98 protein-coding genes and 1 pseudogene (1 of these 99 only partly in view) are annotated in these 112,425 nt (G+C 73.4%); 41 read left to right on the top strand and 58 right to left on the bottom strand.

The window, feature by feature from the left end; all coding sequences use genetic code 11:
- From BM385_RS21785 to BM385_RS21810, 6 genes are all read right to left on the bottom strand, one after another.
- A partial coding sequence (locus BM385_RS21785) for a helix-turn-helix domain-containing protein (RefSeq protein ID WP_139275223.1) occupies window positions 1-257 on the bottom strand: 257 nt, incomplete at its 3' end.
- Window positions 167-2,653: a heavy metal translocating P-type ATPase gene (locus BM385_RS21790; RefSeq protein ID WP_254791706.1), complete on the bottom strand. Its 2,487-nt coding sequence runs from the start codon at window positions 2,651-2,653 to the stop codon at window positions 167-169. The genes BM385_RS21790 and BM385_RS21785, both read right to left, overlap by 91 nt.
- A gap of 192 nt (window positions 2,654-2,845) precedes the next feature.
- Complete coding sequence (locus BM385_RS21795; protein WP_093844116.1) at window positions 2,846-3,370, bottom strand: nucleoside/nucleotide kinase family protein; 525 nt, start codon at window positions 3,368-3,370, stop codon at window positions 2,846-2,848.
- Window positions 3,371-3,403: 33 nt separating this feature from the next.
- Window positions 3,404-4,498 carry a Gfo/Idh/MocA family protein gene (locus BM385_RS21800; RefSeq protein ID WP_093844117.1) on the bottom strand — a complete coding sequence of 365 codons (1,095 nt, stop codon included), beginning with the start codon at window positions 4,496-4,498 and terminating at the stop codon, window positions 3,404-3,406.
- Between the two features lie 59 nt (window positions 4,499-4,557).
- Window positions 4,558-5,049, bottom strand: coding sequence for a hypothetical protein (locus tag BM385_RS21805; protein WP_093844118.1), 492 nt, complete (start codon window positions 5,047-5,049; stop codon window positions 4,558-4,560).
- Window positions 5,046-7,529: a molybdopterin oxidoreductase family protein gene (locus tag BM385_RS21810; protein WP_093844119.1), complete on the bottom strand. Its 2,484-nt coding sequence runs from the start codon at window positions 7,527-7,529 to the stop codon at window positions 5,046-5,048. The genes BM385_RS21805 and BM385_RS21810 overlap by 4 nt, the downstream gene beginning before the upstream one ends.
- Window positions 7,530-7,707: 178 nt before the next feature.
- Here BM385_RS21810 and BM385_RS21815 point away from each other — a divergent pair, with 178 nt between their 5' ends.
- Window positions 7,708-8,391, top strand: coding sequence for a GPR1/FUN34/YaaH family transporter (locus tag BM385_RS21815; protein ID WP_093844120.1), 684 nt, complete (start codon window positions 7,708-7,710; stop codon window positions 8,389-8,391).
- Between the two features lie 105 nt (window positions 8,392-8,496).
- On the opposite strand, the gene BM385_RS21820 is transcribed toward BM385_RS21815, so the two are convergent.
- The 3 genes from BM385_RS21820 to BM385_RS21830 form a co-directional block, all read right to left on the bottom strand.
- On the bottom strand, window positions 8,497-10,656 hold the full coding sequence (locus BM385_RS21820) for an MMPL family transporter (protein ID WP_019432558.1): 2,160 nt from the start codon (window positions 10,654-10,656) through the stop codon (window positions 8,497-8,499).
- Between the two features lie 28 nt (window positions 10,657-10,684).
- Window positions 10,685-11,218 carry a TetR/AcrR family transcriptional regulator gene (locus BM385_RS21825; protein ID WP_093844215.1) on the bottom strand — a complete coding sequence of 178 codons (534 nt, stop codon included), beginning with the start codon at window positions 11,216-11,218 and terminating at the stop codon, window positions 10,685-10,687.
- A 178-nt stretch (window positions 11,219-11,396) separates the two neighbouring features.
- Window positions 11,397-12,002, bottom strand: a complete 606-nt coding sequence (locus BM385_RS21830) for a TetR/AcrR family transcriptional regulator (protein WP_093844121.1) — start codon at window positions 12,000-12,002, stop codon at window positions 11,397-11,399.
- On the opposite strand from BM385_RS21830, the pseudogene BM385_RS21835 reads away from it, so the two are divergent.
- Window positions 11,976-12,488: pseudogene (locus tag BM385_RS21835) on the top strand (SDR family NAD(P)-dependent oxidoreductase); the annotation flags it as partial. The gene BM385_RS21830 and the pseudogene BM385_RS21835 overlap by 27 nt on opposite strands.
- Window positions 12,489-12,535: 47 nt before the next feature.
- On the opposite strand, the gene BM385_RS21840 reads toward BM385_RS21835, so the two are convergent.
- Both BM385_RS21840 and BM385_RS21845 read right to left on the bottom strand, forming a co-directional pair.
- A complete protein-coding gene (locus BM385_RS21840) occupies window positions 12,536-12,817 on the bottom strand; it encodes a hypothetical protein (RefSeq protein WP_019432562.1) in 282 nt (93 codons plus the stop codon).
- Window positions 12,814-13,047 carry a hypothetical protein gene (locus BM385_RS21845; RefSeq protein ID WP_019432563.1) on the bottom strand — a complete coding sequence of 78 codons (234 nt, stop codon included), beginning with the start codon at window positions 13,045-13,047 and terminating at the stop codon, window positions 12,814-12,816. The genes BM385_RS21840 and BM385_RS21845 overlap by 4 nt, the downstream gene beginning before the upstream one ends.
- Window positions 13,048-13,218: 171 nt before the next feature.
- On the opposite strand from BM385_RS21845, the gene BM385_RS21850 reads away from it, so the two are divergent.
- Complete coding sequence (locus BM385_RS21850; RefSeq protein ID WP_093844122.1) at window positions 13,219-13,698, top strand: HIT family protein; 480 nt, start codon at window positions 13,219-13,221, stop codon at window positions 13,696-13,698.
- A gap of 292 nt (window positions 13,699-13,990) precedes the next feature.
- Here BM385_RS21850 and BM385_RS21855 read toward each other — a convergent pair whose 3' ends face one another.
- Window positions 13,991-15,214, bottom strand: a complete 1,224-nt coding sequence (locus BM385_RS21855) for an MFS transporter (RefSeq protein WP_093844123.1) — start codon at window positions 15,212-15,214, stop codon at window positions 13,991-13,993.
- A 342-nt stretch (window positions 15,215-15,556) separates the two neighbouring features.
- Between BM385_RS21855 and BM385_RS21860 the strand changes: the two genes are divergently transcribed.
- Entirely contained in the window at window positions 15,557-16,006 is a 450-nt protein-coding gene (locus tag BM385_RS21860) for an SUKH-4 family immunity protein (protein WP_093844124.1), read from the top strand.
- Window positions 16,007-16,056: 50 nt separating this feature from the next.
- Here BM385_RS21860 and BM385_RS21865 read toward each other — a convergent pair whose 3' ends face one another.
- The 3 genes from BM385_RS21865 to BM385_RS21875 all read right to left on the bottom strand — a co-directional run bounded on the left by BM385_RS21865 (window position 16,057) and on the right by BM385_RS21875 (window position 18,479).
- Entirely contained in the window at window positions 16,057-17,061 is a 1,005-nt protein-coding gene (locus BM385_RS21865) for a MerR family transcriptional regulator (RefSeq protein WP_093844125.1), read from the bottom strand.
- Between the two features lie 3 nt (window positions 17,062-17,064).
- On the bottom strand, window positions 17,065-17,736 hold the full coding sequence (locus BM385_RS21870) for a HEAT repeat domain-containing protein (protein WP_093844126.1): 672 nt from the start codon (window positions 17,734-17,736) through the stop codon (window positions 17,065-17,067).
- Between the two features lie 116 nt (window positions 17,737-17,852).
- On the bottom strand, window positions 17,853-18,479 hold the full coding sequence (locus BM385_RS21875; protein WP_019432569.1) for a TetR/AcrR family transcriptional regulator C-terminal domain-containing protein: 627 nt from the start codon (window positions 18,477-18,479) through the stop codon (window positions 17,853-17,855).
- Window positions 18,480-18,542: 63 nt separating this feature from the next.
- Between BM385_RS21875 and BM385_RS21880 the strand changes: the two genes are divergently transcribed.
- Complete coding sequence (locus BM385_RS21880) at window positions 18,543-20,015, top strand: FAD-dependent monooxygenase (protein WP_093844127.1); 1,473 nt, start codon at window positions 18,543-18,545, stop codon at window positions 20,013-20,015.
- A 173-nt stretch (window positions 20,016-20,188) separates the two neighbouring features.
- On the opposite strand, the gene BM385_RS21885 is transcribed toward BM385_RS21880, so the two are convergent.
- The 4 genes from BM385_RS21885 to BM385_RS21900 form a co-directional block, all read right to left on the bottom strand.
- Complete coding sequence (locus tag BM385_RS21885) at window positions 20,189-20,722, bottom strand: TetR/AcrR family transcriptional regulator (protein WP_093844128.1); 534 nt, start codon at window positions 20,720-20,722, stop codon at window positions 20,189-20,191.
- 22 nt (window positions 20,723-20,744) lie between these two features.
- The gene (locus BM385_RS21890) at window positions 20,745-21,584 is read right to left on the bottom strand and encodes an alpha/beta fold hydrolase (protein WP_093844129.1); all 840 of its coding nucleotides are present in this window, start codon (window positions 21,582-21,584) and stop codon (window positions 20,745-20,747) included.
- A gap of 211 nt (window positions 21,585-21,795) precedes the next feature.
- Complete coding sequence (locus BM385_RS21895; protein ID WP_019432573.1) at window positions 21,796-22,392, bottom strand: hypothetical protein; 597 nt, start codon at window positions 22,390-22,392, stop codon at window positions 21,796-21,798.
- Window positions 22,392-23,954 carry a helix-turn-helix domain-containing protein gene (locus BM385_RS21900; RefSeq protein ID WP_175543078.1) on the bottom strand — a complete coding sequence of 521 codons (1,563 nt, stop codon included), beginning with the start codon at window positions 23,952-23,954 and terminating at the stop codon, window positions 22,392-22,394. Before BM385_RS21900 ends, BM385_RS21895 begins: the two co-directional genes overlap by 1 nt.
- Window positions 23,955-24,655: 701 nt before the next feature.
- Here BM385_RS21900 and BM385_RS21905 point away from each other — a divergent pair.
- A complete protein-coding gene (locus tag BM385_RS21905) occupies window positions 24,656-25,006 on the top strand; it encodes a DUF8129 domain-containing protein (protein WP_019432575.1) in 351 nt (116 codons plus the stop codon).
- A gap of 208 nt (window positions 25,007-25,214) precedes the next feature.
- Window positions 25,215-25,631, top strand: a complete 417-nt coding sequence (locus BM385_RS21910) for a CBS domain-containing protein (protein WP_093844130.1) — start codon at window positions 25,215-25,217, stop codon at window positions 25,629-25,631.
- 494 nt (window positions 25,632-26,125) lie between these two features.
- Here the strand turns inward: BM385_RS21910 and BM385_RS21915 are convergent, their stop codons facing one another.
- Window positions 26,126-26,638 (bottom strand): DUF5709 domain-containing protein, encoded by a 513-nt coding sequence (locus BM385_RS21915; protein ID WP_019432577.1) that lies wholly within the window; start codon window positions 26,636-26,638, stop codon window positions 26,126-26,128.
- Window positions 26,639-26,702: 64 nt separating this feature from the next.
- A complete protein-coding gene (locus tag BM385_RS21920) occupies window positions 26,703-27,029 on the bottom strand; it encodes a hypothetical protein (protein WP_019432578.1) in 327 nt (108 codons plus the stop codon).
- Window positions 27,030-27,395: 366 nt separating this feature from the next.
- On the opposite strand from BM385_RS21920, the gene BM385_RS21925 reads away from it, so the two are divergent.
- The 4 genes from BM385_RS21925 (at window position 27,396) to BM385_RS21940 (ending at window position 30,595) form a co-directional block, all read left to right on the top strand.
- Window positions 27,396-27,941 (top strand): hypothetical protein, encoded by a 546-nt coding sequence (locus BM385_RS21925; RefSeq protein ID WP_019432579.1) that lies wholly within the window; start codon window positions 27,396-27,398, stop codon window positions 27,939-27,941.
- A gap of 20 nt (window positions 27,942-27,961) precedes the next feature.
- On the top strand, window positions 27,962-28,531 hold the full coding sequence (locus BM385_RS21930; RefSeq protein ID WP_093844131.1) for a SigE family RNA polymerase sigma factor: 570 nt from the start codon (window positions 27,962-27,964) through the stop codon (window positions 28,529-28,531).
- Complete coding sequence (locus BM385_RS21935) at window positions 28,497-29,243, top strand: hypothetical protein (protein ID WP_093844132.1); 747 nt, start codon at window positions 28,497-28,499, stop codon at window positions 29,241-29,243. The genes BM385_RS21930 and BM385_RS21935 overlap by 35 nt, the downstream gene beginning before the upstream one ends.
- Window positions 29,244-29,653: 410 nt before the next feature.
- Complete coding sequence (locus tag BM385_RS21940) at window positions 29,654-30,595, top strand: MBL fold metallo-hydrolase (RefSeq protein WP_093844133.1); 942 nt, start codon at window positions 29,654-29,656, stop codon at window positions 30,593-30,595.
- Window positions 30,596-30,697: 102 nt separating this feature from the next.
- Here BM385_RS21940 and BM385_RS21945 read toward each other — a convergent pair whose 3' ends face one another.
- Window positions 30,698-31,471: a transglycosylase SLT domain-containing protein gene (locus BM385_RS21945; RefSeq protein WP_019432583.1), complete on the bottom strand. Its 774-nt coding sequence runs from the start codon at window positions 31,469-31,471 to the stop codon at window positions 30,698-30,700.
- A gap of 340 nt (window positions 31,472-31,811) precedes the next feature.
- Between BM385_RS21945 and BM385_RS21950 the strand changes: the two genes are divergently transcribed.
- Complete coding sequence (locus BM385_RS21950) at window positions 31,812-32,708, top strand: transposase domain-containing protein (RefSeq protein ID WP_019432584.1); 897 nt, start codon at window positions 31,812-31,814, stop codon at window positions 32,706-32,708.
- Window positions 32,709-32,725: 17 nt separating this feature from the next.
- Window positions 32,726-33,565, top strand: coding sequence for a siderophore-interacting protein (locus BM385_RS21955; protein ID WP_093844134.1), 840 nt, complete (start codon window positions 32,726-32,728; stop codon window positions 33,563-33,565).
- Between the two features lie 128 nt (window positions 33,566-33,693).
- Here the strand turns inward: BM385_RS21955 and BM385_RS28410 are convergent, their stop codons facing one another.
- From BM385_RS28410 to hppD, 7 genes are all read right to left on the bottom strand, one after another.
- Entirely contained in the window at window positions 33,694-33,996 is a 303-nt protein-coding gene (locus BM385_RS28410) for a CPCC family cysteine-rich protein (protein WP_078575869.1), read from the bottom strand.
- A 163-nt stretch (window positions 33,997-34,159) separates the two neighbouring features.
- Window positions 34,160-35,413 carry an FAD-dependent oxidoreductase gene (locus BM385_RS21965; protein WP_093844135.1) on the bottom strand — a complete coding sequence of 418 codons (1,254 nt, stop codon included), beginning with the start codon at window positions 35,411-35,413 and terminating at the stop codon, window positions 34,160-34,162.
- Entirely contained in the window at window positions 35,410-37,098 is a 1,689-nt protein-coding gene (locus BM385_RS28300; RefSeq protein WP_093844136.1) for a prenyltransferase/squalene oxidase repeat-containing protein, read from the bottom strand. Before BM385_RS28300 ends, BM385_RS21965 begins: the two co-directional genes overlap by 4 nt.
- A 17-nt stretch (window positions 37,099-37,115) precedes the next feature.
- A complete protein-coding gene (locus BM385_RS28305) occupies window positions 37,116-38,162 on the bottom strand; it encodes a polyprenyl synthetase family protein (RefSeq protein ID WP_175543079.1) in 1,047 nt (348 codons plus the stop codon).
- On the bottom strand, window positions 38,159-39,181 hold the full coding sequence (locus tag BM385_RS21980; RefSeq protein WP_254791709.1) for a prenyltransferase: 1,023 nt from the start codon (window positions 39,179-39,181) through the stop codon (window positions 38,159-38,161). Before BM385_RS21980 ends, BM385_RS28305 begins: the two co-directional genes overlap by 4 nt.
- Window positions 39,093-40,361, bottom strand: a complete 1,269-nt coding sequence (locus BM385_RS28010; RefSeq protein WP_093844139.1) for an acyltransferase family protein — start codon at window positions 40,359-40,361, stop codon at window positions 39,093-39,095. The genes BM385_RS21980 and BM385_RS28010 overlap by 89 nt, the downstream gene beginning before the upstream one ends.
- The gene (gene hppD / locus BM385_RS21990) at window positions 40,358-41,446 is read right to left on the bottom strand and encodes a 4-hydroxyphenylpyruvate dioxygenase (protein WP_374314496.1); all 1,089 of its coding nucleotides are present in this window, start codon (window positions 41,444-41,446) and stop codon (window positions 40,358-40,360) included. The genes BM385_RS28010 and hppD overlap by 4 nt, the downstream gene beginning before the upstream one ends.
- A 310-nt stretch (window positions 41,447-41,756) precedes the next feature.
- Between hppD and BM385_RS21995 the strand changes: the two genes are divergently transcribed.
- From BM385_RS21995 to BM385_RS22015, 5 genes are all read left to right on the top strand, one after another.
- Window positions 41,757-42,812 (top strand): iron-siderophore ABC transporter substrate-binding protein, encoded by a 1,056-nt coding sequence (locus BM385_RS21995; RefSeq protein WP_093844141.1) that lies wholly within the window; start codon window positions 41,757-41,759, stop codon window positions 42,810-42,812.
- 20 nt (window positions 42,813-42,832) lie between these two features.
- A complete protein-coding gene (locus BM385_RS22000; protein WP_093844142.1) occupies window positions 42,833-43,873 on the top strand; it encodes a FecCD family ABC transporter permease in 1,041 nt (346 codons plus the stop codon).
- Window positions 43,870-44,961, top strand: coding sequence for a FecCD family ABC transporter permease (locus BM385_RS22005; RefSeq protein WP_019432593.1), 1,092 nt, complete (start codon window positions 43,870-43,872; stop codon window positions 44,959-44,961). Before BM385_RS22000 ends, BM385_RS22005 begins: the two co-directional genes overlap by 4 nt.
- Window positions 44,958-45,785: an ABC transporter ATP-binding protein gene (locus BM385_RS22010; protein WP_093844143.1), complete on the top strand. Its 828-nt coding sequence runs from the start codon at window positions 44,958-44,960 to the stop codon at window positions 45,783-45,785. The genes BM385_RS22005 and BM385_RS22010 overlap by 4 nt, the downstream gene beginning before the upstream one ends.
- A gap of 135 nt (window positions 45,786-45,920) precedes the next feature.
- Entirely contained in the window at window positions 45,921-48,176 is a 2,256-nt protein-coding gene (locus tag BM385_RS22015) for a family 2 encapsulin nanocompartment cargo protein terpene cyclase (protein ID WP_093844144.1), read from the top strand.
- A gap of 57 nt (window positions 48,177-48,233) precedes the next feature.
- Here the strand turns inward: BM385_RS22015 and aceA are convergent, their stop codons facing one another.
- Complete coding sequence (aceA, locus tag BM385_RS22020; protein WP_093844145.1) at window positions 48,234-49,532, bottom strand: isocitrate lyase; 1,299 nt, start codon at window positions 49,530-49,532, stop codon at window positions 48,234-48,236.
- 323 nt (window positions 49,533-49,855) lie between these two features.
- Here aceA and BM385_RS22025 point away from each other — a divergent pair, with 323 nt between their 5' ends.
- Window positions 49,856-51,283: a short-chain fatty acyl-CoA regulator family protein gene (locus tag BM385_RS22025; protein WP_093844146.1), complete on the top strand. Its 1,428-nt coding sequence runs from the start codon at window positions 49,856-49,858 to the stop codon at window positions 51,281-51,283.
- 36 nt (window positions 51,284-51,319) lie between these two features.
- Here BM385_RS22025 and BM385_RS22030 read toward each other — a convergent pair whose 3' ends face one another.
- A complete protein-coding gene (locus tag BM385_RS22030) occupies window positions 51,320-52,183 on the bottom strand; it encodes an NAD(P)-dependent oxidoreductase (RefSeq protein ID WP_254791707.1) in 864 nt (287 codons plus the stop codon).
- Window positions 52,184-52,755: 572 nt separating this feature from the next.
- Here BM385_RS22030 and BM385_RS22035 point away from each other — a divergent pair.
- Window positions 52,756-53,037, top strand: coding sequence for a winged helix-turn-helix transcriptional regulator (locus tag BM385_RS22035; protein WP_051131065.1), 282 nt, complete (start codon window positions 52,756-52,758; stop codon window positions 53,035-53,037).
- 612 nt (window positions 53,038-53,649) lie between these two features.
- The gene (locus tag BM385_RS22040) at window positions 53,650-57,480 is read left to right on the top strand and encodes a Pls/PosA family non-ribosomal peptide synthetase (protein WP_093844148.1); all 3,831 of its coding nucleotides are present in this window, start codon (window positions 53,650-53,652) and stop codon (window positions 57,478-57,480) included.
- 66 nt (window positions 57,481-57,546) lie between these two features.
- Here the strand turns inward: BM385_RS22040 and BM385_RS22045 are convergent, their stop codons facing one another.
- Window positions 57,547-58,791, bottom strand: coding sequence for a DUF4032 domain-containing protein (locus BM385_RS22045; RefSeq protein WP_093844149.1), 1,245 nt, complete (start codon window positions 58,789-58,791; stop codon window positions 57,547-57,549).
- A 130-nt stretch (window positions 58,792-58,921) separates the two neighbouring features.
- On the opposite strand from BM385_RS22045, the gene gnd reads away from it, so the two are divergent.
- Entirely contained in the window at window positions 58,922-60,358 is a 1,437-nt protein-coding gene (gene gnd / locus BM385_RS22050; RefSeq protein WP_093844150.1) for an NADP-dependent phosphogluconate dehydrogenase, read from the top strand.
- Between the two features lie 69 nt (window positions 60,359-60,427).
- On the opposite strand, the gene BM385_RS22055 is transcribed toward gnd, so the two are convergent.
- Window positions 60,428-60,703: a DUF2087 domain-containing protein gene (locus BM385_RS22055; protein ID WP_019432603.1), complete on the bottom strand. Its 276-nt coding sequence runs from the start codon at window positions 60,701-60,703 to the stop codon at window positions 60,428-60,430.
- 76 nt (window positions 60,704-60,779) lie between these two features.
- Between BM385_RS22055 and ligD (BM385_RS22060) the strand changes: the two genes are divergently transcribed.
- Complete coding sequence (ligD, locus tag BM385_RS22060; protein WP_093844151.1) at window positions 60,780-61,742, top strand: non-homologous end-joining DNA ligase; 963 nt, start codon at window positions 60,780-60,782, stop codon at window positions 61,740-61,742.
- Here ligD (BM385_RS22060) and BM385_RS22065 read toward each other — a convergent pair.
- The 4 genes from BM385_RS22065 to BM385_RS22080 form a co-directional block, all read right to left on the bottom strand.
- Complete coding sequence (locus BM385_RS22065; RefSeq protein ID WP_175543080.1) at window positions 61,732-62,685, bottom strand: carbohydrate ABC transporter permease; 954 nt, start codon at window positions 62,683-62,685, stop codon at window positions 61,732-61,734. The two genes, ligD (BM385_RS22060) and BM385_RS22065, sit on opposite strands and share 11 nt — an antisense overlap.
- Window positions 62,682-63,731: a carbohydrate ABC transporter permease gene (locus tag BM385_RS22070; protein ID WP_019432606.1), complete on the bottom strand. Its 1,050-nt coding sequence runs from the start codon at window positions 63,729-63,731 to the stop codon at window positions 62,682-62,684. The genes BM385_RS22065 and BM385_RS22070 overlap by 4 nt, the downstream gene beginning before the upstream one ends.
- Window positions 63,731-64,978 carry a sugar ABC transporter substrate-binding protein gene (locus BM385_RS22075; RefSeq protein WP_093844152.1) on the bottom strand — a complete coding sequence of 416 codons (1,248 nt, stop codon included), beginning with the start codon at window positions 64,976-64,978 and terminating at the stop codon, window positions 63,731-63,733. Before BM385_RS22075 ends, BM385_RS22070 begins: the two co-directional genes overlap by 1 nt.
- Before the next feature lie 67 nt (window positions 64,979-65,045).
- Window positions 65,046-66,107, bottom strand: coding sequence for a LacI family DNA-binding transcriptional regulator (locus BM385_RS22080; RefSeq protein ID WP_019432608.1), 1,062 nt, complete (start codon window positions 66,105-66,107; stop codon window positions 65,046-65,048).
- A gap of 122 nt (window positions 66,108-66,229) precedes the next feature.
- On the opposite strand from BM385_RS22080, the gene BM385_RS22085 reads away from it, so the two are divergent.
- Window positions 66,230-68,329, top strand: coding sequence for an amylo-alpha-1,6-glucosidase (locus BM385_RS22085; RefSeq protein ID WP_093844153.1), 2,100 nt, complete (start codon window positions 66,230-66,232; stop codon window positions 68,327-68,329).
- A 60-nt stretch (window positions 68,330-68,389) separates the two neighbouring features.
- On the opposite strand, the gene BM385_RS22090 is transcribed toward BM385_RS22085, so the two are convergent.
- From BM385_RS22090 to BM385_RS22115, 6 genes are all read right to left on the bottom strand, one after another.
- Window positions 68,390-70,294, bottom strand: coding sequence for a Dyp-type peroxidase (locus BM385_RS22090; protein ID WP_093844154.1), 1,905 nt, complete (start codon window positions 70,292-70,294; stop codon window positions 68,390-68,392).
- A gap of 130 nt (window positions 70,295-70,424) precedes the next feature.
- Window positions 70,425-71,195: an SGNH/GDSL hydrolase family protein gene (locus BM385_RS22095; RefSeq protein WP_093844155.1), complete on the bottom strand. Its 771-nt coding sequence runs from the start codon at window positions 71,193-71,195 to the stop codon at window positions 70,425-70,427.
- A gap of 126 nt (window positions 71,196-71,321) precedes the next feature.
- Window positions 71,322-73,355, bottom strand: a complete 2,034-nt coding sequence (locus tag BM385_RS22100) for a DUF2264 domain-containing protein (protein WP_093844156.1) — start codon at window positions 73,353-73,355, stop codon at window positions 71,322-71,324.
- Window positions 73,352-74,212 (bottom strand): carbohydrate ABC transporter permease, encoded by an 861-nt coding sequence (locus BM385_RS22105; protein WP_093844157.1) that lies wholly within the window; start codon window positions 74,210-74,212, stop codon window positions 73,352-73,354. The genes BM385_RS22100 and BM385_RS22105 overlap by 4 nt, the downstream gene beginning before the upstream one ends.
- Window positions 74,209-75,171, bottom strand: coding sequence for a carbohydrate ABC transporter permease (locus BM385_RS22110; RefSeq protein ID WP_037755563.1), 963 nt, complete (start codon window positions 75,169-75,171; stop codon window positions 74,209-74,211). Before BM385_RS22110 ends, BM385_RS22105 begins: the two co-directional genes overlap by 4 nt.
- Window positions 75,168-76,424 (bottom strand): ABC transporter substrate-binding protein, encoded by a 1,257-nt coding sequence (locus tag BM385_RS22115; RefSeq protein WP_175543081.1) that lies wholly within the window; start codon window positions 76,422-76,424, stop codon window positions 75,168-75,170. The genes BM385_RS22110 and BM385_RS22115 overlap by 4 nt, the downstream gene beginning before the upstream one ends.
- Before the next feature lie 187 nt (window positions 76,425-76,611).
- Between BM385_RS22115 and BM385_RS22120 the strand changes: the two genes are divergently transcribed.
- The gene (locus BM385_RS22120) at window positions 76,612-77,709 is read left to right on the top strand and encodes a substrate-binding domain-containing protein (RefSeq protein ID WP_093844159.1); all 1,098 of its coding nucleotides are present in this window, start codon (window positions 76,612-76,614) and stop codon (window positions 77,707-77,709) included.
- 210 nt (window positions 77,710-77,919) lie between these two features.
- Here the strand turns inward: BM385_RS22120 and BM385_RS22125 are convergent, their stop codons facing one another.
- Window positions 77,920-78,327 (bottom strand): site-specific integrase, encoded by a 408-nt coding sequence (locus BM385_RS22125; protein WP_019432617.1) that lies wholly within the window; start codon window positions 78,325-78,327, stop codon window positions 77,920-77,922.
- Between the two features lie 189 nt (window positions 78,328-78,516).
- On the opposite strand from BM385_RS22125, the gene tatA reads away from it, so the two are divergent.
- From tatA to BM385_RS22135, 3 genes are all read left to right on the top strand, one after another.
- Window positions 78,517-78,753 carry a Sec-independent protein translocase subunit TatA gene (gene tatA, locus BM385_RS22130; RefSeq protein WP_019432618.1) on the top strand — a complete coding sequence of 79 codons (237 nt, stop codon included), beginning with the start codon at window positions 78,517-78,519 and terminating at the stop codon, window positions 78,751-78,753.
- A 194-nt stretch (window positions 78,754-78,947) separates the two neighbouring features.
- A complete protein-coding gene (locus BM385_RS28415; RefSeq protein ID WP_354340346.1) occupies window positions 78,948-79,022 on the top strand; it encodes a putative leader peptide in 75 nt (24 codons plus the stop codon).
- Between the two features lie 168 nt (window positions 79,023-79,190).
- Window positions 79,191-80,348 (top strand): LLM class flavin-dependent oxidoreductase, encoded by a 1,158-nt coding sequence (locus BM385_RS22135; RefSeq protein ID WP_093844160.1) that lies wholly within the window; start codon window positions 79,191-79,193, stop codon window positions 80,346-80,348.
- 55 nt (window positions 80,349-80,403) lie between these two features.
- Here BM385_RS22135 and ssuE read toward each other — a convergent pair whose 3' ends face one another.
- Entirely contained in the window at window positions 80,404-80,955 is a 552-nt protein-coding gene (ssuE, locus tag BM385_RS22140; protein WP_093844161.1) for an NADPH-dependent FMN reductase, read from the bottom strand.
- A 447-nt stretch (window positions 80,956-81,402) separates the two neighbouring features.
- A complete protein-coding gene (locus tag BM385_RS22145) occupies window positions 81,403-82,170 on the bottom strand; it encodes a class I SAM-dependent methyltransferase (RefSeq protein WP_093844162.1) in 768 nt (255 codons plus the stop codon).
- Between the two features lie 157 nt (window positions 82,171-82,327).
- On the opposite strand from BM385_RS22145, the gene BM385_RS22150 reads away from it, so the two are divergent.
- From BM385_RS22150 to BM385_RS22160, 3 genes are all read left to right on the top strand, one after another.
- Window positions 82,328-83,761: an MFS transporter gene (locus BM385_RS22150; RefSeq protein ID WP_093844163.1), complete on the top strand. Its 1,434-nt coding sequence runs from the start codon at window positions 82,328-82,330 to the stop codon at window positions 83,759-83,761.
- Between the two features lie 51 nt (window positions 83,762-83,812).
- Entirely contained in the window at window positions 83,813-84,931 is a 1,119-nt protein-coding gene (locus tag BM385_RS22155; protein WP_354340302.1) for an ATP-grasp domain-containing protein, read from the top strand.
- 116 nt (window positions 84,932-85,047) lie between these two features.
- A complete protein-coding gene (locus tag BM385_RS22160; protein ID WP_093844165.1) occupies window positions 85,048-85,614 on the top strand; it encodes a snapalysin family zinc-dependent metalloprotease in 567 nt (188 codons plus the stop codon).
- A 15-nt stretch (window positions 85,615-85,629) separates the two neighbouring features.
- Here the strand turns inward: BM385_RS22160 and BM385_RS22165 are convergent, their stop codons facing one another.
- The 6 genes from BM385_RS22165 to BM385_RS22190 form a co-directional block, all read right to left on the bottom strand.
- Window positions 85,630-86,478, bottom strand: a complete 849-nt coding sequence (locus BM385_RS22165; RefSeq protein WP_093844166.1) for a LacI family DNA-binding transcriptional regulator — start codon at window positions 86,476-86,478, stop codon at window positions 85,630-85,632.
- The gene (locus tag BM385_RS22170; RefSeq protein ID WP_093844167.1) at window positions 86,479-88,986 is read right to left on the bottom strand and encodes a glycoside hydrolase family 2 protein; all 2,508 of its coding nucleotides are present in this window, start codon (window positions 88,984-88,986) and stop codon (window positions 86,479-86,481) included.
- A gap of 130 nt (window positions 88,987-89,116) precedes the next feature.
- Complete coding sequence (locus BM385_RS22175; protein WP_093844168.1) at window positions 89,117-89,992, bottom strand: ABC transporter ATP-binding protein; 876 nt, start codon at window positions 89,990-89,992, stop codon at window positions 89,117-89,119.
- Window positions 89,989-91,827: a dipeptide/oligopeptide/nickel ABC transporter permease/ATP-binding protein gene (locus tag BM385_RS28420; protein WP_093844169.1), complete on the bottom strand. Its 1,839-nt coding sequence runs from the start codon at window positions 91,825-91,827 to the stop codon at window positions 89,989-89,991. The genes BM385_RS22175 and BM385_RS28420 overlap by 4 nt, the downstream gene beginning before the upstream one ends.
- A 16-nt stretch (window positions 91,828-91,843) precedes the next feature.
- Entirely contained in the window at window positions 91,844-92,833 is a 990-nt protein-coding gene (locus BM385_RS22185) for an ABC transporter permease (RefSeq protein WP_019432629.1), read from the bottom strand.
- A 31-nt stretch (window positions 92,834-92,864) separates the two neighbouring features.
- The gene (locus BM385_RS22190; protein WP_093844170.1) at window positions 92,865-94,523 is read right to left on the bottom strand and encodes an ABC transporter substrate-binding protein; all 1,659 of its coding nucleotides are present in this window, start codon (window positions 94,521-94,523) and stop codon (window positions 92,865-92,867) included.
- Window positions 94,524-94,733: 210 nt separating this feature from the next.
- Between BM385_RS22190 and BM385_RS22195 the strand changes: the two genes are divergently transcribed.
- From BM385_RS22195 to BM385_RS22205, 3 genes are all read left to right on the top strand, one after another.
- Window positions 94,734-96,011, top strand: coding sequence for an ROK family transcriptional regulator (locus tag BM385_RS22195; RefSeq protein WP_026047220.1), 1,278 nt, complete (start codon window positions 94,734-94,736; stop codon window positions 96,009-96,011).
- A 239-nt stretch (window positions 96,012-96,250) separates the two neighbouring features.
- On the top strand, window positions 96,251-97,456 hold the full coding sequence (locus BM385_RS22200; protein ID WP_019432632.1) for a cytochrome P450: 1,206 nt from the start codon (window positions 96,251-96,253) through the stop codon (window positions 97,454-97,456).
- Window positions 97,457-97,536: 80 nt separating this feature from the next.
- Window positions 97,537-98,658 (top strand): type III polyketide synthase, encoded by a 1,122-nt coding sequence (locus tag BM385_RS22205; protein ID WP_019432633.1) that lies wholly within the window; start codon window positions 97,537-97,539, stop codon window positions 98,656-98,658.
- Between the two features lie 79 nt (window positions 98,659-98,737).
- Here BM385_RS22205 and BM385_RS22210 read toward each other — a convergent pair whose 3' ends face one another.
- The 4 genes from BM385_RS22210 to BM385_RS22225 form a co-directional block, all read right to left on the bottom strand.
- Window positions 98,738-99,304, bottom strand: coding sequence for an NUDIX domain-containing protein (locus BM385_RS22210; RefSeq protein WP_093844171.1), 567 nt, complete (start codon window positions 99,302-99,304; stop codon window positions 98,738-98,740).
- A 137-nt stretch (window positions 99,305-99,441) separates the two neighbouring features.
- Entirely contained in the window at window positions 99,442-100,662 is a 1,221-nt protein-coding gene (locus tag BM385_RS22215; protein WP_093844172.1) for a DUF418 domain-containing protein, read from the bottom strand.
- A 150-nt stretch (window positions 100,663-100,812) separates the two neighbouring features.
- Complete coding sequence (locus BM385_RS22220) at window positions 100,813-101,967, bottom strand: S1 family peptidase (protein ID WP_019432636.1); 1,155 nt, start codon at window positions 101,965-101,967, stop codon at window positions 100,813-100,815.
- A 126-nt stretch (window positions 101,968-102,093) separates the two neighbouring features.
- The gene (locus tag BM385_RS22225; protein WP_093844173.1) at window positions 102,094-103,164 is read right to left on the bottom strand and encodes an NAD(P)-binding domain-containing protein; all 1,071 of its coding nucleotides are present in this window, start codon (window positions 103,162-103,164) and stop codon (window positions 102,094-102,096) included.
- Window positions 103,165-103,220: 56 nt separating this feature from the next.
- Between BM385_RS22225 and BM385_RS22230 the strand changes: the two genes are divergently transcribed.
- On the top strand, window positions 103,221-103,646 hold the full coding sequence (locus tag BM385_RS22230) for an HIT family protein (protein ID WP_019432638.1): 426 nt from the start codon (window positions 103,221-103,223) through the stop codon (window positions 103,644-103,646).
- On the opposite strand, the gene BM385_RS22235 is transcribed toward BM385_RS22230, so the two are convergent.
- Window positions 103,624-104,697, bottom strand: coding sequence for an ATP-dependent DNA ligase (locus tag BM385_RS22235; RefSeq protein WP_093844174.1), 1,074 nt, complete (start codon window positions 104,695-104,697; stop codon window positions 103,624-103,626). The genes BM385_RS22230 and BM385_RS22235 overlap by 23 nt on opposite strands.
- 76 nt (window positions 104,698-104,773) lie before the next feature.
- Here BM385_RS22235 and ligD (BM385_RS22240) point away from each other — a divergent pair, with 76 nt between their 5' ends.
- Window positions 104,774-105,907: a non-homologous end-joining DNA ligase gene (gene ligD, locus BM385_RS22240; RefSeq protein ID WP_019432640.1), complete on the top strand. Its 1,134-nt coding sequence runs from the start codon at window positions 104,774-104,776 to the stop codon at window positions 105,905-105,907.
- A gap of 17 nt (window positions 105,908-105,924) precedes the next feature.
- Here the strand turns inward: ligD (BM385_RS22240) and BM385_RS22245 are convergent, their stop codons facing one another.
- Window positions 105,925-107,142 carry an aminotransferase class I/II-fold pyridoxal phosphate-dependent enzyme gene (locus BM385_RS22245; protein WP_093844175.1) on the bottom strand — a complete coding sequence of 406 codons (1,218 nt, stop codon included), beginning with the start codon at window positions 107,140-107,142 and terminating at the stop codon, window positions 105,925-105,927.
- 151 nt (window positions 107,143-107,293) lie between these two features.
- Here BM385_RS22245 and bioB point away from each other — a divergent pair, with 151 nt between their 5' ends.
- The 5 genes from bioB to BM385_RS22270 all read left to right on the top strand — a co-directional run.
- Window positions 107,294-108,400, top strand: coding sequence for a biotin synthase BioB (gene bioB, locus BM385_RS22250; RefSeq protein ID WP_026047221.1), 1,107 nt, complete (start codon window positions 107,294-107,296; stop codon window positions 108,398-108,400).
- On the top strand, window positions 108,393-109,703 hold the full coding sequence (locus BM385_RS22255) for an adenosylmethionine--8-amino-7-oxononanoate transaminase (RefSeq protein ID WP_093844176.1): 1,311 nt from the start codon (window positions 108,393-108,395) through the stop codon (window positions 109,701-109,703). Before bioB ends, BM385_RS22255 begins: the two co-directional genes overlap by 8 nt.
- A gap of 52 nt (window positions 109,704-109,755) precedes the next feature.
- Entirely contained in the window at window positions 109,756-110,451 is a 696-nt protein-coding gene (bioD, locus tag BM385_RS22260) for a dethiobiotin synthase (protein ID WP_093844177.1), read from the top strand.
- Between the two features lie 196 nt (window positions 110,452-110,647).
- Window positions 110,648-111,685, top strand: coding sequence for a LacI family DNA-binding transcriptional regulator (locus BM385_RS22265; RefSeq protein WP_093844178.1), 1,038 nt, complete (start codon window positions 110,648-110,650; stop codon window positions 111,683-111,685).
- 67 nt (window positions 111,686-111,752) lie between these two features.
- Window positions 111,753-112,425 carry the 5' portion of a sugar ABC transporter substrate-binding protein gene (locus BM385_RS22270; protein WP_093844179.1) on the top strand. 560 nt of this gene lie beyond the right edge of the window, so only the first 673 of its 1,233 coding nucleotides appear in the window; the start codon lies at window positions 111,753-111,755; its stop codon lies off the right edge, out of view.

Here is a 112,425-nt window from a genome sequence, read left to right on the forward strand (position 1 = left end):
TCTGCCCGCAGCATCACGTCAATCAGCGGAGCGAACTCGTCCACTATGCGTTGACGCCGGCGACCATTCGCGGCACGCTTCGGCGGCGCCACGGGCGCCTGAGAGTTCAGATACTTGGTCACCGTTCGCCTGTTCAGCCCGGTCTCCCTAGCGACCTGCCGCAAACTCATGGCACCCGACTCATACAGGCCGCGAAAGCGCCGCACCTCCAGCCAGCGATTCGGATCCAAGACCACTTCCTGCCGCCCTTCGTCCATCCAGAACAGACGACAGAAGACTCACCCCTCCTACCCCTCCACCGCATCAACAATGGTGCAGCTTCATCCGTACGTGGTGGTGCACGATCACTTGTACGCGGACAGACGATGATGCTGGAGCCGGACATGGTGAGCGCGGCGATCTCGGGGCGCAGGACCAGTCCGGTCAGTGGTTCGAAGACGCCGGCGGCGATGGGGAGTGCGAGGGCGTTGTAGCCGATGGCCCAGCCGAGGTTCTGCCGCATCTTGTGCACCGTTGCGCGGCCGATGCGCAGGGCGGTGGGCACGTCGAGGGGGTCGGAGCGCATCAGCACCAGCTCGGCGGTTTCGATGGCGATGTCGGTGCCGGTCCCGATGGCGATGCCGAGATCGGCCCGGGCGAGCGCGGGGGCGTCGTTGATGCCGTCGCCGACCATGGCGACCCGGTGGCCCCGGTGCTGGAGTTCGGCGATCTTCGCCGCCTTGTCCTCGGGGAGGACGTCCGCGATCACGGTGTCGATCCCCAGCCGGCCGGCGATGCGCTCGGCGGTGACGCGGTGGTCGCCGGTGAGCATGACCACCTCGATGCCGAGGTCGTGGAGCGCGGTCACGGCCTCGGCGGAGGTTTCGCGTACGGCGTCGGCGAGGGCGATCAGCCCGGCCGGGCGCCCGTCGACGCCGATGACGACCACGGTGTGGCCGGTGGCGGCCAGTGCGTCGCGGCGTGCGGCGAGGTCTGCCAGGTCGATGCCCTCGCGGTCGGCCAGCCGGGGGTTGCCCACCACGACCCGGTGCCCGTCCACCTCGGCGACGGCGCCGTGGCCCGGCAGGTTCTCGAAGCGCCGTGCGTCGGGCGCCGTGATGTGGCGCTGTTCGGCGTGGCGGACGACGGCTTCGGCCAGCGGGTGGCCGGACTCGCGTTCCACGGCGGCGGTCAGGCTCAGCACGGTGTTCTCGTCGTAGCCGGTCGCCGGGACGACGGCGGTGACCTCGGGCCGGCCCCGGGTGAGTGTGCCGGTCTTGTCCATGACGACGGTGCGGATCCGGGCGGCGGTCTCCAGGGCGCCGGCGTTCTTGAACAGCACGCCGCGTGCGGCGCCCAGGCCGGTGCCGACCGTGATCGCGGTCGGGGTGGCGAGTCCCAGCGCGTCGGGGCAGGTGATGACCACGACGGTGATGGCGAACAGCACGGCGGTGCCCAGCGGCCGGTCGGTGAACAGCAGCCAGGCCGCGAGCGTGAGCAGCCCGCCCACGAGGGCGACGAGCACCAGCCAGAACGCCGCCCGGTCCGCGAGGCGCTGTCCGGGGGCCTTGGAGTTCTGCGCCTCCTGGACGAGCCGAACGATCCGGGCGAGGGCGGTGTCGGCGCCCACCTCGGTGGCGCGGATGCGCAGCGTGCCGTTGGTGTTGATGCCGGCGCCGATCACGGTACTGCCCGGTGCCTTGGGGACGGGGAGGCTCTCGCCGGTGACCATGGATTCGTCGACGTCGCTCTCTCCCTCCTCCACCGTTCCGTCGGCGGCGATCTTGGCGCCCGGCCGGACCAGCAGGAGGTCGCCGGCGGCCACCTCGGAGGTGGCGATCTCGACCGGCCGGCCGTCGCGGATCACCAGGGCTTTGGGTGGTGCCAGGTCGAGCAGGGCGTGGACGGCGTCGTTGGCGCCGCCGCGGGAACGCATTTCGAGCCAGTGGCCGAGGAGCACGAAGGCGGCCAGTACGGTGGCCGCCTCGTAGAAGACGTCCCCGCCGCCGGTGAGGGTCACGACGAGGGAGTAGAGCCAGCCCGCGGCGACGGCCACCGAGACCAGGACCATTATGTCCAGGGTGCGGGCGCGCAGCGCGCGCAGGGCTCCGGTGAAGAAGACGGTGGAGGAGTAGAAGATCACCGGGAGGCTCAGCAGGAGGGCCCAGACGTCCTGGCGCAGGCCGAACGGCACGGGCAGGTGGAGGCCGAGGACGTTCTCCGCGATGGGTGACCAGAGCAGGACGGGGATCGAGAACAGCAGCGCCACCAGGAAGCGGTTGCGCATGTCGGCCGCCATCGCCGCCATGGACATGCCGTGCTCTGCCGCCGGTCCGGGTTCGTTCGCGGGCTCGGGCGCCGGTGCCTGCGACTGTCCGGGTTCCATCAGCGGATCGCAGAGGTGGGAGGGCACCGACTGGCCGGCGCAGTGGTAGCCGCACTCCTCGACCCAGTGGCGCAGTTGGGCCAGGGAGGTGCGCCGCGGGTCGTAGGTGACGGTCGCCGTCTGCGTGACCGGGTTCACCTCGGCGCGCCGGACGCCGGGCCGGCGGCGGAGGACGGCGGTCACGGTGCTCTGCTGGGAGGCCCGCAGCATGCCGGTGACGTCGAGGACGACGGTGTCGTGTTCCTGGCCGGGTCCGGCCGGCCGCTCCGCCCGGTCGCTGTCCGCCATACGTTCACCCCGGTTCGTCCGGCCGGTCCCGGGCGGCGGGCCGCCGCCGGTGACCGGACCGCGGATCGGAGGCACCGGTCTCCAGCGCACCATGGGTGGCGGGTGGGGGCGAGCCGGGTGGGGCCGTTCGTCTGACCGGTGGGCGTGGGCCGGGGTGAGCGGCAGGTGGCGGTGAGGGCCGCGTCCTGCTCGTTACCAGCCGGCTGCCCGGAGCACGTCGTGGGCGATCTCGCGGACCGGACGGTCGTCCGTGGGAACGCGGACGGTGCCGGTGGGCGCGTCGCGGTCCAGGAGGCGCGCGTTGCGCAGGCTCGACGCGATGTGCGGGGCGAGCTGGGAGCCGATCTCGCGGCGGGCGAGGCGGGCGCGCACGGTGGATTCCTCGGCGGTCAGCAGGACGTGGGTGGTGTGGATCTCCCCGCCGCCCATCGCGCGTCGGATCATCGGCCCATCGAGGATGCTCATGGTGTTGGTGTAGATGAGGCGGCGCTGTCCGAGAGCCGCGTAGTTGGCCCAGACCGCGGCGGTGTTCCGCTCCGTGATGGCCGCCCGCTGCGGGTCGTCGGCGGGGGCGGGGTGGATCTGGTCCATGAAGTCGCCCTCGATCAGGCAGTGCGCCGTCGACCGTTCCTTCAGCAGCACGGAGACTTCCCAGGCGACGGTCGTCTTCCCGACACCCGAACCACCACCGATGAGCATCAACGCACAGGCCGTCATGGGCGACCAGCCTGGCAGGGAGCGGTCGGCCCGTCACCCGGTTTTCCGGCCGGTGCGGCCGATGCCGTGGGGGCGGGGCGGCGCGCAGTCGGGGACGCGGACCGGCTGTGAGCCGTTCTCCAGCGACCGGGCGCCGGCCACGCCCGCCAGGGAGGCGGCGACCGCGGGGCGTACCGGGATCAGGGGCGGCGCGCCCCCTTCCACGGTGGCGCGGAAGCCCTGGAGGATGCGGACGGTTCCCTCGTCCCGCCGGGCGACCGGCCGGCCGGCCAGGGTGAGGGGCGGGGCCTCGCGTTCCTCCTCGTGTGCGGCGCCGTCGGCGCGGGTCCAGGCTTCCGAGCGGAGGCGGACGGACCAGGACCGCTCCCCCGGGGCGCGTACCGATTCGGCGAGCCCCCGGGTGCCGCGGGCGGAGAGCCAGCTCCAGTGGCTGTCGGGTTCGCCCTGGAGGAATCCGTGGCGGGTGACGGCGAGTGCTCCGGTGGACAGCCGGACGGTGAGGACGACCGCGTCGCGCGGCCGGTGCTCGTCCACCGGGAAGGCCGTCACCTCCACGGGCCAGGCGTCCGTGACGGCCAGGACGGGCGACACGGTGTGGGTGCAGTACGCCGTGGGGGCGATGCGTCCGCGCCAGTTGCCGGGGTCGCCGATGAGGGCGTCGACGGCCTGGGGCGCCATGCCGTGCAGGTAGTCGGCCTCGATCAGGGTGATGCGGCCCAGTTCGCCGTCGGCGGCGGCCTGCCGGATGAGGCGGATGTGCGGGTGGTGGACGAAGTTCTCGGCGAAGGAGTAGGTGGCGCTCGATCGTTCGGCCGCGTCGATGAGTTGCCGGCCCTCGTTCTCGTCGGTGCAGGCCGCGCACTCGGACAGCACGTGCACGCCCTGTTCGAGGAAGGCGAGGGCGAGCGGCGCGTGTGCGTCGAAGTCGTTGGCCAGGACGACGCCGTCCAGCGGGTGGTCCAGCAGGTCCTGCCACCGGTCCACGAGGACGGTGCCGGGCAGCGCTTCCCGTGCCGCATGCCGGCGGGCGGCGTCCCGGTCGCAGGCCAGTGCCACGGTCACGCCCATCCGCCGCAGCCAGCCGGCCAGATGGAGTCCTCTGCTCAGTCCGATCACCCCGACGCGCATGCGGACATGATCGCCGTATTCCTGCCGCCGCCGGCAACGGGTTTCCGGGCGGCGCGGGGTCAGAGGCTGGTGAGGATCTGCGGCGACAGGTTCTTAATCATGGTGTTGGTCCAGCGCATCTGCCGCAGGGTCTGCGGGTGGCAGGCGGAGGCGAGGGCAAGGAGGCGGGGGTCCTTGGCGGCTTGTGCGGCCTGGGCGAGCATCTCCCAGTGCAGCGAGTTGTGGGCGGCGGCCAGGTGGACGTCGCGGAGGTCGTGCAGGAGCAGCAGGCCGGGTTCGGGGCGGCGGCCCACGGCCTCCGACGCCTTTTTTCTGAGGGTGGCGAGGATGCCGTCCGGGGAGTCCTCGGGCGGGCCGCTGAGGTCGAGGTCGTAGTGGGGGGCGGTGTCGGCGAGGCGTCGCAGGTGTTCCTCGGACCAGGCGGCGACGTCGGTGGCGACGTGGTGGACCTCGTGTTCGGTGCGGTGGCGTTCGGCGAGGGTGGTGAGGTCGCCGATGAGGTGCCGTTCGCCGTGGTGGAGGGTGCGCAGGGCGATCTTGATGCCGTTCACCGGTGGTCTTTCCTGCTGTCGGGGGTGGGGCCGGGGTCCTGGGTGGCGTGGGCCGCCGGGCCGCCGGTGGTGGCGGCCACCGTGGCGGTGGTGGGGGCGGAGGCGGTGGTGGTGGGTGCGGGGGCGGGTGTTCCGTCACCGCGGGCGAGGCGGGTGAGGGCGGCGGCGGCGGTTTTGAACAGGGGTTGTTTGGAGGCCGGGTCCCAGTCGGTGATCGTCGTCTCGTTGGCGGCCCGCCCGGGTGTGGTGGCGTCCGGGGCGGAGCCGGCCGGGGTGTCCCAGTAGCCGTAGTGGAAGGGGACGAAGAGCACTCCGGGGCGCAGCCCGGTGGGGCGCAGCCGTCCCTGGAGGGCGCCGCGGGGGGTGCGGACCTCGACGAGGTCGCCTTCGGCGAGGTCGAGCCGTTCGGCGTCCTGGGTGGAGATCTCCACCCACACGTCGGGGGCGGCGCGGTTCAGCTGGGGGACGCGGCCGGTTTTGGTGCGGGTGTGGAAGTGGTAGAGGGTGCGGCCGGTGGTCAGCTGGAAGGGGTACTCCTGGCTGGGTGTCTCGTGGGGGGTCAGGTAGGCGGCGGCTTTGAGGACGGCTTTGCCGTCCGGGTTGAGGGAGCGGTATTCGACGGGGCTGACGGTCGCTCCGGTCTCCAGGTCCTTGCCGTAGCTCTCGCACACCTCGGGGTGGGCCCAGCTGATGCCGTCGGTGTAGAGGCGCGGGGTGCCCTCGGGGGCGCGGTCGTTGACGGGCCACTGGATGCCGCTGCCGCCGCGCAGCTTGGCGTAGCTGAGTCCGGTGTAGTCGCAGGGGCGGCCGGCGCTGCACCGCTTCCATGCCTCGAACGCGGATTCGGGGTCGTGCCAGGTGATGAGGGGGCCGTCGTCCTTGTCGCGGAAGTCCATGCGGGCGGCGTAGTCGAGGAAGATGTCGAGGTCGGATCTGGCATCGCCGGGGGGTGGTACGGCCCGGTCGCTGAGGTGGACGGTGCGGTCGGCGTTGGTGAAGGTGCCGGTCTTCTCGCCCCAGGTGGCGGCCGGCAGGACGACGTCGGCGAGTTGGGCGGTCTCGGTGAGGAACAGGTCCTGGACGACGACGAACAGGCGCCGCTGGGTGAGGATCGAGCGGACGCGGGCGAGTTCGGGCAGGGAGACGGCCGGGTTGGTTCCGCTGATCCAGAGCATGCGGATGGAGCCCTGTTCGGCGTAGCGGAACATCTGCATGGCGTGGGTGGGCGGCGCGTAGTGCGGGATGGTGGTGGGTTCGACGTTCCAGACGGCGGCGAGGTCGGCGACGTGGCGGTCGTTCTGCCAGTTGCGGAATCCGGGGAGGTCGCCGTTGGCGCCGCATTCGCGGGTGTTCTGGGCGGTGGGCTGGCCGTTCATCTGGAGGATGCCGGCGCCGGGTTTGCCGAGCATGCCGCGGATGAGGTGGAGGTTGTTGATCTGAACGGCGGCGGCGGTGGCCTGGTGGGACTGGTAGACGCCCTGGAGGACGGTGGACAGCAGCCGGTCGGCGGTGCCCAGGAGTTCGGCTGCCTCGCTGATGCGGGCGGCGGGGATGTCGCAGATGTCGGCGGCCCACCGGGGGGTGCAGTCCTGGACGCGGGTGGCGAGTTCGTCGTAGCCGACCGTGTGGGCCCGGATGTAGTCGGGGTCGGTGCGGTCGTGGCGGATGGTCTCGTGCAGGAGGGCGTTGAGGAGGGCGAGGTTGGTGCCGGGGCGGGGGGCGAGGTGGACGGCGGCGGCGCGGGCGACGGGGGTGGGGCGGGGGTCGACGCACAGCAGGCGGGGCGGGTCGGTGCCGTCCAGCCGGTCGAGGATGCGCATCCACTGGACGGGCTGGGTCTCAGCGATGTTGTGGCCGAACAGGGCGATGACGTCGGCGTGGTCGATGTCGTCGAAGCTGCCCGGCTGTCCGTCGCAGCCGAAGGTTTCCTTGAGTGCTTCGGCGGCGGTGGCGGTGCACAGCCGGGTGTTGCCGTCGAGGTGGTTGGTGCCGATGCCCGCCCGGGCGAGGACGGTGAGGGTGTAGTACTCCTCGAGGAACAGCTGTCCGGTGGTGTAGAAGCCGATGGAGCCGGGGCCGCGTTCGACGAGCAGGTCGCGGGAGCGGGAGGTGACGCGGTTCATGGCGGTGTCCCAGTCGCTCTCCACCAGGCGGTCGCCGTCGCGGACGAGGGGGCGGTTGAGCCGGTCGGGTGAGGCGTTGGCCTGCCAGCCGAAGAGGTCCTTGGGGCCGAGGCGGCCACGGTTGACGCGGTCGCCAGCCCGGCCGCGTACCCCGGCGATGCGGCCGTCGGCCACGGCGATGTCCATGGCGTCGCCGTCGGAGTGCAGGAGGGAGGCGGTCTGCACCCAGTGCTCGACGGTGTCGGGGCCGATGCCCTCGGCGAGGTGGGTGTCCACGCGGGTGGGCCACCGCTGGTGGCGCCCGTAGGGGGTGCGGGCGCCCCAGGGTTCAGCGATTCGGTCCGCCGAAGACTGCATGCATAACCTCCGCCGATCGGCCCGGTGGCCGGCGGGCCGGACCGGGGTGGCTCACGGTAGTGCCGGGCGCGCGGGGGGCGATGGGGTGCTGTTGCGGACACGCCAGCGCGTTACCCGAGCGGCCCCGGATGGGGCTCGTCATGCTGGCCCGGGGGCGAGCGAGGTGAAGGAGAGCGCGATGGGTGCTGGCGCGGAGCCGGTGGCGGCGTCCCGGACGGTGGTGCAGCTGCGGCCGGTGGCGAGTGCGTTGCCGATGGGCTTTCTGGGGCTGGCGGGCGGGACGTTCGTGCTGGCGGGGCTGCAGGTGCACTGGATCTCCGCCGAGCAGTCGCATCCGGTCGCGTTCGTGCTGCTGGCGTTCGTGTTCCCGTTGCAGTCGCTGGCGTCGGTGTTCGGTTTTCTGTGCCGGGACGTGGCGGTGGCGACGGGGATGGCGGTGCTGTCCGGTACGTGGCTGGCGCTGGGGCTGATCACGCTGACCGGCCCGCCCGGTGCGAGAAGCGGGGCGGCCGGTCTGCTGTTGCTGCTGGCGGCGGTGGCGTTGTGGGTGCCGGTGACGGCGGGCGGTTCGGGGCGGCTGCTGGTGGCCGCGGTCATCGCGGTGGCTTCGGTGCGGTTCGCGGCGACGGGGGTGTACGAGCTGACGGGGGCCGAGGGGTGGAAGCACACGGCGGGGGTGATCGGTCTGGTGCTGGCCGCGGTGGCGGTGTACGCGGCGTTCGCGCTGGCCGTGGAGGACCAGCACCGGCGTACGGTGCTGCCCACCGGTCGGCGGGCGGCGGGTGCGGGGGTGCTGGACGGTGACTGGGGCCACCAGACGGATCGGATCGTGCGGGAGGCGGGGGTGCGCCGGCAGTTGTGAGGACGGTGGGGTGGCGGGGTGGCGGGGTGCCGGTGAACGGGGAAGGGCCCCCGGGGGTGGGGGCCCTTTCCGTTCGGGGCCGGCCGGTGGGGCGGCCGGGTGCGGTCAGGCGGGGACGGTCTCCTCGCTGCGCTGCTCCGCGGCGAGCCGCCGGTTCAGCTTCTCGCCCTCGATGTCGAGGTCGGGCAGGGCCTTGTCCACGGGGCCGGGCAGCCACCAGGCGGCGCGGCCGAGGAGGGACATCACCGCGGGGACCAGGGCCATGCGGACGACGAAGGCGTCGATGACGACGCCGATGGCGAGGGCGAACCCGATGGACTTGATGATCGGGTCGTCCATGAAGACGAAGCCGCCGAAGACGGAGGTCATGATGAGGGCGGCGGCGGTGACGACGCGGGCGTTGTGTCCCATGCCGCTGACCGTGGCGGCCTGCGGGTCGGCGCCGTGGACGAAGTCCTCGCGCATGCGGGAGACGAGGAAGACCTCGTAGTCCATGGCCAGGCCGAAGAGGATGCCGATGAGCAGGATCGGCAGGAAGCTCACCAGCGGCCCGGGGACGTCGACGCCGACGAGTCCGGCGAGGTGGCCCTCCTGGAAGATGGCCACGGTGATGCCGAAGGTCGCGCCGACGGTGAGGAGGAAGCCCAGGGCCGCCTTCAGGGGGACGAGCACGGACCGGAAGACCAGCATCAGCAGCAGGATGGACAGCCCCACCACCAGGATCAGGTAGACCGGCATGGCGTCGGCGAGCTTCTCCGAGACGTCGATGCCCAGCGCCGTGACGCCGGTGAGTGCGATGTCCGCGCCCTGGATGCCGTCGACCTGGTCGCGGATCGCGTGGACGGCGTCCTCGGTGGCGGTGTCGGTGGGTCCTGCTTCGGGGATGACGGTCAGCAGGGCGGTGGTGCCCTCGGCGTTGAACTGCGGCGGGGTGACGGCGAGGATGCCGTCGGTCGCCATGATGACCCCGGCGGCTTCCTCGGCGGCGGCGCCGGTGGACTGGGGGTCCGCGCCGTTGACGACGGCGATCAGCCGGCCGTTGAAGCCCTCGCCGAACCCTTCGGCGGTCAGGTCGTACGCCTCGCGGGCGGGCGAGCCCGCGGCGGCGGTGCCGGCGTCGGGCAGCGCCAGGCGCATGTTCTGGGCGGGGAGAGTGAGGGCGAGGAGCCCGGCGGCGGCGAGGATCAGGATGGGCAGCCGCAGCTTGCCGGTGACCAGCCGCCCCCACGTGAAGCCGAACCCTTCGGTGGCCGGGGCCGTGCCGCCGGTGGCGCGCTGCTTGCGGGGCAGGATCTTCGGCCCGGCGAAGGAGAGGAAGGCCGGCAGCAGGGTGAGGGCGACCAGGACGGCGATGGCGACGGTGCCGGCGGCGGCCAGGCCCATGAGGGTGAGGAAGGGGATGCCGACGACCGAGAGCCCGGCGAGGGCGATGACGACGGTGGCGCCGGCGAAGACGACGGCGGATCCGGCGGTGCCGGTGGCGCGGCCGGCGGCTTCCTCGGGGTCGATGCCGTCCGCGAGGTACTGGCGGTAGCGGGAGGTGATGAACAGCGAGTAGTCGATGCCGACGGCCAGGCCCAGCATGAGGGCCAGGATCGGCGCGGTGGAGGTCAGGTCGATGACGCTGGTGAGGGAGTAGAGGCCGGCCATGCCGATGGCGACACCGATCAGCGCGTTCAGCAGGGTCATGCCGGCGGCGACGAGCGAGCCGAAGGTGATGACGAGGACGACCGCGGCGACCAGGACGCCGAGGGCCTCGGTGGAGCCGACCTCCACCTCGCCGCCCATGATCTCGCCGCCGTGCTCGACCCGCAGGTCGTCGACGTCGGCGCCCACGGCCTCGTAGGCGGAGCGCTGGGCGTCGGTGATCTCGTCGGCGCCGCGGTCGAACTGGAGCTGGATCAGGGCGTAGCGGCCGTCCGGGGAGACGGCGCCGGCCTCGAAGGGGTCCATGACCGCGATGACGCCGTCGACGTCGGCGGCTTCCCGTACGACGGGGGCCAGGCCGGCCGGTTCGAGGGCGCTGCCCTCGGGGGCGGCGACGACGATGGTGCCGGTGGCGCCGCTGGCCTCGGGGAACTGACGGCCGAGGTCGTCAAGCGCCTGCTGCGACTCGGTGCCCGGCATGGAGAACTCGTCGCTCGTCGGACTCATCAGCGTGACGGCTCCGAGGCCCAGCAGGGCCAGGAGGACCAGCCAGGCCGCGGCTATGCGGCCGCGGGCGCGGAAGGAGAACCGGCCGAGCCGGTACAGCAGGGTCGCCATCGAGTGGCACCTTTCCGTGAGGGTTTCATCAGGTGGGGGTGTGCTGGAGGAGGCGCCGCATGCCGAGGATCAGTTCGGTGCGCAGGACCTCGTCGGGTACGTCGTCGTTCCCGGCAGTGGTGATGAAGAGGGCGCCGATCGCCATCCAGGCGGCCACCCGGGCGCGGGGGTCCGGGGAGCGGCCGGTGAGGGACTGGAGCAGGTCGGGGACGCCGAGGACCTCCTTATTGCTGGCCCGTTCGATCTCCGCGAAGAGCAGCCGCATCTGCCGGCGGAAGCGCAGGGCGGTGTCGACGTAGCCGGTCACCGCCGCTTCGACCAGTTCCGGGCCCTCCAGTGCGTCGAGGCGGGCCAGCAGGGCGGTGATCTCCTCGGCTGTCGGGGTGAGCAGTTCGACGAGGAGGGCGTCCTTGTTGGCGAAGTGGTAGAGGAGGGATGCCTTGGAGCAGCCGGCGTCGGAGGCGATGTCCTGCAGGGAGGTGCCGCGGAAGCCGTTCGCCGCGAAGAGGCGCAGCGCCGATTCCAGGATGTGACCGCGCAGCGCGGTAGCGGGTCGGGCCATGTGCTCCACCATAACTGTCCGATCGGTCAGCTCTGACCGATCGGACAGGAAAGGAGTGTGACGTCCGCCACGGAGGGGGCGGGAGGGGGCGGGAGGCGGCGGGTAGACGGGCAGGCGGAGGCGGCCGGCACGCGGGGCGCGTACCGGCGCGGACGAGCGGGGGTGGTGCGCCGCCCGGTCAGGTGCGGCGCGAGCCGCGCAGGAACTGGTCGACGGCGGTTTCCACGATGCCGTCCAGCAACTCCGGGGCCACCAAGGCGCCGTTCACCAGCGCGGCGATGCCCTGCATCGTGGCGAAGAGGACGACACCGGTCCGCTGCACGTCGCCGGGCTCCAGGACGCCCTCCTCCTGGCCCTGCCGGATCAGATCGTGCAGCAGCCCGAACGGGACGGCGGCGGCCTCGACGATCCGCTCGGCTCCCGCGCGGTGCTTGCCGGCGAACATCACCTTCAGCAGCGCGGCGTCCTCGGTCGCGAACCGCAGATACGCGACGGCCACGGCGTGCAGCCGGGGGCCGAAAGCCTCTCCGGCGGCGTCGCGGGCGGTGCGGAGTTCGGCGCCGAGCCGGGCGAAGCCGGATTCGGCGAGGGCGTCCAGCAGCGCCTGGCGGTCCGCGAAGTGCCGCCGGGGCGCGGCGTGGCTGACTCCGGCCTCGCGGGCCAGTTCGCGCAGGGACAGCTGCTCCGCGCCGTTCTCGCGCAGGCTGCGCTCGGCGGCCTCCAGCAGCGTCGCGCGCAGGTTTCTGTGGTGATAGGCGTCGTCACCGTCTCCTCCAGCGGTCACCGCCGGGGCAGGATCGACTTCGCCGACCTCAACTGGGAGCGCAAGCCCTACCGGGCCTTTCCGGCCTACGCCCAGTCGAAGCTGGCGAACCTCCTGTTCACCACCGAACTGCAGCGCCGCCTCACCGAGGCCGGCTCCGCGGTGCGTGCCACGGCCGCGCACCCAGGAATGGCCGCCACCGGCTTGCTGGACCACCTCGGCGCACCGGAGTCGATGCTCGGCAGGCTCCGCGCCGCCGCCACCCGCCGCCTCGCGCAGAGCGACGACGACGGCGCCCTTCCCACCCTGTACGCGGCGGTGGCCGACATCCCCGGCGACAGCTACGCGGGGCCGGACGGTCTGCTGGAGGGGCGCGGCGCGCCGAAGCGGGTCGGCCGCTCGAAGGCCGCCCGCGATGGTGCGGTCGCCCGCCGGCTGTGGACGGTTTCGGAGGAACTGACCGGCACCGCTTTCCCGTTAGCCACCATCACCGTCGCGGCCCGGTAGGCACGGGCACCGGTGGGCCGCCGCTCATGGCCGGGCCGGGGAACGGTTCAGGGGAGGAGGGGGAGCCAGCGGACGTCGAGGATCCGGGCGATGCGGCGGCTGCGGGATTCCAGGACGTACTCGATGGCGCCGTACACCGTCTCGTCGTCCTCGACGGGCGCGCGCCGGATCTCCTGGGGCCACGGATAGCCGAGGGGCCGCCCGACGTGTTCGGCGCGCCACTCCAGTTCGGTGATCAGGGCGCGCAACGCCGTCCAGGCGGGGCCGCTTTCCTTGGCGAGCTGTCGTTCGAGTTCCGGGTCGGTGTAGATGTCCCAGCGTGCGGTCACGCGGCGCTGATCTCGCGCCAGTCGCCGCCGCCCCGGTGGGCCTGGACGTACCGCTCGACCCGGCCGTCGCGCTGGGCGAGCAGCCCGTACGCCCACCACCGGCGGTAGATCCTCGGGAAGGTGGCCGGTGTGGCCGCGTCGAGATCGGCCCGGCAGGCGTCGCGATCGCCGGGGTCCTGCATGGCGATCACTTCGGCCACGGTCGGCTCCGGTCCGCCGGCTGCGTCCATCTCCGTGCTCCCTCCGCCCGGTAGGTGTCCCAGCCTAGCGACTACCCGCTGCGGGGGACCCCGAACGGGCGCGCTCTTCCGTGCGGTGGTGCCGTGCCCGGGTACCGGTGGGCGGGCGGCCGGTGTCCGGGGGTGGGGTCCGGGGTCGGGACAGCGGGGTAGGTTCCTGCCGTGGTCGACGACTGGCGCCGGGATCGGATCGGCAGCGCGCTGCGCGGTGAGAACCCCACGGTGCTGCGGCGCTTGAGCGCAGGGTTCGCCGTGATCGGCGATGTGCAGTTCCTGCCGGGGTACTCGGTACTTCTGGCGGACGATCCGCGGGCGGAGAGACTGTCGGACCTGCCCAGGAGGAGACGGCTGGCCTTCCTCTCCGACATGGAACAGCTCGGGGAGGCGGTCGAAAGGGTGTCCCGCAGGAGGGATACGGCGTTCCGGCGGGTCAATCTGGAGATTCTGGGCAACACCGACGGGTTTCTGCACGCGCATGTGTGGCCACGGTTCGAGTGGGAGCCGGCCGAATTGGTCGGCGTGCCGGTCTGGCTCTATCCGCGGGACAGCTGGGCCGACGAGAGGTACGCGCTCGGCCCGCGGCACGAGGAGCTGCGCCGGGCGATCGGGGGCGAGTTGGACCGTCTGCGCGGCGAGGGCTGAGCGGCCCGGGCCGGCCTCGTTGCTGTCGGCGCGGCCCGCGGCGAGGCGGTGGGCGTCGGCGCGATCCGCCGTCGCCTGCGCGTCGTATCAAGGGCGCAGGTGACGGCCGTCCAGCGGTGGTAGCCGGCGGGGTCGGCGGCGATGTCGTCGGCGTGCGCGGCCAGGTGCTGGGCCGCGCGGAGGCCGCGACCCGCGCCACTGCCCCGTCCTCCCTGTGGTGTTGGGGCTGAGCCTACCGCCGGGGGCGGGGCGTGCGCGGGGCTCGCGGTGTCGCGGTCCGGCTGGGGCCCGGTCAGTGGCGGACGGTGAGGCGGGAACGCAGGGCCGCCAGGGTGAGGGCGGCGAGCAGTGTGCCGGTCATCGGCACCAGGAAACCGGCGCCGGCCCAGTAGCGGTCCTCCAGTTGGCCGGCGGCGGTGACCGCGGTCGCCTGGCCGAGGGCGACCGCTCCGGTGAGCCAGGTGAAGGCCTCGGTGCGCGACCCGGCGGGGACCATGTCGCCGACCAGGGTGTAGCCGGTGATGAGCGCGGGGGCGATGCACACGCCGACCAGGAGTCCGAGACCGGCGAGGGCGAGGACGGAGTCGGACATCCACAGCAGGGAGGCCGCCAGCGCCAGCGCCGTGTAGCCGCCGAGCAGCCGGCGGTGCGGGGCCCCCTGCCAGGCGATCGCGCCGCACACGATGCCGGAGAGCATGTTGCCCCCGGCGAAGACGCCGTACAGGACGCCGTTGAGGCCGGGCCGGCCGATGGATTCGGTGAAGGCCGCGAGGGAGACCTGCATGCCGCCGAACACGGTCCCGATGCCGAAGAACGCGACGATCAGCACCTGGACGCCGGGCACCCGGATCGCGCTCTCGCGCCGCGCGCGGGTCCGTTCGGTGCGGATCACCGGTGGCTGGGAGCGGCGTTGTGCCGCGAACAGCAGTCCGCCGACCAGGGTCAGCGAGGCTTCCGCGACGAGGCCGGCGGCCGGGGTCACGGCGGTGCACAGGGCGGTGGCGAGCAGCGGGCCGACGACGAAGGTGAACTCGTCGGTGACGGACTCGAACGCCGCCGCCGTGGACATCAGCGGTGATTTCCTGAGCGTCGCGCTCCAGCGGGCGCGCACCATGGGGCCGATCTGCGGGACCGTGGCGCCGGTGGGCACGGCCACCGCGAACAGGGTCCACAGGGGCGCGTGGGCCAGGGCGAGCGCGGTGAGGGTCAGGCTGGACAGCGTGTGCAGCAGGGTGACGGGCACCAGCACCGCGCGCTGGCCGTGGCGGTCGGTGAGCCGGCCGGCGAGGGGCGCGCTCACCGCCATGGAGATGCCGGTGGTGGCGGCGACCGCCCCGGCGGCGCCGTAGGAGCCGGTGGTGTGCTGGACGAGCAGCACGATGGAGAGGGTGAGCATGCCGAACGGCTGGCGTGCGGCGAAGCCCGGGAGCAGGAAGGTCCAGGCGCGGGGGGTGCGCAGGAGTTGTCCGTAACCGGGGCGGGGGGATGTCGACTTCTGTGCGACCGTGGCTACCACGGCCCTTGCCTTTCTACGGCCTGGTAGCGCGCTCGTGGCGGCGCCGAGAGCTGTCCTCTTGCGCTGGACTGCGGTAGATACCGGGGCTCGTCGAGGGGAGCACCCGGCCGCCATACGGTCGCGCCAGCTCTGCGTCAGGCAGAGTGGGTACTGATGGGTGATCGTCAGCTTACCCGACCGTCCCGGACCGGTACGGGGCCGTCCGCCGGGCGGCTCACCCGGGGCCGGGGGCGAGGCGGCGGGGCCCGAAGCGGGCGTCGTCGGCGCTGCCGTCGTCGGGCGGCCGGTGGGGGCCGCGCCCGGGACGGATGGTGTGTCAGTGGCGGGAGCTAGGTTTCCCGCATGGACGATGCTGAGACGGCCGCGGCTCTGGCCCGGTGTACGCCCTGCCCGTACCCGGGCAGGTGGCAGGAGGCTCCCTTCGCGGAGCGCACGGTCGACGGGGTGCGGTACGCCGTGGTCGCGCTCGATCCGGGGTTGAGCGCGCTCGGTGTCCGCCGCACCGACGGCGCGGTGTGGGGGTTGCCGGAGGACGGGGCGCCGCATCTGGTGAACTCCTCGGTCGCGGCGTTCGTCGCCTGTTCCCGTGCCCATACGGAGGCTGCCGCCGAGGCCGCCGGGTACGACGGGGCCGGCGACGACGGGGACGAGGACGCGGCCGAGCGGGCCGCCGACGCGCTCACCGAGGGGTTGCTGGAGCGGTTCGCGGCGCTGGACGCGCCGGCCGTCGCCGACGAGAACGCCTTCTGGTGTGTGGCGGCCGAGGAGTTGGGCTACGGCATGAGCGTGTGAGCGCGCCGTGCCGCCGGACGGACGGGAGGCTCGCGGGGAGGGGGAGAGAGCTAGCGGTCCGCGCGGAGACCGAGGAGGTAGGTGGCGGTCAGCGCCACCGCGCGGTCCTCGTCCTGGGTCAGGCGGGCCAGGGCGCGGGTCGCCGGGGCGCCCGGGAGGTCCGCGAGTGCCTGGGTGAGGCGGCGGCGTCCCGGTGTTCCTCCGGCGTCGCGGGCGAGGCGGTCGGTGAGGCCGGTGGTGATCCGGTCCGCCACCGCCGGGTCGGCGGCCAGGGCGCTCAGCGCGTCGGCGGCGTCGGTGTCGTGATGTCCCTCCACGACCATGTCGAGCAGGGTCGGGATCGCGTCGGTCACCCCGCGCGCGCCGAGTTCCCTGGCCGCGTGCCGGCGGACCGCGGGGTCGGTCCCGGCGTGGGCCTCCCGCAGCAGGGCGGTCGCCGCGTCGCCGGGGATCTCGGCGACGGCCAGGACGGCCCGGGTGCGGACGGCGGCGTCGGGCGAGCGGAGGCCGGCCGCGAGGAGGCTCGCGCCGTCCTCGCCCGCGCGGGCCAGCGCCCAGCGCAGGGCTCCGGCGACGTGCGGGTCGGACTCGGTCAGGACGGCTTCGGCCAGGGCGTCCGGCGGTGCGGGCCGGTCCTCGGCGGCGGACAGGGCGGCCCGCTGGCGCGCGCCCGCGTGCGGTGATCCCAGCGCGCGCAGCAGGGCGACGGTCCGCAGGACGTCCTGCCAGGCGGCGGGCTCGGCGGCGTCGATGCGGCGCAGCCGGGTGAGCAGTTCCGTCTCCGCTGCGATGCGCTCGCGCGACCGGCGGATGAGGTCGTCGACGAGTCCGGCGGGCGCGAAGCCGGGGTCGTCCAGCGCCCGGCGTACGTCGCGCAGCGACAGTCCCAGCGAGCGCAGGCTCTCGATGTGGAAGATGCGCCGGATGTCCTGGGGGGAGTACTCGCGGTAGCCGGAGCCGGAGCGTTCCGCCGGACGCACCAGGCCGAGCGCCTCGTAGTGCCGCAGCATGCGGGCGCTGACCCCGGACCGCCGCGCGACCTCACCGATGAGCACCGTCTACCGTCCTTCCGGGTCCTCCCCGCCGAGGGCCACCACGCGTTTCGCCTCCTCGACGGCGAACTCGAATCCGGCGTCCGGGTCGCGCCACAGCCGTTCGGTGGCGAGCGCGTGGGCGCGTACGACGGGGTCGGGATCGGTTGCCGCGCCGCCCAGTACGGGGAGCGTCGCCTCCCCGAGCGCGATCAGTGCCCGGCTGAGGCTCAGCCGGACCTCGCGGGTTCCGCGGCCGAGCTGTGTCGCCAACAGTACGGCCAGCTCGCGCTCCGCACCCGGCGGGACGAGGACGGCGGCGGCCCGCCAGGCGCTGCGGGCCACGTCGTCGTCGGGGTCGGCCAGCAGCGCCGGGGTGATCACCGGCCAGGCGCTCCGGTCCCCGATCTTGGACAGGGTGTGCAGGGCCTGGCTGCGGGCCTGCGGGCGCCGCGAGCGGACTTCCCCGACTAGCGGCGGGAGCGTCAGCGACGCCGGGTGGCGGGTGAGGGCCCAGGTCAGCATCTCGCGGACGGAGAACTCGGGTTCGACCGCGCAGCGCTCGACGAGCGGGCCGATGAACCGGCCGTCGGGGGCGGTCCCGGCCTCCAGGGCCGCCCGGAGCCGGACGGACGGGCTGTGGTGTTGCAGTGCGTGCAGGACCCGGTGCGGCCGGGGCTCCTCGTGCGGGGTGATCATGTGGGCCTCCTCCTGGGCTTCAGTGAAGGCCTTGTCACGGTGTCAAGGTCAAGCGGGCGCGTGCCGGGCCGGGCCGGGGGCTCGGGGCCGTGGGGCGGGGGCCCGGGGGCTATGGCTCAGGCGGCCGGCCGGGCGAGGAGGGCGTCCAGGCCGAAGGCGAAGCGGTCTTCGAACGAGCCCTGCCGCAGATGGGTCAGCACGGGGTGGAGTGCGGGGTGTTCCGCGGGGTCCAGGGCCCGGGCGAGACGGTCGTCGTGCCGGTCGGGCGCGGCCTGTTCCTCCTGGGTCAAGCCGAGGACGAAGTAGCTGACGGTCCAGGCCGTCCAGGCGGCCCGCCGCTCGTCCGCACCGGCCTGCCGCAGGGCGTCGACCAGGCGGTCGGCGAAGCGCAGGGTGTGGGGTTCGGCGGCGTAGGTGCCGGTCACCAGGGCGGCGCCGTCCCGGTGGGCGAGCAGTGCCTGCCGGTAGCGGCCGGCCAGTTCGCGCGCCCGCCGGCGCGGGTCGGCGGGGAGATCGTCGTAGCCGATGGTGCCGAGGACCGCGTCGGCCATCAGTTCCAGCAGCCGGGCCTTGGTCTTCACGTGCCACAGCACGGTATTCATGCGGACGCCGAGGCGGTCGGCGACCGCCCGGGTCGACAGTCCTTCCAGTCCGCGGTCCTCCAGCACCTGGAGGGCGGCGCCGATCACGGCGTCCCGGGTGAGGCGGCCCGCGGCGTCTTCTCCGGCTTGCTTCTTGGTCACCGACCTAGTTTACTCCGGACATCCAGGAATTGGTCACTGACCAAGAGCGAGGGAGAGGGCACGATGCTGAACCACCAGGTGGTCGTCGCCGGCGGCGGGCCCGTGGGACTGTGGCTGGCCGCGGAACTGCGCCGCGCCGGCATCACCGTCCTCGTGGTCGAGAAGCGCACCGCGCGCGACCCGCGCTCCCGCGCCCTGACCGTGCACCCGCGCACCATCGAGACCTTCGCCTCGCGCGGTGTGCACGAGCCGTTCGTGAGCGAGGGCATGCCCCTGCCCGGCGGGCACTTCGGCGCCCTGGAGACGCGGCTCGACTTCCGCCGTCTGCCCAGCCCGTTCCCGTACACCCTCTCCCTCCCGCAGGAGCGCACCGAGGCGCTCCTGGAGCAGCAGGCGCTCGGCCTCGGGGCGGACATCCTGCGCGGGCACCAGGTCACCGGCTTCACCGCTCACGTCGACCACGTCGCCGTGCACCTCACCGGCCCGGACGGCCCGCGCACCCTGCGGGCGGCCCATCTGGTCGGCTGCGACGGGACCCGCAGCACCGTGCGTACCTCGGCCGGCATCCCCTGCGCCGGTACCCCCTCCACCGTGCTGGGCTGGCTCGGCGACGTCGTCCTGGACGAGCCTCCCGCCCCGGGGAGCAGCTGGTTCGGCGCCTCGGGCCTGCTCATGGCCGTCCCCGTGCCGGGCGGCATCCACCGGCTGGTGGGCATCACCCCGCGCGATCTGACCACCACCTGGCCCGGCGATCTCACCCTGGACGAGCTGCGCGAGAACGCCGTCGCCGTGGCCGGCAGCGACTTCGGTATGCGCGATCCCGTCTGGCTCTCCCGATTCGGCAACGCCACCCGCCTGGCCGACCGCTACCGCGAGGGACGCGTCTTCCTCGCCGGGGATGCCGCCCACCAGCACTTTCCCGCCGGGGGCGTGGGGATGAACGTCGGGATCCAGGACGCCGCCAATCTCGCCTGGAAGCTCGCCGCCACCCTGAACGGCTGGGCCCCCGACACCCTGCTGGACACCTACCACGACGAACGCCACCCGGTGGGCGTCGACCTCACCGGGACCAGCCGGGCCCAGGTCGCCCTGATGACGGCGTTCGGACCCGAAGGGCGCGCTCTGCGCCGGCTGTTCGCCCGGCTGATCACCGCGCTGCCCGATCTCAACGACCGGCTGGCGGCCCAGCTCGGCTCACTCGCCGTCAGCTACCCGCCGGCCGATGCCGCCGCCCATCCGCTCACCGGGACCCGCGCCCCCGACCTCACGATCGGCGACACCGGCCTGTTCGCGCTGCTGCGCGCCGACAGCTATCTGCTGCTCGACCTCACCGGCGGCGACGCCCCCGGCCTCGGCCGGTTCGCCCGGCCCGGACTGCGCGTGCACCGCGGCGCCCCGCACCTGCCGCCCGCCGGCTGGGCCGATCTCCGGGCCGCACTCGTCCGCCCCGACGGCCATGTCGCCTGGGCCGCCGACCGCCACGGGACGGACCCCGTGGCCGGTCTGCGTACGGCCCTCGCCACCACCCATCGCTGAGCCGTCGGGCCGGGTGCCGCGCCGGTGACCGGCCGGGTCGTACGCGGACGGCTCGTACGCGACCGGCTCCGACCGCGCCCGCGCGCCCGCGCTGAGCGAGGCGGCGGCCAGCGGCGGGGCGCCGTTCGGGGGCCGGGCCCGCCGCTGGCCCACGGAGCGGAGCGCCGGACCGTTCACCCGGCGCGCAGGCCCCGGTCGGCGAAGTCGATGAGCCAGGCGAAGCTCTCGTCGATGTCCGCGCTCCACTGGAAGCCGTCGGCCGCCTGGAGCGTGGCGAAGCCGTGGAAGAGGGTGCGCAGCATGCGCAGCGCGTGGTCCACGTCGGCTTCCGCGATCCGGTAGCCGCGCAGGACGGCCAGGAACGCCTCCAGCAGGCGCCGGCTCGCGGCGGCCATCGGGTCGTCCGGTCCGGTCGGCTCCACGCCGATGGTGGCGGCGTACCGGCCGGGATGGGCGAGGACGAAGGCGCGGAAGGCACGGGCCGCCGCCGCCAGGGCGTCGCGGCCGGCCCGGCCCTGCACCGCGCTCCCGACGGCGTCCGCCGCCTCGCTCAGCGCCAGGGCGGCGATGCGCCGGTTGAGGTCGTCCTGGCCGGCGACGTGCTTGTAGAGGGAGGGGGTGCGTACCCCCAGCCGTCCGGCGAGCAGGCCCATCGTCAGGCGGTCGAGTCCCACCTCGTCGGCGAGGGCGGCGCCCGCCGCGACCACGGTCGCCGGGTCCAGTCCGGCCCTAGGCACGGGCGGCGTCCGCGCGGAGGAAGGCGAGCACGAGCGCGACGACCCGGTCGGGGAACTGGTCGTGGGGGTAGTGTCCGGCGCCCTCGATCATCTCCAGGTGTCCGAGGCCGGGCGGCAGGGCGTCGACGATCGCGGCGCCCTCGGCGTGCGGATCGGCCCAGTCCGGGTCCTGGGTGCCCATGACGACCAGGACCGGGCAGCGGACGCCGGCGAGGTGCGCGCCCGCGTCGGCCGGGGTGGTGCGGCCCATGCCCCGCAGGGCCTTCATCCGGCCCGGTTCGCGCAGCAGGGCGTCGATGCGGGCGATGCGCTCGTCCCAGTCGGCGGGCCGGACGCCGGGGTAGGCGAGGTCGAGGTACGAGCGCCACAGTGACCGGCTGCCGAACGCGCCGGCGCCGAGCAGTCTCGCCATGCCGCGCCGGAAGCGCCGTACCCGCAGGTCGGCGAGGCGGACGGACTGCTTGCGGGTGAACGGCGCCAGCTCCACCACCGCGCTGATCAGGCCGGGTTCGCGGGCCGCGGCGATGGTGGCGGCGCCGCCGGAGATCGAGTGGCCGACGAGCACCGCCGGGCCGCCCCCGAGGTGGCGGATCAGGGCGGTCAGGTCACCGGCGATGGCGGTGCGGCTCCACTGCGGCCAGTCGGCGTCGGACTCGCCGCAGCCGCGCAGATCGACCGCGGCGACCCGGTAGCCGGCCGCCGCCAGTTGCGGGGCGACCGCCCGGTAGGCGGCGCGGCTGTCACCCATGCCGTGGGCGAGGACGATCAGCGGGCCCGAGCCCGTCACCTCGTAGGCGAGGGTGCCGCCGTCGATGGCGAGGTGTTCGGTCATGGTCTCCCCCATGGTGGTTAATGGCGTTAGCCAAAAGCTAATATGATTAGCCAATCGATGTCAATGAGGAGCCGCGGCGGGACGGTCGCGTCCGGTTTTTCGCGGTGGCCGGTTGGCCGGTGGCCGGTGAGCGGCGGCCCGGCGGGTCTGCGCAGACGGCCCGGCACCGCAGCCCGTGGGAGGGCGGCGGTGCCGGGCCGTGGACGCGGGGTCAGAGGCCGAAGCCGACGGAGCTGACGTAGCTGTAGGAGTCGTAGTCGGAGCCGAGGTCGGTGATGATCTCGTCCCAGACGATGTCGAGCATCTCGTGGTCGCCGGCGATCCAGGCCGCGATGATGTCGTCCCAGATCCGGTGCCCCCGCACCGTCACCCGCCGTACCACCAGATCACGGTCGCGGCCGGTACGGACATCGGTCTGGTCGACGGGATGGATCTCGATCCGGGTCCCCCGCACGGCGAGGCGGCGGGCCCACTCCACGCCCAGATTCCGGCGGCGCAGATCCCAGTAGGCGGCGTCGATCCGCTCCAGGTTCGCCCGCCGCGGGCGCTGCGTTCCCGCCACCCAGGCGTCGATCGTGCGCTGCCGGACGGTGATCCCCGCGCGCCGCATCGCCTCCCGCCCGGCGGCCGAACGCGTCAGGTAGCGCAGCCGCGCGGCGAGGCCGCGCCGGGTGCCGACCGGGGATTTGATGCCGGTGACCTGACGGTCCATCTCCCGGCCCAGCGCCCGCCAGCCCTCGACACCGCGCGCGCCGAAGACGCCGAAACCGCTGTCCGGGGTGGCCCCGGTGCCCCACCGGCCCGCCATCAGCGGCCCCCGATGCGGTATTCGTCCTTCAGCTTCATGTCGGTGAGTCTGCGGCCCTCGGTGAACACGCCGCGCCAGTCACCGATGAGGTGCAGTTCGTCGGTGCCCGTCACCCGCACGACGGTGAGACCGGCCCCGTACGCCTTCCACGCCTTCAGCCACAGATTCGCGAACGCCTGGGAGCGGATGATGTGCATCCAGTCGGGGCGGCGCATCTCCCGGTTGGCGGAGGATTCGCCGATGGTGGAGACGAACTTGGCGTACATGGCCTTCACGTATTCGAGGGTGACGGTGTCGCCGGCCTCGATCGCGGCGTCCCGGGCCGTGGCCATCTCCCGCCGGAACCGCTCCAGCAGCCCCTCGGAGCTGCCGGAGGTCCACGACTCGTGGATCACCGGCGGGTCGCACAGCCCGTACCGGGGCCCGGACAGACGGATCAGCAGCCGCAGCGTCGGGTCGGTCACCCACAGCGGGCCGGGCTCCTCCCGGTTCCCCAGCGGGCTGGGCAGGTCGTCGTGCTCCCAGGCGGGCGGGGTGATCAGATACAGGCCGGAGCGCTTGCGGTCGTACTCCCCCGTCGCCGCGTGCCGCAGTGTTCCGATCGGCAGATGCGTCTTGAGCGCCGACAGATACGCGCCGTTGGCGTCCAGCGCGGTGACGGTGCGGGCCGGGCCCCGCTCCGCCCCGGTGTTGCGCCACTTGGGACGGCCTTCCCAGATCAGGTCCGGGTCGTTGCGGCCCGGCTTCTTCAGGATGGGGACGTCGTCGGTGGAGAGGTAGTTGGTGAAGTCGTATGTGCTGCCCACCCGGGTGGAGTTGAGCAGCGCCATGGCGTCGGGGATGGCGCGTTTCACCAGGGCGGTGAGGGCCGCGTCGACGTCCCCGCCGTTGTCCTCCAGCGCCGCCGCGACGTTCCGGGCGATGGCGCCCGCGGTCTCCTCCCGCGCCGCCGCGGGACGGGCGGGCCGCGCGTCCGAGGGCGACGGTGCCGGGGACCGGGGCGCGGCCGGTGCGGGGTGGAGGGGGAGGCCGGGAGCGCAGGTGGCGTTGCAGTGCTGAGGACGTCCGGCGGCGCGGTGGCCGGCCGGCTGCCCGCACAGGACGCACGGCTCGGGCGGGCCGGTGACCAGGCGCCCGGACCGGTCCCGGTCGGGTTCGTAGGCCATGGTCCGGGCGGGGTCGCGCCGGTCGTCCGGGGCCGGTCCGGCCGGTGAGTGCTGCTGCTGCTCGGGGACGCCCGCGGTGGGGGCGGCGGGGGTGGCGGGGGTGTGCTCGGGGTCCGGTGCCGGAGTGGAGGACGGGGGCGGGGGCGGGGGGTAACGCTCCGCCAGGCCGGCCAGCAGCCGGGCGTAGCCGGCGCGGCGTTCGCCCTGCGGGTCGCGGGCGCCCGACTCCCACGCGGCCACCGTCTGCGCGGAGACGCCCAGTGCGGCGGCCACCGCCGTACGGGCCAGACCGCCCGCCTCCCGCAGCCGCAGCCGCTCCTCGGGGGCCGGCAGCGGATCGGCCTGCCGCAGCAGCGCGTCCACCGACGAGAACAGGGCGTCCTGGTCCTCCGTCACCCTTCTCCTCCCATCGCGACTCCGTGCACCGCCGGGGCCGGTGGCGCCGCGGTGCTCTCCGAGGTGGTGAGGGCTACGGGATCCCCGGCCGCGTGTCCGGCGCGGTGTCCGGTCCGACCGGCTTCCCGGCCCGGGCCGGACGGGGGGTTCGCCGGTGGCGTGCCACCGTGCCGCGATCGCCGCCGCGGTGCACCGCCGCTGCGATGTCCGGTCCTTTTCCGGTGCCCGGGCAGCATACCGAGTGCGGTCACGGAGTGATCGCGGGGCACGGCGGTCGACCGTACGTCCGTCCGCCGGAGCCGCCGGCGCCGCCGGGCCCGCACCGGGGGACCGCCGGGGCCGTGGCGGGTGACACCCCCGGTCCGGGCGGCAGCAGGGCGCGGCCGGCAGGGGAACCCGTCGCGCGGGACGTCCTGGTGTCCTCGGCGGGCCGGGGTCACCGCCGCCACCACCATCCGGGCCGGGCCGGTTGCCCCGGTGGCGGTGTGCGGCACCGGCCACTGCGCCACGGACGGTGCACCCGGGTGGGGCGGGTCCGGGCGGAGACCTCGCCGTACGGCGGCGCCCGGCTGCCACGTTTGGGAACCGGGACGGGTGGCAAGCCGACGGGTTGTCGCGGTGTACGGCCCGGCCGCCGGGGAACCGGTGCGGCGCGGGGCCGCGGCACCGCACGGTTCGCAGCCGAGGAAAGGAGCGAGCAGATGAGCGCCGGTGAAGACCTGCCGATCCCGGACTGGGACCAGCAGCCCGCTGGGTCCCTCCCCCACCGGATCCGCAGCCTGGACAGCGACGGGGTGCGCACGCTCCTGCGCCACGAGGAGAGTCACGCCGACCGGCCGGCCGTCCGGCAGGTGCTCACGGCGCGACTGGAGGAACTCGCGTCGGGCGCCGAGCCCGCTTCCGGGGGCGAGAACGAGCCGTCGGACGCGGCATCCGGCTCGCGCCACGGATCGCCCGTGGACCCGGCCACCGCCGCGCCGCCGCGGCACGACCCGCCGCACGGGAACCCGCGGCAGCCGGGCGAGGGGTACCGGCAGGGTCCGGGTACCTGACCGGCCGGGCCGGGGCCCGTGGCATCCGGCCCGTGAACACCAGCGGCGCCCCGTACCGCCGCCCGGCGGGGTGGTTCGCCCTGCCCGGGGCGGGTACCCGGTACGGCCGCATCGACAGCGCGCGGGACAGCGTGGCCGGGCCCGGTCGTACCGGGCCGGGGCGACCGCCCGCCGCGGTACGCGCCACAAGGAACGACAGGGAGATGTGATGACCACCGCACGCGACATCATGACGCCCGATCCGGTATGCGCCGACAGTGACGATTCCGTCCTGATCACGGCCGCCACCATGCGCGAACAGGGCGTGGGAGCGCTGCCGGTCTTCCGGGGCAACCAGCTCCGGGGGATGATCACCGACCGGGACATCGTCATCGGGGTGATCGGCCAGGGCGACGATCCCTCCGCCGTCACGGCGGGCGACCTCGCGCAGGGCGAGGCGGTGACGATCCAGGCCGACGACGACGTGGACGAGGCGCTGACGACGATGACCGAGCACGGCGTGCGCCGGCTGCCCGTGATGGACGACGGGCGGCTCGTCGGCGTCCTGGCTCAGGCCGACGTCGCCCGCGCGCTGCCCGATCCGAAGGTCGGCAAGCTCGTCGCGGCGTTGTCCTCGACGCCCTGAGCCACCGGCCGGGCGCGGGTCTGCGGGAAGACGGCGCGCGGAGACGGAGGCGGACGGCCCCGTGGGTGCGGAAGCGGACAGCTTGCCGCAGCCGCGGGGCCGTCCCGTTGCGCCATGAGGCGGGGGACGTTGCGGTCCGGTGCGGCGTCGCCGTGCCGGCCGCGGCCGGGCGCGGCGGGGGTACACGGCACGGCTGGGCGGGGGCAGCACTGCCCGGCAGGTGCGGGCCCGGGGCACCCGGGCAGCGCGGCGGGTGAACCGGGAGCGGCGGCCGGTCGTGGGAGGCGTGGCGCCGCGCGGGACCCGTGGATGGCGCGTATCGGCGGGCCGGGCGGCCGGGAACGGGAACGGGTGCGGCGGCGGACCGCGTACGCGCAGTGGTGTGGGCCGCGTGGAACAGCGGACACGCCCGGCCCCCGACAGGGCGCAGATCCTGCCGGGGGCCGGGCTCGGCCCGCCGGGCCGGCCTGATGATCCTGATGGTCTCTGGTGGTTCAGCCCTCCCGGGCCGCGTCGTCCTCCACCTCGTCGCCCGGCTCCTCCTCGGCGCCGGCCTCGGGTTCCTCCGTGATGTGCACGGACGCCTCCTCCGCCGAAGCGGCGCCCCCGTCGATGCCGACGTCCTCGCCGAGCACGTCCGTACGGCGCTCGCCCACTTCGTTCACCTCCGTGAGCCGGCCGGCGCGCTGTTCGCCGCGGATCTCGGCCCGGGGTTCGCCTTCGCCGTGCGGAACGTCGCCGATGCCGTTGTCGTCGGCCGGCGCGACATCGGGGTTCTCGCGGGCGAGCCGCTGGTCCAGGGATTCCCCTTCGTGTTCCTCCTCGTCCGTCGTGCCGAAGGCGTCCACCGCGAGCGGCCGTTCCGGCGGTGAGTACCCCTCCGCCATCTGGTCGTCGAGGTCGCGTTCGTCGAGAGAGTTCTCCATGTCGGGCTGCTCGCTCGCCGGCAGGCGGCCGTCGTCCTCCGGCGGCTGGTACACGTCGTCGCCGCGTCCTTTGTCGGCCATGGGATGCTCCTTCCCATCGGCGTTCGGCTGTCCGGCCCGGCGGGACCTTCCGCCGGCCCCGGGGTCAGCGACCGAGGGCCTTGCGCAGTTGTTCCTTGTTCATGGAGGACCGGCCGTCGACGTTCTTCTTCCGCGCCTCGGCGTAGAGCTGGTCCTTGGTCGGGCCCTGCGCGCCCTGGTGCGAGCGCTCACCGCCGCGCCGGTAGGCCGACTTGGGGTCGCGGGTGGAGGTCTTGCTGGCGGTCTTGGTCTCACCGGCCCGCGCGCGCTGCTTGTTGACGGTGCGGGCCGCGATCTCCTTCGCCCGGCCCTCGGACGCGCCGCGCTTCTTCTGGCCCTTCTTGATGTGCTCGTACTGGCGTTCTTCCTTCGCGTTCGATCCGGCCGGCACGGCTCGCTCCTCTCCCTCTGCTGCTGCTCCGGGCGGCTGAGGGCCGCCAACCTGCCCCTTCGGGTAGCCCGTGCGCCGGTGCCCGAAACGTTCCGGCAGCGGCGCCGGGTGCACACACCGTTGACCTGCGGTTTCGCCCGACCGGACCGTCCGGCGCGGCACCGCGTCCGGCGCGCCGTGGGCGTGGAGGGGCGCGTTTTCCGTACGGCGTCCCGTCGTCCCGGCGTCCCGCTCCCGGTGGATCGGCTTCTCCGGAGACCGCCGGAGGTCGGGCCGCCGGAAATCGGGGTGCCAAGGCGCGGATAGATCCACCGGACCGGTCGCGTCTGAGTCATGACAGCACAACGACATGCCCTTGGAGGGTTCATGACCGTACAGTCCACGCTCAGGCGCACCCTGCTCACCGGTGCCGCCACGGCCGCGGCCCTGGTGGTGCTCCTCCCGCAGACGGCGCAGGCCGGCGGGATGGATGTGATCGAGGTCCAGCCCTATGAGCGGGTCGAGATCAACGATCAGTGGGTGATGGGTCTGCTGCCCGAGGGCAACCAGAACTACGTCGTCTCCTCCCCCGCGTCCTTCGACGCGCACATCGAGGCCGCCAAGAACTACCCGGGCAGCGACATCCTTCCGGACAGCATCAGCGCCGGCGTGTACGGGGAGGACGGCGAGATCCTCCTGCTGGAGGGCTCCTGGCGGCTGGCCGACGGGGTGCCGTTCATCCAGGTCACGCCCGAGGGGCAGGACTGGGGCTACGGGGCGCAGCCGGTGGTGCTGGAGGACGAGGAGGGCTGGGGCACGTACTACTTCGACCCGGCCGTGTGGCAGATCGAGGGCGTCGACACGTACACGATCACCGCTTCGGACGCCGACGGTGAAGTGTTCGACGAGATCGAGGTCTCCCTCGGCTTCTGACCGGTAGCAGGCACCCCCACATGACTCGTGCACCCGAAGCCCACGACGCCGACTTCCGGGCCTTCGCCACCGGACGGTGGCCGCGGCTGCTGCGGACGGCGTATCTGCTGACCGGCCATCACCACGACGCGGAGGATCTGGTTCAGGTGGCATTGGTGAAGGCGTACGCGCGGTGGCACCGCGTGGCGCAGGCCAGTGATCCGGACGCCTATGTGTGGCGGATTCTGATCAACGCGCACCGGGACCGGATCCGCGGGCTGCGGGTGTTCGAGTGGCTGACGGTCCGGTTCCCGGAGCGGTCGGAGCGGGACCGGACCGAGCAGGTGCTGGACCGCGAGGTGCTGGCGCGCGCGTTGCAGCGGCTGCCGCCGCGGCAGCGCGCCGCCGTGGTGCTGCGCTATATAGAGGACCGCACCGAGACGGAGGTCGCGGCGCTGCTCGCGGTCCGGATCGGCACGGTGCGCAGCCGGGCGGCGCGCGGCCTGGAGAAGCTGCGCGCCGACCCGGCGGTCCGGGAGCTGCGTGCCCCGGCCGGAGAACAGGAGGTGACGGACCGTGCCGGAGCGGCACAGCGAAGCGGAGTTCGCTGAGAAACTGCGCCGGGCCGCGGAGGTGGAGGCCGGGGCGGGGGCGGCGGAGCCTGGGCCGGTACCGGTGGACGACCTGATCCGCCGGGGCCGTGCGCTGCGGTTCCGGCGGCGGGCGGCGGTGGTGGGCAGCGCGGGCGCCGTGGGTGTGCTGGCGGTGGTCCTGGCCGCCGGTCCCCTGTGGTGGCCGGGCGGCGGGGCGCCGGGGGACGAGCGGGTGCCGCCCGCGGCCACGGGCGGGGCGTCGCCGGCGCCGTCCGCGCGGGACGGTGCCGGTGGCCCGCCGGTGGAGGTGGAGCCGTACGAGCGGGTCGTCATCAGCGACACGCTCGTGCTGGCCCTGCTGCCCGAGGGGAGGCAGAACTTCCTGCTCTCGTCTCCCGAACACTTCGAGGAGAACCTGGAGATCGCCGCTGGCCTGGAGGGCGACAACATTCGCCCGGACAGCGTCAGTGCCGGCTACGACTTCGACACCGATCCGCTGGTGTACGGCGCCTGGCGGCTGGAGGGGACGCCGTCACGGATCGTGGTGGTACCGGAGGACGGTGACGAGGAGTACCCGGCGACGCTGGTGATGCTCACCGGGGAGCCGGGCTGGGGGGTCTACTACCTGGACGCCGCCTCGATCCCCTCGCTCGCGGGCGGCTTCCGGGTCGTCGCCTACGACGCGGACGGTGAGGTCTTCGCCGACTTGCCGGTGGCCATGCCCTGGTGAGGTGCGCCGCCCGGCTGTCAGTGGTGGCTGGTTGACTCCCTGCCGGGATACCGAGGACAGGGAGCGTGACGATGGTCGCCTCGACCGACTACTTCCGGGAGTGGGACGGTACGAGTGCCGAGTCCCTGTAGCCGCTGGCCGGGGATCTGGTGCGGCTGGCGCGGCGGGCCAGCCGGGACGGGGACGATCTCTACTGCTGGATGGCGCTGTGAGGCGGGGCGCCGCCCTGGCTCACTCTTTCGGGTGAGAGCGGGTGGGGTGCGCCGCCCGGGCGGGCGTGCGGTGGGCAGGATGCGCAGGGCGGCGCGGGCGTCCGTGTCCGCCGGCGGGGGCAGCGGCCGGGGTGGACTCCGGGGAAGGGACGGGTGACCGAGGGTGCTGATCAGGTGGTGCGCGGACGGGGTGGTGCGGTGAGCTCGGGCCGTCCGCTCCCGGCGACCGCGATCGGTGCGGCGCGGCTGAGCGAGGTGAGCGAGAACATCTACGCGTACGTCCAGCCGGACGGTTCATGGTGGATCAACAACACGGGTTTCCTCGTCGGTCGCCGGGGGGTGATCAGCGTGGACGCCTGTGCCACCGAGGCCCGCACCCGGGCCTATCTGCGGGCGATCGCCGGTGTCAGCGACCAGCCCGTGCGCACGCTCATCAACACGCACCATCACGGTGACCACACCTTCGGCAACCATCTGTTCGGCGGCGCCACGATCGTCGCCCACGAAGGAGTCCGGCAGGCGCTGCTGGAGTGGGGCGAGCCCCGGTCGGCTCCGTACTGGACGGATGTGGACTGGGGGGAGGTCGAGCTCGCCCCGCCGTTCCTGACCTATCGGGAGGGCGTCACCGTCCATGTGGACGATCTCGTGTGCGAGGTCGGTCACATCGGGACGCCGGCTCACACCACCAACGACTCGGTGGTGTGGGTCCCCGAGCGAAAGCTGCTGTTCAGCGGTGATCTGCTGTTCAACGGCGGCACGCCGTTCCTGCTCCAGGGGTCGGTCAGCGGGGCACTGCGGGCGATGGGGACCCTGCGGGCGCTGGGCGCGGAGACCATCGTTCCGGGGCACGGGCCGGTCTGCGGGCCGGAGGTCATCGACCGGGTGGAGGGCTATCTGCGCTTTGTGCGGGAGGTCGCGCGCGGAGGCCGGGAGGCCGGGCTGACCCCGCTGGAGGCGGCCAGGGAGACCGACCTGGGCCCGTACCGCGATCTGCTCGATCCCGAGCGCATCGTGGGCAATCTGCACCGTGCCTACGCGGAGCTGGACGGGGTGGCTCCCGGTGGCCCGATCGACGCGGCGGCGGCGCTGGCGGACATGGTGAGGTTCAACGGGGGGAAGCCGCTGAGCTGTCATGCCTGAGCGGTCGTGTCGTCCGGGGGCGGTGCGGCGCGCCCGGTCGGCGCACGGCGCCGCCCCTCCCCCGGCGGGCGGGGAAGGGGCGGGCGTGGTGGGGTGCGGCCGTCAGTAGGCGCTGTTGACGTTGTCCATCGAGCCGTACCGGTCGGCGGCGTAGTTGCAGGCCGCCGCGATGTTCGCGACCGGGTCGTAGATGTCGGTGCTGGTGCCGTCCACGTGGTACTGCTCGAAGGTCGGGTCGATGACCTGGAGCAGGCCCTTGGACGGGATGTTCTTGTGGGCGTTGGAGTCCCACATGTTGATGGTGTGCGGGTCGCCGCTCGACTCGCGCATCAGGTTCTTGTAGATGCCTTCGTACGAGCCGGGGATGCCGTTCTCGCGCAGCACGTCCAGGGCCTCGTTGATCCACTGGTCGATCTGCTCGGCCGAGGCCGGCTCCGGCTTCGGCTGGTCCTTCTTGTCGATCACGACGAGCGTGCCGTCCGCGTTGTACTCCGCGCCGCGGCCCTTGTCGGCCGGCGTGGCGGCTTCGACGTCCGCGGCCGTGTCGGCGGCGTCGGTGGCCTCGGCGGTCGCGGCACCGGTGCCGGTGTCCGCGTCGTCGGCGGCGGCGGTGTCGTCGGCACCGTCATCGGCGGAGTCGGCGGAGTCGGTGGCGTCGGAGGCGCCGGGCAGCAGCCCGCTCTCCGCCTGGAGGGAGAAGGCGGCCGGCGCGCTGGTGCTCGTGGCGGTGGGGGCCACGGCGGAGTGGTGCGGCTCGGCCACGGCACCGGGAGCGTGGACGAGGGACAGGGCCGCGGCCCCGGCGGTCACGATGCCGGCCACAGCAGCCGTGCGGGTCCGGATGCGGGAAACGCCGTGGGTGGCGGTCATGCACATACACCTCGTTCCTCAGGAGAGCGGGAGAAATGCCGCGAAGTGCAGCGATCGCCAGAGTGCGGGCACCCCGCCCCCGGTGGCAAGGAGCTGATCTGCGACCCGGCTTCGTAGGCTCCGTGACCGCTCTTCCCCCCGCCGGTACGCGCGGCGGCGCGGCCGGCTCCTATCGCGCTTCGGATGTGACGGCCGTCTCGTGCCCCGCCTCACAGCCGGGGGGCTCCAGAGCGCCCGCGCCGCCACGCTCCGCCTCCGCACCACTACGCGACAGCACCCAATTTCCGCGCCGGTCGTTGAACCGCACGTGCTACAGCCGTCACCGACCAGACATCTGCACGACCGCATGGAGATCCGGGCGCTGATCCGGACCTTTCCGCCCCGGCTCGTCGATGAAGTGCTCGCGGAGCACCAGCGCAGGATGCCACGCAGCGTGCTCTACACCGTGCTCGCCCAGCATCTGCTGACCACCCGCACCAGTACGGACATCCTGCGCCTGCTCGCGCACGCCCTGGACACCCAGCGCCGGCCCGGGTGGCAGCTGCCGAACGGGCCCACGGCGCTCGCCCAGGCGCACCAGCGGCTGGGCCCGGGTCCGCTGAAGAGCCTGTTCGGGCGGCTGTGCCATGCCGACAGCGCGCAGACCCGCTACCGGCGGTGGCGGCTCATCACCCTGCACGAGGTGCTGTTCGCGCTGCCGCCCACGCACGCCAATGTCCAGCACTACGGCGGTCCGCACGCCCGGCTGACCACGCTCACCGCGTACGGGACGCCCACCACGCTCGCCGCGCGGATCACGCCGCACCACGCGACGGACTTCTCCGGGGTGCTCCAGCCGGGGACGCTGCTGTTCGCCACTCCCCTGCCCAGCGCGCCGGAGCGGCTGTGGGAGCGGTGGCGGCACTTCCGGTCCACCGGGGCCGACCTGGTGTGGGAGGTCGGGCAGGGCACGGAGCTGCCGGTGCACACCCCGCTCGACGACGGGACGTATCTGACGCGTCCGACGTCCGTGCGGGTGCTGCACCGCTCGGAGCGGCTGATCACCACGCTGACCGACCCGCTGGCCGCTCCCGGCAATGAACTGGTCACGCTCCATCACCATCAGCACCGGGCGACGGCGCCCGCACGCTCGGACACCACCCGGCTGGACACGCCGACGCCGCGCATCACCGAACAGCACATCTGGGCCGAACTGCTGATCCACCACCACCGACACGCCCCGCCGCAGGTTAGGCTTACCTAACCAACAGGAAGGGCGTCATGGGCAACATCGTCACTCATCGTGGTCGGGTCCTGCGTACGGAACGGCTCAGCGCACATCTCATCCGGGTGGTTCTCGGGGGCGAGGGTCTGCGGGAGTTCGCCGTCGGACCGTACAGCGACAGTTACGTCAAGCTCGTCTTCCGGCAGCCGGGGGTGGAGTATCCCGAGCCGTTCGACGTGGCGGAGATCCGGCAGACCCTGCCGCGCGACCAGTGGCCCGCCACCCGCACCTACACGGTGCGCGCCTTCGACCCGGCCGGGCCCGAGATGACCATCGACTTCGTGTACCACGGCGACAGCGGGCTCGCCGGGCCCTGGGCGGCGGCGGCACAGCCAGGCGACGAGCTGGCCATCCTCGGCCCCGGGGGCGCGTACGCGCCGGACCCGGGCGCCGACTGGCATCTGCTCGTCGGGGACGAGAGCGCCCTGCCGGCCATCGCCGCCTCCGTCGAGCAGCTGCCGGAGGGCGCGGTGGCCCGGGTGTTCGTCGAGATAGCCGGGCCGGGCGAGGAGCTCAAGCTGACGCCGCCCGCCGGGGACGTCGAGGTGGTCTGGGTGGACCGCCGCGAGGAACGGTACGGCCGGGCGCTGGTGGAGGCCGTGACCTCGCTGGAGCTGCCGCCCGGGCGCGGGCAGGCGTTCGTGCACGGCGAGGCCAACTGGGTCAAGGAGCTGCGGCGGCACCTGCGGCAGGAGCGCGGCATGACGCCCGCGCAGCTGTCCATCTCCGGGTACTGGCGGTACGGCAGCAACGAGGACGGCTGGCAGGCGGCCAAGGCCGAGTTCAACCGCCGGGTGATGCAGGAGCAGGAGGGTGAGCAGCCGGGGTCCGCCTGAGCAGTTGCCCCGGTACGACGGCGGGGCCGGCGGCGCAGGCGCCCCGGTCCCGGTGACCGTCCGGGGCCGTGCACACCCCGACCGAGCGGAACACCGGTCCGTCGCGGGGTGGAACAGGGCGATGGCCGTCAGCACTCCTCGGGTGTCGGGTCCCGGACCTTCGTAACCCACCGTGGATCGCACGCACCCACCCTCTCGACGTTGCGTCGTGCCTGGGTCAGGCTGAGCGATCCGTTCGGGCCCTCTCGGACCACGTCGGCATCGTGCTCGTCCTGGCCGTCGTCCTGCCAGAAGCACACCTGGCATATCTGGTGGGCGCCCCGCGCCTCCAGAGTGCGCCGGCCACAGCAGGGACAAGCGCAAGGACCGTGTTCCGGACCGCGAACGACGTTGAATCTCCGGCCGGTTGGGACGCTGTCTTCAGAGTTCACCGGATGAGGGATATCAGCGGTGCCGGCCTCGTGTCACCGGGCCGCGCCGTCACGGTGGCGGAATCCGGACGTACCCCGCCTGCCTTCATCCCCACCGTTCCCCCGGGCTTTCGCGCGCTCGAACGCGATGCGTGCATGACCAGCGGGACCGGTACGGACCGGCTCACCCCGGGTGCCAGTGCGGGAGGCGGCCCGATCGGGGGTCGGGGAGGCCCAGTTGGTGCAGGCGGTCGAGGGGGGCGAAGGGGTGGATGCCGAGGCCGGCGAGGTTGTAGGTGGCGGTGTAGCGCAGCCTCGGGCTGCGGTGGGTGCGGCGCAGGGCGCGGCGGCCGAGGGCGCGGGCGGTGCGGCCGGTGGCGGTGACCAGGCGGGCCGCGTCGTGGCTCATGACGGCGATGTGCCGGATCCACGGCAGGCGTTCGGCCTCGTAGGCGGCGAGGGCCGCGTCGGGTCCCGGGGCGGTGGCCAGGTGGTGGGCGAGGGCGTGGGCGTCGCAGATGGCGGTGTTCATGCCCTGGGCGGCCAGGGAGTGGACGGCGTGTGCGGCCTCGCCGACCAGGGCGAGTCCGGGGACGGTGAGGGTGGGGGCGGTGTAGTGGCGCAGCGCGAAGATCTGGCGGGAGGCCAGAGAGCCGGTGACGCGTTCGGTGAGGGTGCGCAGGGCGGGTGTGTCGTGGTCGAGGGCGGTGGCCCAGTGGGTCATGGCGGTGCGGTCGGCGCCGCGGATCTCGTCGGGGTGGATCTGGCAGTAGAGGCGGGTGCGGCCGTGCGGGAGGGGATAGACGAGGCGCAGTCCGCGGGGGGTGCGGTAGGCGGTGATGTCCTCGGGTTCCGGGGGCGTGCCGGGCAGGTCGAAGGCGATGAGCCGGTGGGGGTAGGTGCGGGGGTGGACGGTGATGCCGGCGGCGCGGCGCAGCCGGGAGGACATGCCGTCGGCGGCGACGACGAGGGGGGCGCGCAGGTCGTGGGTGTCGCGGCCCTGCCGGACGCGGACGCCGGTGACGCGGCCGGTGGTGTCGTGCAGGAGGGTGTCGGCCAGGGCGCCGCGGCGGAGTTCGACGTGCGGGGGCAGGGCGTGGGCGAGGGTGGTGAGGATGGTGGTGTGGTCGTGGCTGTAGAGCGTGCGGTAGCCGGCGGGGAGGGTGGTGTAGTCGAAGAGCATGAGGGGGTCGGCGTCCGGGCCGCGGATGGTGAGGCGGGCGAGGGGGACGGCGCCGGCGGTGGTGAGGCGGTCGGTGATGCCCCAGTGGCCGAGGACGCGCAGGGCGCCGGGCTGGAGGACTTCGCCCTTGGCGATGGCGGGCCGGTGGTGCTGCCGGTCCAGGACGAGGGTGCGCAGGCCGAGGCCGCCGAGGGCGCGGGCGGTGGCGAGTCCGGCGGCGCCGGCGCCGCAGACGATGGCGTCCCAGGTGGTCATCCGCGGTCTCCCGGCGGTGCGCTGCGGTGGTGGGCGGCCAGGGCGCCGAGGGCGAGGCCCTGGGCGATGAGGTGGTCGGGGTAGGCGAGGTGGTCCTTGATGTACCAGCAGGCGGGGCCGGGTTCCCAGGTGCCGTCGGGGCGTTGGGCGGCGAGGAGCCAGTCGGTGCCGCGGGCGGCGGCGGTGCGGGCGACGGGGTCGTCGGTGAGGTGGGCGAGGGCCTGGACGGCGCGGGCGGTCTCGTCCGTGGTGCCGGGGCCGGTGGCGGGTGCGGCGCCCCAGGAGCCGTCGGCGAGCTGGGCGGTGAGCAGCCAGGCGCGGGCGTGGCCGGCGAGGGGGGTGTCGGTGAGCCGGAGCCGGGTGCAGGTGTGCAGGACGGCGGCGGTGGCGGGGACGCCGCCGCGGTGCCACAGGGCCTGGTGGGAGCCGTCGGGGTGGGCGTGGACGGTGAGCCAGCGCAGTGCGCGGCGGACGGCGCGGTCGGTGGCGGGGGTGCCGGCGGCGGTGATGAGGTCGATGGCCAGGGCGGTGGCGTGCGGGCAGGAACGGTCGGCCGGGCAGCGGGTGTTGGGGGTGAAGACGCTCCAGGAGCCGCGGCGGTCCTGGCGGGAGCGGAGCCAGCCCGCGCCGTCGGCGAGGACCTGGCCGTGGGAGCGGGTGGCGGCCAGGGCGCCGAGGGCGGCGGTGGTGTCCAGGACGTTGGGCCAGCCCTGGGCGCCGGACCAGGCCCAGCCGCCGGGTGGGCAGTCGAACAGCGGGAACGGGCCGGTCTGCCGGCAGTCGAGCAGCCAGGCGGCGGCGCGCCGGACGCGGGGGTCGGTGCGGTGGCCGGCGTGGCAGAGGGCTTCGGTGGCCAGGGAGTGGCCGACGAGGTCGACGTCGCGGTCGGTCATGCCGTGCATGAGGACCCAGGAGCCGTCCGGGCGGGCGTGGGCGCGCAGATAGGCGACGGTGGCGCGGACGAGGGCGGGGGCGGTGCCGGCGTGGTGCAGGGCGGTGGCGGCGAGTCCGGTGAGCCAGGGGTCGCCGCTGCCGAGGGAGCCGACGCCGCCTTCCTGTTGTTCGCACTCCCGCAGGATGGTGGTGGCGGTGGCGGTGGTGCGGCCGGCGAGGGGGCCGGGGCGCAGCCGGTGCTGGAGGAGGGTGAGGGCGGCGAAGGGGGTGATGAGGAGGGAGAGGAGGTGGCGGGTCAGGGGGGTGGGGAGGAGGAGCAGCGCGGTGGGCACCGAGGGGACGGTGGTGGGTTCGCGCAGCCGGGCGAGGGCGAGGAGGAGTCCGGTGAGCCGGCGGACGGTGGGGTCGGCCACGCCGTCGACGCCGCCGTGGTGGTCGAGGTGGGCGAGGCCGGCGCGTACCGCCTCGGTGGTGCGGCCGGGGGCGGCGAGGTGGAGGGCGGCGACGGCGCCCGCGGTGGCGATGACGTTGCTGGGGCCGCTGTCGGTGACGGGCCAGCCGCCGTCGGGGTTGCGGGTGCGCAGCAGCCAGTCGGTGCCGCGGTGCACGAGGTCCGCGGAGTGTTCGGGGTCGGCGGTGTGGAGGGCGATGACGGCGGCGGCGGTGCCGGGGACGAGGGCGGGGCGGGTGTCGTACCAGGTGCCGTCGGGGTGGAGGGTGGTGAGCAGGTGGTGGGTGGCGGCGTCGATGGCGGTGCGCAGCCGGCCGGCCCGGGTGGGGTGGGTGGTCATGGGGGCTCCCGCGCGGGTCAGCTGGTGCGGCGGCCGAGGTAGTCGATGAGGTCGATGAGGGGGCCGCGTGCGGTGCCCTGGGTGTCGGCCTCGGCGAGGCAGGCGAGGCCGCGTTCGAGGTGGTGGCGGGATTCGCGTTCGGCGAAGCGTCGGCCGCCGGCCTCCTCGACGAGTTCGGCGGCGCGGCGCAGGGCGGCCTCGTCGGGGCGGGGGGTGGTGAGGAGGTCGGCGAGTTCGGCGGCGGCGGGGACGGGGGCGGCGAGGGCGGCGAGAACGGGGAGGGTTTTCTTGCCTTCGCGGATGTCGGCGAGGACGGGTTTGCCGGTTTCCCGGGGGTCGCCCCAGATGCCGATGATGTCGTCGACGCACTGGAAGGCGAGGCCGAAGTGGCGTCCGGCGCGGCCGAACGCCGCGGTGGTGCGGTGCGGGGCGCCGGCGAGGACGGCGCCGAGTTCGGCGGCGCAGCCGAGCAGGGAGCCGCTTTTGCCGGCGGCCATGGAGCGGTATTCGGGGATGGTGACGGCGGCGGGGCCCTGCCAGGGGCGGCGGACGAAGGCGAGGTCCTGGGTCTGGCCGCTGACGAGTTCGGTCATGGCGCGGGAGAGGGTGCGGGTGGCGCGGGGGGTGTGGGGTCCTTCGTGGCGGGCGAGGGCGGTGAAGGCGAGGGTGTGCAGGGCGTCGCCGGCGAGGATGGCGGTGGCGGCGCCGAAGGTCTTCCAGACGGTGGGGCGGCGGCGGCGCAGTTCGTCGCCGTCCATCATGTCGTCGTGGATGAGGGTGAAGTTGTGGACGAGTTCGACGGCGGCGGCGCCGGGGAGCGCGGTGTGGGGGGTGGCGCCGACGGAGGTGGCGGCCAGGAGGGTGAGGGCGGGGCGGATGGCTTTGCCGCCGCCGGTGCCGGGTGCGGGGGTGGGGGTGCCGTCGGGGTGGCACCAGCCGAGGTGGTAGCCGACGGCGCGGCCGAGGTGGGGGTCGAGTCCGGCGACGGCGGCGCGGAGTTCGGGTTCGATGAGGGTGCGGGCCTGTTCGGTGACGGCGGTGGGCGGCGAGCTGCTGGCGGTCACGGCGTCTGGGTCTCCTGCTCGGGGAGCGCGGGTGGGGGTGTGCGGAGGGCGCGGGTGAACCAGGCGGCGAAGGCGATCAGGGTGGCGGTGCAGATGATCAGCCACGGGGTGTCGGGGTGGGTGTCGCCGGTGAGCCGGTCGGTGAGCAGGGCGAGGGTGAGGGCGGCGGCGGTGATGGGCATGTGCATGGAGGCCCAGAAGGTGACGGCGTTGTTGGTGCCGGGGCCGGCGAGGGCCTGCTGGGTGAGGCGGCGGCCGACCCACACCGGGATGGGGAGGGTGGCGAGGAAGGCGAGGGCGGGCAGTGCCGGCAGGGTGCCGGTGAGGAGCAGCACGGCGGTGGCGGTGTAGGTGAGGGTCTGTCCGGCGAGGTAGAGGCGGATGAGGCCGCGGGGGCCGAGGGCGACGGCGAGGGTGTGTTTGCCGGTGCTGCGGTCGCCTTCGATGTCGGCGAGGTTCATGACGGACATCCGCAGGAACTGGAGGACGAAGACGAGGGCGACGTAGGTGAGGGTGGCGGCGGTGGGGTCGCCGCCCTGGAGGCGGTGGGCGAGCAGCGGGCCGAGTCCGTACAGGACGGCGGCGCAGGCGATTTCGCCGAGTGCGTGGTAGTTGAGGCGGGCGGGTGGTGCGGTGTAGAACCACGCGGCGGCCAGGATGGTGATCGCCATCAGCCGGGAGGCGGTGTCGGGCATGGTGGCGGCGGTGGTGGCGGCGAGGAACAGCAGGACGAAGGCGGCGCCGAGGCTGACGCCCGGTGGCAGGAGGCCGTCGACGAGGATGCGGCTGCCGCCGGTCCAGGAGGTGGGGGTCCGGTTGGCGCGGTCGGCGTCGAGGTCGAAGTACTCGTTGCAGTAGTGGGTCATCAGGTGGGCGGACCAGCCGAAGAGCAGGGTGCCCAGGTACCAGCCGAGGCTGAAGGGGTGGCCCTCATGCTGGGCCGCGGTGACGCCGAGACCGACCACCATCATGCTCTGGAAGAGGAATTTCGGGCGTCCGAGGCGGATGAACGCGGCCAGCCGGCCGGGGGTGGTGAGGGACGCCGGTGGGGTGGCCGTCATGGGGCGCTCCTTGGCGGGGCCGGGGGACGGGGCGGCGGTGCGGGGCCGTGGCGAGGTGCCGGTAGCAGGGGACTTCGACGGTGCGGTGCAGCAGCCAGGCGGCGGCGAGGGTGCAGGCGGCGTGGAGCGCGGTGACGGCGAGGGCGGCGGGGACCGGGCGTCCTTCGGCGGGGAGCAGCTGGTTGGCGGTGAGGATGACGGGCCAGTGGACGAGGTAGATGGCGAAGGAGCGTTCGCCGAGGTGGACGAGGGCGGGGTGGCGCAGCCGGGTGGGCCGGCCGTCCAGGTCGGCGGCGGCGGCGGCGAGGACGAGCAGGGTGAGGGGGGCGGCGGTGATCGCGGCGGGGAGGAAGGGGAAGGGCAGCAGGGCGATGCCGGCGGTGAGGCAGCCGAGGGTGGTGGCGGCGGCGGCCGGGACGCCCAGGGGCGGGCGGTGGCCGGCGCGCAGCCACAGGGCGGCGAGGGCGCCGAGGAGGAATTCGGGCAGCCGGGCGGCGGGCAGCATGTAGGAGATCCAGAACTGCCATTGGGGGACGTGGCCGGCCTCGGCGATGGGTGGGCCGTGGAACTGGAGGGAGATGAGAGGGATCGTCCAGACGGCGGCGAGGGTGAGCGCGGCGGCGGTGGTCAGCCGGTGGACGGGCAGCCGGCGCAGCGCGGGGAGGATGAAGGGCAGCAGGGCGTAGCAGAAGATCTCGGCGGCGAGTGACCAGGTGACGATGTTGACGCCGGCGTTGTATTCGCGGGTGGGGACCCAGGTGTTGACGAGGAAGAGGTTGGTGAGGGCGGGGAGGGCGGGGACGGGTCCTTCGCGGCTTTCGCCGGTGGCGGCGGCTCCGGTGAGGGTGAGGAGGACGAGGGTGGCGGACCAGACGACGGCGTGGTTGGGGTAGATGCGGGCGGCGCGGCGGCGCCAGAACCGGGCCGGGGTGTCGTCGGGGCGGGCGGTCCAGGCGAGGACGAAGCCGGAGATGATGAAGAAGCAGGAGACGCCGGTCATGCCGAGCGGTCCGAGCGCCAGTGCGGCGTCGGCGATCCGCTGGTCGGCGAAGGCTCCGGTGAACAGCCAGGCGTGGACGAGGAAGACGGCGGCGGCACAGGGGAGGCGCAGTCCGGTGAGGGACGGCAGCCGGTTCACAGATTGCCCCGGCGCGCCTGTTCGCGTTCGATGGCTTCGAAGAGGGCTTTGAAGTTGCCCTTGCCGAAGCCCTGGGAGCCGTGGCGTTCGATCATCTCGAAGAAGACGGTCGGCCGGTCCTGGACCGGCTTGGTGAAGATCTGCAGCAGGTAGCCGTCCTCGTCGCGGTCGGCGAGGATGCGGTGCCGGCGCAGGGTGTCGACGGGGAGGTGGGTGTCGCCGGCCCACTGGCCGAGGGTGTCGTAGTAGCTGTCGGGGGTGTCGAGGAACTCGATGCCGGCGGCGCGCATGGTGGCGACGGAGGTGACGATGTCGTCTGTGGCGAGGGCGATGTGCTGGACGCCGGCGCCGCCGTAGAAATCGAGGTATTCGTCGATCTGGGACTTCTTTTTTCCGAGCGCCGGTTCGTTGATGGGGAATTTGACGGTGAGGGTGCCGTCGGCGACGACTTTCGACATGAGGGCGGAGTACTCGGTGGCGATGTCGTCGCCGATGAACTCCTTCATGTTGGTGAATCCGAGCGCGGTGTTGTAGAAAGCGACCCAGTCGTCCATCCTGCCGAGTTCCACATTGCCGACGCAATGGTCGATGGAGTGGAAGACGGTGGGCCCGGCGGGGGCGGCGGGTGCCTGGGTGGGGTGGTATCCGGGGAGATAGGCGCCGCGGTAGCCGGAGCGTTCGACGAGGGTGTGCCGGGTCTCGCCGTAGGTGGCGATGGCGGCGCGGGTGACGTGGCCGTGCTCGTCCGCCGTCCTGCGGGGCGAGCGCAGTCCGATGGCGCCGTGTCCGGTGGCGTAGCGGTAGGCGGCGTGCACGTCGGGGACCTGGAGGGCGAGGTCGATGACGCCGTCGCCGTGCCGGGCGACGTGCCGGGCGAGGAATTCGCCGTACTCGGTCTCGGGGCGGACGACGGAGGTGAGGACGAACCGGGCGGTGCCGGACGCCAGGACGTAGGAGACGACTTCACGGCTGCCGGTCTCGGGGCCCCGGTAGGCGATGGGGCGCATGCCGAAGGCGGTGGAGTAGTAGTGGGCGGCCTGCTTCGCGTTGCCTACCGCGAACACGACCGCGTCGATTCCCAGCACAGGAAAAACATCGGTATCCCGTTGCACACGGACCCCCGCTGTCCAGGATCGTACTGCTGAACTCAGCACGACGATAAGGAGATCGCGGCGGGAGCGTCAATGCATGGTCGATACTGCCGCGGAAATGGCCGACCGGCCGGGATTTCCTGATGCATAGTGAGCGGGCGCGGAGAGGGAATTGCCGTTTTACGGGGGCGGGTGGGCGGTTGCCGTGCGCCCCGGCGGTGGTCTTCGCCCGGGGGGCGTGGCGGGGCTGGGGTATGGTGAACTTAGGCTTACCTAAGCTCACCCGAGGACCTAAGGAACTTCGATGCCGTCCAGCTTCTCCCGTGCGCGCCGCACCTCCCTGGCGCTGACCGCCGCCACCGCTGCCGCCGCTCTCGTGCTCAGTGGCTGTGCCTCGTCGGACGACGAGGGCGCTCAGGACTCGGACCAGGCGTCCGGCGGAGCGGGCGGCGCGTTCCCGGTCACCATCGACAGCGCGCTCGGCACGGCGGAGATCACCGAACAGCCCGAGCGGGTCGTCACGCTGGGCCAGGGTTCGGCGGAGACGGCCATCGCGCTGGGCCACACCCCGGTGGGCATCGAGAGTTACGCGTGGGGCAGCGACGACAGCGGTTACCTGCCGTGGATATACGAGGCCGTCACCGAGGCGGGCGAGGAGCTGCCGACGCAGTTCGCCGGGGCCGACGACATCGACTTCGAGACGATCATCGAGCTGGAGCCGGATGTGATCCTGGCGCCGTGGTCGGGCATCACCCAGGAGCAGTTCGACATCCTGACTGACATCGCGCCGACCGTCGCGTACCCGGACCTGGCCTGGAGCACCAACTGGGACGAGCAGATCGAGATCATCGCGACCGCGCTCGGGCAGCCGGAGGAGGCGCGGACGCTGATCGACGACATCGGGCAGCAGCTGGCCGACGCGGCGGCGACCCGGCCGGAGTACGCGGCCGTGTCGTTCTCGTACATCTACACCACGGGCCCGGGGACGCTGGGGGTGTTCCTGCCCGAGGAGCAGCGGGTCTCCATGGTGTCCTCGCTGGGGCTGACCGTCGACCCGGTGGTGAACACCTTCGAGGAGACCGAGGGCACCGACTCGGCGCTGATCGGTCTGGAGAACGCCGACCAGCTGGCCGGCAGTGATCTGATCTTCACCTTCTACTCGGACGCGGAGACCCGGGAGACCATCGAGGCGCAGCCGCTGTACGCGGCGATCCCGGCGATCGAGCGCGGCTCGGTGGTGGCGAGCGACGACAACCCGTTCGTGACCGCCTCCTCCATCATCAACCCGCTGACGGTGCCGTGGGTGATCGACCGTTACCTGCCGCTGATCGACGAGGCCGTCGCGACCCTCGACGACTGATCAGAGAGCGGCTCGTCCAGGTGACGTCGACAGAGATACGCACCCGCCCGGGCGGTGCCGGCACCGAGCGTGCCGGCACCGCCCGGCGGGTGTCGGTCGTGGTGGCGGCGGTGGCCGTGCTGGCGCTCGCGGTGGTCGCGAGTGTGACGCTCGGCTCCCGGCCGACCTCCCTGGGGGATGTGCTCGACGTGCTGTCGGGCGATGCGGACCCGTTCGTCACCACCGTGGTGGAGAGCCGGTATCCGCGTACGGTGCTGGGCGTGCTCGCCGGTCTGTGTCTGGCGGTGGGCGGCACGCTGATGCAGGGGCTGACCCGCAATCCGCTGGCGGATCCGGGGCTGCTGGGCATCAACGCGGGCGCCGCCGCGGCCCTGGTGGCGGCGACGGCGCTGCTGGGCGCGCAGAGCGGCATGGGCGTGGTGTGGTGGGCGCTGGCGGGCGCGCTGCTGGCCGGGGTGCTGGTGCAGGGCATCGGCGCGGCGGGCGGCGGCTCCGGGGTGGTGCGGCTGGTGCTGGCCGGGGCGGTGGTCTCGGCGGTGCTGTTCGCGTTCATCCAGGCGGTGACGCTGAGCATGCCGGAGGTGTTCGACAGCTACCGCTACTGGGTGGTGGGCTCGCTCGGCGGGCGGGATTTCGCGGTGTTCCGGGCGGTGCTGCCGTTCGCGGTGGCGGGTCTGGTGGCGGCACTGCTGCTGAGCGGCGGGCTCAACTCGCTGGCGCTGGGGGACGAGGCGGCGATCTCGCTGGGGGCGCATCCGCTGCTGATCCGTACCGGTGCGCTGATCGCGGCGACCGTGCTGAGCGCGTCGGCGACCGCGGCGGTGGGGCCGGTGGCGTTCGTGGGTCTGGCGGTGCCGCACATCGTGCGCGCGCTGGTCGGGGTGGACTTCCGGTGGCAGATCCCGGTGGCGGCGCTGGCCGGTCCCTCGCTGCTGCTGCTGGCGGACGTGGTGGGGCGAGTGGTCATGCGTCCGCAGGAGCTGATGGTGGGTGTGGTGACGGCGTTCGTGGGGGCGCCGGTGCTGCTGTACGCGGTGCGCAGGATGAAGGGGAACGCATGACGGGGGTGCGGGCCCCGGCCCGTCCGGAGCGCGCGGCCGGCCCGGCCGCCGCGGCGGTGCCGCGCGGGATGCTGCGGATCGGGCGGCTGGTGGCGGTGCCGGTGCGCCGCCGTTCGCTGGTGATCGCGGTGGTGCTGGTGGCGCTGATCGTGGTCGCGGCGGTGGCGACGCTGTCGATGGGCCGGCTCGGTATCGGTCCGGGCCGGCTGCCGCAGGCGCTGCTGGGCGGCGCGGACGGCAAGGAGGCGTTCGTCCTGGAGCGGCTGCGCGGGCCGAGGCTGGTGGTCGCGGTGGGGACGGGCGCCGCGCTCGGCCTGTCCGGGGCGCTGTTCCAGTCGGTGACGCGCAATCCGCTGGGCAGTCCGGACGTGATCGGGCTGGGCGCCGGCGCGGGGGCGGGCGCGGCGGTGGCCGCGCTGTTCCTCCCCGGGGTGCTGCCGGTGCCGCTGGGGGCGCTGCTGGGGGCGGCGGTCGCGATGGCGGCGGTGTACTTCTCCACCGGGACCGGTTTCCGCAATCCGGGCCGGCTGATCGTGGCGGGCATCGGGGTGGCGGCGATCGCGCAGGCCTTCACGCAGTACGTGGTGTACGTGATGGAGCGGGAGGCGGCCACGGTGCTGGCCGCGTACGTGAACGGGTCGCTGGCGGCCCGCTCCTGGCACCACGCGGCCACCATCTGGCTGGTGCTGGCGCTGGTGGTGCCGGCGGCGGCCCTGATCGCGCGCCGGCTCGATATCTCCGAGATGGGTGACGAGCTGGCGCAGGGTCTGGGGGCGGAGCCGAAGAACACCCGGGTGGCGGCCGTGGTGCTGTCGGTGGTGCTGGCGGCGGGGGCGGTGAGTGTGGCGGGGCCGATCGCGTTCATCGCGCTGACGGCTCCGCAGATCGCCCGGCGGCTGACCGGGGGCACGGGGGCGCATCTGACGTTGTCGGCGTTGATGGGGGCGCTGTTGCTGACGGTGGCGGATCTGGCGGCGCAGCAACTGCCGACGGCCACCAGTCTGCCGGTGGGCATCTACACGATGGCCCTGGGCGGCGTGTATCTGGGGTATCTGCTGGTGCGCGAGTGGCGGAGGAAAAGACTGTGAGCGAGCGGGCCGAGTCCGGCGGGGAAGATGTGCGGGGGCTGAGCGCGCGGGAGGTGACGATCTCCTACGGCGGCCGGGAGCCGGTGGTGCGGGATCTGAGCCTGGATCTGCCGCACGGCGGGCTGACGATGATCATCGGCCCGAACGGCTGCGGCAAGTCGACCCTGCTGAAGGCGCTGGCGCGGGCGGTGAAGCCGGACCGGGGTCAGGTGCTGCTGCACGGCGTGGACGTGCACACGCTGCGCGGCAAGGAGGTGGCCCGGCAGCTGGCGCTGCTGCCGCAGTCGCCGCTGGCGCCGGAGGGGATCACGGTGCGGGATCTGGTGGCGCGGGGCCGGTATCCGCACCACTCGCTGCTGCGCCAGTGGTCGCCGGAGGACGAGCCGGCGATCGCGTTCGCGCTGGAGCGCACCGGGCTCGGCCACCTCGGGCAGGCGCAGGCGGGTGAGCTGTCGGGGGGTCAGCGGCAGCGGGCGTGGATCGCGATGGTGCTGGCGCAGCGCACCGAGCTTTTGCTGCTGGACGAGCCGACGACGTATCTGGACATCGCGCACCAGTACGACCTGCTGGAGCTGTGCGCGGAGCTGCATCGCGAGGGGCGGACGATCGTGGCGGTGCTGCACGATCTGAACCAGGCGGCGCGGTTCGCCACGCATCTGGTGGTGATGGACGCGGGCCGGGTGGTGGCGCAGGGGCCGCCGCAGGAGGTGATGACGGCCGAGCTGGTGGGTGAGGTGTTCGGGCTGCGGTGCGACATCGTGCCGGATCCGCGGACCGGGACGCCGATGGTGGTGCCGCACGAGCGGGCGGTGCCGGCCGGCTGACCACCACCTCTCCCCCGTGGTCATATGTTCTGATTCTCCGGGCGGATAGGGAGGTTTCGGCGCGGGGTAGGGCCTGCGGGACGACGGACGCGCTCCGTCGCGCGACCGACGCGTTTCACGGAAGGCCAGAACCCGGTGACCCAGCCGTTCCAGCTCCCCGACTTCTACACGCCCTACCCCGCCCGGCTCAATCCCCTTCTCGAACAGGCCAGGGAGCATTCGCGCCGCTGGGCCCGTGAGATGGGGATGCTCGAGGGGTCGGGCGTATGGGACCAGCGGGACCTCGACGCCCACGACTACGCGCTGCTGTGCGCGTACACCCACCCGGACGCCTCGGCCGAGACGCTGAACCTGGTGACGGACTGGTACGTGTGGGTGTTCTTCTTCGACGACCACTTCCTGGAGCTGTACAAGCGCCCGCACGACCGGGAGGGCGGCAAGGCCCATCTGGACCGGCTGCCGGCGTTCATGCCGCTGGAGGACGGGGCGCCGGTGCCCGCGCCGGCCAACCCGGTGGAAGCGGGGCTGGCGGATCTGTGGGCGCGCACGGTGCCGGCGCACTCGGCGGCCTGGCGGGCCCGGTTCGCGGAGAGCACCGAGCATCTGCTCAACGAGTCGCTGTGGGAACTGTCGAACATCAACGCGCACCGGATCGCCAACCCGGTGGAGTACATCGAGATGCGCCGCAAGGTCGGCGGGGCACCCTGGTCGGCCGGGCTGATCGAGCACGCGGTGGGCGCCGAGGTACCGGCGGCGGTGGCGGGTTCACGCCCGCTGCTGGTGCTGCGCGACGCGTTCTCGGACGGGGTGCATCTGCGCAACGACCTCTTCTCCTACCAGCGCGAGGTGGAGGACGAGGGCGAGCTGAGCAACGGGGTGCTGGTGCTGGAGACGTTTCTCGGCTGCACCACCCAGGAGGCCGCCGAGGCCGTCAACGATCTGCTGACCTCCCGGTTGCAGCAGTTCGAGCACACCGCGCTGACCGAACTGGCGCCGCTGTTCGCCGAACACGCGCTCTCCCCGGAGGAGTGCGCGGCGGTGCTCGCCTATGTGAAGGGCCTGCAGGACTGGCAGTCCGGCGGGCACGAGTGGCATCTGCGCTCCAGCCGGTACATGAACGAGGGCGCGGTGGGCGCCGCCGGCACCGCCGCCGGCGCCGGGCTGTTCGCGCCCTCCGGCCTGGGCACCTCGGCGCGGCTGCCGGGCGGGGTGCGCACCACGGTGCGTGCCGAGAAGGGCCGGGCCAGGCGGCACGCGCACCGGCCGTACACAGTGACCGGCACGCTCCCGCTGCCGGAGTTCGAGATGCCCTTCCGCACCACGCTCAGCCCGCATCTGGACGCGGCGCGCCGGCATGTCATGGAGTGGTCGCGGGCGATGGGGCTGCTGGAGCCGCAGCCGGGGGTGCCCGGCTCGTACGTCTGGGACGAGGGGAAGCTGGCCACCTTCGACTTCCCGCTGTGCGCGGCCGGGATCCATCCGGACGCCTCGCCCGAGCAGCTGAACCTCACCTCGGGCTGGCTGACCTGGGGCACCTACGCCGACGACTACTTCCCCGCGGTCTTCGGGCGCGGCCGGGATCTGGCGGGGGCCCGGGTGTGCGTGGAGCGGCTGAACGCGCTCATGCCGGTGGACGGCGGATCGCCGCCGGCGCCGGCGAACGCGCTGGAGCGGTCCCTGGCCGATCTGTGGCAGCGCACCGCCGGGCCGCTGGAGCCGGCGGCCCGGGCGACGTTCCGCGCCACCGTCTCGGACATGGTGGGCAGTTGGCTGTGGGAGCTGGACAACCAGGCGTTCCACCGGGTGCCGGATCCGGTGGACTACATCGAGATGCGGCGCATGACGTTCGGTTCGGATCTCACCATGTCGCTGTCGCGGCTCTCGCACGGCAACCGGGTGCCGCCGGAGGTCTACCGGAGCGGGCCGATGCGTTCGCTGGAGAACGCGGCGGCCGACTACGCCTGCCTGATGAACGACGTGTTCTCGTACCAGAAGGAGATCCAGTTCGAGGGTGAGGTGCACAACGGGGTCCTGGTGGTGGAGAACTTCTTCGACTGCGACCGGCAGACCGCGCTGCGCATCGTGGACGATCTGATGAAGGGCAGGATGCGGCAGTTCCAGCATGTGGCCGCGCACGAACTCCCGGTGCTCTACGACGACTTCGAGCTGTCGGCGGAGGCCAGGGAGATCCTGGCGGGCTATGTGCGGGAGCTGGAGCACTGGCTGGCGGGCATCCTGATCTGGCACCGGGGGTGCGGCCGGTACGACGAGGAGGAGCTGCGCAGGCCGCCCGGGACGGGCGGGGCGCTGCTGCCGGCCGGGCCGGTGGGCCTGGGGACCTCGGCGGCGCGGCTGTTCGCCCGGCCGGGGACGGTGCTGTCCGTGGGCTGACCCGGCGGCCCCGGGCCCGGCCGGTATCGGTCCGGCCGGGCCGGGCGCCGGTGGCGGCTACTGGAACTGCTGTTCCTCGGTGGAGCCGCGCAGCGCGGTGGTCTCGGAGTCGGGGTTGAGCGCGGTGGCCACCCGGTCGAAGTAGCCGGTGCCCACCTCGCGCTGGTGCCGCACGGCGGTGAAGCCGCGCCGCTGGGCGGCGAATTCGCGTTCCTGGAGATCGACGTAGGCGGTCATGCCGTGTTCGGCGTAGCGGTGCGCCAGATCGAACATGGCGTGGTTGAGGGAGTGGAAGCCGGCCAGGGTGATGAACTGGAACCGGTAGCCCATGGCGCCCAGTTCGCGCTGGAACTTGGCGATCTGGTCCTCGTCCAGGGCCGCCCGCCAGTTGAAGGACGGCGAGCAGTTGTAGGCGAGCATGCGGTCGGGGTGCCGGGCGTGGACGGCCTCGGCGAACGCGCGGGCCTGGCCGAGGTCGGGGGTGCCGGTCTCCATCCACAGCAGGTCGGCGTAGGGGGCGTAGGCGAGGCCGCGGGCGATGGCGGCGTCCAGGCCGGGACGTATCCGGTGGAAGCCCTCGGCGGTGCGCTCGCCGGTGCAGAAGGGGGCGTCGCGCGGGTCGGTGTCGCTGGTGATGAGGCTCGCCGCCAGGGCGTCGGTGCGGGCCACCACGAGGGTGGGCACCCCGGCGATGTCGGCGGCGAGCCGGGCGGCGTTGAGGGTACGGATGTGGGCGGCGGTGGTGACCAGCACCTTGCCGCCGAGGTGGCCGCACTTCTTCTCGCTGGCCAGCTGGTCCTCGAAGTGGACGGCGGCGGCACCGGCCTCGATGAGGGCCTTGGTGAGTTCGAAGGCGTTGAGCGGGCCGCCGAACCCGGCTTCGGCGTCGGCGACGACCGGGACCAGCCAGTCGGTGGTGTCGCCGGCGGACTCGGCGGTGGCGATCTGGTCGGCGCGCAGCAGCGCGTTGTTGATCCGGCGGACCACGGCGGGCACGGAGTTGGCCGGGTACAGGCTCTGGTCGGGGTAGGTGTGGCCGGCCTGGTTGGCGTCCGCGGCGACCTGCCAGCCGGAGAGGTACACGGCCCGGAGTCCGGCCTTGACCATCTGGACGGCCTGGCCGCCGGTGAGGGCGCCGAGCGCGTGCACGTAGTCGGTCTCGTGCAGGTCGCGCCACAGCCGTTCGGCGCCGCGCCGGGCGAGGGTGTGTTCCTCGTGGACGGTGCCGGAGAGCCGGATCACGTCCTCGGCGCCGTAGGTGCGTTCGATGCCCCGCCAGCGCGGGTCGGTGGCCCAGTGGTGGGCGAGGCGGGTGGCGGTGCGCGGTTGCCGTGCCTGGTGCCGGTCGTCCGTCATGAGGGTTCTCTCCCGGTGTCGCGAAGGGTGTGGACGCGACGGCCGTGAGGGCGCGCCGCGTCCCGCGCGTGGAAGGTGGTGTGCGGCCCGCCGTGCCGGTGCCGGGTCGGCGTGGGAGTGACCGGCGGTCGGCCGGACGGGCTGTCCCGGCGGGCCACGGCACGACTATGGCAGTGGCACTGAGTGCCAACAAGCTGTGCGGCATGCCAAGTTCTGCGAATCTTCCGGTGCCGTTCGGCCAATGCCGCCAAGGCCGCCACCGGGGGGTGGCCCGGCGTGCCATCCGCCCCGATACTGGCGGGTAGCTTCGAAGGGGGTCATCGATGACCAAGGTCTTCGCCGGGGCGCGGCTGCGGCTGCTGCGGCAGGAGCGCGGGCTGTCGCAGGCCGCTCTGGCCAGGGCGCTGTCGATCTCGCCGAGCTATCTGAACCAGATGGAGCACGACGCCCGGCCGCTGACCGTACCCGTCCTGCTGCGGCTGGCGGAGGTGTTCGGGGTGGACGCCGGCTACTTCTCGGAGCGGGAGAGCGCGCGGCTGCTGGCGGATCTGACCGAGGCGCTGGCCGAGGAGGTGAGCGCGGGGCGGGTGGGCGCGGCCGATCTGGAGCGGCTGGCGCGGGAGCAGCCGGCGGTGGCCCGGGTGCTGGTGGACCACGGACGGCGCACCGCGGCGCTCACCGAGCGGCTGGCCGAACTGTCCGGCGGCCGGGCGGAGATCGCGGCGGGCGGACCGCGTGCGCCGCACGAGGAGATCCGGGAGTTCTTCTACCGGCGGCAGAACTATCTGCACGGACTGGACCTGGCCGCCGAGGAGCTGGCCGGGGAGCTGGCGCTGCGGCCGGGCGAGGCGCTGCCGGTCCTGGCGGCCCGGCTTCAGGAGCGGCACGGGGTGCGGCTGGCGGAGGGGTGCGAGGTGCTGCACCGCTTCGACCCGGTGCGGCGGGTCCTGCATCTCTCCGAGCGGCTGCGGACCGGGCAGCGGGCGTTCCGGCTGGCGACGCAGCTGGCGCTGCTGGAGTACGGGCCGCTGCTGTCGGAGCTGGCCGGGGAGGACTTCGCGGCGGACACCGACGCGTGGGCGCTGGCCAGGATCGGGGTGGCGCACTATTTCGCGGCGGCGCTGCTGTTGCCGTACCGGGTCTTCCACGGTGCGGCGGAGGAATTGCGCTACGACATCGAACAGCTGACGGACCGGTTCGGTCTGGGGTACGAGACGGTGTGCCACCGGCTGTCCACCCTGCAACGACCGCGCCGGCGCGGGGTGCCGTTCTCCTTCGTGCGGGTGGACCGGGCGGGGAACATGTCGAAGCGGCAGTCGGCGACCGGTTTTCACTTCTCGCGGGCGGGCGGCACCTGCCCGCTGTGGAATGTGTACGAGGCCTTCGCGGCGCCCGGACGCATCCACGTGCAGATCGCGGCGATGCCGGACGGCCGGCGCTACCTGTGGACGGCGCGGACGGTGACCCGGCACCAGGGCGGCTGGGGCGAGCCGCGCAAGACGTTCGCGATCGGTCTGGGCTGCGAACTGCGCCACGCCGGGCGGCTGGTGTACTCCGACGGCCTGGATCTGTCCCAGACGGCCGCCGCCACCCCGGTCGGCATGGGCTGCCGGATCTGCGAACGGCTCGACTGCCCGCAGCGCGCGGTACCGCCGCTGGGGCGGCGGCTGGCGTTCGACGAGAACAGCAGCACGTTCGTGCCCTATCCGGTGGCGGACCGGCCGGGCGAGGGCGCCGGGCCCCGGCCGTGAAGGAGCCGGGGCCCGGCGCGGGGCCGGCACCCCGGGTCAGCGGTCGCCGTCGCGGATGACCTCGATCAGGCTGGCCAGCGCGTCGGCGCCGTGGCCGTCGGCGACCCGCTTCTCCAGGAAGTCCTTGATCGGGACCATCAGATCGGCGCGGACGCCCTGGGCCTCGCTCGCCTTGATCATCTTCGGCAGCCCCATGGCGTTCAGCTCGACCGTGGAGATGTCCGTGGCGTAGTGGCCGGCGTCCACCTGCTGCGCCGCGCCCCGGACGGTGGGCAGCACGACATGGGTGATCCAGGCCTCGGCGAACGGCATGAGGGCCGCGGCCGGGACGTTCTCGCTGCCGACCAGGGCGAAGCCGTGCAGGGCGCTGGTCAGCGTGGACCACAGGATGCCGAGCAGGGCCAGGTCGTACAGGGCGGCGATGCCCGGGTCGGTGCCCAGGTGGACGCTGTTGCCGCCGAGGACCTTCAGGGTCTCCTCGTGGGCGTCGAAGATCTCCTTGTCGCCGCCGTAGAACAGCAGGGTCTGGGGCAGGCCGACGGCCGGCGGGACGGTCATGACGTAGCCGTCGAGGTAGCGGGCACCCGCGTCCCCGGCCCACGCGGCGGTCTCCCGGGCCTCGTCGGGCAGGCCCGAGGTGAGGTTGACGATCACCTTGCCCGCCAGGGAGTCCCGCACCGGGTCGAGCAGGCTGCGCGCGACGGTGTAGTCGAAGACACAGACGACCACGATGCCGGAGGCCGCGACGGCCTCCGCGACATCGGTGGCGCGCCGTGCGCCCTGCTCCACGAGGGGGGCGGCTTTCGCGGCGGAGCGGTTCCACACGGTGGTGGGGTGACCGGCCTTCAGGTAGGCACCGGCCAGTGCCGCGCCCATCATCCCCAGACCGATTACCGTCACGGGCGCACGATTGTCACCGGACACCGGACTCACTCTCCTTGTATCCCCATCAGATTTCTGCGTGGCATGCCACAAGGACCGCCTCAGGGGCGGTCTTCGCTTCATCGGTTCTTTCTCAACCTAGGCTCGGTTCTGAATAACTCTCAAGTACTTACCGCAAAGTGCGCACCTGTCCGCAGTTGCTTCCGACGCCGCCCGAGGAGGCGAAAGTCCCCGGCGGAAGAGCAATCCAGGGACCCGTCCCCGTGGCCCGCTTCGAGGACGGACCCGATGAAATATCGTGTGGCTCCGGATTCATGGGATCGCGTCGATGCGCGCTCCAGCCTGCCGAGGCGAACTGCGCCGTGCTCAGCGGCCGGTGCTTGCCCGCGGCGTTCTCCGGTCCGGAGAACGCCGCCCGACATCGGCCGGCGGATCGTCCTCTGATCGGGCCGACAACTACGTTGCCCGATCATCCCTTGCGTTAGCATGACGGTTCAACGATCGGTAAGGACACAGTTCTTGTGAGGACTTACGGAGGGGCGATCTTGAGCGTGAGGACCAGGCCGACGCACTGCGGGCTGGATGCCGCGATGGAAATCATCAGCGGGAAGTGGAAAGTCGTCATTCTCTGGGCACTTTCCGAGGATCACAAGCGCTTCGGGGAGTTGAAGCGGGCGATTCCGGATGTCAGCGAGAAGGTCCTGATCCAGCATCTGCGGGAACTGGAGGCCGATGGCATCGTCCATCGCGAAAGCTACGATGTGACGCCCCTGCGGGTGGAGTACTCGCTGACGTCCCACGGCATCGCGCTCAATGAGGCCCTCAAGCCGCTGGGGGCCTGGGGCCGGGAGCACCTCCCCATCGAGGTCTGACCCACGGGACCGGACGGCCCCGGGTCTCCCGGTGTCCCGGTCGGGGCTGCGCGGCCGTTCCCGCCCCTCATCCGGCCGGGGGACCACACCGGAGACTTTTCCGCACACCATGACTCACGGTCAGTGACCCGTGTGGGTATGTCTTCGTCTCCCCCGCCCGCTGCCGCCAAGCCGGTCCGGCCGTGCGCCGGGGCACGCCCGCGCGCCGGGGCGTCCCGTACGCGGTGCCCGTTCCGGCGGCACGGTGGGCGGGAGCGTCCGTGGGCGGGCGGGCGGGGCCGATCGGCTTTCGGTCCCCCGGAACCCGCCCCTTCGGGTAAACGTGCATTCGATGTACGGAGATAAATCCAAATGGCGTACTCTCAGAGAAATTAAAGAATTCCCTCAGTGGATTCAAAGAGTCCGGTGCCTAATGTTTGCTGACTCCACCCCGGCAACACCCACCGAAATCCGGTCGGGTGAGAATGCGGTACGGAAAGGGCAGACGTGTCGGCATATATTTCCGGTACGAATATCGAACTTTTCAAAGAGGACGCGAGAGACCGCCCGGCACCCGGGGATCCGGCCGTCTACCGGTCCGCTCCCCCGGCCCCGGCCCGGACCCTCCTCGATGTGCTGCGGGAGACCGTGACCCGCTTCCCCGCGGCCATCGCCCTGGACGACGGCGAGAGCCCGCTCAGCTACCGGGAGTTGGACCGCCGGGTCACCGAGCTCGCCGGCCGGCTGCGGGCCACCGGGATCGGGGCCGGGGACCGGGTGGGGGTCCGGATCGCCTCCGGCGGCGCCGAGCTGTACGTGGGCGTGCTCGCGGTGCTGGCCGCCGGGGCCGCCTACGTTCCGGTGGACGCCGAGGACCCGGATGAGCGGGCCGAACTCGTGTGGCGCGAGGCGGGGGTGTGCGCCGTGCTCGGCGCCGGCGGCCGGGCGGTGCCCGTCCCCGGCACCCCGCCGGCCGGGCGGACCGGGCCGCCCGGGCCGCAGGACGACGCCTGGATCATCTTCACCTCCGGGTCCACCGGAAAGCCCAAAGGGGTGGCCGTCAGCCACCGTTCGGCCGCGGCGTTCGCCGACGCCGAGGCCGCGCTGTTCGTCCCCGACGCCCCGATCGGGCCGGGCGACCGGGTGCTGGCCGGGCTCTCGGTCGGGTTCGACGCCTCGTGCGAGGAGATGTGGCTGGCCTGGCGGCACGGGGCCGCCCTGGTCCCGGCGCCGCGCGCCCTGGTGCGCACCGGCGCCGAACTCGGCCCCTGGCTCGCCGAGCAGCGCATCACCGTCGTCTCCACGGTCCCCACCCTGGCCGCCCTGTGGTCGCCCCGGATGCTCGCCGGGGTACGGCTGCTGATCGTCGGCGGCGAAGCCTGCCCGCCCGAGGTGGTGCGGCGCTTCGCCCGCGACGGGCGCGAGGTGTGGAACACCTACGGCCCCACCGAGACCACCGTCGTCGCCTGCGCCGCCCGGCTGCACGCGGGCGAACCGGTCCGCATCGGACTGCCGCTGAACGGCTGGGAGCTGGCCGTGATCGGCCCGGACGGTCTGCCGGTGCCCTGCGGGGAGAGCGGCGAACTCGTCATCGGCGGCGTCGGACTCGGCCGCTATCTGGACCGGGACAAGGACTCCGAACGGTTCGCCGCGCTGCCCGCCCTCGGCTGGCCGCGCGCCTACCGCAGCGGAGACCTCGTACGCGCCACCCCCGAGGGTCTGGAATTCGCCGGCCGGGCCGACGACCAGGTCAAGATCGGCGGTCGCCGGGTCGAACTCGGCGAGATCGACGCCGCGCTGCTCGCCCTCCCCCAGGTCACCGCCGCCACCTCGCTGGTGCGCCGCACCCCGGGCGGACTCGACGTGCTCGTCGGCTACGTGGTGCCGGCCGGCGGCGACACCGAGCGCTTCGACCGCACCGAGGCCCTGCGCCGGCTGCGCGCGGTCCTGCCCGCCGCGCTCGTCCCCCGGCTCGCCGTCCTGCCCGGCTTCCCGCTCAAAGCCTCCGGCAAGGTGGACCGGGCCGCGCTGCCCTGGCCACTGCCCCCCGACCCGCGGGCCGCGCCCGCAGGACCCGCGACCCGGGAGACGGACCCGGTCACCCGGCGGCTGCTCGCGCTGTGGAGCGACCTGCTGGGCACCGACGTCGGCCCGCACGACGACTTCTTCGACCTCGGCGGCACCTCGCTGGCCGCCGCCCGGCTGGTCTCCGCCCTGCGCGAGCACCACCCCCGGGTCTCGGTCGCCGACCTCTACCGGCACCCCACCCCGGCCGCGCTGCGCACCCTGCTCACCGAAACCCCGGCCGAGCCGGACACCGCCGCCGCGCGGGCCCCGTCCCGTACGCCCCGTACGGCCGGCTGGGCCCAGCTGGCCGCCCAGCCCCTGCTGCACTCGGTGGCCGGACTGCGCTGGGTGCTGGCCATCGCCCTGGCCGGCGAGGCGTTCTCGGCCGCCGGCTACCCGGGCTGGCTGCCCACCCTCCCCTGGTGGCTGCTGATCCCCGGGTTCCTGCTGCTGTTCACCCTGCCCGGCAAGGTGCTGCTCGCGGTGACCGGCGTACGGCTGCTGCGCGGACGCCGGGTGACCGCCGGCGAACTGCCGCGCGGCGGCGGCGCGCATCTGCGGCTGTGGGCCGCCGAACGGCTGGTCCAGGCGCTGAACCTCGCCACCCTCACCGGCACCCCGCTGGCCGCCTGGTACGCCCGGCTGCTGGGCTGCCGGGTGGGGCGCCGGGTGGATCTGCGGGTGCTGCCGCCGGTCACCGGGCTCGGGACGTTCGGGGACGGCTGCGCGGTCGAACCCGAGGCGGACCTGGCCGGCTGGTGGCTGGACGGTGACGTGGTACGGGTCGGCCCCGTCACGGTCGGCGCCGGGGCCCGGGTGGGGGCCCGGGTGACCCTGCTGCCGGGCGCCGAGGTGGGCGCCGGCGCCGAAGTCCTGCCCGGCGGCGCCGTGGCGGGCCGCGTCCCGGCGGGCGAGTGCTGGGGCGGCTCCCCCGCCGTCCGGCGGACCGCCCCCGCCGAGTCCTGGCCGGCGGCCCGCCCCGGTGGTGCGCGCGGCTGGGCGCTGGCCTACGCGCTCACCCCGGCGCTGCGGGCGCTGCTGCTGTGGGTGGCCTGGGTGCCCTCGCTGCTGCTGGCCTACGCGCTGCCGTCCTCCGGCGGCGCGGCCGAACTGGCGCTGCGGCTCCCGGCGCTGGTGGTGTTGGGCATGGTGTGCCACGCGCTGTTCCTCACCGCGGCGGTCCGGCTGGCCGGCCGGGCGCTGCGGCCGGGCACGCACCCGGTGGACAGCGTGCCCGGCTGGGCGGCCTGGCTGACGCACGATCTGATGGACACCTCCCGGCGCACGCTGTTCCCGCTGTACGCCTCGCTGTTCACCCCGGTGTGGCTGCGGATGCAGGGCGCGCGGATCGGGCGCGGTGTGGAGGCGTCCACCGTGCTGGCGCTGCCCTCGCTGCTGCGGGTGCGGGACACGGCGTTCCTGGCGGACCAGGTGCTGGCGGCGCCGTACGAACTGTGCGGCGGCTGGGTGCGGCTGGGCGTCAGCCGGGTGGGCGAGCGGGCGTTCGTCGGCAACTCCGGCCTGGTGGGCCCGGGCCGGCACGTGGCCGACGAAGCGCTGATCGGTGTGCTGACGGACGCTCCGGAGCAGGTGCCGGCGGGCTCGTCCTGGCTGGGCAATCCGGCGCTGTGGTTGCGCCGGGTGGCCGAGCCGCACGAGGTGGCCCGTACTTACGCGCCGCCGCCGCGGCTGCGGGTGGCGCGGGCGGCCGTGGAGCTGTGCCGGGTGGTGCCGCTGCTGCTGGCGGGGCTGCTGCGGCTGGGGGTGCTCGCGGTGCTGCTGCTGGTGTGGAGCGCGGGTGCCGGCTGGGCGGTGCTGCTGGTGTGCGGTCCGCTGCTGTGCGCGGCGGGGCTGGTCGCGGGTGCGCTGACCACGGCGGCCAAGTGGCTGCTGATGGGCCGGTTCCGGCCGGGTCGGCATCCGCTGTGGAGCGCGTTCGTGTGGCGCAACGAGCTGTACGACTGCTTCGTCGAGGTGCTGGCGGTGCCGTGGCTGGTGCAGCCGGCGACCGGGACGCCGCTGCTGAACGGGTGGCTGCGCAGTCTGGGCGCGCGGGTGGGGCGCGGCGTGTGGTGCGAGTCGCACTGGCTGCCGGAGCCGGATCTGGTGCGGCTGGGCGAGGGGGCGAGCGTGAACCGGGGCTGTGTGCTCCAGACTCATCTGTTCCACGACCGGGTGATGCGTCTCGACGGGGTGGAGGTCGCGGCGGCGGGCACCGTGGGGCCGCACAGCATCACGCTGCCGGGCAGCGCGGTCGGCGCGGGTGCGTCGGTGGGGGCCGGGTCGCTGGTGATGGCGGCCGAGCGGGTCCCGGGCGGCGGGCGCTGGCAGGGGAATCCGGTACGGCCGCTGGTGAGCGGCCGGCCCGCGGAGCAGCCGGCCCGGACGGCCGGCTGACGGTGCGGGGCCGGTCCGCCGCCTCCCGGGTGGCGGCCCGGCCCCGGGCGCACGCGCGCTGACGGCCTAGCCGTCCTCCTCCGGGGCGGCCAGCGCGTCCGGGTCGGGGCGGGTGGGCAGGACCTCGGTGATCCAGTGGGCCGCGGTGGTCTCCATGTCCACGTCGCTGCGGCAGCGCTCGGACAGCAGCAGCCGGTGTTCCAGCAGTTCGTGGTAGAGCTGGGCGGTGTCGATGCCGCCGCGCAGTCCGAGCGGGACCAGACGTACGGCGGGGCGGAACACGTCGCGGACCCAGCGGTGGGCCAGCACCTCGGGGCGGGCGCCGAGCGGGTCGCCGGGCGCGTAGTCCTCCTGGCCGGCCATCCAGGTCTCCAGGTCGTTCAGCAGGCTGCGGGCCTGATTCTCCTCGGCGTCCAGGCCGGTCAGCCGCAGCAGTTGCCGCTGGTGGTGGCCGGCGTCCACGACCTTGGGCAGGAAGGCCACCTTGTCGCCGTCCGGGGAACGCTGGATCTGCATCTCGGCGACGTCGAAGCCCAGGTCGTTGAGCCGCCGGATGCGGCGGTCGATGTAGTGCCGCTTGTCGCGCGGGTAGACGGAGGTGCGGGTCAGCTCGTGCCACAGCTCGCCGTACCGCTCGACGATGGCCAGGCCGAAGGCGACCGGATCGACGGCCGGGTGCAGGCTGCCGCCCGCCTCCAGGTCCATCAGCTCGCCCGCGATGTTCACCTGGGCGACCTCGATGTCGTACGCGCGCTGCCCGTCCGTCAGCCGGGGCTGGATCTGCCCGGTCTCGGCGTCCACCAGGTAGGCGGCGTACGCGCCCGCGTCGCGCCGGAAGAGGGTGTTGGACAGCGAGCAGTCGCCCCACGCGAAGCCGCTCAGGTGCAGCCGCACCAGCAGGACGGCCAGCGCGTCCAGCAGCCGCTTGATGGTGTCCGGCCGCATGGTGGTCTCGAACATCGAGCGGTAGGGCAGCGAGCCCTTCAGCTGCCGGGTGATGAGCACCGGCTCCAGCGGCTCGCCCTCGGCACCGGTGCGGCCGGTGACCACGGCGAGCGGGTCGACGGCCGGTACGGCGAGCCGGTCCAGGTCGCGCAGCAGGGCGTACTCGCGCACCGCCGCCCACTCCCCCACCTCTTTGACGGCGACCACCTCCTCGCCCGCGCGGGCGAAGCGCACCACGTGCCGGGAGATGCCGCGGGGCAGGGCCACCAGGTGCTCCTCGGGCCACCGTTCCAGGGGTACGTCCCAGGGCAGGTCGAGCAGGGTCGCCGGGTGCGAGGGGTCGGTGGCGGTGATCCGGAGGTCCATGGCCCCAGTGTGCGGCAGGGGGCGCGCGGCGCGGCACGGGGGCGCCGGATCGCGGACGCAGCCGTGCGCCGCGGCGGTGGCCTGGTTGCATGGGTACCGACCACGACCCCGAGCGGCGGGAGATGACACGATGACGGGACAGGCGCAGATCGGTGTGACCGGACTGGCGGTGATGGGGCGCAACCTGGCGCGCAATCTCGCCCGGCACGGCCATGTGGTGGCGGTGCACAACCGGACGGCGGCCAGAACCCGGCAGCTGGTGGAGGAGTTCGGCCACGAGGGTGAGTTCGTGCCGGCGGAGTCGGCGGCGGATTTCGTGGCCTCGCTGCGCCGCCCGCGCCGGCTGGTGATCATGGTGAAGGCGGGGGCGGCCACCGACGCGGTGATCGAGGAGTTCGCGCCGCTGCTGGAGAGCGGCGATGTGATCGTGGACGGCGGCAACGCGCACTTCGAGGACACCCGGCGGCGCGAGGCGGCGCTGCGCGAGCGCGGGCTGCACTTCGTGGGCTGCGGCATCTCCGGCGGTGAGGAGGGCGCGCTGAACGGCCCGTCCATCATGCCGGGCGGTTCCGCCGAGTCCTACCGGAGCCTGGGCCCGCTGCTGGAGTCGATCGCCGCGCAGGTGGACGGCGAGCCGTGCTGCACGCACATCGGCCCGGACGGGGCCGGCCACTTCGTGAAGATGGTGCACAACGGCATCGAGTACGCGGACATGCAGCTGATCGCGGAGGCCTACGACCTGCTGCGCCGGGTGGCGGGTTACGAGCCGGGGCGGATCGCGGAGGTGTTCCGCACCTGGAACCGGGGGCGGCTCGATTCGTATCTGATCGAGATCACCGCCGAGGTGCTGGGGCACACCGACGCGGCCACCGGCCGGCCGTTCGTGGACGTGGTGGCGGACGCGGCGGAGCAGAAGGGCACCGGGCGGTGGACGGTGCAGACGGCGCTGGACCTCGGGGTGCCGGTGTCCGGGATCGCGGAGGCGGTGTTCGCGCGGTCGCTGTCGGGGCACGGCGCGCTGCGCGAGGCCGCGCAGCGACTGCCCGGGCCGGTGCGCCCGGAGCTGCACCCGGACGACGCGGCGCAGTTCGCGGACCAGGTGGAGGCGGCGCTGTACGCGTCGAAGATCGTGGCGTACGCCCAGGGCTGGCACCAGATCACGGCGGGCAGCGCGGAGTACGGCTGGGACATCGATCCGGGCGCGGTGGCGGCGATCTGGCGGGGTGGCTGCATCATCCGGGCGCGGTTCCTGGACGAGATCCGGGCGGCGTACGCGGACGGGAAGCCGCCGGTGACGCTGCTGACGGACCCGACGTTCCGGGAGGCGCTGGAGCGGGCGCAGAACGCCTGGCGGCACGTGGTGGCCACGGCCGCGCAGCTGGGGGTGCCGGCGCCGGGCTTCTCGGCGGCGCTGGCGTACTACGACGCGCTGCGGGCCGAGCGGCTGCCGGCGGCGCTGGTGCAGGGGCAGCGGGACTACTTCGGGGCGCACACCTACCGGCGCACGGACCGGGAGGGGGCCTTCCACACGCTGTGGGGGCAGGACCGTTCGGAGGTGGAGGCCTGAGCGACGGACGGGACGGGGCGGGCGGGTGCCGGTGGGCGCCCGCCCGCCCCGTCCCGTCGGGGTGCTCGCTCAGTGGGCCCGGCGGTAGCTCGCGCCGTCGCGGGTGCGGGTGAGCAGTCCGGATTCCACGAGGTAGCGGCGCAGGGCGGGGGCGTCGTCGTGGACGGTGCGCAGGGCGGCGTTGACCTCGGGTTCGCGGTAGGAGCGGCCGGGTTCGAAGAGGGTGTCGGCGAGATGGGCGAGCAGTTGTCCGCGCCGGGCGCTGCGGCGCGGGATGGCGATCAGCCGCCCCCCGTTGAACAGGGCGGTCACATCGTGGGCGGTTCCGGTGGGGTCGTCCGTCATGAGCGGAAGAGTGGCAGCGGGGCGCCGCGTCGGCAACGTGTTTTGCGCGGCCGTCGGCGGCGGGTGTACTGGGGGGATGCGGGAGGAGGAGGTGCCGGAGTGGGTGCCGCCGATGCTGGCGGTGGAGGGTGAGCCGCCGGTGGGCGACCGGTGGGGGTACGAGTTCAAGTGGGACGGCTACCGGTGCTGTCTGCGGATCGGCGCGGGCGGCGGGGTGCGGGCGACCAGCCGGGCGGGGAACGACTTCACCGGCCGCTATCCGGAGCTGGCGGAGATCGGCGCGGGTCCGGTGGTGCTGGACGGGGAGATCGTGGCGCTGGACGCGGCGGGGCGGCCGGATTTCGGGCTGTTGCAGCGGCGGGCCCAGCCGCCGTTCACGCCGGTGGTGTTCTTCGCGTTCGACGTGCTGTGGCACGGCGGGCGGTCGCTGCTCGCCGAGCCGTACCGGGAGCGGCGGGCGGTGCTGGACTCGCTGGCCGGTGTGGCCCCGGAGCGGCTGGCGGTCCCGCCGTACGTGCCGGGGTCGGCGGCGGGTCCCGGCGAGTTGCTGGAGGTGGCGCGGGCGAACGGTCTGGAGGGGCTGGTGGCCAAGCGGCTGGACGCGCCGTACCGGCCGGGGCGCCGTTCGGCGCTGTGGGTGAAGAAGCCGCTGGTGCGCACCCAGGAGGTGCTCATCGGCGGCTGGCAGCCGGGGGCGGGGCAGCGCGGGGGGACGATCGGTTCGCTGCTGGTGGGGGCGTACGGCGCGGGGGGCGGGCTGCGGTATCTGGGGCGGGTGGGTTCGGGGTTCACCCGGGGGATGCTGGCCGAGTTGCTGGAGTTGCTGGAGCCGCGCTCCCGGGCCCGGCCGCCGTTCGCGGACGCGGTGCCGGCCGCGCACGCGCGCCGGGCCCACTGGGTGGACCCGGCGCTGGTGGGTGAGGTGGCCTACCGGGCGTGGACCCGGGACGGGCGGCTGCGGCAGCCGTCGTGGCGCGGGCTGCGGCCGGACAAGGCTCCCGGTGAGGTGAGGGTGGAGGGGCCGCCGCTCACTCCTTGACCGATCCGGCGTTGGCGCCGCGGATGAAGTAGCGCTGGAAGCAGAAGAAGAGGATGGCCACCGGGATGGTGGACAGCGCCGCCGCCGCCAGCTTGAGGGGGTACTGGGTGCCGCTGCCGAGGCCGCCGGCGACGAAGCGCGCCAGGCCGGTGGTGAGGGTCTCGTACTCGGCCGACTGGGTGGAGACCAGGAAGTGGGTGAACTCGTTCCACGAGCCCTGGAAGGAGAGGATGGTGAGGGTGATCAGCGCGGGTCTGGCCATGGGCAGGACGACCGACCAGTAGATCCGGAAGACGCCGGCGCCGTCGATCCGGGCGGCCTCCTCGACCTCCCGGGGCACGGATTCGAAGAACTGCTTCATGATGAAGATGCCGGCCGCGTCCACCAGGAGCGGGATCACCATGCCCGCGTAGGTGTCGAACATGCCGAAGGTGGACAGCACCAGGAACTTGGGGATCAGCAGCACCACGCCGGGCACGGCCATCACGGCGAGCAGCAGGACGAACAGCAGTCTGCGGCCGGGGAAGCGGAGCCGGGCCAGCGCGTAGCCGGCCATCGAGTCGAACAGCACCCGGCCGGCCGTGACCAGCACGGTGACCAGGGCGGAGTTGCCCAGCCAGCGCAGGAACGGCACCGTCTCGTGGGATTCGGCGATCCCGAACAGCCGCTGGTAGGCGGCGGCGGTGGGGGTGCCGGGCCACAGGGCCAGCGGGTTGGCGGCGGCGTCCGGGTCGGTCTTGAAGCTGGTGGCCAGCTGGATGACGAACGGCAGGACGTACAGCGAGGCCAGCGCGATGATCAGGGTGTAGCCGGCGATCCGCCAGGGCAGCCGGGTGCGGCCGAGGACGGGGCGTTCGGCGGCACGGGCGCGGCGCGGGCGGCGGGTGGTGCGCGGGGGGCGCGGGGCCCGGGTGTCCGGTTCGACCGGGGTGGTCGGGGTCATCTGCGCCTCCCTTGGCGGGGGTTGCGTTCGCGCAGCAGCCAGCGCTGGGCGCCGGTGCACGCGAGGACGATCGCGAAGAGGATGAAGGCGATGGCCGCCCCCTGTCCGTAGTCGGCGTTCTTGAACGCGGACTGGTAGGACATGAACGCCGGGGTGAGGGTGGTGTTCCCGGGGGCTCCCTGGCCCATGACGTACACCATGTCGAAGACCTGCCAGCTGCCGATCAGGGCGAGGGTGAGCACCAGGAAGAGCACCGGGCGCAGGGCGGGCAGGGTGACGTGGCGCAGCAGTTGGCGGCGGTTGACGCCGTCGAGGGCCGCGGCTTCCTCCAGTTCGCGGGGGATGTCCTGGAGCGCGGCCAGGAAGATGAGCATGAAGGTGCCGGAGGTGGTCCAGGTGGCCAGCAGGATCATGGTGGACATGGCCACCGAGGGTCCGGAGAGCCATTCGAACCAGGACAGGCCCATGAAGCCGTGGTCGGTGAGGAAGCCGGAGGGGTGGTTGGGGTCGGCCAGGCCGAGGTTGCCGAGGGTGACCCAGACGATGCCGCGCGGGTCGGCGAACCAGTTGGGGCCCTTGACGCCGATCCAGGAGAGCAGGCTGTTGACGGCGCCGCTGCCCTGGAAGAGGAAGAGGAAGATGGTGGAGACGGCGATGGTGCTGGTGACCGAGGGGAAGTAGAAGGTGGTGCGCAGCAGGGAACGGCCGCGCAGCATCCGCTGGTTGACGATCATGGCCAGGGTGAGGCCGAGGCCGGTGGAGAGCGGGACGAACAGCAGGACGTAGTAGGCGTTGTTGCGCAGCGAGGTGGCGAACAGGGTGCGGTCCAGGCCGTCCTCGGTGAGCAGACCGCGGTAGTTGTCCAGGCCGACGAAGGTGGCCTGGCCGCCGGTGAAGGGGTTGGACTGGCCGTTCCAGTCGAGCAGGCTCACCCACAGCGCCATGACGATGGGCAGGGCCAGGAACAGCCCGAGGACAAGGACCGAGGGGCTGACGAACAGCCAGCCCCAGGGTCCCTGCCGGCCGCGCAGTGCGGGCTTGTGCATCAGTTGCCCGCTCCCAGGGCCGCCTCACCGTAGCTCTGGAGGTCCGCGAGGATCCTGGCCGGGTCGGCGGTCCGCAGGGATTCCAGGTCGGTGTTGAACTGGCCCACGACGCGGTCGAAGCCGCCCACGGTCACCGGGCCCTGGACGCCGTCGCCGCTGGCGCCCCAGGCTTCGGTGCCGGGGTGTTCGGCGAGGTAGTCGGCGGCGGCGGACTCCCGGGAGGGGACGGCGCCGAACGCGTTGCCCATGGCGATCTGCTGGTCGGGGCGGGTGAGGAAGTCGACGAGTTCGACGGCGGCGTCGCGGTGGGCGCTCTGCTGGGCGACACCCCAGCAGTTGGTGAAGGCGAGGGTGCCGGGTCCGGCCGGGCCCTCGGGCAGCGGCAGCACGGTGTAGTCGATGCCGGGGAAGTCGGTCTCCAGCGCACCGGCCAGCCAGCTGCCCTCGATGGTCATGGCGGCGGTGCCCTTGCCGAAGGCTTCGCCGGCCCAGCCGGCGTCGACCTCGGTGGCGAACTTCCAGGTGCCCTCCTGGAGCATGCCCTGGACGAATTCCAGGGCCTGGAGGTTCTCGGGGCTGTCGGCGGTCATGGTGGTCTGGGCGGGGTCGGTGATCCAGCCGCCGGCCTGCCTCATGAAGGCGCCGAGCCGCTGGTACTCGCTGCTGGTGACCAGGCCGGTCACCGAGCCGTCGGTGAGTTCGCCGGCCACCCGCCGCAGGTCGTCCCAGGTGGCGGGGTAGTCGTCCGGGGTGAGTCCGGCTTGCTCCCACAGGTCGTCGTTGATGACCAGGCCGAGCGAGGAGGTGTCCTTGGGAACGCAGACCAACTGGTCGTCGTAGGTGAAGGACTGGCGCAGCGTCGCGGAGAAGTCCTCGACGTCGGTGATGTGCTCGCCGTAGGGGTAGAGGGAGCCGCCGGAGGCGTAGTTGGCGAACTGGTGGGTCTCGACGTAGAAGACGTCGGGCGGGTTGTTGCCGGCGAATGCCTGACCGAGCTGCTGGTTGAGGTCCGAGGCGACCTGGACGTCGACGGTGTTGCCGGACTCCTCCTCGTAGGCGCTCGCGGCGGCGCGGACGGCGGCGGTCTCGGCCTCGCCGGAGGTGCCGATGAGGACGGTCAGCTCCTGCTTCCCGCCGGTCTTCTGCTCGGTGTCGCCCCCGTCACCGAAGGAGGAGGAGCAGCCCGCGGTGGCGAGCAGGGTTATGCCGGTGGTGAGGGCGAGCAGGGTGGTGCGTCTGGGGGCCATGGCTCTCTCCGTTGAGGTGCGGCTCGATCGTAGAAAAGGTCCGATGAATCGGGAAGAGTCGGATATGTCACATGAGGGGGCGGGGCGGGGCGCTGGATTCGCGGACCGCCAGCCGGGGTTCGAGCAGGATGTGCTCGGGTTCCCGGTCCGGCTCGGCGATCCTGGCCAGCAGCAGCCGGACGCACTCGGCGCCGATCACGTCCATCGGCTGGGCGAGGGTGGTCAGCCCCGGTGAGACGAGGGCGGCGGCCGGTGAGTCGTCGAAGCCGGTCACGGCCACGTCGTCGCCGGGGGTGAGGCCGCGTTCGCGCAGCGCCCGGTAGGCGCCCATGGCGAGGGTGTCGGAGGCGCACACGATGGCGTCGGCCCCGGTGTCCAGCAGCCGCAGGGCGACGGTGCGCGCGGCGTCCACGTCGTCCACGCTCTCGGCGCGCAGTCCCCGCACCGGCAGTCCGTGCCGGCGCAGCGCCGCCTTCCAGCCCTCGGCGCGGTCGTCACCGGCACCGGAACCGCGCGGCCAGCCGAGGAAGGCGACTTTGCGGTGCCCGCGCTCGGCGAGGTGGTCCACGGCCCGACCGATGCCGGCGGCGCCGTCCACATCGACCCAGTCGCCGATCTGCTTGTCGGACCACATGCGGCCGAAGGCGGTGAAGGGGATGTGGTGCTTGGCCAGCCACGCCTGGCGGCGGTCGCCGCGGTCGGTGTCGCTGAGGACGAAGCCGTCCACGCTGTAGTCGTCGACGAGTTCCTGGTACGGGGCGAGCAGCCGGGATCCGGCCGGGACGGCGAACAGCAGGATGCGGTGCCCGGCCTCCTCGGCGGTGTGGGTGAGGGCGTGCAGAAAGCGGTCCATGACCGGGGTGGTGCGGTCCACGTCCACCGACTGCACGCCGTAGCCGATCAGCCGGCTGGAGCGGGTGCGCAGGGTCTGGGCGGCGCGGTGCGGGCGGTAGCCCATGGCGTCGATGGCGGCGCGCACCCGCTCCAGCGTCTCGGGGCGCAGCAGTTCGGGGGCGTTGATCGCGTTGGAGACGGTCTGCGGGGACACCCCGGCCCGGCGGGCGACCATGGCGAGCGTGACACCTCCCGCCTTGCCCGACGACGACCGGCTGGTGGGCGTACGCGCCATCGCTGCCTCCTGAGCACCGCACGTGGATGGATTGGAGCGATCCACAAGGATTGCCGCAGCTGTGAACTGCATCTACATTTCTTGGAACGCTCCAATGACTGAGAAGATTGGTATCCCCGCTGATGAGTGTCAAGTCCTCGGCGATAACGAACGAGCCGCAGGCCGACCCCGCCGCCGTGCCGGGCATGCAGCCCTTTCTGCACGACGCCTGCGTCACGCTGTACGCGCCGAGCTTCGCCGTCTCCCGCCCCGACGGGCAGCTGCGGCGAGGCGTGGACGGCTTCTACCACAGTGACCGCCGGGCGCTGGCCCGGCTGGAGGTAGCGGTGGAGGGCGTGCCACTGGCCCCGGTCGGCGGTGGCCCGGAGGGCGCCGACACCGCCCGGTTCCGGTCCGTGCTGCGCGGCGTGGCCCAGGCGACGGCCGACCCGGCCGTCACCCTGGAGCGGCTGCGCTCGCTGACGGCGGGCGAACTCACCGAGTCCTTCGAGATCGCCAACCACGGCGCCACCCCGGCCCTGGTCCGGGTGCTGATCACCGCCGGCACCGATCTCGCGCCGATGGACCGGGTGAAGTCCGGGGCCGTGACCGCCCCGGTGGCGCCTGAGGTCACCGGCGCGGGACTGGTGTGGCGCGGCGAGGGAGGCACCGTGACCCTGACCGCCGCCCCCGCCCCGGACGCGATCGGCGCGGACGGGGTGCTGCGCTACGAGGTGGCGCTGGGCCCCGGACAGCGGTGGGACGCGGAAGTGGTGTGCGTCGCGGGCGAGGACACACCGCCGCCATTCACCGCGCCGCGCCCGGGCACCGTGGCGTGGCCGGTGCCCGAGGTGCGCAGCGCGGACCGGGCGCTGGACGCCTGGGTGGCGCAGTCGGACGCCGATCTGCGGCGGCTGCTGCTGAGCGATCCGCTGGCGCCCGAGGATGTGTTCGTGGCCGCCGGGGCGCCGTGGTTCGCCACGCTGTTCGGCCGGGACTCGCTGTGGGCGGCGCGGATGCTGCTGCCGCTGGGCACGGACCTGGCGGCGAGCACGCTGCGGGTGCTGGCCCGCCGGCAGGGCACGGTCACCGACGCGCGGACCCAGGAGCAGCCGGGGAAGATCCTGCACGAGGTGCGGCGCGAGGCGCTCACCGTGGAGGAGGGCGTGGTGCTGCCGCCGGTGTACTACGGCACGGTGGACGCCACCCCGCTGTGGGTGACACTGCTGCACGACGCCTGGCGCTGGGGGCTGGCCGAGGAGCGGGTGGCGGCGCTGCTGCCGCACGCCGAGGCGGCGCTGGCCTGGATGCGCGACCACGGCGACGCGGACGGCGACGGGTTCCTGGAGTACATCGACTCCACCGGCAGCGGGCTGGCGAACCAGGGCTGGAAGGACTCCGGCGACTCCATCCGCTTCCGCGACGGGCGGCAGGCCACCGCGCCGATCGCGCTCTCCGAGGTGCAGGGTTACGCGTACGAGGCGGCGATGGGCGGCGCCGCGCTGCTGCGGGCCTTCGGGCGGCCGGGCGCGGACGGCTGGGAGGAGTGGGCGCAGCGGCTGAAGTCGCGGTTCCGGGAGCGGTTCTGGGTGTCGGACGCGCGCGGGGCGTATCCGGCGATCGCGCTGGACGGCGACAAGCGGCCGGTGGACTCGGTGACCTCGCAGTTCGGGCATCTGCTGGGCACCGGGCTGCTGGACGCGGAGGAGAGCGCGCTGCTGGCGGCCCGGCTGGGCGGTGCCGAGCTGGACTCCGGGTTCGGGCTGCGGACCTACAGCTCTGCGATGGGCGGGTTCAATCCGCTGGGCTACCACGTGGGGTCGGTGTGGCCGCACGACACGGCGATCGCCGTGCACGGGCTGACCCGGGCCGGGTTCCCGGCCGAGGCGAGCGCGCTGGCGGCGGGCCTGGTACGGGCGGCGGACGCCTTCGACGCGCGGCTGCCGGAGCTGTTCGCGGGCTGGGGCAGCGAGGTGAGCGCGCGTCCGCTCCCCTACCCGGCCTCCTGCCGGCCGCAGGCGTGGGCGGCGGCATCCTCGGTGCAGGTGCTGGCCTCGGTGCTGGGGATCACGGCGGACGTGCCGGGCGGCACGGTGACGGTGGTGCCGCGGGTGGGTGAGCGGTTCCGGCCGCTGCGGGCGGCGGGGCTGCGGATCGCGGGCGCGCCGCTGGAGATCGCGGTGGACGCCGACGGCGGGACGCGGGTGCGCGCGCCGGAGGGGATCGAGGTGCGGCGCGGCTGAACCGGCCGCCGCGCACCGGGCCGTACTGCGGGAATGCGGGCCCGGTGCGCGGGGCGCGGGTCAGTGCGCGGTGTCGCTGTGCCACACGGTGTCGCCGTCCGCGGTGCGGATGGAGACATCGCCGTCGGTGCCGACGACGAGGGTGGCACCGGGGTGGCCGCCGGTGCCCAGGCTCCACAGGACGTCACCGGTGGGGCCGTTGAGGACCAGGTCGCCGTCCTCGGTGAAGGTGCCGCCGGCGACGGCCGGGTTGGTGTTGTCCGAGACCCACAGCTGCTGCTCGTTCTCGTCGCGGACGGTGTAGTTGTTGCCCTCCAGGCGGAAGCGGGCCTTGTGGGAGCTGATCACCTCGAAGCGGCGCAGCGCGGTGCCGCCGGCCACCACCTGGTCGCTGGGCGGGTCGCCGCCGATGGGCACCTCACCCTCGGCCAGCCGGCGCAGCGCGGTGAGGGAGGGGGTGAAGGCGTAGACGGCGCCCTCGGTGCGCACGAAGCGCTCGAAGCGCAGCGGGCACACCGCCGTCTCGCCGGTCCGGGAGGGGAAGGAGACATCGGTGTCGCGGCCGATGAGCGGGTCGCGGCCGACCACGTCGCGGCGGTCGGGGAAGTTCTCGGCGTCCACCCAGCTGGCCTGGACGAATTCGTACTGGGCGACGAGGTCGGACTGGTAACAGATGAAGACCAGGCCGCGCGGGGCGTCGGCGCGCTGGGCCGGGGTGCCCTGCGGGTCGTAGGGGCGGCCGTAGGGGATGCTGCGGCGGATCAGCCGGCGGCCGTCCAGCATGCCCTTCTCCTCGACGATCGGGCCGCCGTCGCGGCGCGGCTTGAGCCCGTCGCGGGGGTTGGTCTTGCGCAGGTGGGAGAAGAGCGGGGTGACGCGGCCCTCCAGGTCGTCGGCGAAGCTGACGTCGTTGTCGCTGTCGGCGCACGGCGGGGTGGGCACGTCGGTGTCGGGGCACTTGGCGACCGGTGCGCCGGAGGGCCAGCGGCCGATGAGCCGGGAGGCGAGCCACTCCTTGGTGGCCTCCTCGGGGACGGCTTCGTGCTCCTTGAGGACCTCCAGGTTCTGTTCGATCTGTCCCCACCAGCCGGGCACGTCCTGGGCGAGGCGGCGCACCACCTGGAAGGAGCCGTTGCGCATCCAGCCGGGGAGCCCGGCCGGCCAGCGGTGGTCCGGGGGCATGCCGACGACGAACTCGCCGGGGGTGATCAGCCGGGTGCCCGGCTTGGTGCGGTGGTAGTCGGGGCGCTCGGGGTCCTCTTCGTCGAAGTCCCGCACGCCGGGCTGGCTGATGCCGTCCTTGAAGCCGAAGTGCTCGGTGCCCCGCAGGTGGTCCTTGAGGGTGTTGCCCTCCTGTTCGAAAACGACGGCGACGTGCTGGGCGGCCATCCAGGCGCGTTCCTCCTCCAGGGCGGCCTGGAGGTCGGCGTGCCGGTCGGCGGCGAGGGTGAGCACGAGATGGACGGGGTGCTGGTGCTCGCCGCCGAACAGCCAGTGCTCGGGGTCGCTGTCGTCGAGGTCGCCGACGATCTCCTTGCGCGAGGCGGCGCCCTGCGCGAAGGCTTCCTGGGTGGTGCCGCGCGGGATGTCGCTGAACGGGGCGCCGCCGAGCAGTTCGGTGAGGCCGGCGTAGGTGAAGGCGACGCCGCGCCACACCGCCGTGAGGTCGGCCGGGTCCTCGCCGGCGGCGTAGCGGCGGGCGCGGCTGAAGTCGGCGTTGAAGGCGGCCACGTCCCGGGTGGTGGCGATGCGCTCGTGGAGCCTGCGCAGCCAGATCCTCGCGCGTCGCCGGTCCTTGAACTTCGCGAGGATCAGCTGGACGTGGTCCTTCTTGAAGCCGGCGAGCACGTCGCCCTGGATGTCGGTGGACAGCCGCAGCGGCAGCGTGGGCTGGGCGGCGGCGCTCTGTCCGGGGATGTCGGCCGTGGCGGGGGTACGGGTGGGGCGGGTGGACGAGTGGACCATCGACTCTCCGGGGATGGACGGATCCGACGCGTCGGAGTGGATTCCGGGCGTGCGCCAGCGAACTTATCCATCCGGTGCTTCTTCTGAGTGGTTTTGCGCCGTGTGTCCACTCGTCCGTGGGAATGACGCGTCAGACGGCCCCGGTGAGCGTGTCGACGACGGCCGGGTACCAGCGGTCGGCGATCTTGCGGGTTCCCGAGTCGTTCGGGTGGACGCCGTCGGTGGTGTCGGCGGTGGTGGAGAAGCCGGTCCACTGGTCGACGACGGTGAGGGGGGAATCCGTGGTGGTCAGGGCGGCGGCCCAGCCGGGTATGGCCGCGTTGAGGTCGGTCACGCGCTCGCCGCAGGCGGCGCAGTCGGCCGGGGCCATCGGGATGATCTGGGCGACGAGGATCCGCATGTGCGGGTTGGCTTCGCGCATCTGCCGGACCAGCGTGGTGTACGCGTCGAGGATCGCGGAGGTGGTGCGGGCGCTCCACACGTCGTTGGTACCCAGGTGCATCAGCACAACGTCGGGTGTAGTGGCGGCGAGCCAGCCGGGAAGCAGGTTCTGCTCGGCGATGCCGGTGGCGAGGAAGCCGCCGTGTCCCTCGTGTTCGCCGTCGTGCGGGAAGCCGCAGCCCTGGGGGGCCTGGGTGCCGACGAAGTCGATGTCGGTGTGTCCGGCGTCCACCAGATCACGCCACAGCAGGGCGCGCCAGCAGCCGGGGGACCCGGTGATCGAGTCACCCAGCGGCATGATGCGGGTGGCGGCGGTGGAAGCGGGGTGCCCGGCGGCGCGGGCGGTCCCGGTCTGGGCGAGGGTGAGGCCGAGCAGAGCGAGGGCGAGGGCCAGGACGAGGGCGTACCGGGGTGCGGTGCGCCGGGCGGTGAGCGCGGTGGGGGCGGTGTGGGGGTTCATGCGGGGCGGCTCCCGGAGTCGGGTCGGCCGGGCAGGCGGCAGTGCCGCGGGTCCCGGTGCAGCCCCCACCGTGTGACGCTCACATGGTGCCCGAGCCGGGCGGGTCGGGGAAGGTGGCGGACGCGGTCACAGGGTGAGGGCGCGGGTGGGGCCGCCGGGCCAGTGGACGGTGAGGGTGGTTCCGGCCACGGTGACGGTGGGCGGCTCGGGGAGCGGGGCCTGCGGTCCGGGGTTGCCGAGGTAGAGGGCGACGGCGTGGACATGCCCGTAGGGCAGGGGGTGGGGGGTGAGGTAGTGCGGGGTGGCGCTGTGCGGTCCGAGGGCGTTGGTGTGCCGGTCGCGGTGGACGGTGGGGGTGCCGTCGTCCGGGCGCAGGAGGAACAGCGCGCTGGTGAGGCCGTCGCGTCGGCGGACGAGGGCGTGCCCGGCGGTGGTGTCCTCCTTGGGGGGTTCGGCGGCGGCCAGTGGGTGGCCGCCGACGCGCAGCCGCAGCGGCGGCCCGGCCGGGGCGTCGGCGTCGGCGTCGTTGGGGGTGACGCGGATCAGCCGGATCTCCCAGGGGCCGTGCAGCAGCGCGGCGGTGGTGATCCAGGGTCCGGCCGGCCAGCGGTCGCGGTCGGCGGCCTCCTCGGTACCGTCGGCGGGCGGTGGCCAGTGGGCGCGGTGCCGGGAGACGGCGGTGTCCTCGGTCAGGGCGACGCGTTCGAAGGGGGTGCGCTGGGAGGGGGTGCCGTCCGCCATGAGCAGCGCGACATGGCTGTCGTGGAGTTGGGCGAGGTCGGCCGGATCGCGGTGGCGGGCGTCGCCGTCGCGGGCGTGGGCCTGCGGGTCGGGGTGCGGTCCGGCCGGTGCGGGGCGGAGCGGGGCGAGTTCGGGCGCGGTGTGGGTGGTGTAGGCGTGCCGGGCGTAGAACGGGTCGTCGCGGGCGGGCCGGTCGGGCGGGGTGTGGTCGGTGCCGTGGTTGGCGACGCGGACGATGCCGTCGGCGCGGGTGCCGGCGGCGATCCAGCCGGGTGCGGCCATGGCCCGTACGAAGTCACCGCGCTCCACGGGCAGCGGCTCCTCGGTGGCGGTCCACAGCGGGTGCTCCCCGGGCAGCAGCAGGACGGCGAAGGCCTTGGACGCCCAGTAGGGCGAGGCGGGCCCCGAGTAGTGCTGGCGGATCCGAGGGAAGGGGTGGTGCCAGCCGAGGCTGAGCAGGCCGTCCGGTGCGGTGGCCCCGTGGTCCAGGAAGTGCCGCACCATGCCGGAGACGGCGCGGCGGGTGAGTCCGGGGGCCAGGGCCCCGGTGTCGAAGAGGGCGCCGGCCGCGAAGGGGGCGGCGGCGGCGAACCGGTAGGTGAGGGAGCGGCCCTGGAGCAGCGGTGACCCGTTCGCCGCCACCAGGTGGGCGGCGTCGTCGAGGAAGGCGGCCAGCCGCCGCCGGTAGACGGTGGTGCGGGCCGGGTCGGCGTGGCCGGCGGCGATGCGGGAGTACCACAGCGGGTACAGGTGCATGGCCCAGCCGTTGTAGTGGTCGTAGTTGCGCAGCCGGCCCGGGGAGCGGGTGCCGTCGCTGTACCAGCCCTCGCCCGCGTACCAGGTCTCGGTGGCCTCGATGGCGTGGTCGATGTCGTCGGGGGCGTAGGGGGCGCCGGCCGAGCGCAGGAAGGCGCTGACCACGGCGCGGAACCAGACCCAGTTGTTGGGGGGTACGGCAGCGCCGCACACCTCGCGCAGCCAGTCGACGGTGCGCTGCCGTACCGCGTCGGGCAGCCGGTCCCACAGGAGCGGGCGGGTCTCGTGCAGGGCGATGGCGAGGGAGGCGGCCTCGACCCGGGCCTGCGGCAGTTCGGCGGGGCGCGGCCAGCGGTGCGGGCCGGTGGGGTCGGTGCCGGCGGCCAGGCCCTCGGCGTACGGGGCGAGGAGGCGTGCGGCGTGCTCGTGGTCGGTGGTGCCGGCGGCGCGGAAGGCGGCGAGCAGGAAGGTGCGGGCGAACCCTTCGAGGCCGTCGCTGTGGGTGCCGGAGCCGCTCGCGGGCCCGGGGAGATGGATGAGGGAGCCCTCGGGCCCGGCGTGCGGGCGTACGGCGGCGAGCAGGGTGTCGGCGGTGTGTTCCCAGTGCTGCCGGGTCCAGCCGGTGTGCGGGGAGCGGATGAGGTCGGGTTCGGGGGCGGTCATTTGAGGCTTCCTTCGGCCATGCCGGCACGCCAGCGGCGTTGCAGCGGGATGAACAGGGCGAGCAGCGGCAGGGTGGCGACGGCGGAGCCGACGACGACCATGCGGGTGTAGTCGGGGTTCTGGCCGACGGCGGAGTTCCAGGTGAACAGGCCCTGGCCGAGGGTGAACAGATCGTTGTCGGTGATCATCACCAGCGGCAGGAAGAAGTTGTTCCAGATGCCGATGAACTGGATGAGGAAGATGGTGAGCGCGCCGGGGGCCATCAGCCGCAGCCCGACCTGGAAGAAGGTGCGCAGCTCGCCGGCGCCGTCGAGGCGGGCGGCTTCCAGGAGTTCGCCGGGTATCGCGCCGGAGGAGTAGGCGCGGGCGAGGTAGACGCCGAACGGGTTGACCATGACGGGGATGAGGACCGACCACATGGTGTCGGTGAGCTGGAAGTTCGACATCAGCAGGTACAGCGGTACGACGATGGCGGTGTTGGGGACGAGGACGCCGGCGATGACGAGGGCGTACCACTTCCCCTTGCCGCGGAAGTCGAACTTGTCGAAGGCGTAGCCGGCGGCGACCGAGAGCAGGGTGGCCGCGGCGGCGCCGCCGAGGGCGTAGACGGCGGTGTTGAGGATCCAGCGGGCGAAGATGCCGTCGTCCTGGCGGAAGAGGTCGGCGATATTGCCGAGGACGTGGAAGCCGGCCGAGGGCGAGAAGCCGTTGGACGCGTACAGCTCGGGCAGGGTCTTGGTCACCCCGAACAGCAGCCAGATCAGCGGCATCAGGGTGTAGAGCGCGGCGATGGCGACCAGGGTGGTGGCGGTGGCGCGGCCCGTCCAGCGGTTGCCGGTGGTGCGGGGCGTGGTCATGGCGCGCTCCTGCGGTGGGCGAGTTTGGTGACGGTGAAGGAGAGCACGCCGGCGAGGGCGGCGATGAGGACGGAGACGGTGGCCGCGTAGTGGTAGTCGTTGGAGTTGAACGCGGCGGCGTAGGCGAGCATGTTGGGGGTCCAGGTGCTGGTGACGGAGCTGTTGCCGGCGCTCTGGACGATCTGCGGCTCGGTGAACAGCTGGAGCGAGCCGATGATGGTGAAGAGGGTGACCACGAACATCGCGGCGCGGATCTGCGGGAGTTTGACCAAGACGGCGGTGCGCAGTTCGCCGGCGCCGTCGAGGCGGGCGGCTTCCACGGTGGAGGCGGGGACGGCGCGCAGGGCGACGTAGATGAGCACCACGTTGAAGCCGAGGGACTGCCAGACGGCGATGTTGACCAGGGAGAGCAGCACGGTGTTGCCGCCGAGGAAGTCGACTTCCGCGCCGAGTCCTTCCAGTCCGTCGATGATGGGGCTCAGGCCCGGGGTGTAGAGGTAGACCCAGACGATGGCGGCGATGAGTCCGGGCACGATGTGCGGCAGGAACAGCACGGTGTGGAAGAAGCGGCGGGCGGCGGTGAGCGCGCTGTCGAGCAGCAGGGCGAGGGCGGCGGCCAGGGTGATGACGAGCGGTACGTAGATCAGGCCGTAGAGCAGGACGCGCCCGGTGCCGGTGAGGAAGGTGGGGTCGGTGAGGGCGCGGACGTAGTTCTCGGCTCCGGCGAAGACCCGGGTGGGGCCGTCCCAGCCGATGCCGGTGAACTTCTCCCGGTAGAGGCTGAGGACCAGGGCGTAGCCCATGGGGGCGATGTAGGTGAGGGCGAAGAGGGCGAAGAACGGGCCGAGCAGCCACAGGACGGCGCGGGGCCGGCGGGTGCGGGTGGCGGCCCGGGGGCGGGCGGGTGGTGCGGCGGTGGCCATGGCGGTCCCTGGGTGGCTGGGGGGCGGGGCGGTCATTCGGGGACGGTGAAGCCGCGCTGCCGCAGCTGGTCGACGGTGGCGTCCTGCCAGCGGGCGAGGGCGGTGCGGATGCCCTCGGGCCGGCCGATCCACGCGGTGGCCTCGTCGACCAGCCGGGCGAAGCCCTCGGTCATGTCGGGGCCCCATTCCCAGGCGGGGTTGACGGTGCGGGCCGCGGCCCCGGCGGCGGCCGGCAGGTCCATGCCGGCGACGTAGGGGTTGGCCGCCTCGATGGCGGTGCCCCAGTGGTCGGTGAGCGTGGTGTTGGCGGGGTAGGAGGTGTTGACCTGGGCGACGGCCTCCACCGCGTCCGGTGAGGTGGAGACCCAGCGGATGAACTCCATGGCTTCCTCGGGGTGGTCGGCGCCGCGCGGGACGGCGAGGGAGGAGCCGCCGTAGTTGCCGCTGGCCGGTCCCTCGGGCCAGGCGGGGAGCGGGGCGGCGCCCCAGCGGCCGGCGAGGTCGGGGGCGAAGCGCTGGATGTTGGCGGCGGTCCAGGGGGCGGCCAGCACGGTGAGCGAGGTGCCCTGCTGGAGCTGGGTGACGTGCTGTTCGGCGAAGGTGGGCCGGGCGGTGACGAGACCGTCGTCGACGAGGGATTCCCAGTAGCCGGCGAAGCGGGCGCCGGCCTCGTCGGTGGCGTCCACCTGCCAGTGGCCGCTGCCGGAGTCGAACCAGCGGGCACCGGCCTGCCAGGCGAGGCCGGCGAGCAGCGCGGCGTCGTTGGTGCCGAAGTTGGTGAGGGTGACCCCCGGGTGCTCGGCGGCGACGGTCTCGGCGGTGGTGCGGAACTCCTCCCAGGTGGTGGGCGGGGTGAGTCCGTACTCGGCGAACAGATCGGTGCGGTAGAACATCACCGTGGGGCCGATGTTCATCGGCAGCCCGTACACCTGGCCGCCGAGGGCCACTTGCCGCCAGGCCCAGTCGGGGTACTGGTCGCCGAGGTCGGTGACGCCGTAGGGATCGAGGGGCTGGAGGACCTGCTGGGTGACGAAACCGGGCAGTTGCGGGTACTCGACGGCCACTACGTCGGGGGCTTTGCCGGCCTTGACGGCGTTGAACATCTTCGAGTAGCCGCCGGCGGTGCCGGCGGGCACCTTCTCGAAGGTGACCCGGATGTGGTCGTGGGTGGCGTTGAACCGGTCGGCGAGTTCCTGGGAGCCGGAGGTCCACGACCAGTAGGTGAGGGTGACCGGCCGGTCCTCGCCGGTGCCGGGGACGGCGCAGGAGGCGAGCAGCAGCGCTGCCATCAGCAGCGGAACGATGCGTATGGCACGGCGACTTCGGCGTCTGAACACGGCGGCGGCTCCTTGGGTGACGTGTGCCACTGCACCCTGGACCAGAAGCGACAACGCGTCAATAGAAAAGAACAGATTCATTCATAAGCAACCATGGGCATCAAGTAAGCTCCATGCACAACCACGAAGGGATGGCCACATGCTGGTGGAACAACGGCAGGAGCTGCTGCTCCAGGAACTGCGGGCCACCGGCGCCGTACGGGTGGCCGAACTCGCCGAGCGGTTCGGGGTGTCGGCCGGCACCATCCGCCGCGACATCGCCGAACTCGCCGATCTGGGGCGGCTGACCAAGGTGCGCGGCGGCGCGGTGCCGGCGCAGCGCGCCGTGGCTCCGCCCGCCCCCGGCGGCGGCCCCGAGCCGGAGGCGCCGGCCGATCCGCACCGGCCCACGATCGGGCTGCTGGTGCCCTCGGCCACCTACTACTACCCGCGGGTGGTGGCCGGGGTGCGCGAGGTGGCGGCGCGGTACGGGGCGCGGGTGGTGATCGGGCTGAGCGACTACGCCCAGCCCCGGGACGAGCGGCAGATCGAGGAGCTGTGCGCCTCGGGAGCGGACGGGCTGCTGATCGCCTCCACCGGCGGCCACACCGTACCCCCCGCGGTACTGGCCCGGCTGCGGGCCACCGGGCGGCCGTTCGTGCTGCTGGAGCGGCGCCCTCAGGAGCCGGACGATCCCTGTGAGTTCGTGGTCTCCGACCACGCCACCGGGGCCGGGCGCGCGGTGCGGCACCTGCGGGACCTCGGGCACCGCTCGGTCGCGCTGTTCACCGCGGGCAGCCCGACCGCGCCGCTGGTGCGCGAGGGGTACGAGCGGGCGGTGCGGCAGCTGGAGCTGGATCCGGGCGCGCCGGTGGCCGGGGCGGACGAGCCGGCTTCGGGCACCCCCGCCGCCGTGGCGCGCTACGACGCCTTCATCGAGGAGTGCCGGGCGCACGGCACCCGGGCGGCGCTGGTGCACTCCGACCAGGACGCCATCGAACTGCTCCAGCGGCTGCGGGCCAAGGGGCTGCGCACCCCGGACGATCTGGCGCTGATCGCCTACGACGACGAGATCGCCTCACTGGCCGAGGTACCGCTCACGGCGGTGGCCCCGCCCAAGCGGCAGCTCGGGGAGGCAGCGGCCCAGTTGCTGCTCGACCGGCTGCCGGCGCGGGCGGAGCTGGCGCCGCGTCAGGTGGTGCTCCAGCCACAGCTGACGGTGCGCGAGTCGTGCGGGGCGGCGAGCGCCGGGGCGTGAGCGGGGCGGGGCGGGGCGGCGGGGAAGGCGTCACGAGCCGGCCGGGTGCACGGGGACGCGCACTTCTGACGCCCGGTGGATACTTGTGGCACTTCGTTGGCTGTGCCGGCCGAGCGGCGGTGAGCGAGGAGGGCTCACCGCCGGCGACGGTCCGGTACGGCCCCCGCCGTCCGGAATCCGTCGTGGTGCGTGCGCAGCGATGGCGTGGACTCAGACCGTGGCCCGGTGGCGCTTGCCGCCGATCCGGAAGGCGTGGATGGCGCAGCCGTGTTCGACCGCGGCCCGGGTGGCTTCCTCCCAGGTGAGCGCCCGGGGCCCGGCGGCGAACAGCGGGCCGGAGGTCCGGTCGCCGATCACGGCGGTGAGCAGGGTGGCGGCGCGCTCGGAGATCGGGATGTCGCCGCCGTCCGGGAGCGCGGCGGCCCGCGAGGCGGCCTCGGGGCGGATCCTGCGGCTGCCGAGGTCGATGTCGGGCACTTCGAGGGACAGCAGGTCCATCACCCGCACCTCGCTCTCCCACAGCAATTGCCACAGCGCCCGGTGCGCGATGTCGATGGACTCGTCGGAGAGAAGGGCCGTCAGCCGGTCGAGCGTGACGGATTCCGCGGTGGTCGTCATGGCCACGCAGTATCCACCCTTTGCCCATGGCCCGTAAGAAGTACGGGCGGTTTGTGACCGGGTGATCCACTTCTGTGTCCTCGGTGTGTCCATTACCGTGCCATTGCTCCCTCTTTACCCGGTTGCATTACAGTGCGATCACCGGGGGTATCGCGACACCCCGCGGGGTGAGAGAGACGAGGTGACCCCATGGGCCAGATCGGACCCACGCATCTGCTGGTCGTCGCCGTGGTGGTGCTGGTGGTCTTCGGTTCGAAGCGCCTGCCGGACACCGCGCGGGCGCTCGGGAAGTCCCTGCGGATCCTCAAGAGCGAGACCGCCGCCCTGCGCACCGACGACCAGCCGCAGCCGCCGGTGCCGGCCCCGCCGTCCGTACCGGACGTGCCGGCCGCGCGGGAACAGCGGCAGCCGCCGGTGAGTTCGTAGCCTCCCGCACCATCACGCCCCGCGTGCCGCCCCGGCCCGCGGGGCGTTCCGCTGCCCGGCGGGCCGCCCCCGGTACCGCTCCCGGCCCTCCACCCGGGCCCGGACATTGCGCCCGATGACGGCCGTGTGACGGCCATGCCGCCCGCCCCGGGAGCGCCTTGACCCCGGACCGGCGGCTGGTTACGTTCACCCCCATGCGGATCCCTGTGCGGCTCACCCGGCGGCGTGCCGTGGACCTGATGCGCGTCACCACCGCGATCTGTCGCTGAGAACACGCCCCGGCCCCTCCCCCGTTTCCCGGCCGCCCGCCCGCGCCCCGGCCGCTGCCCCTCCGTGCCCGCGCGCCGTGCCCGGCGCCGCGCGCACGCCCGGACGACGGCTGCCCGGGCCGGCCCCCACACACCGCGCCGCCCGCTCCCGCCCCGAAAGGTGTGCCGATGCCCGAGCCGTCCTCACCCGTCCCGCTGTCCGTCCTCGACCTGGTGCCGGTGGTCTCCGGCTCCACCCCCGGGCAGGCGCTGCGCCGCAGCGTCGAGCTGGCGCAGCACGCGGAGGCGGCCGGGTACCGGCGGTACTGGGTGGCCGAGCACCATCTCGCGGACGGAGTGGCGAGTTCGGCGCCGGAGCTGGTGATCGGTCTGGTGGCGGGCGCCACCGGGCACATCCGGGTCGGCTCGGCGGCGGTGCAGCTGGGGCACCGCACGGCGCTGTCGGTGGTGGAACAGTTCGGCACCCTGGACGCGCTGTATCCGGGGCGGATCGATCTGGGACTCGGCCGCTCCGGGCACCGGGCCGGTCCCGGCGGCGGTGCGGGGCCGGTGGTGCCGCAGGAGCACCGGGCGGCGCGGTGGGTGGACGGCGTGCTGATCCCGCCGCCGTTCCGGCCCCGGGCGCTGCTCGACTCGCCGTACTTCACCGCGCAGCAGGAGCTGTTGCGGCTGCCGGGTGCACAGGCGCCGGGCTACCCGGAGCATGTGGACGCCATCGCGGAGTTGCTGGCCGGCGAACACCGGGTGCCGCGGGGCGACACGGCGCACCCGGTCCACGCGGTGCCGGGCGAGGGCGCCGGTCTCCAGCTGTGGGTGCTGGGCTCCAGCGCCGGGGAGAGTGCCCGGGTGGCCGGCGAGCGCGGTCTGCCGTTCGCGGCCAACTACCACGTCAGTCCGGGGACGATCCTGGAGACGGTGGCGGCCTACCGGGACGCCTTCCGGCCCTCCGAGCGGCTGGCGCGTCCGTATCTGGTGGTCTCGGCGGACGTAGTGGTGGCGCCGGACGACGGCACGGCGCGGCAACTGGCGGCCGGCTACGGGCTGTGGGTGCACTCCATCCGCTCCGGGCGGGGCGCGATGCCCTTCCCCTCGCCCGCGGAGGCGGCCGGGCACCGGTGGACGGCGGCGGACCGGGCGCTGGTGGCGGACCGGGTGGACACCCAGCTGGTCGGCTCGCCGGACACGGTGGTGGCGGGGCTGCGGCGGCTGCGCGCGGTCACGGACGCCGACGAACTGCTCATCACCACGATCACGCACGGGCACCGGGACCGGGTGCGCTCCTACGCCCTGCTGGCCGACGCCTGGTACGGGCGGGGCGCGGCGTGACGCACCGCCGCCCCCGGCGGCGGGGACGGTGGTGCGTGCGGCGGCCGGCCCTCGCTCAGGCGCGGCTCAGCTGCGCGGCCCGGGTGAGGGCCGAGGAGAACTGGTCCAGCACGTGGTCCAGCGGTTCGGCGGTGGCCGGATCGACGGTCACGGTGCCGTCCGCCTCGGTGGTGATGTGCCGGTCGAGGACGAACCAGCCCTGGGTGATGTGGGCGGCGCCCATGGCGGAGAGCACGGGCCGCAGCGCGTAGTCGATGGCCAGGACGTGCGCGGTGGTGCCGCCGGTGGCCAGCGGCAGCACGGTCTTGCCGGTGAGCGCGTACTGCGGGAGCAGGTCGAGCAGCGATTTGAGCAGGCCGGAGTAGGCGGCCTTGTAGACGGGGGTGCCCACGACGACGCCGTCGGCGTCCCGCAGCAGGGTGTTGACCCGTTCGATCGCGGGGTGGGTGGGGTCGGCGCCGGTGAGGGCCTGCGGCGGCAGGGCGCGGGCGTCCAGCGGTACGACCCGGTGGCCCTGGAGGGTGAGCCGGGCGTCGAGGTGGCGCAGCAGGCGGACGGTGCGGGAGGTGGGTGAGGGGCTGCCGGAGATGGACAGGACGGTGGCCATGGCGGGGTTCCTTCGTCGGGAGGCGAGCGGGGGCGGGTCGGCACTCCGCTCGGTGCGGGGCGGGGTGACCGGGCGGTGCGGGCGCCGCCCGGCCCGTACGCCTTCTCCCGCCGGGGGCCACGGGGCACGGACGCGTGCGATGCCCGTTTGGTGGTGCCGGGGGGCGCGCACGGCAGGAAGCCCGCCGGGCACGCGGCAGTGCGGGCCCGGGGGCACGGGGAGGGAGAAGGGGGTACGGGGCCGGGTTCGGGGACGGGGGTCCGCGCGCACCGCGCGGCCGTGCGTCAGGGGGTCAGTGGTGGATCCGACAGATGGCGCCGGCGACGCGGGCGAAGTCCACGCAGCGGCGGCGGGTCAGGATCTGAACACCAGGCATAGCAGGATGCAAGCACGGGTGGCGCGACGGCGTCAATGGCAGCCGCGCCGGGTGCGGGGGGTGCGGCGGCGTCAGGGGCCGGGCTTGCGTGCCTCGATGAGGAACCGGGTGGTGTGGGCGGTGAACGGGCCCTGTTCCCGGATGTGTTGGTGCAGCCGGCGCAGGGCGGGCAGGTGGCGCTCGACGGTGAAGCCGGGCACGATCCAGACAACCTTGCGCAGGAACCAGACGACGGCGCCGATGTCGTGGAAGACGGTGCGCAGGGTGGCGGTGCGCAGGTCCACCACCCGCAGTCCGGCGGCCTCGGCGGCGGCCCTGGCCGCCTCGGGTTCGCGGGGGTCGGGTTGCGGCCAGGGACCGAGGAAGTACTCGCCGAGTTCGGCGACGCTGCGCGGGCCGACCTCCTGGGCGAGGAAGGCGCCGCCGGGGCGCAGCACCCGGGCGATCTGCGGCCAGTCGGTGCGGACCGGGTGGCGGGCGCTCACCAGGTCGAAGACGCCGTCGGGGAAGGGCAGCCGGCCGTCGTCCCCAGGGACCGTGACGACCACGCCGCGCGGGCCGAGCCGGGCGGCGGCGAGGGCGGCGTTGGGCGGCCAGGACTCGGTGACGGCCATCAGCGGCGGCAGGACGGGGGCCTCGTCGAGGACCTCGCCGCCGCCGGTGTCCAGGTCGAGCGCGGAGTGGACAGTGGCCAGCCGCCGGCCCAGCAGCCGGGCGTACCCCCACGGCGGGCGTTCCTCGGTGGCCCGGCCGTCCAGCCAGGAGAAGTCCCAGCCGTCGACGGGTGCCCGCCGGGCCTCCTCGACGAGCGTTTCGAAGTCATCGTGGTGTCGCCCCATCGCCCCACCCTGGCAGGGTGGGGCGCCGTCCCGCCACCGGATACGGCGGACGGGCGGCGGGCGGGGCGGTCGGCGCGGTCGGCGCGGGTGGTGGGATATCGGCGCCGGCTGGGGGAGGCTGCGGGTGCGGTCATGGCCGACGGAGAACGGGAGTGAGATGTCCGGTGCACGAGCCCACGAGAGCGCCGATGAGCTGCCGCGCGGCCGGCGGTACCTGGTGCTGGCGATCTGCTGCATGTCGTTGCTGATCGTCAGTCTGGACATCACGGCGCTGAATGTGGCGCTGCCCTCGCTGGGGCGGGAGCTGGAGGCGGATGTGTCGGGGCTCCAGTGGACGGTGGACGCGTACACCCTGGTGCTGGCGTCGTTCCTGATGCTGTCGGGTTCGATGGCGGACCGGCTGGGGCGGCGGCGGGTGTTCAGCGTCGGTCTGGTGGTCTTCACCAGCGGGTCGCTGCTGTGCGCGCTGGCGCCGGGTCTCGGGTGGCTGGTGGTGTTCCGGATGCTCCAGGCGCTGGGCGGTTCGATGCTCAATCCGGTGGCGATGTCGATCATCAGGAACACCTTCCACGATCCGAAGGAACTGGCGCGGGCGATCGGGATGTGGGGCGGGGTGGTCGGGATCTCCATGGCGGCGGGGCCGATCGTGGGCGGGGCGCTGGTGCAGTGGTTCGACTGGCGGGCGGTGTTCTGGATCAACATCCCGGTCGGGCTGACGGCGCTGGTGCTGACCCGGCGGTTCGTGCCGGAGTCGCGGGCCCGGCGGGCGCGGCGGATCGATCCGGTGGGGCAGGCGCTGGTGATCCTGCTGCTGGGGTCGCTGACCTTCGGCATCATCGAGGGCGGGCGCGGGGAGTGGACGAGCCCGTGGATCATCGGCTGTTTCGTGGTGGCGGTGCTGTCGGTGCCGGCGCTGGTGGGTTACGAGTCGCGCCGCGCGGATCCGCTGATCGACCCGGAGTTCTTCCGCAGCGCGCCGTTCAGCGGGGCGAGCGCGATCGCGGTGAGCGCGTTCGCGGCGCTGAGCGGTTTTCTGTTCCTCAATACGCTCTATCTCCAGAACGGGCGGGGGCTTTCCGCGCTGGAGGCGGGCACGTATCTGCTGCCGATGGCCGGGGTGACGCTGGTGCTGGCGCCGGTGTCGGGGTGGCTGATCAACCGGTACGGTGCGCGGCTGCCGCTGTTCCTGGCGGGGCTCGCGCTGACGGCGAGCGGGCTGATGTTCGCGCTGTGGCAGGCGGAGAGCGACAACGCGCGGCTGTTCACCGCCTATGTGCTGTTCGGGGTCGGTTTCGGGCTGGTGAACGCGCCGATCACCAATACGGCGGTGACCGGGATGCCGCGCGCCCAGGCCGGGGTGGCGGCGGGGATCGCCTCGACGAGCCGGCAGGTCGGGTCGGCGCTGGGGGTGGCGATGGTGGGAACGGCGCTGGCGGCCGGTTCGCAGCACGCGGGGTGGTGGATCATCACGGTCTGCGCGCTGCTGGTGCTGGGGATCGGGCTGCTCACCAGTGGGGCGTGGGCGATGCGTTCGGCGGAACGGACGGCGGAGCGGCTGGCGGCGTCGGGGCAGCGGCCGGGAGCGCACTGAACCGGGCTTTGTCGGAATATGCGTGCGCCGCGGGAAACATGGGGGTCATCAATGCAGGCTATTATCCGTTTTCACGATGACCCGCTTTTCTGCGATGACGGGAGTACGGAGATAGCCCTACGCATATGGCTCAGCAGCGCGGGAGCCGCCAGTACTCAGGTGATGCGCATGTTGCGCGAAAACCCCGAGTCCGCCGCCGTACGGATCTACGGCACCAATATCAGCGCGACCGCGCCCGCGCTGATGGCCTGTGATGTGGCCGAGGTCGAACCGTATCGCGTCAACGATCATGTCTATGCCGAATTCGCCCTGGACTTCTGCCGCCGGCACGGCATCGACGTCCTGATCCCGCCGCGGAGGCTGGACGCACTCGCCGGACGGGCCGAGGAGTTCGCCCGGGCCGGCACCCGTCTGATGTGCGCGCCGCCGGCCGCGGTGAACGTCCTCACCAGCAAGAGCCGCACCTACGAGGCGGCCCGGGCGGCGGGCATCCCGGTACCCGAATGGCGGGTGGTGCGCGACGCCGACCAACTGCGCACGGCCGTCGAGGAACTGGGCCGCCCCGGGGAGAGCCTGTGCATCAAACCGGCCGGTGAGTACTCGGCGTTCGGTTTCCGCATCTTCGACGACGGGCCGCTGCGGCTGCGCGATCTGCTGGAGGCGCCCCGGCCGCTGGTGTCGGTGACGGCGGTGGCCGACGCGCTGAAGCGAGCGGCGGACGAGGAGGAGAAGGTGCCCTCGTTCATCGTGATGCCCTATCTGGAGGGACCCGAGGTGAGCGTGGACACGCTCTCCGCACCCGGCGGCCGGCTGCTGGCCGCCGTTCCCCGGGCCAAGGACGGGCGCTACCGGCTGCTGCTCGACGATCCGGAGGCGACCGGGATCGCGCGCGCCGTGGTCGAGCACTTCGGGCTGGCCTATCTCGCCAATGTCCAATTGCGCCGGCTGCGCGGGGCTTCGGTGCTGCTGGAGGCGAACCCGCGTCCCTCGGCCGGTGTCTACCAGACCGCCTTCAGCGGGCTGAATCTGCCGTGGGCGGCCGTCCGGCTGCTGGTGCACGGCGATCCGGGGGAACTTCCCCCGCCCCGGCTCGGCGGCCGGATCGCGGTCACCGAGACGGCGGCCGAGGTGCACCCGGCCGTCACCGCCCCGGCCGCGCACGGAAGCTGAACATCCGACCGCCAAGCTCGCCCCCGGGCTTGGCGGCCTCCCCCAGGCGCAGGACGGGCCGGAAACGGGTAGAGCGTGAATGTCATGAACATGACTTCCCGACGAGGAGGCTCCCGATGTCCTTCCGCACAGCGGCCCGCGCCCTGATCACCTCCGTGGTGGCGGCCCTCGCCCTCACCACGGCCCACGCCACCGCCGCACCCGCCCCCGCCGCCCCGGCGGACGACCCCGCCGTCGCCGCCCGCGTGCTCACCTACGACGCCGGCGGCTCCGCCGAGTTCGCGGGCGCCGTCGCCGCCGGTGTCGCGGTGTGGAACGAGAGCGTCGTCAATGTACGCCTCACCCCGGCCGCAGCCGGCCAGAGCGCCAACATCCGCATCATCGCCGACAACGGCTGGCCCCGGGCCCTCCGTACCAGCCTGGGCAACGGCATCGTCTACATGGGCCGCGAGGCCGTCGGCTACGACACCACCCGGATCGCCGCCCACGAACTCGGCCACATCCTGGGCCTGCCCGACATCAAGCCCGGCCCCTGCTCCAGCCTGATGTCCGGCTCCACCGCCGGTCTCTCGTGCACCAACCCGTACCCGAACGCCGCCGAACGGGCCGCCGTGGAGAACTACTTCGCCGGCAGCACGGCCGCCGGTGACCGGATACCGGGACGGCAGCTCTTCACCGACTGACGGCTGCGCCGCCCGTCAGCTCCCGCCGGGCGCCGGCGCCGTGGTGCCCCGGGGCGTGAAACGCGCCGCCGGGGACCACCGCCCGGCCACCGGACGTCCGTCGATCAGCTCCAGCACCGAGGCCGCCACCAGCGTGCCGAACCGGTGCACGTCCACCGTCATGGTGGTGAACGGCGGCGCGGTCAGCCGGCACATCGCCGAATCGTCCCAGGCCACCAGCGACAGGGCGGACGGCACCGCGACACCGGCCGCCTTCGCCGCGCCGAGACCGGCGATCGCCATCACGTCGTTGTCGTACAGGATCGCGGTGGGACGGTGCGGCGCCGCCAGCAGGGCGGCGGTCAGCCGCTCCCCCGCCTCGGCCGAGTAGTCGCCCTCCACCAGCACCGGCTCGATGCCCGCCGCCGCGCACTCCGCGCGCATCGTGTCGCTGCGCACCCGGGTGTGCAGCAGGGCCGCCGGGCCGGTCACCCGGGCGATCCTGCGGTGACCGAGCGCCAGCAGCCGCTCCAGCGCCTCCCGCATCGGCCCCGCGGCGTCCGTGGACACCGCGGGGATCCCCGGCTCCTCCCGCAGCCCGCCGGCGATCACCGCCGGCATGCCCAGTTCGCGCAGCACGGCGGGACGGCCGTCGGTGGTGGTCACATTGACCAGCACCACCGCCTCCACCAGGCCGCGCTCGGCCCAGCGGCGGTGGGTGGCGATCTCCTCCTCCTGGTGCTGCACGATGCGCAGCAGCAGGGAGTAGCCGCGCTCGGCCAGGGATTCCTCGATGCCGGCGATGAACTCCATGAAGAAGGGTTCCGCGCCCAGCAGCCGGGCCGGTCTGGCGAGCACCAGACCGATCGCTTCGGTGGTGCCCACTCAGCCCCGCACCGCCACCCCGTGCAGGGAGTTGACCGAGGCGAGCACGTCGGGGCCGGTGAACAGCCCCGGGTCCACGGTGGCCCCGGTGGTCACGGTGAAGGTGTGGCTCTCCCCCGCGAGCAGCGTCACCAACTGGTCGTCCACCTCGGCGTCCGCCGCGATCCGGTCGGCCAGCACCGCCACGTCCCGGGCGAAGGAGGCCGCGGTGACGGTCACCCGGTAGCCGCCGGGCACCGCTTCGGCGCTCGCCTCCAGTGCGGCCGGGTCGTAGCCGAGCGCCAGGTCGGGGCCGAAGGTGTGCACGGTGCGCACCGCGTCCGCCGTGGCCACCAGCACCTCCCCCCGTCCGTCGCCGGGCTCCGTCAGGGCGGCGTCCGGCTCCAGGGTGAGGGCCGAACGCGCCGCCACCCGCAGGGTCATGGTAGCGGCGGCCAGCACCTCACCGGTCAGCGCGGTGCGCTCCAGGCGCAGCGGCGCGACCCACTCGGTGTCGGTGTCGTTGACCGCGACGACGGCGGTGCGCCCGTCGCGGGGCTGCACGGTGAGCAGCCGGGGGGCGAAGGCGCGGCGCAGGGCGTACCACAGCGGCTTGCGGCGCTCCCCGGAGTCGACGGCGGCCCAGGAGACCACCGGCCAGCAGTCGTTGAGCTGCCACACCAGGGCGCCGGCGGTCCGGGGCCACCAGGAGCGGAAGTGCTCGATGCCGAAGGCGACGGCGCGGGCCTGGTTGAGCTGGGTGGCCCAGTGCCAGTCGGCGAAGCCCGCCGGGTGCGGCAGATGGGGGGCGAGGCCGCGGTCCAGTTTGCCGTTGCCGTCCTCGGCCTTCTGGTGCAGCAGCAGCGCGGGGGAGGTGGGGGTCAGCGGCTGCTCGTCGTGGATCCAGGTGGTGAGGGTGGACCAGTCGGGCGGGCCCTGGAAGCCGAACTCGGAGCAGAAGCGCGGGATGTGGTCGAGGTAGGTGGTGTAGTCCTTGCGGTTCCACACCTCCCATTCGTGGCGGGTGCCGTGGTCGGCCTCGTTGGGGTGGACGGCGTCGACGTGGGCGCGCGGGTTGCAGGGGCTGCCGTCGGAGTACGGGCGGGTGGGGTCGAGTTCGGCGACCAGTGCGGGGAAGAGTCCGGTGTAGTAGCCCAGTCCCCAGGTGCGGCCGGCCAGTGGTTCCTGCCAGCCCCAATCGCGCCAGCCCCACAGGTTCTCGTTGCCGCCGTTCCACAGGGCGAGGGAGGGGTGCGGGGCGAGCCGGGTGATGTGCTCGCGCGCCTCGGCCTCGAACTCGCTCCGCAGCGGCTCCTCCTCGGGGTAGGCGGCGCAGGCGAGCAGGAAGTCCTGCCAGACCAGGACGCCGCTCTCGTCGCACACCTCGTAGAAGTCTTCGGTCTCGTAGATGCCGCCGCCCCACACCCGCAGCATGTTCATGTGGGCGTCCCTCGCCTGCTGGACGCGGCGCCGGGTGCGGTCGCGGTCGACGCGGGTGAGGAAGTGGTCGTCGGGGATCCAGTTGGCGCCCTTGGCGAAGATCCGGGTGCCGTTGACGACGAAGGTGAAGGGGGTGCCGAGGTCGTCCGGCGTGGTGTCCACGGTGAGGGTGCGGAAGCCGATCCGGCGCTGCCAGCTGTCGAGTTCGCCGCCGTCGGGGCCGGTGGCCAGGGTGACGCGCAGGTCGTACAGCGGCTGGTCGCCGTAGCCGGCCGGCCACCACAGGTCGGGGTCGGGCACCTCCACGGTGACGGTGGCGGTCGCGGTGTCCGCAGGGACGACGGTACGGACGGTGCGGCCGGCCACGGCGGCGGTGAGGGTCAGTGCGGTGGCGTCCTCCAGTCCCGAGCGCTCGACGGTGGCGTGCACCTCGGCGCGTCCGGTGCCGTCCGCGCCGACGGTGACCAGCGGGCGGACGGCGGCGAGCCGGGCGGTGTGCCAGCGCTCGACGGCCACCGGCTTCCAGATCCCGGCGGTCTGCAGGTCGGGGCCCCAGTCCCAGCCGAAGCTGCAGGCCATCTTGCGCACCATGTTGTAGGGGTGGGTGTTGGTGTGCGGGCGGGGGCCGAGCCGGGCAGCCATCTCCTCGGCGTACTCCAGGGCGGAGCGGAAGGTGACGGTGAGGGGCTGCTCGTCGCCGGTGAGCAGGGCGCGGATGTCGAAGCGGTGGGTGCGGTGCATGTTGGCGGTCTCGCCCACGCGGTGCGGGCCGAGGTCGATGGTGGCGACGGTGTCGAGGCCGTCGAAGACCAGGTCGACCCGTTCGGTGGGGGCGGCGGGCGCGGTGCGCACGGTGGTGGTGTAGCGCCAGTGGGCGCGGTGCGCCCAGGCCAGTTCCTCCTCGGCGCGGTCCAGATAGGGGTCGGGGATGAGTCCGGCGGCGAGCAGGTCGAGATGGGCGCTGCCGGGCACCTGGGCGGGGATGGTGCGGCCGGTGATGGTCTCGGGTACGGGGCCGCCGGCCGCCGTGAGCTGCCAGCCGTCGTGCAGGGGCTGGCGGGACTTCGGGTGGACGGTGGGGTTCACCATGCGAACACTCCCCAGTGAGTGGTGTGGCCGGCCGGGCAGTTGATTGTTTCTCAGCCGAATTAAGTAAGTCAACAGGATCAGAAGACCCGCGGCGGCGGTGCGCGCCACCACGGGCCGGGGGGACGACCGTTCAGCCGGTGGGCTGCCAGGCGCCGGTGTAGTGGTCGAAGGACCGGTGCAGGTCCTCCTCGGTGACCGTCCCCGGCTCGGCGGTGAGCGACCGGCCGCGCACCTCCGGATCGGGGGCGGCGGCGGCCAGCAGCCGGGTGTAGGAGTGCCGGGGGGTGAGGATCACATCGTCGGCGGGGCCGCGTTCGACGATCCGTCCCCGGTGCATGACCAGGATCTCGTCGCTGAAGTGCCGGGCGGTGGCCAGGTCGTGGGTGATGTACAGCACCGCCAGGTGGTCCTCGCGCTGGAGCCGGGCGAGCAGGTGGAGCACGCCGAGCCGGATGGAGACGTCCAGCATGGAGACCGGTTCGTCGGCGACGACCACCCGGGCACCGGGGGCCAGCGCGCGGGCGATGGCCACCCGCTGGCGCTGCCCGCCGGACAGCTCGTGCGGGCGGCGCGGCGCGAAGGCGGCGGCCGGCCGCAGACTGACCCGCTCCAGCAGCGCGTGCGCCGCCTGCCGCGCCTCGGCGCGTCCGCGGGCGCGGCCGTGCAGCCGCAGCGGTCTGGTGAGGTGGTGCTCGATGGTGTGGAAGGGGTTGAGGGAGGCGAACGGGTCCTGGAAGACCAGCTGGACGTGGTCACGGTAGGCCCGGGCCGGTACGTCCGCTCCGTCCTCCCCGGTGACGGTGATCCGCCCGCCGGTGGGCTTCTCCAGCCGGGCGATGAGCTTGGCCACGGTCGATTTGCCGGATCCGGAGGCGCCGACCAGGGCCACCGTACGGCCCGGGCGCAGCGTGAAGGAGACGTGGTCGACGGCGCGCAGCGTGGAGTGCCGCAGCCCGGCGCGCACCGGGTAGTCCTTGACCAGGTCGTGGACCGAGAGCGTGGTCATCGCGCGGCTCCTGGGACGTCGGTGTCGCCGCCGCGCACGAAGGCGCCGCGCGCGGAGGTGAGGGAGGGGAAGGAGTCGAGCAGCTGCCGGGTGTAGGGGTGGGCGGGTGCGCGGTACATCCGCGCGGCGGGCGCGTACTCGACGATCTCCCCGTCGCGCATCACGGCGATGTGGTCGCTCACCTCCAGCAGCAGCGGCAGGTCGTGGGTGATGAGGACGACGGCGAAGCCGAGTTCGTCGCGCAGCCGGATGATCTCGCGCAGGATGCCGCGCTGGACCACGACGTCCAGGGCGGTGGTCGGCTCGTCCATGATCATCACCTGCGGGTCGAGCAGCATCGCCATGGCGATCATCACCCGCTGCCGCATCCCGCCGGAGAGTTCGTGCGGGAAGGCGGTGAGCCGGGCCGGGTCGACGCCGACCAGGGTGAGGACCTCGGCGCAGCGGGCGCGGCGGTCGGCGGCGCTCATGCCGGGGCGGTGGGTGGTGAGGACGTCGTCCAGCTGTTCGTGGATCGAGATCACCGGGTTGAGGGAGTTCATGGCGCCCTGGAAGACCATGGAGAGCTTGTCCCAGCGGAAGGCGCGCAGGTCCTCCTTCTCCAGGGCGAGCACGTCGATGTCGGTGCCGGAGCGGTCGTGCAGGACGACGGAGCCGGCGGTGACCTCGGCGGGCGGACGGTGCAGCCGCGCCACTGCGTAGGCGAGGGTGGTCTTGCCGCAGCCGGACTCCCCGGCCAGGCCGAGGATTTCGCCGCGCCGCAGGGTGAGGGAGACGTCGCGGACGGCGTGCACGGGGTCGGCGGTGCGGTAGACGACGTCCAGGGAGCGGACCGTGAGCACCGCGCCGGGCTCACGCGGCGCCGGCCCGGCTTCCGTCCCGGCCTCGTCCGTGCTCCGGCCGGCGACCGCTCCGGTGCCGCTGCCGGCGGCTTTCGGCAGGCGCAGCCGGGGGTTGATGATCTCGTCGAGCGAGAAGTTGATGAGGGACAGGCCGCAGCCGAAGAGCGCGATGACCAGCCCGGGCGGGACGAACCACCACCAGGCCTCGTACTGGAGCGCGAAGCCGTTCTGGGCGAAGTAGAGCATCGAGCCCAGGGTGTGGGTGTTGGGTGCGCCCAGGCCGAGGAAGGAGAGGCCGGCCTCGGCGAGGATCGCGGCGATGACGGCGTAGACGAACTGGGAGGCGATGAGCGGCAGCAGGTTGGGCAGGATCTCGACGATGACGATCCGCCGGCGCCGCTCCCCCGCCACCTTGGCGGCCAGCACGTAGTCGCGGTTGCGCAGCGAGAGGGTCTGGGCGCGCAGCACCCGGGCGGCGGCGGCCCAGCCGGTGATGACGAGCACCACGGCGAGGGTCCACCAGCCGCGCTGTTCGCGGGGGACGAAGCCGGCGATGACGATGACCAGCGGCAGGCCGGGGATGACGAGCATGACGTTGGAGAAGAGGGAGAAGCTCTCGTCCACGGCGCCGCCGGCGTAGGCACCGATGACGCCGAAGAGCGCGGAGAGGACGGTGGCCCCGATACCGACGGCGAGGCCGATCTGGAGCGAGCCGCGGGTGGCGTGGGCCAGTTGGGACAGGACGTCCTGGCCGGTCTGGGTGGTCCCCAGCCAGTGGTCGGTGCTGGGCGGGGTGCGGCCCATGTTGTCGATGGCGTCGGGGTCGCCGAGCAGCAGCGGGCCGATGAGGCCGAACAGCCCGATGGCCAACACGAGGCCGAGGCCGATGCCCAGGCGCGGGGACCAGCCGGGCAGCAGGGCACGCCAGCCGCTGCGGGGTGCCGCGCCGGGTGCGGTGGTGCCGCCGGGCGGCGGGGTGGTGGGCGTCGCCATGTCTGCTCCTTCCTCGTCAGGTGGTCACGCGGGTGCGCGGGTCGATGAAGCCGTGGAGCAGGTCGACGAGCAGATTGGCGGCGAGCACGGCGACCGTGATGACCAGGAAGATGCCCTGCATCAGGGCGTAGTCGCTGTTCTCGACGGCCTGGAGCAGCTTGGAGCCGATGCCCGGGTAGGAGAAGACCTGTTCGGTGATGATGGAGCCGGAGACGACGAAGCCGAGCGAGATGGCGAATCCGGCCAGGGAGGGCAGGACGGCGTTGCGGGCGGCGTACCGGGTCATGATGCGGCGTTCGCGCAGGCCCTTGGCGTGGGCGGTGAGGATGTAGTCCTCGGAGCCGGTGGCCACCATCATGTTGCGCATGCCGAGCAGCCAGCCGCCGACGGAGGAGATGACGATGGTGAGGGCCGGCAGTGTGCCGTGGTAGATGGCCGAGCTGATGAAGTCCCAGTTCCAGCCGGTGGCCAGATAGGTGTCGTAGCCGCCGAAGAGCGGGAACCACTGGAGGGTCGAGGAGAAGATCAGCACCAGGATGAGGGCGAGCCAGAAGTAGGGGACGGCGGCCAGCACGGTGGTGGCCGGGATGAGCGAGTCGAGCCGGCTGCCGCGCCGCCAGCCGGTGATCGTGCCGAGGGTGACGCCGAGGGTGAAGGAGAGCAGGGTGGCGATGCCGACCAGTACGACGGTCCAGGGCAGGGACTGTCCGATGACCTCGGTGACCTCGGCGGGGAAGGCGCTGACCGAGACGCCGAGGTCGCCGCGCAGGACGTTCCCGAGGTAGGAGGTGTACTGCCGCCACAGGGGTTCGCCGGTGTCGGTGCCGAGCAGGAGTTCGTAGGATCTGCGGGCCGAGGGGTCGACGGCGCCGCCGCGCTGCTGGAGTTTGGCGAGCAGGGTGTCGACGGGGTTGCCGGGCATGAGCCGCGGGATGAAGAAGTTGAGGGTCAGCGCCGCCCACAGGGCGACGAGGTAGAAGCCGAGTTTGCGGGCGTAGTACCTCACCGGGTGCCGCCGATCGCCGCGGGGGACACGGTCACTCCCCGCCGGCCGGCTTCAGGTTGAGGTAGATCTGCGAGTTGTCGGGGCGCTGCCAGACGGCGGGGAAGGCGTACAGGTCCTCGGCGGTGGGCCAGCCGGTGAACTTCTCGGCGTTGTACTGGCTGGTGGTGCCGCCGGTGAGGACCGGGATGTAGGGCATGTCGGCTTCCAGCCGGGTCTGGATGGTGTCGAAGTGCGGCTGCCGGGCCGCGGTGTCGGCGGGGTCGAGCTGCTGGAGGGCGTCGAGGGCGGCGTTCACCTCGGGGTGGTCGTAGCGGGCGAAGTTGGGGTTGGCGACCTCGCCGACCGGGGCGGTGTTGTCGCCGTGGAAGAAGTAGTTGTAGGAGTAGTACGGGTCGGGGGACGGTCCCGGGTAGAGCGAGTCGAAGACCAGCTCGAAGTCGCCCCGGCCGCGGGCGTCGGACCATTCGTTCCAGGAGGACTGGGCGACGGTCAGTTCGATGCCGGCCGCCTTCAGCTGCTGGGTCATGGTGTCGGCGGCGGTGATGACGTCCGTCCAGCCGGAGACGACACGTACCGACAGCGACAGCTTCTCGCCGTCCTTCGCGTAGACGCCGTCGCCGCCCTTGCTCCAGCCGGCTTCCTGGAGGACCTGTTCGGCGCGGGCCGGGTCGGCTTCCATCGGGGCGACGCGGTCGGTGAGCTGTTCGCTGATGACGGCGTCGTCGCGGCCGGGGAGCGCGAAGCCGGGGGAGATCTCGGCGGCGGTGTCCTGGTAGGCGAGGGCGTTGAGCTGGGTGCGGTCCAGAGCGTGGTAGATGGCCCGGCGCACGGCGGGGTCGGTCTGCGGGCCGGTGCAGCCGAGCGCGGTGTCGGAGCAGGTGAACAGGGCGATCTGGAAGACGTGGGTGGTGATCGCCCGGTAGCCGGGGTAGTTCTTCTCGACGTTGTGCAGGTCGGGGACCGGGCCGGTCTGGAAGTCGATCCGGCCGGCGGCGAGCGCGTCGGCGCCGGCCTGGTTGCCGGAGAGCGAGACGAAGCGGATGTTCTTCAGGGCGGGTTCGCCGTCCCAGTAGTCCGGGTTGGCGGCCAGGGTGAAGGCCTGGGGCTTGAAGTCGCCGAGGACGAACGGGCCGGTGCCGACGGGGTCCTGGACGGTGTTCTGGGCGGGGTCCTCGAAGGTGCTCCAGATGTGTTCGGGGACGATCCACAGTTTGCCGAGCACGGTGGGTGCTTCGAGGTAGGCGGGCTGGGCGAAGCGCACCACGAGGTGGGTGTCGTCGACGACCTCGCTCTCGCCGTCGAAGCCGATGGCGTTCATGGTCGGGTGGGCGCGCACCATGTCGAAGGTGAAGGCGACGTCGTGGGCGGTGAAGGGTTCGCCGTCCGACCAGGTGACGTTCTCGCGGGTGGTGATGGACAGTTCGGTGCCGGTCTCGTTCCAGGAGTAGTCGGTGCCCAGGCGCGGCACCGGCGCGTCGTCGCGGACGACGTTGTAGAAGAACAGCGGCTCGAAGATGTTGCCCGGGCCCTCGATCATGGTGGGCGCGTAGGGGTTGAAGTTCCGCTGGTAGTCGCCCGCCTGGCCGGTGTAGGCGACCAGGGTGTCCGCCGGCCCGGAGGTGCCGCCGCCGTTGCCGCCGCCCGATCCGCAGCCTGCGGCGAGCAGGGCCACCGCCGCCGCGCCCGCCATCGCCCGACGGGTACGTCGCCACCTCGCGTGCTGGGTCATCATCGATCCTCTCGGCCTGCCCCGGCGTTGGGGCGTTGGGGGCCAGGACACGTCGCCCGGGTGGGTAGGATTGTTCAGTTGCCGAATTAAGGAAGTCAACCCTCCGGCACGACGAACATCCGCTGCGTGAGGGCACATACACTCGGTCCGCGCAGCGCAGGGAGGAAGCACGTGAGCGGACCGGCCGGTGCGATGCCGCACGCCAGCAGCAGGGCGGCTGTGCTCGATGTGATCCGGGCGGCCGGCACCATCAGCCGGGTGGGTCTGGTCGGGGCGACCGGTTTCACCGGGGCCACCATCTCCACGGTGGTGCGCCGGCTGATCGACGACGGTCTGGTGGTGGAGAGCGGGCACGCGGAGTCCACCGGCGGCAAGCGCCGGGTGCTGCTCCAGCTGAATCGTTCCGCCCGGTACGCGGTGGGGGTGCATCTCGATCACGACGGGATCACCTACGTCCTCACCGATCTGGGCGGCTCGGTGGTGGCGCGGATGTCCCGGGCCGGCGTGGGCGTGGAGGACCCGCGGTCGGTGGTGGAGCGGATGGCCGCCGAGAGCGCGGCGCTGATCGAGGGCGCCGGGATCGAGCGCGAACGGGTGCTGGGGCTGGGCCTGGTGGCGCCGGGACCGCTCAACCAGGGCCCCGGGTCACGGCTGATGCAGCCGGCGATCCGGCACTGGGGGGACTTCCCGCTCGGCGCCGGGCTCCAGGAGGCCACCGGGCTGCCGGTGGTGCTGGACAACGACGCCACCGCCGCCGCCCTGGGCGAGCACTGGTCGGGGCAGGCGGGCGGCGGGGCGTTCGCCGCGCTGTACATGGGTACCGGGATCGGCGCCGGGCTGCTGCTGGGCGGCATTCCCTACCGGGGGCCGAGCGGCAACGCCGGGGAGATCGGGCACATCCCGCTGGCGGCGGACGGGCCGCAGTGCTGGTGCGGGGCGCGGGGCTGCACCGAGGCGCTGGCGGGGCCGGGCGCGGTGGTCGAGGCGGCTCGGGCGGACGCCGTGCTGGCGCGGTCGGCCGGGCTCTCCGGCGAGGCCGGACGCGGGCGTCGTACGGCGGACTTCGCCGCGGTGACCCGGGCGGCGCACCGGGGCGATCCCGGGGCGCGGGCGCTGCTGGAGCGGTCGGCGCGCTATCTGGCGCTGGCGGCGCGGACGCTGGCCACCATCGCCGATCTGGAGGAGCTGGTGCTGACCGGCCCGGGTCTCGCGATCGCCGGTTCGATCTATCTTCCGGTGGTTCAGGAGGAGTTGGAGCGGTCATTCTTCTCCAGGGCGAGCCACCCGGTGAGGGTGCGGCTGTCCCGGATGGCGGCTACCGCGCCGGCGATCGGGGCCGCGGCGATGATGCTCCAGTCCGAACTGGTGCCGCTGCGCGAGGGGACCCGGCTGCCGGAGAACCTGACCGCGGCCGAGCCGGCCCCGGCTGCCGCGCCGCACGGCGGCTGAGCCACCCCCACCGTCATGATCATCGTCCGGGTACACGGTGATCAGTTGCACTATCAACATTATTTCCGCCAGCAAAGCTTGGGGCAGCGCTGCACCGCCCGTTGATCCGACGCGCCCCGCACTCCACGAACGGGTTAATTTCCCGGCGCTTTTACATGGTCCCTACACCTCGCGGGGACCCCTTCCTCGTCCAGTCAATCACCGTCGCAAAGACGGTTCCCAGGAAGTGGAGGGCCGGGGTGGAGAACTCCGACACGGTCAAAACGTGTCCGTTCGACTTCGCCGAGGGCCTGGAGTTCGACCCGCTGCTGCGTCAGCTGATGACCGAGGCGCCCATCTCGCGGATCAAGATGGCCTACGGGCAGGGCGAGGCGTGGCTGGTGACCCGGTACGAGGATGTGCGCACCGTTACCACCGACCGCAGGTTCAGCCGGGCCGCCGTCATCGGGCGGGACTTCCCGCGCATGACACCCAACCCCATCGTGCAGTCGGAATCGATCAACCTGCTCGACCCGCCGCAGAGCAGCCGGCTGCGCCGGCTGGTCGCCCAGGCGTTCACCAATCCCAAGATCGAGGCCATGCGGCCGGCCACCCAGCGGATCGTGGACTCGCTGCTGGACACCATGGCCGAGCACGGCTCCCCCGCCGATCTGGTCAAGCACCTCTCCAACGAGCTGCCGATGACCACCATCTGCGAGGTGCTCGACATCCCCGAGGAGGACCGCCAGGAGCTGCGGCGCTGCGCCATCGCCATGATGGCGATCGGGTCCACCACCAAGGAGGCCGCGATCGCGGCCAAGGCGCACCTGCGCAGCTACTTCCAGGAGCTGACGGTCGCCCGGCGGGCCGATCCCGGCGACGACCTCATCAGCAACCTGGCCACCGCCAGGGACGGCGGCGAGGTCCTCGACGAGAAGGAACTCGCCGTCATGGCCATGGTCTTGATGATGACCGGCCACGACACCAGCACCTACCAGCTCAGCAACATCAGTTACACCCTGCTCACCCACCACGAGCAGCGCGCCAAACTCCAGGCCAGGCCCGAACTGCTGCCCACCGCCCTGGAGGAGCTGCTGCGCTACATCCCGTTCCGCAAGGGCGTCGGCATCCCCCGCATCGCCACCGAGGACGTCGAGGTCGGCGGGGTGCTCATCAAGGCCAACGAGACGGTCCACGTCTCCTACCTGGCCGCCAACCGGGACACCGCCCGGTTCGACCGTCCCGACGAACTGGACGTGGAGCGCCCGCCCACCCCCCACATGACCTTCGGCTGGGGCGCGCACCACTGCATCGGCTCGCCGCTGGCGATCATGGAGCTCCAGGTGGCCATCGGCACCCTGCTGCGCCGGTTCCCCGACCTGCGGCTGGCCGTGCCCGCCGAAGAGGTGCGGTGGAACACGGAGTCCATCTGGCGCTACCCCCACGAACTCCCTGTCGCCTGGTGACAGGGTCCATCCACCACCACGAACCAGCCATCGATGCCGGGGTGCTCCGTCGACAGCACACCCCGGCACGGGAGGGGATCATGGCAACGCTCTGCAAGCCGTCCATCGCGGTGCCCGACAACATCATCACCATGGAGGAGACCCTGGACCTGGCGCGCACCCTGCACGCCGGCCACGCCCAGCTCCCCCTGGTGCTGCGACTCATCGGCAACACCGGAGTGCGGACGAGGCATCTCGTCCAGCCGATCGAGGAAACGCTCAAGCACCCCGGCTTCGAAGAACGCAACAAGGTCTACGAGGCGGAGGCCAAGGCCCGGGTCCCGGAGGTCGTCCGGACCGCCCTGGCCAACGCCGAACTCGGCGCCGAGGACATCGACCTGATCGTCTATGTCTCCTGCACCGGCTTCATGATGCCGTCCATGACGGCCTGGCTCATCAACGCGATGGGCTTCCGTGACGACACCCGGCAGCTGCCCATCGCCCAGCTCGGCTGCGCGGCCGGCGGCGCGGCCATCAACCGCGCCCACGACTTCTGCCTGGCCTACCCGGGCTCCAACGTGCTGATCGTGGCCTGCGAGTTCTGCTCGCTGTGCTACCAGCCGGTGGACATCGGGGTCGGATCGCTGCTGTCCAACGGCCTCTTCGGCGACGCGGTGGCCGCCGCCGTGGTGCGCGGCGAGGGCGGCACCGGGATGAGCCTGGAGCGCAACGGCTCGCACCTGGTGCCGGACACCGAGGACTGGATCTCGTACGCGGTACGCGGCACCGGCTTCCACTTCCAGCTGGACAAGCGGGTGCCCACCACGATGAAGATGCTGGCCCCGGCGCTGCGCACGCTCTCCGAGCAGCACAGCTGGGACGTCTCGGGTCTCGACTTCTACATCATCCACGCGGGCGGGCCACGGATCCTGGACGATCTGTGCCACTTCCTGGATCTGGGACCCGAGATGTTCGCCCACAGCCGGACCACCCTGACCGAGCGCGGGAACATCGCCTCGTGCGTGGTCTTCGACGCGCTCAACCGGCTGTTCGAGGAAGGCAAGGTCACCGAGGGCGCACGGGGGCTGATCGCCGGGTTCGGCCCCGGGATCACCGCCGAGATGGCGCTGGGCGCCTGGCGCGACCCGGCACAGGTGGCCGCACACGCCGTGGCATCGGTACCCCGCGGCCGCTCCGCCGCCCAGGAACGCGCCGGCGTCTGAGCCCCCCGGCACCCCCAGCCCACCGGCCGGGCCCCCACCACGGGGGCCCGGCCGGTGGTGTACCGCGACGGGTACGGGCTCAGGCCGCCGGCGAGGCGGGCGTCTCCGCGTGCTCCGGGGCGGTGGAGGGCGGGGCGGCGGCGAAGAAGCGGTTGACCACCATGGTGGTGTGGGTCGGGAAGGCCAGCGTGGCCGGTTTCCACAGCACCAGCCACTCGGTGGCCTCGGCGGTGGGTGCGGAGGGCGGGAGGGAGGCCAGCGGCCGGTCGGGCAGGAGGCCGAAGAGGTTCACCGTGCCGCGGGCGCTCAGGGCTCCGTACAGCGTGATGTCCTCGGCGTCCGCGTGCAGGCCGGTCTCCTCGCGCAGCTCGCGCACCGCCGCCTGCTGCCAGCTCTCGCCGATCTCGACGTAGCCGCCGGGCAGCGCCAGCTCGCCGCGGGCCGGCTCGATGTCGCGGCGCACCACGACCAGGCCGCGCCGGCCCGCCTCGCCGGTGACCGGCAGCAACGTGATGGCGACGGGGATCGGGTTCGCCCAGCTGGTCTCGCCGCAGCCGGGGCAGTCCCGGGGCCAGCCCGCGTCGGGGGCGAAGCCCGCCCCGCAGTAGGGGCAGTGCGTCACCTTCCGGTGCAAGGTATAGGTCATCGCGCTGCTCCCGCCCCTTCGCTCGGCCGGTGCGCGCCCTCCGGGGTGCCGGGCGCACACGCCCCGACCCTAGCAACGCCCGGCGATGGTGTGATCATTCCGGAGCCGGCCCGTGCCCAGGTCAGCCGGGCGGTGGCTCAGCGGCGCAGCACCCGGCGCTGGAGGGATTCCAGCGGGCCGTGGTCGGCGTACCGCAGCCACAGCCGGGCGCCGGCCACCAGCAGCAGGCCGATGACCGCCCACAGCGCCATGACCCACCAGGGGCCGCTGTCGGCGAACCGGGTGGCGAGGCCGAGGCCGGCGCCGTAGCAGGCGAGGGCTGCCAGCAGGTTCTGGCCGACGTAGCAGGACAGGGCGGTGCGTCCGACGGCGGTGAGGCTCGCCGTGAGCTGCCCTGGCACGCGTCCCGGGGCGCGGGCGGCGCGGCGGTCGAGCAGCACGCCGATCGCGCCGAGGTAACCGAGGGCCAGGACCGGGGCGGCGACGTAGCGGCCGAGCAGGAAGAGATCCGGGGAGAGGCCGCCGGTGGCCAGTGTCAGCGGGATGCCGGCGCCCAGGCCCCAGCGCATCAGCCGGCGGCGCAGCCGCTCCCCCGCCGCGCCCGGGGCGAAGGCTCCGGCGCGGTACAGCCGGACGCCGAGGAGGAAGAGGAAGAGCAGCAGGCCGAAGGAGAGCAGCGGTTCCGCGCGCAGGATGAGCGCGTTCTCCAGCCGGAAGGCGATCTGCTCGGCCCAGCTTCCCTCGGCGTACAGCGCGATCACCCGCTGCGAGGGGCCGCTGCCGCCGGGGCCGTCCTCGGCGGGGGCGGTCAGCAGGGCGAGGGTGAGCAGCGTCATCACGGTCAGGTGGGCGACGGCCGCCCAGCGCAGGACCCGGCCCCTGGCTCCCTCGGAGCGGGTGAGCAGCCAGGCCACCAGCAGCGAGACCAGGGCGTAGCCCATGAGGACGTCCCAGGCGAAGATCAGCGCGAAGTGCACCAGGCCTTCGGCGAAGAGGAACAGGGCGCGCAGCCGGTAGCGGCCCGGCCAGGGCGCGCCCCGGCGCCGTGCGGCGTCGTACTGGATGGCGAGTCCGGCGCCGAACAGCACGGTGAGCAGCGCGAGGAACTTGCCGTCGGCCAGCAGCCGGAAGACGGTTTCCGCCACTCCCGCGGCGTCGGTGCCGGAGAACAGTCCGGGGGTGTCGAGGCCGCCGGTGAGGACGCCCCATTCGGCGCCGGGGCCGGCGAAGATCCAGATGTTGGTCATCAGGGTGCCGAGGACGGCCACCCCGCGCAGGACGTCCAGCAACGGCAGCCGCCCGGTGCCGCCGGCGGGGGTCCCCGTCGGCGGCGCCGGGCGCCGCGTGGTCTCGCTCATGTCCGCAACTCCCCGTCCCGGGTGGCCTGTCGCAACCATCGTCGGGGGCGTGGCGGGGTGTTCCGGTCCGCCGGGATACCGAGATCCGGCTACATCCTTCGGCGGACCCGGCCCCGCCGCCGGGGCCGGGACCGGGTGGGATGCCGCAGGTCAGGCGGTGTGCAGGGTCAGCCCGTAGGCGGACAGGATCGGGTTGATCGGGTAGAAGACGGAGGAGCCGCCGGTGGAGCAGTTGCCGGCGGCGCCGGAGGTCACGCCCTGGGCCTGGTCGCCGCTGATGAACGAGCCGCCGGAGTCACCGCCCTCGGCGCAGGCGGTGGAGTTGGTCATGCCGTAGACGATGTTGCCGTTGCCGTAGTTGACGGTCACGTTCTTGGCGCCGATGGTGCCGCAGCGCCAGCCGGTGGTGGAGCCGGAGCGGCAGATGGAGGCGCCGGTGGGGGCCTCGTTGGAGCCGCGGACGAGGGCGTCGGAGACGGTGCCCCAGCCGAGGACGACCGGGACGGTCCACCAGCCGTGGCCGGTGCGGACCCAGGCGTGGTCGCCGCCGGGCCAGGAGCGGCCGGCGAAGTTGCCCATCAGGCTGTTGTCCCAGCCGTAGACGGCCGCCGAGCCGGATCCGCAGTGGCCGGCGGTGATGAAGCCGCCGTGCACCGAGAAGCCGATGGAACAGCGGACGTTGCCGGTGTAGTACGGGTCGCCGCCGACCACGCCGGCGGCGGAGGTGGTGTACGCCTCCTCGACGGTTCGGACGGTCAGCGGCAGGGACTGGACGGCTTCGGCCTCGGCGAGGAACGCGGTGACCTCGGCGGTGTTCTCGGAGCCGGCCACCACCTCGACGGCGATCCCGTTGTCCTGGACGTCGGCGTACCAGCTGGACACGCCGGCCGGGGCGGTCAGTTCGTCGAGGGCGGCGAGGGCGGTGTCGAGCGCGTCCTGGCTGTGGGTGACGCGTTCGGTGGCGGCGCCGGTGGACTCCACCGCGCGCTCGGCGCCCGCGGTGGTGACGGCGACGACCAGGGTGCCGGTCTCGGCGTCGATCCAGCTGCCGGCGTAGGCGTCGCCGGCCGCTTCCTGGGCCGCCTCGTCGGTGGCCATGGCCTCGGCTTCGGTGGCGAGCCGGTCGACGGCCTGCTCCTCGGTGAGGCCGAGGTCGCGCTGGAGGGCTTCGAGCAGGGCGGGTTCGGCGACCGGGTCGCTGCCGGGGGTGTGGGTGGAGTCGGCCGCCACGGCGGCACCGCCGAGGCCGGCGGTCAGGATCATCAGGGCAGCCGCGCCCAGGCTGAAGGAACGGGTGCGTCTCATTGCAGGGCTCCTTGGACGTGCTCTACCGAAGTGGGGCGGTACAGGGCAACGAAGCGATGCAGTGTGAGAGCGCTCTCACCTCACGCGCAGGACATTAGACCGCCGCCATGAGCATGTCCAGACCAATTACCGGCCGCTGCTCACCGGGGAACCCAGCAGCGCCACAAGGTCGTTGACGGCTGCCCGGCCGGCCCGGTTGGCGCCGATGGTGGACGCGGAGGGCCCGTAGCCGACCAGGTGCACGCGCGGGTCGCGGACCGTCTTCGTCCCCTCCAGCCGGATGCCGCCGCCCGGCTCGCGCAGCTTCAGCGGGGCGAGATGGTCCAGGACGGCCCGGAAGCCGGTGGCCCACACGATGACGTCCGCCGGCGCGTGACGGCCGTCCGCCCACCGCACCCCGTCCGGCGTCAGCCGCTGGAACATCGGATGGCGGACCAGCACCCCCGAGGCACGCGCCGCACGCATCGCCTCGGTCATCGGCAGCCCGGTCACCGAGACGACGCTGCGCGGCGGCAGTCCGTCCCGTACCCGCTCCTCCACCAGGGCGACCGCGGCGCGGCCCTCGACCTCGCCGAAGCCCTGCTCGCGGAAGACCGGCGGACGGCGGGTCACCCACAGGGTGCTCGCGGCGACCTCCGAGATCTCCAGCAGGTGCTGGACGGCGGAGGTGCCGCCGCCGACCACGATCACCCGCTGCCCGGTGAACGGGCCGGGCCCCGGGTACTGGGCGGTGTGCAGCTGGCGCCCGGTGAAGTCGGCCGCCCCGGGGACGGCGGGCCGGAACGGACGGTCCCAGGTGCCGGTGGCGTTGATCAGCGCCCGGGTGCGCCAGGTGCCGGCCGGGCTGTCCACCCGCAGCGCCCCCGTGCCCTCGTCGTGGACGGCGGTGACGTGCACCGGGCGCAGCACCGGCAGCTCGAAGGCGCGCTCGTACGCGGTGAAGTACTCCCCGATCACCTCCGAGGACGGCCGGTCGGGGTCGGCACCGGTCAGCTCCATGCCGGGCAGCGCGTGCATGCCGTGCACCCGGCCGTAGGTGAGGGTCGGCCAGCGGTACTGCCAGGCGCCGCCGGGGCGCGGCGCGTGGTCGAGGACCACGAAGTCCGTGCCCGGGGCGAACCCCCGGCGCCGCAGGTGGTAGGCGGCGGCCAGCCCCGCCTGGCCGCCGCCGATGACCACGACCGTCATGTCGTTCATGATTCATTCAACGCCGGGCGGGTGCCGGGACTTCCCGCACGGGGTTCACTGGGGGCATGGAGTGCGTCTTCTGCCGGATCGTGCGCGGCGAGGCGCCCGCCGACCGGGTGTACGAGGACGGGTCGGTGGTCGCCTTCCTGGACGTCAGGCCGCTGTTCGAGGGGCATGTGCTGGTGGTGCCGCGGGAGCATCTGCCGACGCTCACCGATGTCCCGCCCGAGCTGCTGGGCCCGTACTACGCGGTGGTGCGGCGGCTGGCCGGGGCGGTGGAGGCGGCGATGGACGCGCGGGGCTCGTTCGTCGCGTCCAACAACCGGGTGAGCCAGTCGGTGCCGCACTTCCACACCCATGTGGTGCCCCGACGGCCCCGGGACGGGCTGCGCGGCTTCTTCTGGCCGCGCGGGCGGTACCGGGACGCGGAGCGGGCGGCCGAGGTGGCGGCGGCGGTGCGGGCGGCGGTCAGTGCGGACGGTGCGGGGTGAGGATGTCGTCGAGCGCGTAGCCCACCGGCTCCTCCAGCTGGGCGTACCCGCAGTCGGCCGGGTCCCGGTCGGGCCGCCAGCGGCGGAACTGCGCCGTGTGCCGGAACCGGTCGCCCTGCATGTGGTCGTATCGCACCTCGCAGACCCGCTCGGGGCGCAGCGGCAGCCAGCTGAGGTCCTTGGTGCCGGTCCAGCGGCTGGGGCCGCCGGGCATCCGGGCGTGCTCGTGCGCCTCCGCCTCGGCCCAGTCGGCCCAGGGGTGGCCCTCGGCGGAGTCCATGAGCAGCGGGGTGAGTTCGTCCATCAGCTCGGCGCGCCGCTTGGCGGTGAAGGAGGCGCAGACCCCGACGTGCTGGAGACGGCCAGTGGCGTCGTACAGGCCGAGCAGCAGCGAGCCGACGCCCTCGCCGCTCTTGTGGCGGCGGACCCCGGCGACCACGCAGTCGGCGGTGCGTTCGTGCTTGACCTTGACCATGACGCGCTCGCCCGGGCGGTAGGGGAGGTCGGGTGGCTTGGCCACGATGCCGTCGAGTCCCGCGCCCTCGTACCGCTCGTACCACTGGCGGGCGAGGTCGAGGTCGCCGGTGGCGGGGGCGACGAAGACGGGTTGCCGGGTATGGCGCAGCGCGTCGGTGAGGGCCGTGCGGCGGGCGTGCTGCGGGGTGTCGAGGAGCGAGTCGTCGCCGAGGGCGAGCAGATCGAAGGCGACGAACGAGGCGGGGGTGCGTTCGGCCAGCATGCGGACCCGGGAGTCGGCGGGGTGGATGCGTTCCAGCAGGGCGTCGAAGTCGAGCCGGCCGCCGCGGGCGATGACGATCTCGCCGTCCAGGACGCAGCGCTCGGGCAGGGCGGCGGGCAGCCCCTCGGACAGTTCGGGGAAGTAGCGGGTGAGCGGCTTCCCGGTGCGGGAGCCGATCTCGACCTCGGGCCCATCGCGGAAGACGATGGCGCGGAAGCCGTCCCACTTGGCCTCGTAGTGCATGCCGGCGGGGATCTTCGCGGCGGGCTTGGCGAGCATCGGGCTGACGGGGGGCATCACCGGAAGGTCCATGGTGGGATTGTGCGGCGCGCGGCGGCGCGGCGCCCGTCGGCGGGCGCGCGACGGCGCACGGGCTTAGCGTGGCGGCATGGGCAAGGCCATGGAACTCACGGTCGGTGACCGCACGGTGCGTGTGTCAAACCCGGACAAGGTGTACTTCCCGGAGCGGGGGTTCACCAAGCTGGATGTGGCCCAGTACTACCTGGCGGTGGCGGACGGCGCGCTGCGGGCGCTGCGGGACCGGCCGACGACGCTGGAGCGGTACCCGGACGGGGTGACGGGCGAGTCGTTCTACCAGAAGCGGGCGCCGGGGAACCTGCCGGAGTGGATCCCCACCGGGCGGATCTCCTTCCCCAGTGGGCGGCACGCGGACGAGATCGCGCCCAGCGAGCCGGCGGCGGTGGTGTGGGCGGCGAACCTGGGTTCGCTGACCTTCCACCCCTGGCCGGTGCGGCGCGGGGACACCGAGCACCCGGACGAGCTGCGGATCGATCTGGACCCGCAGCCCGGCACGGACTACGCGGACGCGGTGCGCACCGCGCTGGAGCTGCGCGGGCTGCTGGAGGAGTGGGGGCTGCGCGGCTGGCCGAAGACCTCGGGCGGGCGGGGCATGCATGTGTTCGTGCCGATCGCGCCGGAGTGGACGTTCCCGCAGGTGCGGCGGGCGGCGATCGCGATCGGGCGGGAGCTGGAGCGGCGGGATCCGCGGCGGGTCACCACGGCGTGGTGGAAGGAGGAGCGGGGGGAGCGGATCTTCGTGGACTACAACCAGATGGCGCGCGACCGGACGATCGCCAGCGCGTACTCGGTGCGGGCGCGTCCGCACGCCCCGGTGTCGGCGCCGCTGAGCTGGGAGGAGGTGCCGGACGCGCGGCCGGAGGACTTCGATCTGGCGACGATGCCCGCCCGGTTCGCCGAGGTGGGCGATGTGCACGCGGACATGGAGCGGCATGTGTGCCGGCTGGAGACGGCGCTGGAGATGGCGGCGCGGGACGAGCGCGATCACGGGCTGGGGGATCTGCCGTATCCGCCGGAGCATCCGAAGGTGAAGGGCGAGCCCAAGCGGGTGCAGCCGAGCCGGGCCAGGAAGGACGGGGCGGGGAGCGGCAAGGGCGGGAACGGCGCGAAGAGCGGCAAGGGCGGGAAGAGCGCGGAGGACGGCGGAGGCGGGAAGGACGGCGGAGGCGGGAAGAGCGGCAAGGGCGGCACGGCCGGGCGGTGACCGGCGGCCCCGGTCGGTCACCGGCGCGCCGGGCTCTCCCGTACCGCCCCGCCGTCCACGGCCTCCCGCGGGGCGGTGGCGACGACGATCCCGGCGGCGCGGGCCAGCTCGCCGGCCGCCAGATCCGCGCGGGCCGACAGCCGCAGCCGCGAGACACCGTCCGGGACCGACGGCGGCCGGAAGCAGCCGACCGCGAGGCCCGCCCGGCGGCAGTCGGCCGCCCAGCGCACCGCCGCGCCGGGCGAGGGCGCGCGGACCGACACCACCGCCGCGTCCGGGCGGGCGGCGGCCAGGCCCGCCGCCGTCAGCCGCCCGTGCAGCAGGCGCGCCGCCTCCCCCGCCCGCGCCGCGCGCTCCGGCTCGCGGCGCAGCAGCCGCAGTGCGCCGAGCGCCGCCCCGGCGGCGGCGGGGGCGAGCCCGGTGTCGAAGACGAAGGTGCGGGCGGTGCTCACCAGATGGGCGATCACCGGCGCCGGGCCCAGCACCGCGCCGCCCTGCGCGCCCAGCGCCTTGGAGAGGGTGACGGTGGCCACCACATCGGCGGCGCCCGCCAGCCCGGCGGCGTGCACGGCGCCCCGGCCGCCCTCCCCCACCACCCCGAAGCCGTGGGCGTCGTCCAGCACCAGAGCGGCCCCGTGGGCGCGCGCTGCGGCGGCCAGCGCGGGCAGCGGGGCGGCGTTCCCGTCGACGGAGAACACCGTGTCGGAGACGGCAAGCGCCCGGCGTACCCCCGGGGCGCGTCCCGCCAGCGCCCCGGCCACCGCCCACGGGTCGGCGTGCGGAGCCACCGCGACCGCAGCCCGGGAGAGCCGGCAACCGTCGATCAGGGAGGCGTGATTGGCCGCGTCCGAGACGATCAGCGCGTCCCGGCCGGCGAGCGCGGTGAGCGCCGCGAGATTCGCCGCGTAGCCGCTGGAGAACACCAGCGCGTTCTCGAAACCGGTGAACTCCGCCAGTTCCGCCTCCAGTTCGGCGTGCAGCGTGGTGCTCCCGCTGACCAGCCGCGATCCGGTGGCGCCCGCGCCCCAGCGGCGCGCCGCGCCGGTGGCCGCCGCGACGACCTCCGGATGCCGGGAGAGACCCAGGTAGTCGTTGCCTGCCAGGTCCAGCGGCCCGGCGTCCGCCTCGTCCGCCGTCCTGGGCCGCAGTCCGCGCTCCAGACCGGCACCGCGCAGCCGGTCCCGTTCCGCGCCGATCCAGCCGAACGGACCCTCACTCGTCCCGGTCACCGTCACCCCACCCCTCGTCCGCGCCAACCCATCGACGCTATCGGGCGGTGACGCTGTGCGGGGGTGTGGTGACCGTACACACTCGGATCGGCGGCTGTGTACCTTTCCGCCCTGGCCGGGCCCCGCCCCGGACCACCAGGATCGGCTCATGGATCGCATGGATCTGCTGAGCGCGCTCGTGGACAAGGGCCTGCGCCGCGAACCCCCCACCCGGGCCGAGGCCCTGGCCGTACTGGCCACCTCCGACGACGACCTGCTGGAGGTGGTCGCGGCGGCCGGCAGAGTGCGCCGGGCGTGGTTCGGGCGGCGGGTGAAGCTCAACTACCTGGTGAATCTGAAGTCGGGGCTGTGCCCGGAGGACTGCTCCTACTGCTCCCAGCGGCTCGGCTCGAAGGCGGAGATCCTCACCTACACCTGGCTGAAGCCGGACGCGGCCGTTGCCGCCGCGAACGCCGGAGTGGCCGGCGGCGCGCGCCGGGTCTGTCTGGTGGCCAGCGGGCGCGGCCCGACCGACCGGGATGTGGAGCGGGTGTGCGAGACCGTCTCGGCGCTGCGCGCGGAGCACGGCACGGCGGTGGAGGTGTGTGCCTGCCTGGGGCTGCTCTCCGACGGCCAGGCCGAGCGGCTGCGGGCGGCGGGGGCCAACGCGTACAACCACAATCTCAACACCTCGCAGGCCGCCTACGCCGACATCTGCACGACACACGACTTCACGGACCGGGCGGAGACCGTGCGGCGGGCGCGGGCCGGCGGCCTCTCACCGTGCTCGGGGCTGATCGCGGGCATGGGCGAGAGCGACGAGGACCTGGTGGACGTGGCCTTCGCGCTGCGCGAGCTGGAGGTCGACTCGGTGCCGGTCAACTTCCTCATCCCCTTCGACGGCACCCCGCTGGCCGGCCGGTGGGAGCTGACGCCGCAGCGGGCGCTGCGCATCCTGGCGATGGTGCGGTTCGTGTGCCAGGACGCGGAGGTACGGATCGCGGGCGGCCGTGAGTTGCATCTGCGTACGTTGCAGCCGTTGGCTCTGCACATCGCGAACTCGCTGTTCCTCGGCGACTATCTCACCAGCGAGGGGCAGTCGGGGCGGGCCGATCTGGCGATGATCGCCGACGCGGGCTTCGAGGTGGAGGGCGGTACGGTCCCGGCCGGGCCGCCGGAGCCGGACGCCGACGCCGACGCGGGCGGCGGGGAGCCGGCCGGTGCGGCGGTGCCCGTCGCGGTACGCCGCCGGGGCGCGGGCACCACGCTGCCGCCCAATGCCTGAGGCGCGGCGGACGGCCGAACTGCTGGCGCTGGACCGCCGGCACGTGTGGCATCCGTACGGCCCGATGCCCGGGACCGCCGCCCCGCTGCCGGTGGAGTCGGCGGACGGGGTGCGGCTGCGGCTGGCCGCACCGGTGGAGCCGGGCGGGCACCGGGAGCTGATCGACGGCATGTCCTCGTGGTGGTCGGCGATCCACGGCTACCGCCATCCGGTCCTGGACGCCGCCGTCACCGGACAGCTGGGGCGGATGAGCCATGTGATGTTCGGCGGGCTGACGCACGAGCCCGCCGTACGGCTGGCGGCCCGTCTGGTGGAGATCTCGCCGGGTCCGCTGGAGCACGTCTTCCTCGCCGACTCGGGATCGGTGGCGGTGGAGGTCGCGCTGAAGATGTGCCTCCAGTACTGGCGGTCGCTGGGCCGGCCCGGCAAGCAGCGGCTGCTGACCTGGCGGGGCGGCTACCACGGGGACACCTGGCACGCCATGTCGGTGTGCGACCCGGAGGGCGGGATGCACGAGCTGTGGGCGGGGGCGCTGCCGCGTCAGGTGTTCGCGCCCGAGCCGCCGCCCGGTTTCGGCGCCGGGGTGCACGAGGGGTACGCGGCCGGCCTGCGCGAGCTGATCGCCCGGCACGCGGACGAACTCGCGGCGGTGGTGGTCGAGCCGGTGGTGCAGGGCGCGGGCGGGATGCGGTTCCACTCCCCCGGCTATCTGCGGGTGCTGCGCGAGGCGTGCGACGAGAGCGGGGTGCTGCTGGTCCTGGACGAGATCGCCACCGGTTTCGGCCGCACGGGTGCGCTGTTCGCGGCGGATCACGCCGGGGTGGTGCCCGATGTGATGTGTGTGGGCAAGGCGCTGACCGGCGGTTATCTCACCCTGGCGGCCACCTTGTGCACCGGGCGGGTGGCCCGGGGCATCTCGCGCGGCGCGGTGCCGGTGCTGGCGCACGGCCCGACGTTCATGGGCAACCCGCTGGCCTGCGCGGTGGCCGACGCGTCGATCGGGCTGCTGCTCGGGCAGGACTGGCGGGGCGAGGTCGGCCGGATCGAGGCGGGGTTGCGCGCCGGCCTGGCGGCGGCGGCCGGGATGCCGGGGGTGCGTGAGGTGCGGGTGCTGGGGGCGATCGGGGTGATCCAGCTCGACCACCCGGTGGACATCGCGGCGGCGACCCGGGCGGCGGTCGCGGCGGGCGTGTGGCTGCGGCCGTTCCGCGACCTCGTCTACACGATGCCGCCGTACATCACCGGCGACGAGGACATCGCCCGCGTCTGCGCGGCGATGGTGGCCGCCGCCCGGGCCGGATGAGGGGTGCGACCCCGCCCGGGCCGGGCGGTACGAACGGAGAGGAGCGGCTGGGGTGACGGGTGAGGTGCTGATCGTCACCGGGACGGGGACCGGGGTCGGCAAGACGGTGGTGACGGCCGCGCTGGCGGCCCGCGCGCTGGCGCGCGGGCGGCGGGTGGCGGTCCTCAAACCCGCCCAGACCGGGGTGGCGGAGCGGGAGCCGGGGGACGCGGCGGAGGCGGCCCGGCTGGCGGGGCCGGTGACGGCCCGGGAACTGGCCCGCTATCCGGCGCCGTTGGCGCCGGCCACGGCGGCCCGGCTGGCCGGGCTGCCGCCGGTGCGGCCGGCGGAGGTCGCCAAGGCGGCGATCGACCTGGCGGCCGGGCACGATCTGGTGCTGGTGGAGGGGGCGGGCGGACTGCTGGTGCGGTTCGACGAGTCGGGCGGCACGCTGGCGGACGCGGCGGCGCTGCTGGCCGCCCCGGTGGTGGTCGTCACCACGGCGGGCCTGGGCACGCTCAACGACGCCGCGCTGACGGCGGAGGCGCTGCGCGCCCGCGGCCTGCACTGCCGCGGCCTGATCATCGGCTCCTGGCCCGCCGCCCCGGACCTGGCCTCCCGCTGCAACCTCACCGACCTCCCGGCGGTGACCGGCGCCCCCCTGCTGGCCCGCATCCCCGCCGGCGCGGCGGCCCTCCCCCCACCCGCCTTCCGCGACCGCGCCCCGGCCTGGCTGACGGCCCTCCCGTCGAGAGGAACGGGCGGCTGACCGGCGCTGACGGGCCCCGTCACGGTCCCGCCCCGGGCGGGTGGCTCGCGTGATACAACACGGAACGTCAAAGATCTTTCCGGAACCCCCTTGTCCGCACCGCCCGCCGCCGCTTAGCATCTCGCCACTGCTTCGAATCGATTCGACGAATCGATTCGAACCGGCAAGGCGTTGGTGGAGTCCGTGAGGGAGCGGGATGGCAACGATCAAGGATGTCGCCGAACGGGCGGGGGTGGCCCCCAGCACCGTCTCCTATGTGCTCAGCGGCTCCCGCAAGATCTCCGAGGAGACCCAGAACGCGGTCCGCGCCGCCATCCGCGAGCTGGGCTACCATCCGCGCGCCAGCGCCCGCGCCCTGCGCAGCGCCCGCAGCGACGTCATCGTGCTGGCCGTGCCCCGGGAGACGGGCAAGTACCGCGCGATGGACGGCCGGTTCGCCATCGAGTTCAGTGACGCCGCCCGCGAGCACGGCTACGACGTCCTCATGATGACCGACCAGGACGGGGTCGGCGGGCTGCGCCGCATCGCGCGCAGCGGGCTGGCGGACGCCGCCGTGCTGATGGCCGTCCAGGTGCAGGACCCCCGGGTGGCCGCGCTGCGCGAACTGCGCTTCCCGACCGCGCTGCTGGGTCACGGCAGTGAGCACGACGAGGCCGACGTCCCGTGGGTGGACCTCGACTGGGAGGCGGCCGTCTCCCTCGCGGTGCGCGAGACGGCCGCGGCCGGGCACCGGCGGATCGTGTTCCTCTCCTCCGCCGATCACGAGATCGAGGCGCGGCGCGGTTACGCCATGCACGGTCTGGACGGGGCCCGCGCCGCCGCCGCGCACACCGGGGCCGACGTCCGGATCCAGCAATCCAGCGGCGATCCGCAGGTGCTGGCCAAGCGGCTGCGCGAGGTACTGCTGACCGACCCGGCCACCCGTCCCACCGCCCTGGTGGTGCAGCATCTGATCCTGCTGCCCGAACTGCTGCGGGAACTGGCCGAGCTGGGCCTGAAGGTGCCCGAGGACCTGAGTGTGGTGCTGGTCGGCACGCTGCCGGACGAGCCGGCCCTGGCGGACTTCCCCCGGATCGAGCTGCCGGTGGGCCGGATGTCGGCCGCGGTGGCGGAGCTGGCCGTGGCGGCGATCGCCGCCCGCCCGGGCGCCGCCGGGACGGCGCCGGCACCGGAGGTGTCGCACCAGCTCATCACCCCGGTCATGGCCGAGGGGGCGGTGATTCCGCCGCCCTGACCGCGCCCGGGCCACGGTGCCCACCGCCCCCGGCTTTCCTTCTCAACGTCGCGAATGGAAGAACCCCATGGCAGGACCACGCAGACGCATACCCGTCTCCGCGCTCGCCCTCACCCTCGCCGGTGCCACGGTCGCCGGCGGGCTGACGGCGTGTGCCGCGCAACCCGACCCCGGTACGGTCACGGTGCTCAACTCCGCGACCGACACCGCCGAGCACTCCGCCAACCAGGATTTCTTCGACGCCTGCGCCGAGCCGCTCGGGCTGCGCGTCAAGCAGATCAGCGTCCCCGCCGACCAGGTCGCCACCAAGGCCCTGCGGATGGCCTCCTCCGACTCACTGCCGGACATCCTGGAACTGGACGGCTCGGAGCTGTCCCAGTTCGCCGAGACGGGCGGGCTGCGCCCGCTGCCGGAGACGGGGTTCGACGCCGAGGGCTTCTCGGACAGCGCCGTCTCGCTGGGCTCCTACGACGGGGTGCAGTACGGGGTCGCCCGGTCGGTGAACTCGCTGGCGCTGATCTACAACACCACGATGCTGGCCGAGGCCGGGCTGGAACCCCCCACCACCTGGGAGGAGTTGCGCAGCACGGCGGCGGAGCTGACCGGCGGCAGCACCTACGGCATGGCGTTCAGCGCCAGCCCGAACGCGGACGGCGTGTACCAGTTCCTGCCGTTCTTCTGGTCGGCGGGCGGTGACGAGGCGCAGCTGGCCGAGGGCACCGGCGGGCAGCAGGCGCTCC

The organism is Streptomyces harbinensis (genome assembly GCF_900116145.1).
GTDB lineage: Bacteria > Actinomycetota > Actinomycetes > Streptomycetales > Streptomycetaceae > Streptomyces > Streptomyces carpaticus.

Excerpts from the sequence above, each read along its gene's own strand:
- BM385_RS21790 (WP_254791706.1), bottom strand. The coding sequence starts at position 2,653 with ATGGCGGACAGCGACCGGGCGGAGCGGCCGGCCGGACCCGGCCAGGAA.
- BM385_RS21795 (WP_093844116.1), bottom strand. The coding sequence starts at position 3,370 with ATGACGGCCTGTGCGTTGATGCTCATCGGTGGTGGTTCGGGTGTCGGG.
- BM385_RS21800 (WP_093844117.1), bottom strand. The coding sequence starts at position 4,498 with ATGCGCGTCGGGGTGATCGGACTGAGCAGAGGACTCCATCTGGCCGGC.
- BM385_RS21810 (WP_093844119.1), bottom strand. The coding sequence starts at position 7,529 with ATGCAGTCTTCGGCGGACCGAATCGCTGAACCCTGGGGCGCCCGCACC.
- BM385_RS21815 (WP_093844120.1), top strand. The coding sequence starts at position 7,708 with ATGGGTGCTGGCGCGGAGCCGGTGGCGGCGTCCCGGACGGTGGTGCAG.
- BM385_RS21820 (WP_019432558.1), bottom strand. The coding sequence starts at position 10,656 with ATGGCGACCCTGCTGTACCGGCTCGGCCGGTTCTCCTTCCGCGCCCGC.
- BM385_RS21825 (WP_093844215.1), bottom strand. The coding sequence starts at position 11,218 with ATGGCCCGACCCGCTACCGCGCTGCGCGGTCACATCCTGGAATCGGCG.
- BM385_RS21845 (WP_019432563.1), bottom strand. The coding sequence starts at position 13,047 with ATGGACGCAGCCGGCGGACCGGAGCCGACCGTGGCCGAAGTGATCGCC.
- BM385_RS21860 (WP_093844124.1), top strand. The coding sequence starts at position 15,557 with ATGGACGATGCTGAGACGGCCGCGGCTCTGGCCCGGTGTACGCCCTGC.
- BM385_RS21870 (WP_093844126.1), bottom strand. The coding sequence starts at position 17,736 with ATGATCACCCCGCACGAGGAGCCCCGGCCGCACCGGGTCCTGCACGCA.
- BM385_RS21880 (WP_093844127.1), top strand. The coding sequence starts at position 18,543 with ATGCTGAACCACCAGGTGGTCGTCGCCGGCGGCGGGCCCGTGGGACTG.
- BM385_RS21890 (WP_093844129.1), bottom strand. The coding sequence starts at position 21,584 with ATGACCGAACACCTCGCCATCGACGGCGGCACCCTCGCCTACGAGGTG.
- BM385_RS21895 (WP_019432573.1), bottom strand. The coding sequence starts at position 22,392 with ATGGCGGGCCGGTGGGGCACCGGGGCCACCCCGGACAGCGGTTTCGGC.
- BM385_RS21905 (WP_019432575.1), top strand. The coding sequence starts at position 24,656 with ATGAGCGCCGGTGAAGACCTGCCGATCCCGGACTGGGACCAGCAGCCC.
- BM385_RS21910 (WP_093844130.1), top strand. The coding sequence starts at position 25,215 with ATGACCACCGCACGCGACATCATGACGCCCGATCCGGTATGCGCCGAC.
- BM385_RS21915 (WP_019432577.1), bottom strand. The coding sequence starts at position 26,638 with ATGGCCGACAAAGGACGCGGCGACGACGTGTACCAGCCGCCGGAGGAC.
- BM385_RS21925 (WP_019432579.1), top strand. The coding sequence starts at position 27,396 with ATGACCGTACAGTCCACGCTCAGGCGCACCCTGCTCACCGGTGCCGCC.
- BM385_RS21930 (WP_093844131.1), top strand. The coding sequence starts at position 27,962 with ATGACTCGTGCACCCGAAGCCCACGACGCCGACTTCCGGGCCTTCGCC.
- BM385_RS21945 (WP_019432583.1), bottom strand. The coding sequence starts at position 31,471 with ATGTGCATGACCGCCACCCACGGCGTTTCCCGCATCCGGACCCGCACG.
- BM385_RS21950 (WP_019432584.1), top strand. The coding sequence starts at position 31,812 with ATGGAGATCCGGGCGCTGATCCGGACCTTTCCGCCCCGGCTCGTCGAT.
- BM385_RS21955 (WP_093844134.1), top strand. The coding sequence starts at position 32,726 with ATGGGCAACATCGTCACTCATCGTGGTCGGGTCCTGCGTACGGAACGG.
- BM385_RS21965 (WP_093844135.1), bottom strand. The coding sequence starts at position 35,413 with ATGACCACCTGGGACGCCATCGTCTGCGGCGCCGGCGCCGCCGGACTC.
- BM385_RS28300 (WP_093844136.1), bottom strand. The coding sequence starts at position 37,098 with ATGACCACCCACCCCACCCGGGCCGGCCGGCTGCGCACCGCCATCGAC.
- BM385_RS21995 (WP_093844141.1), top strand. The coding sequence starts at position 41,757 with ATGCCGTCCAGCTTCTCCCGTGCGCGCCGCACCTCCCTGGCGCTGACC.
- BM385_RS22005 (WP_019432593.1), top strand. The coding sequence starts at position 43,870 with ATGACGGGGGTGCGGGCCCCGGCCCGTCCGGAGCGCGCGGCCGGCCCG.
- aceA (WP_093844145.1), bottom strand. The coding sequence starts at position 49,532 with ATGACGGACGACCGGCACCAGGCACGGCAACCGCGCACCGCCACCCGC.
- BM385_RS22025 (WP_093844146.1), top strand. The coding sequence starts at position 49,856 with ATGACCAAGGTCTTCGCCGGGGCGCGGCTGCGGCTGCTGCGGCAGGAG.
- BM385_RS22035 (WP_051131065.1), top strand. The coding sequence starts at position 52,756 with ATGGAAATCATCAGCGGGAAGTGGAAAGTCGTCATTCTCTGGGCACTT.
- BM385_RS22045 (WP_093844149.1), bottom strand. The coding sequence starts at position 58,791 with ATGGACCTCCGGATCACCGCCACCGACCCCTCGCACCCGGCGACCCTG.
- gnd (WP_093844150.1), top strand. The coding sequence starts at position 58,922 with ATGACGGGACAGGCGCAGATCGGTGTGACCGGACTGGCGGTGATGGGG.
- BM385_RS22055 (WP_019432603.1), bottom strand. The coding sequence starts at position 60,703 with ATGACGGACGACCCCACCGGAACCGCCCACGATGTGACCGCCCTGTTC.
- ligD (WP_093844151.1), top strand. The coding sequence starts at position 60,780 with ATGCGGGAGGAGGAGGTGCCGGAGTGGGTGCCGCCGATGCTGGCGGTG.
- BM385_RS22065 (WP_175543080.1), bottom strand. The coding sequence starts at position 62,685 with ATGACCCCGACCACCCCGGTCGAACCGGACACCCGGGCCCCGCGCCCC.
- BM385_RS22070 (WP_019432606.1), bottom strand. The coding sequence starts at position 63,731 with ATGCACAAGCCCGCACTGCGCGGCCGGCAGGGACCCTGGGGCTGGCTG.
- BM385_RS22075 (WP_093844152.1), bottom strand. The coding sequence starts at position 64,978 with ATGGCCCCCAGACGCACCACCCTGCTCGCCCTCACCACCGGCATAACC.
- BM385_RS22080 (WP_019432608.1), bottom strand. The coding sequence starts at position 66,107 with ATGGCGCGTACGCCCACCAGCCGGTCGTCGTCGGGCAAGGCGGGAGGT.
- BM385_RS22085 (WP_093844153.1), top strand. The coding sequence starts at position 66,230 with ATGAGTGTCAAGTCCTCGGCGATAACGAACGAGCCGCAGGCCGACCCC.
- BM385_RS22090 (WP_093844154.1), bottom strand. The coding sequence starts at position 70,294 with ATGGTCCACTCGTCCACCCGCCCCACCCGTACCCCCGCCACGGCCGAC.
- BM385_RS22095 (WP_093844155.1), bottom strand. The coding sequence starts at position 71,195 with ATGAACCCCCACACCGCCCCCACCGCGCTCACCGCCCGGCGCACCGCA.
- BM385_RS22100 (WP_093844156.1), bottom strand. The coding sequence starts at position 73,355 with ATGACCGCCCCCGAACCCGACCTCATCCGCTCCCCGCACACCGGCTGG.
- BM385_RS22105 (WP_093844157.1), bottom strand. The coding sequence starts at position 74,212 with ATGACCACGCCCCGCACCACCGGCAACCGCTGGACGGGCCGCGCCACC.
- BM385_RS22110 (WP_037755563.1), bottom strand. The coding sequence starts at position 75,171 with ATGACCGCCCCGCCCCCCAGCCACCCAGGGACCGCCATGGCCACCGCC.
- BM385_RS22115 (WP_175543081.1), bottom strand. The coding sequence starts at position 76,424 with ATGGCAGCGCTGCTGCTCGCCTCCTGCGCCGTCCCCGGCACCGGCGAG.
- BM385_RS22120 (WP_093844159.1), top strand. The coding sequence starts at position 76,612 with ATGCTGGTGGAACAACGGCAGGAGCTGCTGCTCCAGGAACTGCGGGCC.
- BM385_RS22125 (WP_019432617.1), bottom strand. The coding sequence starts at position 78,327 with ATGACGACCACCGCGGAATCCGTCACGCTCGACCGGCTGACGGCCCTT.
- tatA (WP_019432618.1), top strand. The coding sequence starts at position 78,517 with ATGGGCCAGATCGGACCCACGCATCTGCTGGTCGTCGCCGTGGTGGTG.
- BM385_RS22135 (WP_093844160.1), top strand. The coding sequence starts at position 79,191 with ATGCCCGAGCCGTCCTCACCCGTCCCGCTGTCCGTCCTCGACCTGGTG.
- ssuE (WP_093844161.1), bottom strand. The coding sequence starts at position 80,955 with ATGGCCACCGTCCTGTCCATCTCCGGCAGCCCCTCACCCACCTCCCGC.
- BM385_RS22145 (WP_093844162.1), bottom strand. The coding sequence starts at position 82,170 with ATGGGGCGACACCACGATGACTTCGAAACGCTCGTCGAGGAGGCCCGG.
- BM385_RS22150 (WP_093844163.1), top strand. The coding sequence starts at position 82,328 with ATGTCCGGTGCACGAGCCCACGAGAGCGCCGATGAGCTGCCGCGCGGC.
- BM385_RS22155 (WP_354340302.1), top strand. The coding sequence starts at position 83,813 with ATGCAGGCTATTATCCGTTTTCACGATGACCCGCTTTTCTGCGATGAC.
- BM385_RS22160 (WP_093844165.1), top strand. The coding sequence starts at position 85,048 with ATGTCCTTCCGCACAGCGGCCCGCGCCCTGATCACCTCCGTGGTGGCG.
- BM385_RS22170 (WP_093844167.1), bottom strand. The coding sequence starts at position 88,986 with ATGGTGAACCCCACCGTCCACCCGAAGTCCCGCCAGCCCCTGCACGAC.
- BM385_RS22175 (WP_093844168.1), bottom strand. The coding sequence starts at position 89,992 with ATGACCACGCTCTCGGTCCACGACCTGGTCAAGGACTACCCGGTGCGC.
- BM385_RS28420 (WP_093844169.1), bottom strand. The coding sequence starts at position 91,827 with ATGGCGACGCCCACCACCCCGCCGCCCGGCGGCACCACCGCACCCGGC.
- BM385_RS22190 (WP_093844170.1), bottom strand. The coding sequence starts at position 94,523 with ATGGCGGGCGCGGCGGCGGTGGCCCTGCTCGCCGCAGGCTGCGGATCG.
- BM385_RS22205 (WP_019432633.1), top strand. The coding sequence starts at position 97,537 with ATGGCAACGCTCTGCAAGCCGTCCATCGCGGTGCCCGACAACATCATC.
- BM385_RS22210 (WP_093844171.1), bottom strand. The coding sequence starts at position 99,304 with ATGACCTATACCTTGCACCGGAAGGTGACGCACTGCCCCTACTGCGGG.
- BM385_RS22215 (WP_093844172.1), bottom strand. The coding sequence starts at position 100,662 with ATGAGCGAGACCACGCGGCGCCCGGCGCCGCCGACGGGGACCCCCGCC.
- BM385_RS22220 (WP_019432636.1), bottom strand. The coding sequence starts at position 101,967 with ATGAGACGCACCCGTTCCTTCAGCCTGGGCGCGGCTGCCCTGATGATC.
- BM385_RS22225 (WP_093844173.1), bottom strand. The coding sequence starts at position 103,164 with ATGAACGACATGACGGTCGTGGTCATCGGCGGCGGCCAGGCGGGGCTG.
- BM385_RS22230 (WP_019432638.1), top strand. The coding sequence starts at position 103,221 with ATGGAGTGCGTCTTCTGCCGGATCGTGCGCGGCGAGGCGCCCGCCGAC.
- BM385_RS22235 (WP_093844174.1), bottom strand. The coding sequence starts at position 104,697 with ATGGACCTTCCGGTGATGCCCCCCGTCAGCCCGATGCTCGCCAAGCCC.
- ligD (WP_019432640.1), top strand. The coding sequence starts at position 104,774 with ATGGGCAAGGCCATGGAACTCACGGTCGGTGACCGCACGGTGCGTGTG.
- bioB (WP_026047221.1), top strand. The coding sequence starts at position 107,294 with ATGGATCTGCTGAGCGCGCTCGTGGACAAGGGCCTGCGCCGCGAACCC.
- BM385_RS22255 (WP_093844176.1), top strand. The coding sequence starts at position 108,393 with ATGCCTGAGGCGCGGCGGACGGCCGAACTGCTGGCGCTGGACCGCCGG.
- BM385_RS22265 (WP_093844178.1), top strand. The coding sequence starts at position 110,648 with ATGGCAACGATCAAGGATGTCGCCGAACGGGCGGGGGTGGCCCCCAGC.